Genomic DNA, 115343 nt, shown 5'->3' with positions numbered 1-115343 from the left:
CCTTGTCATCGAAAAACAGATCCACGCCCGGCATGATGCTATTGCCATCCAACACCTTCCCCATTTTCGTCCAGGACGTTCCCTCCAGCGTCTGCACGACCACGCCATCTTTATAGGAGCTGTATGCGACATAGAGCTTATTGTCCTTGTCAAACCGAAGCTTGGTATCGCTCGGATCTTCATCCGTCGGATTGCCGTCGCCCGCATCGACCCAGGCCGTGTCGTCAAACTTCTTGACAATCAGCCTCCCTGGCTCGCGGTAAGCGACGTAGGGCACGTCATGACGGTCGAATCGGAGATTGAGCTGGAATGGCGACCCCGATGAGAAGCCTGAAGCTCCTACAGCGGTCCAGGACGATCCATCCAGCTTGAGCACGGACAGCTTGTTGCTGCTATCCCAGAAGGCGACGTAAGGGACCCCTTGACTGTTTATCGCGAGACTGCCGAATCCTCCATCGTATGAATTGGGGATAGCGCCATCTCCTGCCCTAGTCCAGGTTGTCCCGTTATACATTTTGAGCGTCGGCTTGTTCCCATAGCTTTGATCGTTATAAAGAACGTAGGGAGTGCCCTTGTACAGCGCCATACTTTGGAACCAGCCCTTCAAGCTTTCTTCTTGGGCACTGACTGGGCCGACATAGCCAAATATACCCTCGGACCATTTCAGAACAGCCTGATCCAGCGCTTCCTGCAATGCCGCCTTGTCCGTGTAGCCGTCCTTGGGCGTCCGGTTAAACAGCGTGTGCGCTACCGCGTCCTGAATGTCCGCGTTCAAGCCTTGGTAGGCCGTGATATTCAGTCCGGGAGCATTGGCCGCCAGCGCCGTCTGGATATCTGCGGAACCTTTCGCCATATTGAAATCGGAGACAGGCTTGCGAGCCTGGACCGCGGCGTCGAATAGCGGCTGCAGCTCGCTTAGGGCGCTTAGCCCGGCTTGAGGACGAGAGCTGAGAAGCTGTGCAGCGATCGCAATTTTATCCGCAGCTCTGTAGCTCTTGTAATCCCCGTAAGACAACCCGAGCTCAGGATATTCCAGCACCACCTGCATGCTGTCCGCCTTCTCCGTTTTGTTGAAAATATCAAGCAGCGAAGGCCCGATATCCTGGTTGGCATACAGGTTAACGCCCTGCGTTCTCCAGATGATCGTATTCTCGTAGATGGCCGCTGCATCGTGCAGCTTGTCCGCTGTGGAGAGTTGGGTTCTCTGCTGTGTGGACAAATCGTACATATAGATATGCGATTGCGTATCGTAGTTTTTCCAGATCACCTTATCGCCGTATAGCTTCGGTTCTTGCTGATTGCTTGTCGTGTCCGGGTAAAGCGTCGTTTCCGCTTTAGTCGTCATATCGTACAAATGCACATTGTATTTTCCAACGGTGCCGGTAAAAATTTCCCAAACGACTCGATTGCCGTAGATGTGAGGGTTGCCCAATTGCTGACCGTTCACGCCAGGCACGAGCACGGTCGATTGCTTGGCGGAAAGATCGTAAGCCTCGATCGTATCGACGAACCCGCTTCTCCCCTTCCAGACAACCGTGTTTCCGTAGATGCTCGGATCCCCCGGAAAGCTGCTGGCGCTGTATACCTCCGTTTGTGTCTTGTCCTGCATATTGTAAGCGATGATCTTGCTGCTCGTCTTATAGACGATGACATCCCCATACACAACCGGGGACATCTCATTTTCCGGCGTGCTGGTAATTCGGGTCTCTTCCTTTGTGGCGAGGTTATACATGTAAATGTCCAGTTGTCCGCCGTTCCGCCCATCCTGCCACACAATCAGATTGTCCGTGATGGAGGGCTGGGAGGCTGCGCCGTTAGCCGTTAGCGGCGTAGTAGTCCGCGTCGGAATGTCATACATCATGATGTTGTAGTTCATAGCGCCGGCCGCCCAGACGATCTTATCCCCGCTGATTTGGGGAGCCATTTTGGAAACTGAGCCGTACGTCAGCTGGTAATTTGGCTGGGGCTCTGCCGAAGCCTTATCCGCCCACACCGCTGACGTTGCTCCGCCCAGCAGGACCAAAGCAGCAAGCGCCAGCTTATTCCTCATTTTAATCATTCGCATCCCCTCGAAATCTGTCTTTTTTCCTCACAGTTTCTATAGTAAAATAAACCTATATGACTGCGAAGTGACGTTTGGTCACGATTTTAGGAAAGCAGAGCATACATGCAGAGGAGCTGCCTATGAACATCCTTGAAGTGCTGATTGTAGAAGACGACGATCTATTCCGAGGCAGTCTGGAGGCGCTCATCCGCTCCGAGGCTGACATGCGTGTCATCGGCACGGCGAGCAACGGCCGTGAGGCCCTTAGCTGGGTGCAGCGCTCCAAAGCGGATATCATCCTGCTGGATTTGCAGATGCCGGTCATGAATGGAATTGAATGCACGAGGGAGATCCGGAAGCTGGATGCGGAAGTCAAGATTGTCATTTTGACAACCTTTAATGAAGAGGAATATATTTTTCAAGCGCTTGCCTATGGAGCGAACGGTTACTTATTGAAGGATGCCGATCCGGGCAAGCTGGCCTCCACAATTCGCGAAGCGGCCTGTGACCCGTTTATGCTGCCGGCGAAAGTAGCGGCCAAGGTAGCCCAGTATGCTGTGAACAATGGGGAATATGGGAAGGAACGCAGACTGCTGGGCTTCTTTGAGTCCAACGGTCACTTTTCCGGGCAAGAGCAGCAGATCATCGCTTTGCTGCTGAACCGGCTATCCAATAAAGAAATTGCCGACAAGCTGTTTCTGACCGAGGGCACGATCAAAAACAAGCTGACCGTCATCTATGATAAGCTGGGCGCGCAAAACCGGCCATCCGCCATCTCGCTGCTGGAGACGGCGCTGGCCGGACTTCCGTCGGCTCATGAGCCGACTCCTGCCTCCCTCCGGGGGACTACTCCTGCCAGCCTACTCTTCAGGTGAAGCGCAGTCTGAATCAGGCCATACCGGCAGCGTGAAATAAAACACGCTGCCGCCTTCCTCGCGCCGCCTGCAGCCCACGCTCCCTTGATGGAGCTCGGTAATCTCCTTCACGATCGCAAGTCCCAGACCACTGCCGGACGGGTGGCTTTCTCTCCGCTTATAGAAGCGCTTGAAGACCTGCGTCACCTCCTCCTCCGTCAGGCCAACGCCGCTATCCATGATTTCAACCACCAGTTCTTCGTTTCCAGCCTCAAGTCGGCGAATATGCGCCTGCATGTGAACAACCGAGCTTAGCCCAGTACTGAACTTTACCGCATTGTCCACGAAGTTGGACACGACCCGCGTCATCTGGAACCGGTCGATTCGCACCCGCTTCTCCGCCAGCTCCTTATCCACGTTTTCTGCGTGAAGCTCGAAGCCTTGCTCCCCCAGATCGGCGGCGAACTGCCCGCAGAGCTCCACCAGCCAGGGCCGAACAGCCACCGGCTCAAGCTGTAGGCTCATTTGTCTCGCTTCCAGCTTGGACAGATCGAATAAATCATGAATAAGCTTGCGGGTGTACCTCATTTTATCGGACATCTGGCGGCTGATGCGGCCGGGCTCCAGTGTGACCTTGCCATCGGCCATCAATTGCAGGTAATTCTGAATCCCGGCCAGCGGCGTTCCCAGATCATGCGCAATATTGGATAGCAGCCTGCTGCGATACTCCTTCATCTCCGACAGCTCGCTGTTCGCCTCCTGCAAGCTTGCCGTGCGCTCCAGCACCTTCTGCTCCAAGGTCGCATTGCTCAGCTCCAGCTCCGTCACCAGCACGTCATTGCGACGGGATAACCGGGCATAGCGGTAGGCGACGATGACCGCCTGAGCCAAGACAAACGGAATGATGCTTAGGTCGAGCAGTTCGACCGTATTGGCCATTCGCAAATAATACAGCGTATCGTTGAGCATCGCCACACTAATGAGCAGCAGGGCACAGACATGAATAAAAGCCCCTTCCCGCTTGCGCAGGTAAGCCTTAATCCCGACATAGCAAATAAAATACACCAGAAAAGCCCCTTTGAGCGCCGTCTGAAGCAGCATCGACTCCGTATAAATTCTGGCCGGAGTCATGCACACAAACAGCAGCAGCGCCGCCGTGAGCACGCCCGCCGCCGGGACCATCAGCCGGTGCACCTCTTGCGGATACAAGCTGCGCATAAGCAAAACTGCCGCTATAAAAGCGAATAGCTCTGCCCCGTACTCCAGCTTTACGCCGACCTCCCAATCGTCGATACGCAGCAGCAGCGAGGTTAAATATCCGTTGATGAACAAGGTACGCAAAGAAAAAGCGAGCGCCAGCAGCCCGACAAACAGCGTCGAATCGTCCTTGGAGCGCAGCGCAAAAATGATCAGGTGGTATAGCCCAATCAGTAAGAAGCCGCCAATGACGAAAATATCGTACAGCAATCCTTTGAGGATGTAGGGAATCAGCGCGCTCGAATCTCCATAGACGATTTCCCGGTTGATTCCCCCTTCCCGGAAGGAGTAGTTGGATACCTGGATGACCAGCTCTACAGACTGCCTCTTTGGTTGGAAAAACAACAGCTGTATATGCGCCTGCGGCCGCTCCGTCTCCAGACTCGTGCCCACCTCGCCCAGTCCGGGATGCTGCTGGCCGTCGATCCAGATCCGGTGCGTGCTGCCGATCGAACGGATAAACAACGCCTTATTGCCCCCTATATCCTCGGGCGACACGAGCAGCGTCAGCCGGTAAGTGCCATATCCGTATCCAGCTGCCGAAGACTCCTGTCCCTCGCGATGGGTCCAGGTGCCGGGCACTTGCAGATAAGCAGGCTCCCGGTCGCTAGACGCCCAAGCTCCCGGTTCCAGCAGCTGCTTCCAGTAAAATTCCCACTCTCCTTGCAGCGGAACGAGCTGCTGCCCGCTGGCGCCGCCTGCGTCTCTCAAGTCCATAACGCCTCTAACCGGGCCAGTCGGCTTGGCAGCAGGCTCCGAGCGTTGACCGCTGCCGTTCGTTTGCAGCTCACTTCCTCCTCCGCCAGGCATGGATTCATGCGAGCTTTCGGCCAAGGCCGTGTTTGGGAACGCCAATCCCGTGATCGTACTAATGAGTAAACCGGACAACAAGACCATGTAGGTAAGCATGGTTCCTCCCCTCTTAGGATGTCTTTCCTAAACCGCCTATTTTAGCTTCACTTGATGCAAAAATTGCTTCGGCGTACAGCCATTGTACCGCTTGAACAACGTATAGAAATGCGCCATATGCGGAATGCCGACCTGCTCGGCGATTTCCGTTACGCTTTGGCGGCCCGTGACCAGCAGCCGCTCCGCCTTGGCGATCCGTCGACGATTCACATAATCCGTAAACGATACGCCCATCAGCTTCTTAAAATGGCGGGAAAAATACGAATAGCTCATCCCCGCCATCCGGCTGATTTGCTCCATGTCGAGCCGCTGCTCCAGCCGCTCGTCAATATGCTCCAAAATCGGACGGATCACGTCCGCGTCGATATATTCATGCGGCTGCAGCAGCCCCCGGTCGTCATGCCGCAGCAGCGTCAGCATCAGATGCTTGATATGCATGCTGGCCGCAATCTCATACCCTTTGGCCCCCTCCAGCACCTCACGGTGGATCGCCTCGATTAATTGCCCGACGTCCTGCTTGACCCGTGCATCCCGAAACATTTCGTTTAATTCATCAAGCGGGTACAGCGCCTCCGAGAAGTGACGATAGTAGCTCATCATGGCCGGATCGAAATACGCCTGTAGATCGACATGCAGCACCGTATGCACCATCTCCTCGCTGCCCAGCTTGCGCGGAGCGTGCAGCCGAGAGCCGCCGACAAGCATCACGTCGCCAGGCTCCAGCACATAGACGCGATTGGGCATCCGCACTTCATGACGCCCCTTCTGCACCCAAATAAACTCCACTTCCTTATGATGATGCCACAGTCCGTCGGACGGGCACTCGTTCCGCTCACTGATAAACTGGTCCACCTTGAGCCGCAGCGCCGGATTCTGGTACACAATCGGTTCCTGAATAATCGGGCTCATCGCCTGCACCTTGCTTTCTCCCGCCGCAGCTGGCCTGCATCCGGGTGCATGTCCCAACTGATGCTATGTTTGTATTATAGTCGATACGGGCTGTACATTTCATGTGCCGTCTTCTGCTGAACGGCTCCCCCTATAGTTGACCATTTACAATAGTGTGTGACATACAGTGTAGTGAAAGCAGGAGCTGATGACAGCCGATGACAATTGAGGAAACCGTTAATGGACTTATTCAGGAGCTGCGGCGCGGCACGATCATTATCGGGGCGCTCGGTCAGCTATCCACGCCGTAATATGGCTACTCGCTTGTTTCCGTACTGGAAGCGAATGGGATACGTTGAAAGCCCGCCCCCGCAAGTATTACGTGCTGAGCACGGATGGCCGGGAGGTGTACCGGCAGCTCTGCCGGGATTGGCGCAGGTTGATGACAAGCATGGCGCACATTACGGAAGGAGAGGATCAGGATGGAGCTGATTAGCCGCTATGTCCATGCGGTGACCCGCAGACTGCCTGCCCGGCAGCAGGCGGACATTGAGAAGGAACTCACGGGCTTAATCGAGGATACGCTGGAGGAGCGCGCAGCCGGCGGCCAGCCGCCCCGGCAAGACGTGGAGGCGGTGCTGCTTGAGCTTGGCGATCCTAGCGAGCTGGCTGACAGCTGCCGGGGGAACCGGCGGTCGTTGATCGGACCCGAGCTGTTCCCGCTCTATGTGTCGGTTGTCCGCTTTGTGCTGATCGCGATCGGCATTGCCGTCGCCGTGCGGTTTACGATCGGAGCTGTCGCCGATCCGCTGCATGCTCCCCGCCAGCTGGTACAGCATCTGTACGCTCTGCTGCTGAGCGGCCTGCAGGGCTTTGCCTGGGTGACGCTTATTTTCGCGCTGGTGGAATATTACGGGCCTCATCCGTTCAAATCAGGAATGCGAGCCTCCGCCGCCTGGAGCCCTTCCGACCTGCCCCCGCCGCCCGATTCCCGCCCCCGGATTCCACGCGGAGAGTCTGCCGTCAGCCTGATCTGTACAATCGTATTTGCCTTGCTGATCATAAGCTCCATCGAACTGTTCGGCATCTGGCCGGCCCGAAACGCGGAAGCCTCGACGGTTATACCCTTTCTCAATAAGACGGTCTTTCAACAATTTTTACCATATATTTGGGCAGGCTTGGCGCTGACGGTGCTCGTGGAAAGCTTGAAGCTGGTCGCAGGGCGCTGGACCGTCAAGCTGGTGAGCCTTGAGCTGCTGGTTAACAGCCTGCATCTGGCGCTGTTTATTTATATGTTCGCCGATCCTTCCATTTGGAACGAGCAATTTATGGAGCAGCTTGCGACAACAAGCTGGGCGACAAATAACAGCGAGTCGCTGGCCTTCATTGGTCGTATCTGGAGCCAGACGACGGAGGGGCTGCTTTACATCGCGGCCCTTATTTTCGGAATGCAGGCAATCATGGCGGCCGTTCGCTTCATCAGGATCACTCGCCTTCCGCAGCGCAGCTAGGGCAATTTGGATGAAAACATAGAACAGGCAAGGGAGCAGCGCTACGGAAAATTGCTTTCTTTGCAGCTCCCAACCCAACGTCCGGGCCCAGACCGGTTCCAGCAAAGAAGCGGGTCTGGCAGGCGCTGGCTCTGCCTGTCATGCATACAGGGATTCAGTCCTCATTTCGGATCAGCAGCTGCATGGAAGTCCACCCTAGCATATAAATGGCTGTACTCGTCTTGACTCTCCTCATCGCTGATCCAATCCGATTTGATCCAAACAGGCACGCCTAGCAGCTTCTCGATTTGTGTCACCGCTTCCTCAAGCTCCTGCTCCAGCAGCGCCTTCTGAATTTGCTCGAATTGTTGATGCCCGAACAGCTCGGACAGCACCTGGATGTCCGCTTCCTTCGCCTCTCGGTCATCCGTTTGAATATGAAGGTTACCGAAATTGCTCATCTTATATGACTCACCGTCTCTTGCTCACCTCCAACTACTCTTCTACTTCCCCCTGCTCGCCTGGCGTTGTGAAACCGATAAATGCCGAATTCCCCGAAATCGGAAGCTACAATCGCCTGCCGTAGCGGATGCAAATCAGGCGTAAACCGCAGTTCCACACCTCGCTGCAGCAGTTTGTCCACCAAGCCGTCGAGCCGCTCTACGGCAATAGGCTTTACAGGTCGCGGACAGGTGAAATACCCCGCTGTCCGATCAGCCAGCTCGAAGCCGTCTGGCGCGAACTCGTAGCGGTACAGCGTCTGCCCCATCATGCGCTCATACCAGCGGCTTTCTACCGTGACGACGATATCCGCCGCTGTCTGACCGAAAAACAACACCCGATGCTCATCGCGTATCTCATCCGTTCGGCGGCATACGATTCGGGGACAGTCTCGCGGAAAATAATACGTGTACGCCTGCTCCGCATGCACTGCCCAGACGACTACAGGGGCATCAAGCCGATGCGGCACCGGCCGAGGAATGAACAGCTCAATTCCCGCTTCCTCACTGAAATGAAACAGCATGACCACGCCTCCTTTGCGTTGACAGCCTCATTAATCACCCTCATACCCTTAGCAAGCGGAGGGATGGCCCGCTCAAGAACCGTCCGCCCCTGCTCAGACACGATCGTCCGGCATCAGCTTGCTCCCTCCTTTACCTTACCATGTTACCATTACCTTCGAAAAATGGCTGATGAAAAAGCAGCCTTCCTTCACCCGCGCCAATGGTAACAATGATGCGGACAGCGCAAAAATCCCGACCATCGAACAGACCTGCTGCGTCTCGTTCGTTGGCCGGGATTTTCCAGCCTGCAAGCAAACCTCGGCTTCCAAGCTCCAGCGCATTGTTAGTCCGGAGTCCTTCATCCTTATCCTGCACGCTCAGCGATGAAAAGACCGCCAGAAGGCTCCCTCCGTCGCAATAATCGGCATAATGTCGGCATACGGAACACGGAACGTCGGAAATCCGGCCGCGTAAGGCGCGATATCATAAGGATTGAAATACACATGCAGCGCATCGGCAGTCACATAAAAGGGCTGATCCGGCGCAATCCCCTTATAGCTGTCCGGGAAAATGTAATCGTACTGCGGGTCCTCCTTGATTTGTCGGCCTACAATAGCGCTCAGCACCTTCACATAATCGCTGCCCGGTTTAAACAAATCCTTCAGCTCATAAAACCGCCCGGTGCCCAGATCGACATGCGCATAGACGCGTGTCGGCATTCCGTGAGCCGCTCCAAACGGATAATTGTACCCGACCAGCTCCAGCGACAGCAGCCGTTCCCGGTAAAACCCAACCTCAAAGTCACCCGTGTAGCTGTATGCCAGCTGGCCGCTGCCTACCGGCTTTACCTGGGACAGCTGCCTCAGCTTTTCGTTTACGTGCCGCTGCGCAGTCCTGTCCTGCATCCCCTCCAGCTGCGGGTAATAGACCAGATAGTCCTTGTTCGGCTTGTATTTCAGCTCCTTCACCCGGAAAGGAGGCATAAGCGGGATAACGGCGGGCGGCTGCCAGACGACCCGGCCGGCCCGTGTCACATAAGAAATTCGCTGGTCCACATTGGCCTGAACAAGCGGTCCCATCAGCGTCAGCGTGCCGACGCCTTCCACCGCAGGCAGCTGCACGGCCCGCTTGCCTGCACGATCCAGGAAAAAGCTGCGCGTCCCGTCGCTGACTGACAGTACACCGTGCTTGTAGCTGTCCACCTGGACATACCGCGACGCGGTCAAAACGCGGCCCTGCTCATCGGCAATCGCATAGGTCGAGCCAAGAAACGGCTGCGCGGAATCAAGCGGGAAGCCAAGCGCATACCGCCGCTCGCCAAGCGGCCGCACTTCATTGTATACCGGCTTCAGCACAAAGCGGCCGCTGCGGTCGATCAAGCCGTACTTGTTTTTATAATCGGCCGCTGTATTGACGACCGCCCGGCCCTCGGCAAACGGCTGCGCTTCTGTATATTGCGGCGCAAGCACAACCGCGCCCTGCTCGTTGATATAGCCGTAACGTCCGGCCGCCGATTGGCGGAACGGCAGCAGGCCGTCTCCCAACGCGCCGACAAACGCATACGAATACGTATGCAGCTGCCGCCCGGCCGGATCAATGAGGGCGTAGCGCTCCTCCGCGAGCTTCACGATCGCTTTGCCGCCGGAGAAATCCCCGGCTTCCAGAAAGGTCAGCGGAATGACCTCCCGGCCTTGCGCATCCAGATAGCCGTAACGCCCGGAGCTGCCGTCCGAAGCCAGCGCCCGACCATTATAATACGTCCCGATATAGCTGTAAGCGCGCGGCGTCAGCACCTGACCATCCTCGTCGATGACCTTGTAGCCCTCCGCGTCGGTGACAACAGCCCGGCCTTCGGCAAATGTCCCGATGCTGCCGAAGCGCGGCTCGATCCGGTAACGGCCGCTGGCGTCAATCGCGCCGACGTGATCGCCATCGCTGACAACAGCCAGCCCGTTCGGCTGGAACGGCTCGGCGTTGGCATAACGCAGCGGAATCTCCAGCCTGCCTTCCGCGTTGACATACCCCCAGCGGGTGCCTTGCACCGTCTTGGCCGCTACCGGAAACAACGCCGTCATCCGCAGCGCCAGCCCGCTGTCCGCCGCTTCCCCGGAGCTGCGGCCCGCCTTTTGAATCGCATCGTACAAATGATCCTTATAAAACTGCGCTTGCGGATATTGCCGGACCAAACGTTCATAGTAGCGGATAACCCGGCGAAAGTAATACGGGTACACATCGTAGGCGGGCGCCAGACGTCCCTGCTCCAGCCGATACACCTCGATGTTATAGGCCAGTCCGGTGTCATGCGACCAAAGCGCCAGCTCCGCCAAGCCGTCGCGGCCGTGCGGCCCCGGCATATCCTCGGCCTCCGCATAGCTGAACGATACACCCGGCGGTGAGATGCCCGTCATGCCTGCTCCCGTCCAATCGTACAAGCCCAGCTCCGACCAGATCGCCCCGACCTGCCACCCGACAACCAGCGTCATCCGGTTCCGATGCGTGAGCGGCGCAGCCTGCAGCGTACTGACGGCATACCCTCCGCCCTGCAGCGTCGCCGCCGTTGCCCAGCGCTCGCCGTTATAACGCAGCACCTGCACATAGGCCTGCGAGCCCAGCTTGTAGGCCCCGGCAATTTCCGGTACGCCGTCGCCGTCCAGATCCGCCGCGATGATCACAGGCTTGCCGTGCTCCGGGTCAGGCTGCCGCTGAATGACCGCTCCCGGCGGCAGATGCGCCTCCAGCTGTGCCATCAATTGCTGTTCATCAACCATGTTGCGCGTCACCTCTCCTTTCTCTCCCTCCAGCATATGGGCCTATGCCCGAAATGGTGACCTGTATACTTGCTTCGGAGCAGGGAATAACTAACAGGTGTCAACGATGGCGAAGCCGGGTAATACGGAGCGTAGATCAGGCCTCGGACTGCCAATCCTTCCTGCTGCCCGCGAAGCGGAACCGCTTATGCTCGGGGAGGAGGACCCGAATGACCTGCAATCTGTAAGCAGAGACGGCTGGAGGAACGATGATGACAAGACGCGGCGGGGCTGAATTATTCAAACGCTTTTTTCTTAACAATCAATTTGTCGTAGGTTTGCTGATCTTGCTGCTGATCAGCGTCAATCTGTATGTGCTGAACCAAATTCCGTTTGTATTTGCGCCGCTTGTCGTGCTGCTTCGCACCGTGCTGCTGCCTTTCATCCTGACCGGCATTGCCTTCCATCTGCTGAACCCGCTGGTGAACTGGCTGGAGAAGCAGCGCATCCGGCGGCTGCATGCCATCGTCGCTTTGTATTTGCTGATTCTCTGTCTGCTGACGCTGCTCGTCTCAACTGTCGTGCCGCTCATTCGCGAGCAAATCAAAAGTCTGATTCAAAATTTCCCGACCTACAGCGAGCAGATTGAACAGCAGTTCGCCCAGCTGGTCGGCAGCCGCTTATTTAATGAAGTGCAGCAGATGCTAGGCTCCTCGTCCACGGACTGGGCTTCCTCCCTGTCGGAAAAAGCAACCTCGCTGCTCAATAAAGCCGGAGCAGGCATCGGCGGCCTGATCGGCGCGCTGACGGAAACGCTGCTTACGCTGGTGGCCGTGCCGTTTATTTTGTTTTATTTGCTCAAGGACGGCCGCAAGCTGCCCCGGTATATGCTCAAATTTGTGCCCACCGGCTGGCGGCGCTCCGGCTATACCGTACTCGGCGAAATAAATGACAAGCTGAGCGCCTACATTCGCGGGCAGCTCATCGTAAGCTTCTGCATCGGGCTGCTGCTGTATATCGGCTACCTGATCATCGGCCTGGACTACTCGCTGGTGCTCGCCGTCATCGCCGCCTGCACCAGCGTCGTCCCGTACATCGGACCGATTATCGCGATTACGCCCGCCTTGATCGTGGCGGCTGTCACCTCCCCGGTTATGCTGCTCAAGATGGTCATCGTCTGGACGGTCGTTCAGCTTGTGGAAGGCAAGTTTATTTCGCCGCAAATGTTGGGCAAGTCGCTGCACATTCATCCGGTCACCATTATTTTCGTCATCCTGACCGCAGGCAATTTGTTCGGCATCGTCGGCATCATCCTGGCTGTGCCCGGCTATGCCGTGCTCAAGGTGCTCGTCTATCAGCTGTTTCGCTGGTTCAAGGCGAATTCAGGGCTGTACCGCATCCAGCGTCCGGCAGCCGCTTCGGCGCGTCTTGACCGGCCGGACAATGAGCAGCCTGCCCCGCGCTCCTTCGGCTCTCCCCGTGACCCGGAGCAGCAATAGCTCAGGCATAGCCTGCGCTCCGCACGTATGGCCCTGGCGCATAACCGTGCGGCGGATTCACTTTCAAAAGTAGCGGCAAGCGGATGTTCCATCCAGCACAGCTGAACGGATGACTCATCCATGTAAAATCATCCGCCTTCATGCAACGGCAATCAGGCCGGTCTGCCTCCGACATTCGGAGACAGACCGGCCTGATTCAAGTGAAGCGTTCGCGGTAAAGCGCCTTACCCTTACGCTCCGGTTCCCGTTGTGCTTGTTCCTTGCGCTGCCGGATCAGCAGGAGCCGGGCGTTCGCCGCCGGTATGCTTCTGATCGACAAATTGACGGATCGACTCATCAAGCGAATCCTTGATCTTGCTTACGAGCTGATCCTTGTCAATGCCCTTTTCCGCTGCAATTTCCGCCAGCGTCTTGCCTTCCTTCCACGCTGCATGCAGCTCGTCCGTCGTCAGGCCGAGGATGCCGGACAATGTTTCCGGGTTGCCGAAATGTCCAGGTCCACCCTTGCCGCCGCCCGGGAAGCCGCCTTTGCCTTGCTTATCGCCGCCGCCTTGCGGACCAACGGTTGTAATTTGCTTTTGAATGCGCTCGGAAAGCGTTGCCGCCTTCTCATCGGCTTGAGCTTGCGTCAGCTTGCCTGCGGTAACCATTTCCGTCAGCTTGGCCTTCTCTGCGTCAACCAGCTTCTGGAGATAGTCTGCCTCGCTCAAGCCGCCTGTAGCTTGCGCGATTTGCGCCAGCGTTTGCTGCTGCTGCAGCTGCTCGTGGATGACCGATGCCTCAACGCCGAGCAAAGTCGCCGTCTGCTCGACAAGTCCGCCGCCGCCGCGTCCTTCATGCCCGAAGCCGCCAGGACCGCCGCCGCGCGCGCCGTCGCCGCGTTGACCGCGTGCGCCTTGCTCGCCCTTCATCCCCGGCGCCTTCACCGCGCCTTGTGTTTGGCTGTCTGCTGCTGCCGATGTATCCGTTGCTGCAAAAGCTTGCGAATAATAGAAGCTGCCTCCGCCAATCAGTAAGCTAGCTGCGAGTGTACCTGTTGCAATTTTTTTCATCATTGGGTTCATGAGTCATTCTCCTTTTTGGCTGTAGATTGGGTTGTTTTCCTTACAAGACCAATCATAGAGAATGAACCTGAAGCCAGCATGAAGGCCCACTGAGCGTAACCTAAGAAAAAGCTGAATGTTAGCTGAATGCCGGGGCAAATCCCTCGACTCCCCCTACTCGCCCCCTTTTTCTCCGCAGCTTTGCGCCTCACGTACGGCCGCTTCCCCGACAAATGCGCTCAGCCCTCGCCTCATCCTGCTATGCCATCCTACTCCGTCGTAAAGGTCTGCACGTTCTGCCGCAGCGTCTGGGCCAGCTCGCTCAGGCCGGAGGCGGACAACGCAATCTGCTCCATCATCAGCAGCTGCTCATCCGCAGCCTCCGCCGCCTGGCGGGTCTGGTCCGAAATGCCGCGCGAGATCCGGGACACTTCTTCTACAGCCGCCAGCACCTGCTCGGAGCCCGCCGACACCTGCTGCGAGGCAGCAGACACCTCCTGAATTTGATCAACTGCGCTGCGCATGGCCGTCCGAATTTCCGCAAACGCCTCGCCCGCCGCCGAAACCGCCTGACTGCCCGACTGCACCTCCTGCACGCTGACCTCGACCGCGCCAACGATTTTCCCGGTGCTTTCGCTGATCAACCGGATAAGTTCCGCCACCTGACCTGCCGATTCCTTCGTCTGGGCGGCCAGCTTTTTAACCTCCTCGGCGACAACCGCGAAGCCTTTGCCATGCTCGCCCGCCCGCGCCGCTTCAATCGAAGCGTTAAGCGCCAGCAGGTTCGTTTGCTGGGAAATATCAGTGATCAGCTTGACGATCTGCCCGATCTGCCGCGAATGAAGGTCCAGCTCGGCCGCCTCGCCCGCTGCGCTCCGCACCGTCTCCAGCATGCCGTCCATCCGTCCGATCGTCAGCTGCAGCGCGGCATGTCCTTCGTCGACACGGCCCATGGTTCGGCCGGCGATGTCGGCGACATCAGCCGATGACTCGGCAATCCGCTGCAGGCCGATCGCCATCTCCTGCATCGCCGTCGCGCATTCGTCAGCGCTGACCGCCTGCGCTCCGCTCCCCTCGGCAATCGTGCGGATCGCGCTGGCCATCTCGCCCACAGCTTGCGCCGATTCCGCAGAATGAATCGTCAGCTCCGTCGAGCTGGATGCCGTATGCTGGACCGAATCGTGAATTTGCCGGATCAGCCCTTGCAGCGCCCCGCCCATGCGGCCAAATGAAACCGCCAGCTCGCCCAGCTCATCCCGGTTGCTGACCTGTACCTCCGTCGTTCGCAGATCACCTGCGGCAATCCGCTTCGCTGCCTGCGACAAGGCGGCAATCGGTCTGGACAAATGACGGGCAATGTAGGTGCCCAGCACGCCTGATACAAGGATGGACAGCAGCATAGTCAACATCAGCAGCGCATTCGCTCCCTGCACGACCTTGTTGTTCAGCGCCATGCCTTCATCCAGCAGCCGCTGCTGCTCAGCGGACAGCTCCTGCGCGGCCTCCGCAATTTTCACGCCAATCGGGAACGTATTTTGCGTCGCGATATTTTCAGCCTGCCGCAGCGTTGAAGCCGCCATCACCGTTTGCGCCAGCTCCAGATAATTCGCGTTTTGGTCAGCCAGCTCCGTCAATTGATCCTTGACCGTCTGATGCTGCGCCAGCTCCTGCGCCCGGCCGATAACTTCCCCGGCTGCCTGATTCGCCGCAAGCGCCTTCGTCTTGATCGACTCGCCGCCCAACAACAAATATTCCTTCAGGTGATTGTTTTGCTCAATGGCGTGTACCTGAACCTCCTTCATTACAATCAGCAAAGCTGCCTGCCGGCCGATCAAATCATCATAAGAACGTACGACCCGGCTCAGCGAGCTGTACCCGATCACACCCGACACCAGCAGAAATACGAGAATCATGCCGAAGCCGCCATACAGCTTTCTACCTATGGTTAATTTCATCGTAAACGATCCCCCTACATTCTGTGCTTGTCATGGTCATCTGCTTCATTCAGCCGGCCCTGTTTTTCAGACAGACAGGCATGTTGAACGAATCCTTAGCATGTCAGACTAGCTGACACATGACTTATGAACTACGTCTAATCATAGCGGATCCCGGGAAAAATGCAACAAAAAATACCCATTTATTTCATGAAAACGCAATCAGCTCCGACGACCTAAGTCGCGGAGCTGATCGCAGCAAGCTATTGTTTTGACAAGCGGTTAATCCTTCCTGTTCATCAAGGCTGGGAGCCACGTCGTCCTACACGTCCAGATATACGGCCTTGCCCGTACGCGAGGATTCGTAGATCGCTTCGAGAATCAGCGACACGACATACGCCTGCTGCGGCGTCACAACCGGCTCGGTGTCGGTGTCGATCGCCTCAATCCAGCGTCTCATTTCCAGGTCGGCGTCCTTCTCCGCCTTGCCGTCGTAGAACGCCACGCCGCCGCTTTTCAGCTCAACCTCGCTGGTAAACAGCCGGCTGTGCTTCTCCCCGTTGATGCGCAGGCCGCCCTTCATGTCCGCGCCGCCCTCGGTGCCGCACAGCGTACATTTCGCTTCATCAACCTCCAGCGTGTTAAGCGCCCAGCTCGATTCCAGCACAATGCTGGCGCCATCCTCCATCACAATCATGCCGAACGCCGAATCCTCGACCGTAAACTTGGCCGGGTCCCATGGCCCCCAGGCGTTGGCGGCATTTTCGTTTTGGCTGAGCTTGTGGTACGCCGTGCCCAGCACGACCTTCGGCTTGTAATTGTCCATCATCCACAAGGTCAAATCCAGCGCATGGGTGCCGATGTCAATCAGCGGCCCGCCGCCCTGCTTTTCCTCATCCAGAAATACGCCCCACGTCGGCACGGCCCGTCTGCGGATCGCATGCGCCTTGGCGTAATAAATGTCGCCCAGCTCACCGGCCGCGCACAGCTTTTTCAAATGCTGGCTGTCCGGGCGGAACCGGTTGTTGTAGCCAATCGTCAGCTTGTTGCCGGTTCGCTCAGCCGCCTCCACCATCCGCTTCGCGTCCGCTGCCGTCTTCGCCATCGGCTTCTCGCACATGACGTGCTTGCCCGCTTCCAGCGCGGCGATGGCGATATCGGCATGAGAGTCGTTTGGCGTACACACATGTACGATCTCAATCGAACCGTCCTTCAGCAGCTCGCGGTAGTCGGTATACACGGCTGCGCCGTCCGCGCCATACTTCTCGGCGGCCTGACGGGCGCGTTCCTCGACGATATCGCAGAAGGCCACCATTTGAATGTTCGGCAGCTTGCTCAAGCTTGGCATATGCTTGCCATTGGCAATTCCGCCGCAGCCAATCAGCGCAATTCGATAAATACGGGACATAGTCGTGTCCTCCTCACAGGATTAAAGGTATAGGGGATGCCGGGTGACGTCCGCGATATTGGGACGGCGTCATGCCAAACCGTTTGCGGAACACCGCGTGCAAGTAACTTCCATTCGCAAAGCCTTCCAGCGTCGCAATTTTCTCGACCGGCAGCTCGGTTTCATCAAGCCTGCGGCAAACCGCCTCCAGCCGGATGTCCTCGACAATGCTGCGAAACGAGCTGTCCGGGTGATACGCCTTCAGAATGCGCTGCAGCTGGCGCGAGCTGATATGGAGCTTGTCGGCGACATCCTCCAGCGTCAACGGACACGCATAGTTGGCGCGTATATATTGCAGCGCGAAGCGGTAGCGGCTCGCATTGACATCACGCTCCGGCAGCTCCAGCGACAGCTTGCTGTCATCATAGGCGCGCACGGTGCGCAGCAAAATTTGTACGATACATTGCTTGATCGTCGTATACGAACCCGAATAATTGTCGCAGCAGGCGCGATAAGCATCGAGAAAGCACGGCATCGCGCAGTGCAAATCCATCGTCGGCGCCAGCGGAAGCGCTTGCAGCTTGCCTATGCAGTCTGCGGCCTCGGCGATTTCCCAGCGGTCCAGCCCAGCCTCCTGGCCGCCTCCGACGCCTGCTCCCCGATCGACAATATCGACGTGCAGGCACAGCTCCTCCATCGAATCGGCCGTATGCGCCTCCTGAAAATGCACGACGCCCGGTCCCGTCACATACATCATGCCCGGCCGCAGCTCATGCGTGCGGTCGCTCATAATCACTTTGCCTGCGCCGCTCGGAATAAAATGAAACTCAAACTCCGCGTGCTTGTGGAAGCTGACCGTTTTGCCCGGCGCAAACGAAGTGAGATGGAAGCGGAGCACGCGAAGCTCATAATGGCCCCAGCGAATCCGCAAATCCAGCCGCTCCAGCGCGTCCTGGCGCTCCAGCATGACTTCATAAGGAGATGAATTCATCGGACTCCCTCCACTTTCAGACTGATGCCGCATGGGCTCTGGCAGCCGCAGCCGCCCCGCACTAGCGGGCCAGCTCCTCCAGCCGTACCGCGCGGCGCTCGCGGGCCGAACGGTTCGACGCTTCCATCAGCGCCGTCAATTCCATCGCTACCCGGATATTTTCCTCGGCAACCGTATCGTTTGCGATGTGCCCGACCCATTGGTCGAATGCGCTCTCCCGGCGCTCCGGCAGCGGAACCTCATGCCACTGATCGGCCAGCGCCCCGTCCGGCTGCTTTGTCCGCAGCAGCAGCTTGTTATCCGGCGTGCCGTACAGCAGCGTGCCAAGCGTGCCGTGTACTTCAAGCGTAAACGGCGAGAAGCTGTTCACGAAGCCGGCCTCGACGATGCCGACCGCGCCCGATTTCGTGGACAACACGGATACGGCGTTATCCTCGACTTCTTTGCCTGTGATATAGCCGTAATGCGCCGTCACGTCAACCGGCTCCTCGCCGAGCAGCAATCGCGTCAAATACATCGGATGGCAGCCGAGATCAATCAGCGCGCCGCCAAGGCAATCCTCCAGGCTGTAGAAATGCGGCGGCAGCCAGTCCTTGATCGCGCCGTCGTGCGACAGTCTCGCACGGACGAGCGTAAGCTGACCGAGCGCCTGCTCGGCGAGCAGCTCGCGGATTTTCAACGTGTAGCCTTCGTTCAAGCGCGGCAGCGAGACCGTCAGCTTGACCCCGTTAGCTTCCACTGCGTCGATAATTTCCTGGGCTTCGCGCACCGTCGGCGCGATCACCTTTTCCGTAAAAATATGCTTCCCCGCCTGCGCGGCGGCTACCATCACCTCGCGGTGCAGCCGGGTCGGAGCGTCCACGATGACCGCATCAATATCCGAAGCGAGCAATTCCTCCAGCGATGCGTAAAACGGAACGCCTTGCTTCTCGGCAGCTTGCTTGCCGCGTTCAGCGTTCTCATCCCATACGCCTGTAATTTCCGTATCCGGGCGCTGCTGCGCCTGCTTCGTGTAATCCCAGGCATGCACATGCCAGTAGCTGATTTTCCCAATGCGCAATCCCAAGTCAGCTCTCTCCTTCAGTCTATAAATTTGAGACATCCTGGGATTAATGTAACATAGTTTTATCGTTATTTTTAGTGTAAATTAGCGACATTTGCTATATAAAAATACGACACGAGTCAGTCGATCAGACGAGCCGTAAACATGGACTTGGCCATGCGCACGCCGTTTAATTGCAGCTCCACCTCGATCTTGCTGAAGCGGCGGCTCATCTCGATAATGCTGGGCTTTACCTCGACGACGCTGTCCAGCGGAATCGGCATCAGGAAATAATTCGACGAGCTGTCCAAAATAAGATCGCCCCGCCGATGCTCCTTCACCGTCCGCAGCGCCGCCTGATTCATCAGGGCAGTCAGCACACTTTCCGAGGCCATGCCGACATGGTTGGTCATCTGTGCCGTAATCGTACCGCGAAACAGCAGCGTGCCGTCCTTGCCGCGAATTTTTTCAAAGCCCGCCCAGATCAGATCCTCGAACGATTCGCCATATTGCGGCTGTGTCTGCACAAACTGCATCGCCTTGAGCACATCGCTGCGGCTGATGACACCCAGCATCTTCTTCTGCTCATTGACAACCGGCAGCATCTGAATCCCCTCCCACACCATCAGATGGCTGGCGGAAGCAACCGAGGTCTGCACCGGCACCGTCAACGGCCCTCGCCTCATATGCCGCTCCACCGGATCGGAGGGCTGCGCGCCCAGCACGTCATTCGTCGTCAAAATGCCGATCGGCCGATGATGATCATCGACCACCGGATAACGCGTATGTCCGGTCCGCGCGATCAGCTCCTGCATCGCCTGCACCGTGTCTGTCGCCTTCAATGAATAAACCGGCGTATCCGTCCGGATAATGTCCTGCACCAGAATAATTTTTTTCTTGATCATCCGGTCGTGAATGGCGCGGTTAATGAGCGTCGCAACCGTAAAGGTGTCATAGCTGCTGCTGATCACCGGCAGCTCCAGCCGGTCGGCTACCTCGCGAGTTTCCGCCGAGGCCTGGAAGCCGCCCGTAATGAGCACCCCGGCTCCTTGCTCAAGCGCATACAGATGCGCCTGGCTGCGATTGCCGACAATGAGCAGATTGCCAGGCTCCACATAACGCATCATCGCCTCCAGCTGCATCGCGCCGATAACGAATTTATTCAACGCCTTGTGCAAGCCTGCCGCGCCGCCCAGCGTCACGCCGTCCACGATATGCACGACCTCGTCGAAGGTCAGCCGATCGAATTGCCGGCGTTCGCGGGACTCGACCCGCACAGTCCCCGTCCGTTCCTTCGTGCTGACAAGCCCTTCGGCCTCCGCTTCCTTAATGGCCCGGTAAGCCGTGCCCTCACTGACCTCCAGCGCCTGGGCGATTTTACGCACCGAGATGCGCGCCCCTATGCTGAGCCTTTCAATATAGCGCATGATTTGCTCATGCTTGGTCACCAATTCCTGCGGCCGGTCGTTCACCAGTCGTTCACCTCATGCTTTACGGTTTAACTGCCAACATGCTCTCATGCTTTCATCTTAGCGCACCCGCACAGAAAAAGCATCTTGCACAGCGGGAAAGCGTTTGCGATGTCTTGTTTTTTACGAAAGTTGTGCTAATATTTGAAAATACGACATTGAGCGCGAGGTAGACGGCATTATGGACCCCTATTCCCTTTATTTTGAAATGAACCGCGCCGACTGGGCGGAGCTGCGCAACAGCTCGACTACGTCGATCAGCCGCGAGGAATTTGACCGCCGCAAAGGCTTCCACGACCGCATTTCGTTTCAGGAGGTCGAAGATATTTATTTGCCGCTGTCGCGATTTATTCATCTGCAGGCCACGGCCGCACGGCAGCTTCATGAAGCATCCGCCACCTTCCTGCAGCACAAGCGGCAGAAGGTGCCGTTTGTCATCGGCATCGCAGGCAGCGTCGCTGTCGGTAAAAGCACCACGGCACGTCTGCTGCAGGCGCTGCTCGCCCGGGAGCCATGGCGGCCGCAGGTTGATCTCATTACAACCGACGGCTTCCTGTTCCCCAACCGGGTGCTGGAGCAGCGCGGGCTGATGAAACGAAAAGGCTTTCCGGAAAGCTACGATACGAAAAAGCTGCTGCAATGCATCCGCGACATCAAAGCAGGCAGACCGGATATCGTGGCGCCGGTTTATTCCCACTTGTCCTACGACATCGTTGACGGCGAAGCCCAACTGGTCCACAGCCCGGATATTTTGATTGTGGAAGGGATCAACGTTCTGCAGGTGACGAAGGACGCCAAAGTGTTCGTCAGCGACTTCTTTGATTTTTCCATCTATGTCGATGCCGACGAGCGCGATATCGAACGGTGGTATGTCGAGCGGTTTCTTATGCTGCGCGATACGGCGTTCCGCAATCCGGAGTCGTATTTCCACCGCTATGCCAGTCTGAGCGAAGAGGAAGCCGTCCAGACTGCAACCGGCATCTGGCAGGAAATTAACGCGCTGAATTTGCGCGAAAACATCCGCCCGACCAAAGGACGCGCCAAGCTCATTCTCCGCAAAGGCCCCGACCATGCGATTGAGCGGCTGTTCGTCCGCAAGTGAACGGAATCGGGCCGCCGTGCGCAAGCGCCACCGGCCGGACGACCAAAAGCCTGCACCCGAATCGGGGCAGGCTTTTGGAGCGCAATACGCGATGAAAGGAATAACGAGATTAGAACGTGCGGGCTGCAACTGTTGCTTGCTCGATGCCGTCGGCAACGATTTGCTCAGCGCGATCCGGGAATTGGTTGTGGCCTTCAATGATGATTTTCGTAATATCGGTAACACCCCAGAAGCCGAGGATGTTTGTCAGCAAATTAACGGACATTTCCGCAGCTGCCGCCGGACCTTCGGAGTAAACGCCGCCTCTGGCGTTCAGCAGGGCAACCTTTTTGCCGGTAACGAGGCCAACTGGTCCTTCCGCTGTGTAACCGAACGTTTTGCCGGCTTGCGACAGGTAGTCGATGTACGTATGCAGAACAGCCGGAAGCGTGAAGTTCCATAGCGGGAAGCTGAATACAACTTTGTCAGCCGCCAGGAATTGCTCCAGGTAGCGGGAAGCTGTGTCATAGGCTGTTTGCTCAGCAGCCGTCAGCTCAAAGCCGCGAGGAGCCTTGAAAATTCCTGTAATCATATCCGTATCCAGATAAGGGAGCGTTTCTGCGAACAAGTCCAGCTCAATTACCGTATCTTCAGGATGCGCAGCTTTGTAGCTCGCCAGAAAAGCTTCATGCAGCTTCACCGTAGTTGCTTGCTCAACAGGACGATTGTTAGCTTTGACAAATAAAACAGTAGACATGTACAGTTCCTCTTCTCATAAAATAGTATTTACTTACTAAAAGTTCGTAAACTTTTATATATAATAAATATCATTATGAAAATCGTTTGTCAATCTTTTTCTGGATCAAGGGCAAGGCGAGCGGCTCCAGACTGATGACCAATCGTTCACGAACGCATCGCCCCGCTTAACGCATTAACCTCTCCCATTCGTTCGGCTGCTCAGCCCCTCGCTATAAATCGCAAACAGCGAAGCCCCTTCCCCGCTCTGACCGCCGGGCCGGACACTTCGCTGTTGACATGTGATACTGTTTGTTCCATCCGATCCGACGACCTTCTTGCTCCTGACCAGCGGCTACTTCTTCGCCAGATATTTACGAATATCAAAGGCGACAGCGGCGACAATAATCAGCCCCTTAATAATAAGCTGCCAATACGGGCTGACGCCGATGAAGGTCAAGCCGTAGTTGATGACGCCGAAAATAAGCACGCCGGCCAGCACGCCCGGCACGGTTCCGATGCCGCCCGCCGTCGATACGCCGCCGACCACGCAAGCCGCTATGGCATCCAGCTCGTACATGTTGCCGTAATTATTCGTCGCTCCGCCTGTACGCGCCGCCTCCAGCACGCCGCCCAGCCCGTACAAGGCGCCCGCGATCGCATAAATATAGATCAAATTGCGCGCGACGGGAATGCCGGACACGGTTGCTGCCTGAACGTTGCCGCCGATGGCGTACATGTTTTTACCGAGCCGGGTTTTATTGAAAATTACCCACACGATCAGCGATACAACCACGGCAATCACTACGATATATGGCACTGAATACGGTCCGTTCGGTCCAAAGAACCCCGATCCAAGGTTAGTGAAATCCTCGCGCAGACCGGCGATCGGCTGGGATTCATTGGGCTTCATATCGAAATAAATCGAGTTCACCCCGTATACGATCACCATCGTACCCAGCGTGGCAATAAATGGAGGAACATGGAGCCTCGCTACGACCCAGCCGTTAATCAACCCGACGACTAGCCCGGCGACGATGCCCAGCACAATCGGCAGCCCGACCCACAGCTCCGGCAAATCCGGGAAAAACCGCCGCGGGTAGTCGCTGATTTGCAGCATGGATGCGGACAGAACGGCAGACAAGCCAACGACGCGGCCTGAGGACAGGTCCGTCCCTCCCGTAATCAAAATAAACGCTGCGCCCAGGGCGATGATCGCCCGCGTTGAATTTTGCAGCAATATATCGCGCAGAATGCCGATGTCCAGAAAACGCGGGTCCTTCAGCGCAATGCCCGCGATCAGCAAAATCAACACGATATAGATCGCGTTCTGCGTCACGAAGCCGGACAGCCTCTTTGTATTCATCTTCTTCCTCCTCCTGTCGTCAGCCCAGATGCTTGGCAGCCAGGCGCATAATTTCTTCCTCCGTCGCGTCCTTGCGGTCGAGAATACCGGACAAGCGACCGTCCGACATGACCAGAATGCGGTCCGACATCCCAAGCAGCTCCGGCATTTCGGAAGAAATCATAATGATGCTTTTTCCTTGCCCGGCCAGCTCGGCGATAATGGAATAAATTTCAAACTTCGCTCCGACATCAATACCGCGTGTCGGCTCATCCAGCAATAAAATATCCGGCTCGGTCAGCAGCCAGCGGGCCAGCAGCACCTTTTGCTGATTGCCGCCGGACAAGTTTTTGATCGGAGTGCCGATCGTCGGTGTTTTGACGCGCAGACGCTCCACGTTTTGCTCCGTTTCCTTGCCGGCCTTCCGGTCATTCATCAGCTGCAGCTTGTTCAAATACCGGTCCAGATTGGCGATAATCGTATTTTCCTTGATGCTGAGCACGGGGAAAATGCCGGTTACCCGCCGCTCCTCCGTCAGCAGCGCCAGCTTGTGGCGCTTCGCGTCAAGCGGCGTGCGAATACGCACCCGCTTGCCCCGGAGCTTGATTTCTCCGGAAGCGATAGCGCGCAAGCCGAAGATCGCTTCGATCAGCTCTGTCCGCTGCGCGCCGACAAGCCCTCCGATGCCCAGCACCTCGCCTTCCCGCAGATCAAAATGAATGTCGCGGAACGACCGCGGCGAAGGCGAGGTTAATCCTTGCACCTGCATCAGCACCGGACCGGGCCGGCTGTTACGGGCCGGGAACCGCTCCTTGAGGTCGCGGCCGACCATCCGCGTAATAATCAGCTCCGTCGTCAGCCCGGACGCAGGCCAGGTGCCGACCAGCTTTCCATCCCGCATAATCGTCACCTCGTCCGAGATGCGCAAAATTTCCTCCATTTTGTGCGAAATATAAATGATCGCCACGCCGCTCGCTCGCAGCTGCCGAATAATCCTGAACAACGCCTCCACCTCATTGCCTGTCAAGGAAGAAGTCGGCTCATCCATCACAATGACTCTGGATTGAAACGACACCGCCTTGGCGATTTCCAGCGACTGAATATTGGAGACGGACAAACTGCGTACAATCGCCTTCGGATCAAGCTCCATGTTCAGCTCGCGGAACAGCTTGACCGTCTTGTCCAGCATACGGCGATGGTCGATGAATTTAAACGGACCAAGCCCTCTCTCCGGAAAGCGGCCCAGCCAAATATTTTCCATCACACTGCGGAACGGCACCGGATGCAGCTCCTGGTGAATCATCGACACCCCGAGATTAAGCGCATCCTTGGAGCTGTTAATCTCAACCTTGCTGCCCTCCAGCAAAATCTCCCCGCCGTCCGGCTTGTAAATGCCGAACAGGCATTTCATCAACGTGGACTTGCCTGCACCGTTTTCGCCCATTAGCGCATGCACCGAGCCGGGGCGCACCTTCAGGCTGACTCCGTCCAGCGCCTTCACACCAGGGAATAACTTCGTTATTCCCCGCATTTCCAATATATAGGGAGCTTCACTCATATCCGACTGTACCTCCTTTCGAACAATTCAGGACCCTTTGCACACTATCAGCCTGATCCGACTGTCTGCACGGTCCGACTGAGCCGATCCGGGATACGCATCCAGCCCCCCTGACTCCGCCTGTCCGCCGTCGCCGAACAGCCCGGCTAAGAAAAAGCCGGGTTGGTATCGGTTACGTTTCTCCGCGTCCTGCTGCTTGCTACGTATGCTTTACGTATTGCGTTTGAGCGATTCTTCTTACTTCGCGTCGTTCATATTGCTTTTCGTAATTTTTTTGTACGGTACCCAGACGTACTTGCCGTCTGTAATGTCATAGCCGGCATTATCCTTGGACGGAACTTGCCCGGAAGCAAGCACGTGCGCAAGCTGAAGCGTCGCTTTACCCTGATTTTTTGCATCGTTCAGCACTGTGCCGAGCAGCGTTCCGTCCTCCAGCGCCTTCAGCGCCGGCGCCGTCGCGTCTACACCGACAACCGGCATATATTTGCCGTCCTTGAAATATCCTTTCGCCTTCAAGGCTTCAATTGCGCCTAGCGCCATATCGTCGTTGTTTGCAAAGACGGCTTCGATTTTATCACCCTGCGATGCCAGGAACGCCGCCATTTTTTCCTGTCCCTTCACGCGGTCCCACATCGCCGTATCCTCGGCCAGCTTCTCAACCTTAATCCCCGCGTCCTCAACTGCCTTGACTGAAAACTTCGTCCGCAGCTCTGCATCCTGATGGCCCGGCTCTCCCTTGAGCATGACGTATTGGAGGGTGCCGTCCTTGTTTTTATCCGCCTCCGGATGCGCCTTGAAATAATCGACGACCAGTTGGCCGGACATCGTGCCCGATTGCTCAGCCTTCGCGCCTACATAGTACACCTTATCCCACTTCTTCATATCGTCCGCCAGCGGCTCGCGGTTCAGAAACACAATCGGGATACCCGCACCCTTCGCTTTATCAATCATGACGCCAGCCGCCGTCCGATCAACCGGATTAACGGCAAGCGCATTCACCTTTTTCGTAATAAACAGGTCCACCTTGTCATTTTGGGTCGGCTGCGAGTTTTGGCTGTCCACAATCTCCACCTTGGCCTTGCCTTCCGCTGCTGTCGTAATCGCGTTGCGCACGCCCGTCATAAACGTATCATCGAACTTATAGATCGCCACTCCGATCGTCGGCTGCTTCGCCGCCCCCGCGGTGCTGCCGCTGCTTGCCCCTGTTGTCGCCCCGCCGCTGCTGCCCGTGCTTCCCGTGCCGCCGCCTGCCGTCGGCGCCTGATTGCCACAGCCTGCGGCCGTTGCCGCCAGCAACGTTGCCATGATCAAGGAAACTGCTTTTTTGTTCATTTCAAGACCTCCATTTTTCGTGTAGTTTCGGAGAACCACCGCTTGCTTACAATACCCATTATGTGGGTTTTGCCGGTTCATGCCCATGCAATATCCTCATCTGTTGTATCGAAATTCTCCTGTCTTTATTTCCACGTACGATCAACAGCATCAGACAAAGCCCGCTCCCCCGAGGCCGGGAAACGGGCTTATGCCATCGACTGAATGAAGCCTTGCAGGAATTGCTTAAGCTGATGCAGATGCAGCCAACCACAGTAACTCCATCAACGGATGTCCTTTTGATATCTAAACGCCGGATTATACTCTCCCTTACTTGCCGTTATGTGTCTAAGTGCGGGGCTACACCCTCCCTTACTTGCCGTTATGTGTCCGAAAACCTGGCTACATCCACTTTAACCTGCCGTCATGTGCTGAACGCCGAGCCGCCCTCGCACTAAACCAACCGCTATGTCTCTTAACTTCCGGCGACTGTCCCCTTGTCACCCATTTGTACACCTGGGGAAGACATATGTCTTTTAAAGGGTGGACATTCCCCTCCCTCTCTATCCCGCTGCCCAACTGTCCATATATAGGAGCTGATACAACTTAACCTACTAAATATGGAATTCCAGCTCGCTCACTTGCTTGTGATCAAAACGTATGTGCTTGTCCACCTTTTAAAAGACAAATCCCTGTAAAAGTCCTCTCTCTGAGGACACGCTTTGACCCGCCTAAATGCCAAGCTTAACCTGGGGTAATTTACAAACACAAGCTATATTCCGATGCATGATTCCGATGGCATGATTACGTGACGCCGCAACAGCCTGTGCGTCCGCTCCTGTACACCGTTATTTGACGAACGGAAACAGCAGCTTCTGATTGTCCGACCAGAACATATTGCGCTGGTCGATGACCGTGGACCCTGTATCGGTACGCAAGGACGGCTTTCCACCCCGCAGCAGCTCCACGGCAGCCTTGACGCCGAGATATCCGATGCTGAACGGATTTTGTGCAACGGTTGCCTGAATGACGCCTTCCTGCAAATAGTCCATGTCCTCCTGCTCAATGTCGAAGGCCACCGCCTTCACCCGCTCTTGGACCTGAAGCCGATCGATTTCTTCCGCCATGCCGCCCGACGCAGCGGCATGCAGCGCGACCAAACCCGCAACCGGCTCCTTCTGGGCCAGCAGCCGGCTCGTCTGCGTTACGCACAGCTGCCGATCCGCAGCACAGTACAGCGTCCCGACCACCTTGATGGCCGGATATTCCACAAGCGCGGCCCGTACGCCCCGCTCGCGTTCCGCGTCCCCAGGCTCGTCCGGCTGGGAGCCGAGCAGACCGGCACGGCCTTGGCCATTCATCAGCTCGGCCAGCTTGCGGCCTGCTTTCCGACCGGCCTCATACGGGTCGCTGCCGATAAAAACCTGAACATGCGGCGACTTCAGCTCCGCGTCCAGCGCTACAACCGGCATCCCGGCAGCCGCAGCCAGCTTGGCGGCGTCCGCAGCCGCCCGGCTGTCGCTGACAGCAACAACGAGCGCATCGCGCTTATAATAAACCGCCTCCTCCATCCGTTGCACCTGCTCACTCACCTGTGCCTCGCTAGCGGGCGGGTCGGCGATCAGCTCCACATTAAACTCCTTGGCGGCTTCTTCCGCCCCATTGTGTACCGCCTTCCAGAAATCGCTGCCGCCCGATTTCAGCACGAGCGCTACCTGCCGCTTGATCCCGGCTTTATGCGGCTGCGCGTCGGCTGCACCAGAGCTTGTGCCGGAGCTGCAGGCGGCAAGCAGCGCACTCGCCAGCAGCAAAGCGGCCGCAACTGCGCAGGGCCGTCTGCTCATATTTCCTTCGCCTCCTCAGCCAGAACATAAGGAATCCACACCGTCACCGTCGTTCCGGCTTCCAGCTCGCTGTCCAATTCCAGCCCATACGCCACGCCAAATTGCAGCCGCACCCGCTCATGAACGTTCCGCAGCCCGACACCGGACCCTGTATCACTCCGCACGGTCCCAGCTCCCTGCCCGCCTTCCGCTTCTCCTGCACGCTGCCCGCCATACACAGCTTCCGCCTTCTGCCCGCCAAGCGCAATACCCGCCTGCAGCCCGGCGCGCAGCTCGCTCAGCCGATCCGGCGACATGCCCGGACCGTTATCCTGCACCTCCAGCCGGATCAGGCTGCCGACGCGCTGCACGCGGATATCAATCCGGCCTTCATCCACCAGCAGCTCCATCCCATGGTAGATGGCATTTTCCACAAGCGGCTGAAGAATCAGCTTGAGCGTAACGCAGCCCAGCACCTGCTCCTCGGCGCTCACCGTGAAGTCGAATTTGCGCTTGTAGCGCATTTTCTGAATGATAAGGTAATGCTTCACATGCTCCAGCTCGTCCTGCACCGTAATGAGCCGCTTGCCCTTGCTCAGACTGATCCGGAAAAACCGCGACAGCGACGTAATCATCGTAATAACCTCCTCGCCCTTGCCGCTGCCCGCCAGACGTACGACCGAGTTTAACGTATTGTACAGAAAATGCGGATTAATTTGTGCCTGAAGCACCTCCAGCTCCCCCTTCCGCTTCGTCTCCTGCTCGGCGATGCTTTGCTCCATCAGCTCGCGGATACGCGCCACCATCAGGTTGAACCGGCGCGCCAGCCGCCCCACCTCATCATCGCCCCGCACCTCCAGATGGATATCAAAGTCCCCTTGCTCTACCTTGCGCATCGACCGCTCCAACCGCTTGATCGGCAAGGAAATTCGCGCAGACATAAACGCCGAAATCAGCAGCACAAACAGAATGACAAATACGAGCAGCCATGCAAGAAAGCCGCCTATCTCCCTTCGTGTCGTCAGCAATTCATCCATATAGGACACGCCGATGACCTTCCAGCCGATATTTTGTACTGTTTTGATCGTCACCAGCCGCCGATCCCCGTTGGGCGCGTCCACGTAGCTGCCGTACGTATATTTCAATGCCTGCTCGACATTTTCATATTTCAAGCCCGCGTAAATCAACTGCTGCTGGGGATGGTACACAATATTGCCCGCCGACTCGTCGATAATGTAGACATATCCCTTCTGTCCAAGGCTAACCCGGCGCAGCAAATCATCAATCGTCTTAAAATTCACATCCATCAGCAGCACCGCCTGCTCCTTGCCGTCCGGGCCGTCCAGCGTAATGCCCTTGCTCATCGACACCACCCAGCGGTACGGACCCTTATACAAATTTTGCACATGGGGCAGCGAAAAGGACAGGTGATTCGGGCTTTCCAGCGCGCTGCGAAACCAGCTCTGCTCCGTGACGCGTGCATTGCCCCGCAGCTCGGCGGCCGGAAGCCCGGTAAGCTGCCTGCCCTGTTCGTCAAACAGCGCCATCGACACGATATCGCTGCGCGACTCCAGCAAGGTCCGCAGCTGCTCCAGCAGCAAGCTTTCAGGCAATCCGCCGCTCCGGCGCACCCGGGCATCGACAGCGGCAAACACTTGAGCCGTATTTTGCAAATACATCTCCAGATTGTAGGTCACCTGCTCGACGATTTGTCCGTTGCCCAGAAAAGCATTCTGCTCCGCCGTGCGGGAAAACTTGTCATACAGCATGCCGCTGACGACCAAAATCGCCGCTACCGTAATCAGCACAAAGGAAGCGGTTAATATAAACTGAAGGCTGCGCCCCCGCCACGACTCGGCAAGCCGCTGGCGCAGCCGACGCCCCAGCCGTTGCCGTCCACCGCTCATAGACCGTGGCCTCGGGCCGCGCTGCGGTATTCCTTCGGCGACACCCCGACCGCTTTGCGGAAGCTGAAGCTGAAATAATTCGGCTCCGTGTAGCCGACGCGCTCCGCAATTTCAAATGCCTTCAGCTCCGTCGTAAGCAGCAGCTCCTTCGCCGCCTCCATGCGGACATTCAGCAGAAATGCGCCAAACGTCAGCTTTGTTTCCTTTTTGAAAATGCTGCTGAAATACCCCGCGCTAATATGCAGCTCACGGCATATTTTGCTGATCGACAGATCGCTTTCCGCATAATGCTTGAGCGTGTACGCCTTCGCCTGCTCCGCAAGCGACTGGTTCGCATGCTGACGGCCGGAAGCGATGCCTTGCGCCAGCCTGAGACATAAGCCGACAATCCAGCTCTTCGCTTCGTGCAGCTCCTTGCAGCTGTTCAACTCCGCCAGCGGGGCGAAGTCCGGTCCGAAAATCGCCTCCAGCTCACCCTGCGTATCCTTGGCCGTCTTCAATATAACCGTCATAATTTCCATAATGTACACCTGGTAATCCTTCACCGATACCCCCGGATCAGCTGCGCCTGCAAACAAGGCAGCCACCGTCTCCTCCAGCTCCTGCGCCGTCCCGACCTTCAGGCAGCGGACCAGCGCTTGCTCCTTCAGCTCATCGAAGCGCAGCTTCTCGGCAAACCGCGTCTCCACATCACTGATGCAAATGACCCGATTGCCGCCAAGAATAAGCCGGTAATCCAGCGCCAGCACTGCGTCCCGGTACGCATGCGACAAGTCCGTCACCTCGCCGTAGCTCGTACTGACGCCAATTGTCACCGTCATTTTCAAATACTTTTCGATGCTGAGCCGAATTTCCTCCAGCGCATTCAGCAGCCGCTGCCAGCCCCCGGCGAAAGGCGGCTGTTTATGCAGCCCGGCGACCACCAGCAGGCCTTGATGCAAAAACACAAGCCCCAGCTCCTGGCGGCTGACAATTTCTTCAGCAACATTTAATGCAGCAAACGCTTTCAATTGTTCATTGCCCGAATACCGCAGCGACTCGAAAGCAAGCTCGTCAGGAGCCAATTCACCCGGCTTGTCAATGCAAATCGCCGCCACCGTATAGGCAGCTGCCTGCAGGTCCAGCTGGTAGTGCGCGCATTGCTCCGCGATTTGTTTGCCCGACAGCTTGCGCGTCACCAGCGAGGCGAGAAATACTTCGCGCAGCACCGGCAAGCTTTGACGGTAATAATCCTGCAGCATCTGCACATCCTTGCGGCGGGCCGTCTCTTCATCCAATTGAGCCTTCACCTTCCGTAAAGCGGCGCTCAGCTCCGCCGCCGAAAACGGCTTGAGCACATATTCATCAATTTGCAGCCGGATCGCCTGCTGCGCGTATTCAAATTCATCATGTCCGGTCAAAATCATAATCCGGGTGGCCGGGTGATGCTCGCGTACCCATTCCGCCAGCTGCAGTCCATCCATAAACGGCATCCGGATGTCGGTCATCACCACGTCAGGAGCCCAGCGTTCAATCAGCTCTAGCGCATCCTTGCCGTTTTCCGCCGTATCCTGCACGGCAAAACCGTGATCAGCCCAGTTAATTTCATCCAGCATACCTAGCCGGACGTCTTCCTCGTCCTCGACGATAATCAGCTTGTACATGCTCTGCCTCCCTTGCCGCATTGCGGAACTTTGATCCTACTGTACCAGAAGCCGCCGAAAAATTCTCCCACTTTTTTCACCATCGGCCAAATGGACACAAAGAAAAGCAAAGCGACAGCTCTTGGATGGACACCAACTGTCGCTCTGCTTTTACGTAGCGTACTTGTGTTTCTAGGGATAAGCTATTGTGTCCACACCTAATTCTATTTCCCGCCGCGTTCCGGCAGCCCGTCCAGCAGCCAGCCCGCTTGCGAAACAGGCCAATCCTCCCCGTCCTGCCACGCCAGCGCAAACGCTTCGTATCGCCGTTCCTCCGGCAGCACGTCGCTCAGCGGGCCGAAAAATCGCTCGACGGCCAGCCGCTGCGACTCATGCGCGGCCAGCGCGGCGGCTTTCACCGGCCAATACGGCTCCGTATCCAGCCGCAACGCGGGCTGGCGGCCCTGCTCAGTCAGCACAGCCGATTGCACTACATACAGTCTGCTGACCGTATGCGCCTGACCGCTGCGTACCGCCTCCGTCGCCATTTGCGAGATCGCGATATGATCCGGGTGGAAATTGCCGCCGTCCGCCGGAAAAGTGACCACCGCCTGCGCCCGATGCCGGTTCAGAAACTCAGCCACCCGTTGCATGAAGCGTTCTGCTTCCATCCGGTTTAACTGCCCGTCCGGGTAACCGAGATGCTCCACAGCCGCCAGCCCCAGCAGCCCGGCCGCCCGCTCCATTTCCTTCTCCCGCCGCGCTCCCAGCTCGGCGGCCGTTTCATGGGCGTAGGCGCCGTTTTTATGACCGGCATCGCCGCGCGTCGCCAGCAGCAGCACCGGCGCCTCCCCTTCATCGGCCAGCTTGCGGCTCAGCGCGGCAGCCAGATACGTTTCATCATCCGGATGAGCAAAAACGAAAGCTACTTTAGCGGCCATCGCCGTCCGTCTCCCTTCCCCCATTGCCCGCACAGCTATTCAAAAAACGAAGCGTGGCCAGCAGCGCGGCTTCCAGCTCAGGCGTTGTCCCCTGAAAAGGATGAACAGCGCCAAAGGTATGATTTCCTCGCGCGATGGTAACAATCGCCGCTGCATGACGCGGACTCGCCTGCCGCAGCGCCTCGAACCCGGCCTTCAGCCGCGGGGAATCGTGATCGCCCTGTACTTGCAGAACCGGAACCTGAAGCTCGTCCAGTCGGAGGGGGATCGCATAACGATCGCCTTGCTGCTCGAGGTCTTCATAAAATACTGCGCGAATCGGCATCTGCTGCTTCGTCCGCGCATTCGGCACATAAGCGACGCCATCCCGGACGAGCTGCGCCTTGAACTCCGCGTCGAATAAATCCGGGTTGGCAATGCCGTTCCAGGTTGTAACTGAACTGACCCGGGCATCTTCCGCCGCCGCCAAAATACTGTTGCCTCCGCCACGGCTATGACCAAGCAGATGCAGCTGCTCCAGGTCCGCATGCTCCGCCAAAGGCAAAAGACCCGCTCGCAAAGCCTTCATAACAAGCGCCAGGTCAGCCTGCTCCCGCGAGTAGGTATTGACTGCAAATTTATCCAATTCATCGAAATCCGTCTCGCCAACCCCGTTGCAGGAAAAATTAAAGGTAACCGTGTAAAACCCGGCGGCCGCAAACCGTTCCGCAGCATAAGGGAAAAAGCCCCAGTCCTTGAAGCCCTTAAAGCCATGGCTCATCAGAAGCACCGGCCGCCGCCGAATCGTGGAAGCCGGCTCCGTTTCCTCTCGACGATCCGGCGATGCTGCATGCTGTAACCCGATTCGCACCTCACCCCGCACAAACAGCGGCGTTCCATCGTCCAAAGCTCCCGCCTCCAGCACAAATGGCTCCCGTATCACTTGTAATGCTTCGGATTGCGTCATATCGCTCACGTCCTCTCCTTCGTTTGAGATGCTTCATCGTCGCGCAGCTCAGCTGCAGCTTGCCAATCCTGTTTTTCAGCATACCATAATTAAGCAAAACACAAAAAACCGAACACGCCGCTTCCCCAAAAGTCGGCACATCCGCTTTTTTCAATTAATCCGAGTTGAATAATAAAATTAATACAATATCATAGATCAAATAAAAAATATTTACTTTATTGTAAGTATATAGTAATCTTGTACATGAAGCAACGATGATGAGCATGATGTCCGAAGCCAAGCAATCCGCCATGTAATTTCCTTAACGGCAGAGCAGTCCCCTGTATGCTCAGGCTTTTGCAGCAAGGTTTGAGCAAATTCACGCCATAGCTCACGCTCGACCGCGTGGCGCACATGAATGGCGATCAGATGCTGCTCGTGGCGAAGCGTATGCATGATTTGGGCTTGCCATTCCGTATCGCCTAGCGACCCGGCAAAATTATACAAATCCAGATAATCGTTTACCCACGATTGGATGAGGTTTTGTTTGAAATCAGCCATAACCGGACCTTCTTTCGTTTGTCATTCTTGTGGCTTACAGGCCCATGTCTATATACCGAGAATTATACTAGGATTAATAAGTTTTGCAACTATTTTTTATAATATCAGCATGTATCAGCTTTGAGCGAAGCTCAAGCATGCTGATATTGCAAGAAAAGCTACCGCTAAAACACGGATGTATCTTCATCGCAAGTGCTTCGATCCGAAGCTTTTCTTAACCTACCTCTGAAACGCGGTCGCTCATCCTTGAAAGGCCTCGATAGAGGTTTTCTTACAAATGCTGCTATGACCCGCTATACGGCATACAGTGATTCGCCTGGAGTAACAGGCAGCCAACGTCCAGCTTCTGACAGGCATGCAAAAAAAGCCTTTGGGGGCTATCCCCAAAGGCTCATTTCAACTTACGGCCTATCCTCGCTTTCAGCAGAAAGCATCACAGCTTCCTTAGCCCTCTGGCTTTGCTGCTCCGATCCAGCGGCTTTGCCTAGCGGAACGCGTGCAGCTTGTGATTCAGCTCGCGTGTGCTCGCATACACCTCACGGTACAGCTGAAACAGCTCGCGGTAAACGGCCACCCGCTCCGCTTGCGGCGCAAACGTCCGCTCCCGGCGGACAAACGAGGCCGCGCATTCCCGCAGGCTCGTGAACCAGCCGGAGCCAACCGCCGCCAGCATCGCTGCGCCAAGCGCCGGTCCCTGCTCATTTTCCAGACAAACAACGTTTGCGTCGAAAATGTCCGCCTGCAGCTGGAGCCACAGCTCGCTTTTGGCCCCGCCGCCGATGGATACGACCGTATCGACGGTTACGCCAGCTTCCCGCAGACGCTCTACGGATTCCTGCAGCGAGAAGGTGATCCCTTCCAGCACGGCGCGGGTCAGGTGCTCGCGGCGATGCGAGCCGTCCAGCCCGATGAAGCTGCCGCGAATGGCGGAATCCGCATGCGGCGTCCGTTCGCCGACGAGATATGGCGTAAACAGCAGCCCGCCTGCGCCCGGCGGCACCTCAGCCGCCGCAGCTACAAACGCGTCGAACGACTCGCCCTCCGCGATCGTTTTTTTCAGCCAGTCGAGGCTGTAGCCCGCCGCCAGCGTAACGCCCATCGCGTAATACGTATCCGGCTGCGCATGGTTGAAGAAATGCAGCTTGCCGCCAAAGTCGCGGTCCTGCTCCTCATACGACAGCAGCACGCCGGACGTGCCGATGCTGGACATCGCCGCCCCAGGCTCCACGATCCCGGCTCCGACCGCACCGCACGCATTGTCTGCGCCGCCGCCGAACACACGTGTCGTCTCCGCCAGCCCCGAACGTTCGGCAAAAGCAGGCTGGACCGTCCCGGTCAGCTCCAGTGAGCCGACGAGCGGCAAGCACAGCTTGCGATTCAAGCCAAACGCCTCGCAAATATCGTCGCTCCAGCGCGCGCCCGTCACATCCAGCAGCAGCGTGCCGGCAGCATCGCTCAGCTCCATATGCAGGTTGCCGGTAATCCGGTAGCGCAAATAGTCCTTCGGCAGCAGAAACGCGGCCGCACGCTCCAGCAGCTCCGGCTCATGCTCCTGCACCCACAGCAGCTTGGGCAGCGTGAAGCCTTCCAGCGCCGCATTTTTCGTAATCGTCAGCAGCCGGTCGCCAAGCGTCGCCTCGATCCGGCGGCACTGCGCGGTTGTCCGCGTATCATTCCACAGGATCGCCGGTCGCAGGACGCGGCCTTCGGCATCGAGCAGCACCAGCCCGTGCATTTGACCGGAAAAGCTGATGCCCGAAATATTTGCCGCCGCGACGCCGGACTGCTCCAGCAGCGCACGCAGCGCTTCAATCGTCTGCTCCACCCACTGCTCCGGGTCCTGCTCGCTATACCCGGCCTGCGGCTGCAGCAGCGGATAGGAACGGGAAGCTTCTCCGCACAGCTCTCCTTGCTTGTTGACCAGCAGCGCCTTGACCGAACCGGTCCCCAGATCAATGCCAATTACATAACTCATCGCGGACAGCCCTCCCGGCTCGGCTTATACCGAGAAGATGTATTCGTTCAGCTGCGATTTGATGCGCTCCAGCTGACCGGATTTATTACGGATCGCCCGGTCGTTAGCCAGCGCGTATTGCTCCAGCTTGCGGAAATCCGTTGCGCCGGACACGATCTCCAGACCGATGCCGCTTTCGAACGTGCTGTAGCGATCCTTCACCAGTTGCTCGAAGAAGCCGTCCTCGATCAGCTTGGCCGCTACCTTCAACCCTTTGGCAAACGTGTCAATGCCTGCGATGTGCGCATGGAACAAGTCCTCCGGCTCGAACGACGACCGTCTCACCTTCGCATCGAAGTTGACGCCGCCGGAGCCGAGCCCGCCGTTTTGCAAAATTTCGTACATCGCCAAAGTAACGGCGTACAGGTCAGTCGGGAATTCATCCGTATCCCAGCCCAGCAGCAGATCGCCCTGGTTTGCGTCGATGGAGCCCAGCATGCCGTTGACTCTTGCTACCCGCAGCTCATGCTCGAACGTATGACCGGCCAGCGTCGCATGGTTGGCTTCAAGGTTCAGCTTGAACTGCTTATCCAGGTTGTACTTTTGCAGGAATGCAATCGTCGTGGCCGCGTCGAAATCGTACTGGTGCTTGGACGGCTCCTTCGGCTTAGGCTCGATCAGGAATTGACCGGTAAAGCCGATTTCCTTGGCATACGCCAGCGCCATATGATAGAAGCGGGCAAGGTTATCCAGCTCCAGCTCCAGGTTCGTGTTCAGCAGCGACTCGTAGCCCTCGCGGCCGCCCCAGAACACATAGTTTTCCGCGCCGAGCTGAACAGCCGTCTCCAGTCCTTTTTTCACCTGGGCAGCGGCATACGCGTAAACCTCTGCGTTCGATGTCGTTGCCGCGCCGTGTACGAAACGCGGGTTCGAGAACATGTTGGCCGTATTCCACAGCAGCTTGATGCCGCTGGACTTCATATGGTCGCCGATCAGACCGACGATGACATCGAGATTTTCGTTCGTTTCCTTGAGCGTATCGCCTTCAGGCGCAATATCCCGGTCATGGAAGCAGAAATAAGGCGCGCCCAGCTTCTGCATAAACTCGAACGCCGCCTCTACGCGCACCTTCGCCAAATCCAGGCCGCTGTAGCTGCTCCACGGACGGATCGCCGTATCGGCTCCGAACGGGTCGCTGCCGCCAGCCGTCAGCGTATGCCAATAAGCAACCGCGAAGCGCAAATGCTCCTCTTGCGTTTTGCCGAGAATAACCTCGGATTTGTTATAATGCTTGAAAGCAAACGGGTTTTTGGATGCTGTGCCCTCATAGGAAATAGCTGGAACGGAGTTAAAATAGCTCACTGTCGGATTCCTCCCGGAACGTAAATTTAGTTTAGGTTGATTTAGGGTAGTTGATACCGCTTACCCGTATCGTAACACGGCCAACTTAGTTTGTCTAGTAAACTAACTTAGATTCTCTCAAATCACGCAGCAATGAGCCCTTAGACCCACCAGCTCCCCGTCATGCGACCGATTTTTAGCAGGTTTGTGGGCAATGTTGCGGGCAGCCGCCAGACGTTGCTAACCAGCTATTTAATTATAAAGCAGGTGCAGAAACCGATCGAATCGCCCCGCTCATTCCGACCTCCAAACAGACAAAAGCCCTCAAGACAACCCAAAGAAGCCGCTTTTAGCCAGCAGCTTCTTTAGGGTCGTCTTGTGTCGGATCGTGAAAAATGAGCCCGAACCTGTGAACCGCTGTTCCATCCAGCATTAGTGAATGGAGCACGAGCCATCGTTGCAGCCGTCGACAGCCTCTTTATTTCCGGGGTTCAGCACCTTCAGCGGTTTGGATTCGTCCCAAGCCGTCTGTAAAGCTTCAAGAAACACGTCGCTCGACTGAGCGCCGGATACGGCGTACTTGCGGTCAATGACGAAAAACGGTACCCCGGTGACGCCGAGCCGCTTCGCTTCTTCCTCATCCGCGCGCACCTCGGCGGAATAGTCCGTGCCAGCGAGCAAGTCAAGCGCCTCGTCGCGCTCCAGACCCGCCTTGACCGCCAATTCCACCAACGTTTCATGATCGCCCACATGCAGCGAGTCCGTAAAATACGCCTTGAACAGCTCCTGGATGATGCCGTTCATTTTGCCTCGGGCTGCCGCATATTGCGCCAATCTGTGGGCATCAAACGTATTCGTCAATTTCATCGTGTCGAATTGGAACGTAAGACCGGCTTCCTTCGCTTGCTTGCCGAGGTTTTCATTCATCGCGATCGCTTGCTCCCGGCTCATCCCGTATTTAGCGGACAGCATGTCGTGGACATCGTGCTCAACATCTCTTGGAGCATGAGGATCAAGCTCGAAGCTTTTAAAAACAATCTCTACCGCGTCCTTGCCGGCAAACTGGTCAAGCGCCGTTTCAAGCCGCTGTTTGCCAATGTAGCAGAACGGGCAGGCAAAATCGGACCAAACTTCAACTTTCATGAGTGAAATCCCCTTTCCATGGCCGACTGGACCTGCTTGACGAGGAGATCCAGCACAGCTTGAAGGTTCGCGCCGACGCTGTCCGCAAACCGTTCCCAGGTGGAATATACGCCCTTCTCATTAGCAAGCAACGAAAGCATGGGAACGGCGATGGAAATTCTGCTGCTGATTCTCATCAGGCAACGCCTTCAATTGTAACCATTATAGTTACAATTGAAGGCTATTGTCAATAGCTGCGGTTAGTTGCTCTGCATCGCCAGCCATGTCATCAGGGATACGTCCTTCCCGTTTGCGACGACCGGCTTTCCGTCATAATCAAGGCGACAGTCGTCGTTCAGGGCGTAAATCCAGGAGAAATGCCCGTTATAGACAAAGGGTTCTCCCTGTTCATCCGTAAATCGACCGTGGATGTCCACAACGTTATCGAACAAAGACAAGTGTACATGCTTGGCTCCAGCCTCAATCAGGCGCTTATAGGTCGGAACGACGGTTTCCTCCGGCTTCACGATCAAGTCATCCTTGGCATGGGTGAACCAGATCGGCAAGTGTTTGATCGCGTCGATCTCCGCATCGCTGATGGCTTCGTCAAACAACGCTTCGCATACCGGATAAGCCGCGGCGAAAAAATCCGGATAGTCCAGCACCATGCGCATCGTCATAAATCCGCCGTTGGAGCAGCCGCCAATATAAATCCGGCTTGTGTCGATGGACGTATGATTTCGGTGAATGAATTCATCAATTAAGGCCTTCAATGCCTTTTCGTACATGGATCTGCCTGTCCGGCCGTATTGCCCGCTGCCATCGTTCAGCCAGAAGGTCGGTGTTTGCGGCACGAGCAGAAACGCCCCGCCGAATTTCGCTTGAATCTCTTCGCTGGCAAGGTTTACCACCTTGTTGCCCGTGTAAGCGATGGTCGGGTCCTGCCCGCCTTCTCCGCCTCCATGCAGCCAGATGATGAGGGGACGCTTTCCGTTTCCCGTCTGCGGAATAAAATAGCCATACTTCAACGGCTCCTTCGCATAAGAAGAAATGCCGTGCAGAAATTGCTCCGCTTGCTTCATCGTCTGGCCTGCGCACAGGTCGAAGACAAGTCCTGTAAGCCTCGTTTCATCAGTCGGGATGTCCGCAATCTGAGTAATCCGGTAATCGCTGATGATCCGTTCGTTAAAGTTGCCCAGATAGGCAATGGTGGCGGCTAAGGAATCAAGCGGCCCATGCTTCATTTCCAGACAGACGAATTCCCCCTCCTCTCTCCGCACACCGTCGAGACTGGATGGGTAAGCCGCGATCACCTCGCAGTTGCCCTTGCTTAGCGCCTTGTCGGTCATATCGAGCCAGGTTTTCGGAAGCAGCAAAATATCTCCCTTCCTGTCCTTTCGTTCCACATAGACGTTAAAGCATTCCGGCTTCACCGCTTCCGCCTTAACGTTTGTCGGCATTGGCAGCACCAGCTTCGTCGTATAAGGACCATGATCTGTGACTTCAATCATCGCATAGTAGCTTCTCCCCACGGCACATTCCACCTTTTCCTCAGATTGAATCCGGATAGACAAGATTCCAGTTCATGTATCTCACATTTCATCTTATCACAAGCTTTCGAGGAAACGCTTCCAATATAACGACTATTGCTTTCACTTTTGCGACAAATCAACCCGCTGCTTCAGCCGCCATGCAGAAGACGCCCGGGCCTGAGCCCGGACGCCTTTAAGTCGTCTGCTTGTTCATTTTAACGTCAGTTTCGTCCCCATAGCGCTTCGCTGCTATTAAGCAGAAATGTCGGTTCCCCTACGTTCGCAGCCATCATAAGCACCCAAAACGAGCAAACGACGACGACCAAGGTAGCCACCATGCTGAACGTTTCCTTTAATTTTCCTTTTGGCAGAATTCGCATGACTCCGATACAAATAATTTCCAAAAGGATCGCCGTCATCATCATCATAAAAAACGGCCCGACGACTTCCCATGCCTGAGACCAGTTATATAAGCTTAAATTCAAGTTAAACTCCCCTTACTTCGAAAATTTGTCCTTGCAGCAATCAAGGATCACTTCTCAAAGTATAGACTTAAATACCTAAAAATCATAGGTACGTAAAGAAATCTTTAGGTAATTTGACATAGTCAAATAGGCATGAAGGCAGGCACTCCCGGGACCAGCTAAAAGAAGGCAAAACGGCTGCGCCGCGCGTTTGTGCCAGGTTGCGAAGCGAGGACATCAAAGAAAACGCAAAAAACAGCAAAACCGCTCTTGCGAGCGGTCTGCTGCGAACTTAGGCATGTATGTCCCCCTGTAGAATTTAAAGAGAGCAGGCTTCAAATTATACTGCTTTCTTTTCATTTATCTTAAGCATCATTTCTATAAGCTTCTCTCGATCAATCAATGAGAAATCGAGGCTTGAACTTCCTGGACGGCTTTGATGCCAACATTTTTGCTGTAACGCTTCGCTTGAATTACGATTTTCTTCCCGCTTTTTGAAATAATCAGATCAGCACCGAAGTCCCCAGCAGATTGTGTCACCTTGACGTCATACCCATAGGCTTTACATAAATGGCCGAGGTACTTTTCAAATTGCCGACCCTCCATCTTATCAATTTCTGCAATTCCAGAACGTTTTAATCGCTCTGCCCTCTTCTGCTCGATGAGGAACAAGATTGCAATATAGGCTCCAAGCACTGCCCCAAAGCCAATCCCTGCTCCTACTAATGAATTGGTCAGCTTGAACATCCCCAAGGCCGCTCCTAACGCAAATAACAAGCACAACGCCTGTTCGGGTTCAAGTTGATCTTTTTTCCTTCTTCTGGCCATTTTCTTCTCCCCTATTCGACATAATATTAAAATAATCGGCGAATAGTCTAGAAAATTGTGCCTTATCCAAAATTATGGAATCAGAACATACTTTAACAATGCCGCACTAAATTATTTTCACAACATCGTTCCCTGTAGTAAGCATGTTGAACTCAAATACAAAGCATTCATCCTGTAGAAGCGACGCGCAAACATGGTATACTAGAGTTGACGTTCATAAGGCGGTTCGCTGTGATGATGCTTCAATCACTGCCGAAGCCACCAGACTATCCGAACCCGAAACTAACCATTCAAGCCAAAATTTGAACCTGTATCCCATCTTTCTGCAAAGCGTTCAACCAAAGAAGGAGTACCCATGAAAACGACAGGCGACCACCAGCTTATCAAAAAAATAAACAAATACATCGTGCTGGAGACGATCAGACGACACTTCCCGATCTCCCGGGCCGACATCTCGGCGCGTACAGGCTTGAACAAGGCGACGGTGTCTGCGCTTGTGAATGAGCTGCTTGAAAGCAGCTTTGCCTCGGAGACCGGGCTAGGCGCGTCCAGCGGCGGCCGCAAGCCGATGATGCTGCTGTTTAACGAGCGCGCAGGGTTCGCCATCGGCGTCGATCTGGGCGTCAACTATATTCTCGCGATGATGACGGACCTGTCCGGCACGATTCTGAAGAAAAAACGGATCGAGTTGGCCGAATTGGACCCGCTTTCCTTGATCGACAGACTGAAAAAAACGATTCACGGGCTGCTCGTCCATGCCCCGCCTTCGCCTTATGGTATCATCGGCATTGGCGTCGGGGTACCCGGTCTGGTCGATGATCAAGGCACTGTGTTGTCCGCCCCTAATCTCGGCTGGGCTGATATCCCGCTTCAATCCATTCTGGAGGATGAGTTTGGGGTTGAGGTTGTGATCGACAATGAGGCCAACGCGGGCGCGCTCGGCGAGAAGGAGTTCGGCGCTGGGCAACAGGTCGCCAATCTTCTCTATCTTAGCGTCGGTATCGGTATTGGCGCGGGTATTATTGTAAATGACGCGTTATATCGCGGCGTCTCCGGTGTTTCCGGCGAAGTCGGCCATATGACCGTCGCTCAGGACGGTCCGCTCTGCGGCTGCGGCAACCGCGGCTGCTGGGAAACGTTTGCCTCGGAAAAAGCGCTGCTGCTAAACGCCACGGCCAGCGGTACGACAGAACAACGCAGCGGCGCGGCAGCCAACGAAGCCAAAGCAGCCGTCAGTCTGGACCTGCTGCTCCGGCAGGCCCGGCTGGGCGATCCCGCGACGCTGCTGCTGTTCAACGATACGGGACGCTGGCTTGGCACAGGCATTGCCAATCTGGTCAATGTTTTTAACCCCGAGCTGATCATTATCGGCAACCGGATGTCCATGGCATCGGCCTGGATCAGCGAGGCTGTACATGCGACACTGGATTCACGCAGCCTTTCCTTCCATCGCGGAAGAACGTCGATTGCTTATTCGCAGCTTGGCCAGTCATCGTCCGCGCTTGGCGCGGCTTCGATGGCGATCAACCGCTTCTTTTCGTCGATGAAAGCAACGTGGGAATAGCCGTCCGTCCCGTCTAACGCAAAAACGCGTCCACCGACACGAGGTACGTGGATGGACGCGTTTTTGCGGTTGCGCTATGGTAAGCAGCAACCTGCCTTGCAGCTTATTCTACCCCTCAGAAACAAACCGAAGTACAACGGCGCTTACAGCTTCGTTTCGGCCGAAAGCGGCTCCGGCGCCTCGCAGGTGCTCTCCAGCTCGATGTGGCGACCTTCCGTCGAAGCGTCATGGAAGCCGTGCATCACGTCCAGGACGTGATAAGCAAGCGCGCCGTTTGCACGATGCTGACGTCCTTCGATAATCGCAGCGGCCAGATCGGCCACACCGATCCCCCGGCTGTTTTCCTCATAGCCATGAGTAAGCGGCACTTCGGTCCAGTCTGCATCTCCCTGCTTGCGGATGTAGACCGGCCCTGTGAACGTGTTCGGGTTCGGAACGCGCATCGAACCCGCGCTTCCGTAAATTTCAATATGCGGCAGATTGGTACCGCCCATGATGTCGAAGCTGGTCACCAGCGTTCCGACGGCTCCCCCCGCAAAGTCCAGCACGCCCGCCACATGCGTCGGCGTCTTCACGTCCAGCACAGTGCCTGCCTTAGGCTGGCTGCTAACGGTCCGTTGGGGAAAGGAAACCCGTGCGGAGCCGGTTACCCGGCGAATCGGCCCGAGCAGCGCGACCAGCGCCGTCAAATAATACGGTCCCATATCAAACATCGGCCCGCCGCCCAGCTCATAATAAAATTGCGGGTCCGGGTGCCAATGCTCATGCCCGCGAGACATCATAAAGCCGGTAGCCGCCACCGGCGTTCCGATCGCTCCCTCCTCCAGCAGCTTGACGCAGGTCTGGATGCCGCCGCCCAGGAACGTATCCGGGGCGGAGCCAACCCGCAGTCCTTGCCGTTCGGCGAGCTCGACGATGCGGCGGCCGTCTTCGCGTGTGACCGCAAGCGGCTTCTCGACATACACATGCTTGCCTGCCTCCAGCGCTTGAATGCAGACGGTCGCATGTACAGCCGGAATCGTCAGGTTGATGACAATTTCGATCTCAGGATCGGCAAGCAGCGCCTCTACGCTCAGCGCACGGATGCCGTATTCCTGCGCCTTCGCCTCCGCCCGCGACAGATCAATATCTGCGCAAGCGACCACTTCGTAGCTGTTGAACAGGCTGCCATTTTTCAAATAAATGCCGCTAATGTTGCCGCAGCCGATAATACCGGCTTTAATCTTCCGCGTACTCATGCTTTCGCTTCCTCCTCCAAGTAAGAAAAGCTTCAGATCGAGGTCATTTCCTCAGATCATGCTGTCGCCCATTCCTGTATAAGCGCCTGCGCCGGACGATGCCGCCTGCTCCCCGGCTGGCTCCTGAGCCAGCTGCTTGCCCTCCGCTGCCCAGACCATGCCGCGACGCAGCATTTCTTTAGCCTGCGGAATTTCCAGCACATTGGCCTGATGCCCCAGCGAGCAATAATAGACGCGGCCGACGCCCCACCGCTTCGTCCAAACCACAGGCATATCGACAGGCTTATTCAAGCTGTGCGGCCCTGCCGCAACCGGGAAGCGGGTCGTCGCAAGCACCTCCACCGCCGGATCAACATGCAGGTAATACTGCTCGCTGGAAACGCGGAAATTGCCGATGCCCTGCAGCAGAGAGCCTTCACGCTCCGGCACCTCGACCTCATAATCGACACCGTCATTGCCCGGATGCGCCACCCAATTGCCGCCGGTCATAAACTGCCAATCCACATTGGTGCGGAAGGCATCGCACATGCCGCCGTGGCAGCCCGCCAAGCCGACGCCCGCCTGTACCGCCTCGGATACGTTGCGGGCCAGCTGCTTGTCAATCTCGCCCATCGTCCAGACCGGCACGATCAGATCCAGCGCTTTCAGCTTATCCGCATCGGCGAATGCCTCCAACGTATCGGATATTTCGACCGCGAATCCTTCTTCCTGCAGCAAGCCGCCCAGCAGGTTCGCCACCTGCTCCGGCTCGTGGCCGCTCCAGCCTCCCCACACAATTAACGCTTGCTTCATCTTCGTTTCCTCCATTCATGGATTACATCGTGTTCCTGCCTGCGGCTTCACGCGGATCATGGTGAGTTTGCAGAGTCCTGGCTGCCGAACTACAGCTCGTCCACACGCACCCAGCGGCGCTGCTCGATCGACAGCTCGACCGCCTCCAGCACCTGCTGGCATTTCACGCCGTCGTTGAAGTTCGGTACCGGCTGCCGATCCTCCTCCAGCGCATTCATCAGCTCCAGCACCTCATGGACAAATGTATGCTCATACCCGATCGTATGACCCGGCGGCCACCAAGCGTCGCTGTAGGCGTGAGCCGGATCGGTTGCCAGCACCCGGCGGAAGCCCTGTACATCGTCCGCATCATCGGTGAAATACACCTGCAGCTCGTTCATTCGCTCGAAGTCGAACTTCACGCTGCCCTTGCTGCCATTGATCTCAAAGGAATTGGTGCAGCGGTGCCCCGGCGCAAACCGGGTCGCCTCAAAGCTGCCCAGCGCGCCCGATGCGAATCTCGCCATAAACAACGTCGCATCATCCACCGTTACCGGTCCGCGCGGCGCGTCCTTGCTTCCTTTGGCGCTCAGCCCTTCCATCGAGGACGGCAGCGGCCGCTCCTTGATAAAGGTCTCGCTCATCCCGATGACCTCGGTCAAATCGCCGACCAGGAAATGCGCCAGATCAATCAGATGCGCGCCCAAATCGCCATGTGAGCCGGAGCCGGCAACTTCCTTCTGCAAACGCCACACAAGCGGAAAGTCAGGGTCCACGATCCAATCCTGAAGAAACCAGGCACGGAAATGGTAAATGTCACCGAGCCGCCCTTCCTCAATCAGCTTCTTCGCCAGCTGCACGGCAGGCGCAAACCGATAGTTAAAGCCGATCATATGCTTAACGCCCGCTTGCTCGGCAGCCTCCAGCATCTCGCGGCTGTCCGCCAATGTAAGCGCTAGCGGCTTCTCGCAAAATAAATGCTTGCCTGCCTTCGCCGCAGCGAGCGCAATTTCCTTATGAGCATCGCTGGGAGCGTTAATGTCGATCAGGTCAATATCGTCCCGCTCCAGCAGCTGCCGCCAGTCCGTTACGTAGCCCTCCCAGCCGAACTGGCGCGCGGCCCGCGCTACGTTTTGCTCGTCGCGTCCGCAAACCGCCGTCATCACCGGCTTTACGGCCTGCGGGAAAAACATCGGCAAATCGCGGTACGCGTGGCTATGCGCCTTGCCCATAAACTTGTATCCGACCATGCCTACGGAAATACGCTTTTCACTCATCGAGTTTATCCTCCCATACACGAATTGATTGGCAATGTACGCGCGTTCATTTTCTCATTGCACGGAACGATTGTCAATCCTTTTTTCGGCAAAGCCGTGTCGAATCTACGCTCGCGACTCAAGAGCAAGCCGCAGCCGGGCCCGGCAAAGCCGAACCCTGTAAAGCCCGGGTTGAGCCCGCTACCCTAACAGCAGATTAAGCATTTCCTCTACGCTTACCGGTCCGAAATACATGTGCAGCTCCGACTGCCGGATGACCTCCGCGACCGCCTGCGTATCGAACCGGACGCCAACCAGCTTCTCGGTAAATTCCGTTGCGTCGCTCTGGCCGAAAAAGTCGCCGAATATCGTCGCTTCCCGGATCACCCCGGCCTCCACCAGCAGCCGCACGTCAAAGGTTCCGGCCCCTAGCCGCGCCGTATGGCGCACATTAAATTCCGGCGAGCTGCCGTAATTCCACTCCCACGTCCGGTAGCGCGTATCGGCAAGCTGCCGGACAGCAGCCCAATCCGCCTCCGTCAGCTCATACTGACTGACAGCTTCGCCTGCAAAAATCGAAGCCAGCAGATGATCCCTGAACTGCTCCAGCGTCAGCGGCTCCGCCAGAAACTCGGTAATATTGGCGACCCGGCTGCGCACCGACTTGACGCCCTTGGACTTCATTTTCTCCGGGTTCACATGCAGCGCCGCCGCCACGTTTTCCATCCGCGAATCAAACAGCAGCGTCCCGTGCGTAAACATGCGGCCGCGAGTCGCGAACTGGGCGTTGCCGGAAATTTTCCGCTCCCCGACCTGAATATCGTTGCGCCCGGTCAGCTCAGCCTCGACGCCAAGCGCGCGCAGCGCCTTCGTTACCGGCTCCGTAAACTTGCGGTAATTATGGAAGGAGGCTCCGTCATCACGCGTAATAAAGCTGAAATTCAGGTTGCCGAGATCGTGGTACACCGCTCCGCCGCCCGATAGCCGGCGCACGACATGAATCCCGTTATGCTCCACAAAGTTACGGTTGATTTCCTCAGCCGTATTTTGATTTTTGCCGATAATGATGGACGGCTCATTGACATAAAACAATAAATAATCATGCTCCGCAGGCAAATGACGCAGCGCATACTCCTCTAGCGCCAAGTTCAGGGACGGATCATGCAGATTCCGATTGTCGATCAACAGCATAACAGCAGCTCCTCGCAGCTTCAGATTAGGATCAGGTCCAACAAGGGTGGCCTTCCTTCCAGTTTATCACGAATTGAAGCTGATTTCGAAAGCTGCGGTTTGTGCTATAATGAGGAAAGCTGTCGAATATCGACCAATTTTATCCAGTGGGGGAACAAACCTATGCGTATACGCAAAGCATTAACGATCGCCGGATCTGATACAAGCGGCGGGGCTGGCATTCAAGCCGATCTGAAAACCTTCCAGGAGCGAGACGTTTACGGCATGACCGTCCTGACGACGATTGTGACGATGGACCCGGATAACGGCTGGTCGCATGGCGTCCACCCGATTGCGCTGCCGACGATCCGCGAGCAGCTGCGCACAGTGCTGGACGGCATCGGCGTCGATGCGCTGAAAACCGGCATGCTCGGCTCCGTCGAGCTGATTGAGCTTGTCGCCGATACGATCCGCAGCCGTAAGCTGCCGAACGTCGTCGTCGATCCGGTCATGATTTGCAAAGGCAATGACGAAGCGCTGCATCCGGAAACCGGTACGGCAATGCGCGAGCTGCTGCTGCCGGTCACCGATATCGTGACGCCGAATTTATTCGAGGCCGCCCAGCTTGCCGAGCGCGCGCCGATTACGACGCTCGACGATATGAAGGAAGCCGCCCGGCGCATTCATGAGAGCGGCGTCCGTTACGTGCTGATCAAGGGCGGCGCCAAGCTTGACCATCCAACAGCCGTTGACGTGCTTTATGACGGCACAAGCTTTGTACTGTTTGAAGAAGCCAAGCTGGCCACCGGCCATACCCATGGCGCGGGCTGCACCTATTCCGCCGCCATTGCCGCCGAGCTGGCCAAAGGCGCCTCCATTCCTGATGCGGTCGCCACCGCGAAGGCGTTTATTACAAAGGCGATTGCGCACGGCTTCGCGCTGAATGAATTTGTCGGCCCGACGCGCCACTCCGCCTACCGCCATTCCTTGTAAGGAAGCCATCTCGCTCAACTTAAAGAAGCTTCCGCTCGCCGCTTAGCGGAGCCGGAAGCTTCCCTGTTATTTATGGACGGCTTTCCGGCGATTAGCGCAGCGGCGCGAAATCCTTTACCGGACGCAGCACGTCCTCAATCGCCTCCAGCAAATCAGGAGCAAGCGTTACGCCTGCGGCCTGCACATTTTCTTGAATTTGCGAAGGACGTGTCGCCCCGATCAGCGCAGAGCTGACGCCCGGATGCCGCAAAATCCATGCAAGCGCCAGCTGGGATACCGTCAGCCCGGCTTGTCCGGCGAGCTTCTCCAGCTCCTTCACGCACTGCAGCACATCGTCACGGAAGTAACTGTTGATGACCTTGTTTGTCTCCGCATTGGCCGCCCGGCTGTTCTGCGGAGGCTGCTCGCCACGCTTGTATTTCCCGGTCAGCACGCCTTGCGCCAGCGGGGAAAATACAATTTGCCCAATTCCCTCCCGGTCGCCCAGTGGCAAAATCTCCTGCTCGATATAGCGCTCGAACATATTATAGATCGGCTGATTCGAAATCAGCGGACGCAAATTCAGCCTGCGGCTGATCCCGATTGCCTCCGCCTGCTGCGCTGCGCTCCATTCGCTCACAGCCGCATACAGCACCTTGCCTTGGCTGACCAGATCATCCAGCGCCCGCAGCGTCTCCTCCAGCGGCGTTTCGCTGTCGAAGCGATGGCAGAAATACAGGTCGATATAATCCGTCCCCAGCCGCTTCAAGCTGGCTTCACATTGCTCGACAATATGCTTCCTGGACAATCCGCGGTCATTTGGCCCCTCGCCCATCGGGAAAAACACCTTCGTTGACAGCACATAGCTTGGCCGGGCATACGGCTTGAGCGCTGCGCCAAGCGCCTGCTCTCCTTGACCGCGGTTATAGGCATTCGCTGTATCGAAGAAATTAATGCCAGATTCAAAAGCCTGACTGACACAAGCTTGCGCAATCTCCTGCTCGGCGGCCGTTCCATAAGTAAGCCAGCTTCCCAAACCAATTTCACTTACTTTGATACCGCTTCCACCAACTCGTCTGTATTTCATGTGCAGCCTCCTTATGAATGCTCTCATCCCGGATTTCGAATCGAAACGTTACCCGTACGCTCGTTATTATATATGAAAATTTATACAGGAGCCATTCAAGGGATGAAGCCACCTCATCAATTGTTCAGTCAGCTGCTTCCCCAGCTTCGGATTTCGACCGTTTATCCAGCGGAATAATGGTTCGCGAATAAACTGCTCCAGATCACGTTTATTTTGTTCCAAGCTCCGCAGCAGCAGCTAGGTAAAATCACCCGGCCATCCGCATCGAAAAAAGCAATGCCGCCCGAAATGACGACTGCTTCTTGCGACAACAGCTCGTAACAGGATTCTTCAAAGGATTGCTTCACGTTTATTTGGTTATACCCGAACAATAGAATCAGGAACAGTTCAACATCCTCCGTCGTACTGTCCGCGTTTAAAATCACATATTCTCTTCGCGCAACATCCGCTTCCATCCACTGTGGAAGTTCTTCATAGCGCTCTGTAATGACAGGCATGGTGTAGGGAGCTATCATAATTCGTTCGACAGCCGCGTTTCTTCAACAGAGAATATACCCTGTAAAATAATCGCGGCTGTATCTCCTTCCTGTTCAAATTTATACAAAAGTTGGATGACTATAGGGCAGCTAGGTTACAACCATTCCCTCCAAGGCTTATCTGGTCAGCTATTCTTTTCGATACCAGGTTTTGTAGGCTTCTATATGTTCTTCGGCTGTATTGCTGGCATCAAAGGTTTTGAAGTATTTGGAAAAATATTCATAACGCCGCTCTTCGCCCGCTTCAGTCGTTACGGACAAGTATACTTCGGATATTTCCAGGCCCCATTTCAGGCTATCTGCAATTTCATTCATATGGTCCACCGTTACAAACTGTTTCGTTCTCTCCAGAAGCTGCGCGATAACCTCATCGTCCGGCTCTCCAGACATCGTCACGTGACAGTACACATTCGGCCGCATAAAAGTGACGGTTACTTTGTCCACCGCTTTTGATAGCTGCATGATGTCATTTTTATAAGCTTCGGAAGCCAGTGTACGTACAGGCGATCTCGTTGAACACCCGCTTACCAGGACCAGGACGGAGCATACAACAATAGCCAGGACAAGCTGTATTTTTCGAATGGATGCTCCCCCCTCCCAAGCAGACTCCTCGACCGCCTATACAAGGCCCAAGCTGCCGACGGCGCGCTCAAACTTTAAAGCGCACAACCAGCGCTTGCAGGTTTTGGGCCAAATGCGCCAGCGCTTCCGCCGACGAAGCGATTTCTTCCATGGACGCGACCTGCTCCTCCGTTGAAGCGGAAATGCTTTCTGTTCCTGCAGCGTTTCGCTCGGACACTTCGCTAATGAACTGAATGGCCTGCACAACCTCGACGGTGCTGGCAGACATTTGTTCCGAAGCGGACGCGATCCCTTCTACCTGAGCAGTCAGGTCATCAATCGCAGTGTTGATGCTCAGGAAAGCTTCATCCGCTGTTTGCACGGAGCGAATGCCGTTGTCCATCTTCGCTACGCCGCTGTTCACGCTGACGATGACCGCGTCGATTTCCCGCCGGATCGCTTGCACCAGCTCCGCAATGTGCTGCGCGGAATCCCCAGACTGCTCGGCAAGCTTGCGAACCTCGCTGGCGACGATCGCGAAGCCGCGTCCATGCTCGCCGGCACGGGCCGCTTCAATGGCAGCGTTTAGTGCAAGCAAATTCGTTTGCGTCGCGAGCCCCGTAATCGTCGATACAAATTGGCCGATAGCGACGGAATGATCGCCGAGACGCTGTGCCGTTCCCGCAAAATTTTGAACATAATCGCTTACGTCCATCATATCGGTAACGGCGCTTTGAATTTTAGCGGTACCGGTACGTGCAAGCCCGGTCGCTTGCTGAGCAGCCGAGGATACTTGCTGGGTGCTCGTTGTAATCAGATGAACGCCATCGGACAGCTCCTTAATTTGCTGGGCGGTATGCTGCAAGCTGAGCGCCTGCTTATCAATTCCGGATGCCGATTCCTCGGTGATCAGCGCGACCTGCTCGGACGCCTTGGACGTTTCGCTGGCGTTGGTTGACAGCTGCTCAGACGACTCCGCAAGCTGCATCGCTGTGCGGTTGACATCTCCGATGACGGCATGCAGCGCCTGGGTCATCCGGTTAAAGCTGCTGCTGAGCTGGCCAAACTCGTCATTGCTGATGTTCGCAAGCTCCAGCGTCAGGTTGCCATGACTGATTTCCTCGGAAGCCGCCACCAATTGCTTCAGCGGCCGTGTAATGGAGCGGATCATATAAGTAATGATCAGCGCGCTGACCGCAAAAGCAATCGCGATGACAATCAGCGTCTTGTACCAGATCGGCTGGACTGCCGCACTCACCTCACTATCGTCAATCACCCCTGCCAGCACCCAGCCTGTTTTTTCATTCGTCGTCATAAAAGCATGCTGCTTGCTGCCATCCGCAGACGTATAGGCGAGACTGCCTTGCTTTTGCTTGAAAATGTCCGGATAAGGCGAAGCTGTTGCTTCACTGCCTGCTTTTTCCTGGGGATGCACGATAAATTTATTGGATTTATCCAGCACGTACACATAGCCCTTCGTCCCGATCTTCGTGGAATTCACCAAATCGCTCAACGCCTTGAGCGACAAACTGACCGAAACAACACCATGCCCGTCCTTGGTCGTCTGGGCGACCGAAACAACCACATTGCCGGTGTTGCTGGAAATGTACGGCGAGATAATCGTCGGCTTCCCTTTGTTTTCCGAAGCGCTTATGTACCAGGGCCGCTTGCGCGGATCATAGCCTGCGGGATTTACCGCACTTTTCGGCGCGTTGATATATACGCCTTGATCGGTGCCGACCGAAGCCAGCTCAACATCGCCGTGTTTTTGTTTGTACGCATCCAGCACCGTCCGCACGAACGGGTCCTCATTACCCTGGACAGGACCGATATTGCCGGCTGGCAGCTGGTCTGCCAAGAAATCCACATTTTTTTCGGTAGCGCCAATCATCTGATTGATCGTTTCATTCAGCACCGCCAGCTTGCCTGACGCACTTGCAAACATTTCCTCCTGCACCTTGGCGCGGGCAGTATCATAGGAAATTGCCCCTATACTCAGGCTGGGCAGCAACAAGATCACCACGAAAGCCCAGACCAGCTTGCTCCGTAAAGTAAGGGATTTTTTCCAAAGCCGCTTTTTATTCGTCATAAAAGTTCCCGCTTTCTCCAAGGTAATATGGCTACCTCTATAGTAGGGGACTTTTGTAGCAGTTTCAACAAATTTCGACAAATTTACAGGAAATTAATGTAAGGGAGCGGAGAAAGTCAAACTGTTGCGTCATGATCAGCACTAATTAATAAACGTTTCCTTCACTCTGCTTGATTTCAAGAAATACATAATCCACCCTACGCTCATGGCTGCAAACAGCAGCCAGCCCCCAATTGGCCTGGCGGACATTTCTTCAGTTTGACTGTTCGGCATTGTAGCTCCTTTCATGCTCCGCACCTGGAGAATCCAAGCTCAATAAAAGCTTTATATTCCAAAATAAACAAGGGTGTAGTCGCCCTGCTTTACTTTTTCACCAAGTCTTATTAATTGGGTCAGCACTTCTACGATTTCTATTTTATTAATAAATAAAGCCTCATAGCTTCCCTGCTCCTGACCATCCGTTTCTTCGGTAACATAATTCCCCGTCAGCCTGAGCAGCTCTGGAGCACACTGAAAAAGCAACTGCCACGCCTTAAAAATAGCCAGGTAATCAGTAATACCTTGCTGATCGACATAAGAAATACCGTAATAATTAAAGCCTTGCCGGTAGCTGTTTCGCACAGGATCATACGTTTTAATCCATTGCAATGAATCTTGGATGTACTGTATCCAATCATCGTTTAGAACCACAATATGACGTTGAGGCGCTTTCTCCCGAAGCGTAAATAGATCATCTGTTAGACCGAGTTCCTCTTCAGCAATTAAGACAAGCTCATGTGTCAGTGCCATATATCCGTTGCCAAAAGATCGTAAAACTCTACANAGCGTAAATAGATCATCTGTTAGACCGAGTTCCTCTTCAGCAATTAAGACAAGCTCATGTGTCAGTGCCATATATCCGTTGCCAAAAGATCGTAAAACTCTACACAATCTGTTGTTTGCTTCCTGTTTCGTCGTGTCTGCTTTTGCCGAAGCTACTCGCATTTGGTGTAACACTCCGCAGGCGTAAATTCGGATGCAACGAATCCTACACATTAGCGTTTGCTTGGTTGTGCCGTTACGCTAATTTTGAAAGGTTGATAGCCGCGTTTAGATCGCGGTCCATACTCAATCCACATTCACACGCATAGGTACGGTCTGAAAGCTTCAGGTCTGACTTGATCTGTCCGCAGTTTGAGCAAAGCTTCGATGATGGAAACCACCGATCAGCTTCAACAAAGCGTATGCCATATTTCTCGCATTTGTATTGTATCTGGCGTTTGAACTCGCCAAGCTTCTGCTGGGCAATCGCTTTGGACAAGTGTGCGTTTTTCATCATGCCTTTGACATTCAGCGTTTCCATGACAACGGCGCTCGGCTTGGTTTTCGCGATCGCGCTTGTTTCCTGATGAAGGTGGTTGGTTCGCAGGTTCGTTAGTCTCCGATGCAGCAAACGAATGGATTGTTCAAGCTTCACAATGTTGCGTGTTTTGACAAATCGGTTTCCCTCCTTGTTCATTTCGTATTTACGAGAAACACGGCGTTGCAACCTACGCAATCGCTTCTCGGCTTTCTTAACTGTCGTTGTCTTGTTGATGTTCTTCACTCGATTCCCAGTGGACAACACAGCCAATTCCTTAATCCCAACGTCAATTCCAATTTTCTCATCCGTCAGGTTGTCTACGGATGGTTCCTGATCAACTCCCACAGACATGTACCAATACTTTCCGTCAAAGCTGATCCGGGGGTTCGTGTACTTGGCTGAGATCGGCAAACGTTCTGTGGTCTTCACCCATCCGACTTTTTCAATCCGAACCGTATCACCTTTCACTTTCAGTTTCTCCGTATCGTTGTAGAACGCTGGTTTTGACTTTTTCCTGCTTTTGAAACGTGGTCTGGCTGCCAACCCCTTAAAAAGCTTCTTGTACGCATCACAGGCATCCTTAATGGCCTGTTTGGTGACGTTGTTCGATACGTCGAACAACCATTTCAGCTCATCGGATTGTTTGAGCTTGGTGAGTTCCTTGCGAAGCACGCCGTCCGACATAAACTTTCCGCCTGTTCTATGATTTTCTTCTTGTCGTGCCAATGTCCAATTGTAGGCCCAACGCGCAATCCCCGCCGACTTCCAGAGCTGCCGTTCCTGATCTGGTGTAGGCTTGATCCTAACTTTCGTCGCCAAGATCACCAGCCATCAACTCCTTCATCATCTTTTTAGCTTGGTTTGCGCGTTTGCCTTGCAAGCGATAACTACACACAGTCACCATCTGAATCAAATTTTCAACGAGCACTTGTTCGTCGGTTTTCTCTATATGATCAATGACTTCAATCGTGACATCGAATCTTTTGGCTAAGTTCTCCAGAAGTTCAAATCCGAATCGTAGCAAACGATCTTTGTAGAGAACGACAACACGGTCAAGCTTGCCTTGAATGATCAAGTCCATTCATTGCAAAAGTCCGCGCTTCTCGTAATGGATGCCGCTACCGATGTCCGAGATCACATCGAAAGAATAGCATTTTGCAATCCTATATGTTTTTACATGCTCGACTTGGCGTTCTTCCAGTTCAGCATCTTCATCCCCGATCACAACAGCCGCCAGTTGCGCCGCTATTTGTCGCATTTTCGTTAGCTGAAACTCATCTATGTATGTGGCCGAAATTCGACCCTTCCGATATCTGAATGTGACGGCAAGGCTTCGCCTTCGTATTCAGCTTCCCAAATAACCATGCCGTCCGCAACTGTGGAAATGGTCTTTCTGTTCAGCAAAGTCAGCTCGACAGATTGCGTATACGTTAATTCTGCGTCACTTTTTATGTAGTTCAGCCACTCATCTAATTGCAGCGGATTACTTTCATCCAGTCTAGTAATGTGCACTTCATACGCCATGTCAAAACCCCCACTATTTTACGAATTAAAGTTTGAAGCTCCATCTTCGTGACGCCCCATCCGGCGGCCATTCCCCCGTCGTGCAAATCCCCTCCATTATAACAGCCATCCCACTTCGTGGAAAAAGTTTTTTTCAATGCAAGGCGCTCTTCCATTTCCGGACAGCAAAAAGGAGGCACGCTCTGTCGATTGGACAGCGAACCTCCTCGTTCCGATGCTTTCGGGCTCTTCAATTGCTTGCCTTTTGCTTGAATGAATCCTGCAAATCCGACCTGCCATGCGCCACTCCCGCACTCAGACCGGGACGGCTTGAAAACGGACAAGAACGCCGGAATGCAACCTGCCTGCGAACGAACTTCGCCTCCCTGCACGCGGCTTGTTCATTTACCGTCCGTTCGTGTAAGATGAAAGCAGTAACCCGCACAGCTTGCCCCGACACCCAATCCAAGCAGAGGAACCCCGGTGTTTCTCTCCGAAAAAGGTGGTTAAATTCGATGAACGCACCTCTCCGCGATCTTGTGCAATACTACGTGGTCAACAGCGAGCTAACGATGTCGCCTGGCAAAATAGCGGCCCAAGTCGCTCATGCGGCCACAACGATGACTTTGCATGTGCTGCTTAATGACCAAGCCTCGCATGCGACGTTTCAGGCCTGGCTTAATGCCGGTCAGAAAAAAATCGTGCTGCAGGCCGCCGAAGCTGATTTAACGCGCCTAAGCGACGCAGGCTATTTGGCTATTCGCGATGCCGGGCACACCGAGGTGCCCAGCGGCTCGCTGACGGTCGTTGTCCTTCCCCCGGCGGACAAAGAGGAGGTTCGCGGTATCGTGAGCGGATTTAAGCTGCTATAGGCCTAAACCGCAAACGGGCCACGGCCTCGCTCGCAAATACAGCGCGCACGCCGTTTAATTCGGCAATTGCCCGCGCCATACTTTCTCGAAAAACCGCTCGCCGCCCACCTGTCCGCCCTTTAACACAATCTCCAGCCCGTCAATGCGGGCGTCCGTCGAATAGGCTGTCACGAGCGGACAGCCCGGGTCAAGCGCCGCCTTGCAGGCGAGCGCATAAATGCCCAGCTCGCGCGTCATGTAACCGGAGGTATCTCCTCCGGCGATCAGCACGCGCGTCAGCCTGGCTTCCGCGACCAGTTCGCGGGTCAGCGCCCCAAGCATTTGGCCGAGCAGCCGGCTGCTGTCCTCGGCCTGCAGCCCCTGCTCCGCCAGCGCTGCGCGGAGCCTGGCAATGCTGGCGTCGGCAGGGCCCGACGCCGAATACAACACGACGCTGCGGCCTTCGGTCAGCAGCGTCAATGCTTCCGCCCGCAGCTCGGCAAGCGCTGCGGACGCCAGCTCCGGCTGAACCAGCTTTTCAGCCGGAATGCGCAGCGCCGCAAAGCCGGACTCGGCGGCGCGGCGAATTTGCAGCGCGGTCATCGGCGAGCAGCTGCCGGATACAACCAGCAGCCGCTCGGTCGGAACCGCCGCCGGCTGCGGCTCGTTTGCGTCAGGCAGCAAGCCTGCCTGCCTCCAGCAAGCGGCCAGCGCGTATTCCACGCCGGATGAACCAACAACAAACAAGCTGTCAGCCTGAGCAGACGCGGCTTCCCAGATCAAACGCCCCGCCGTCTCCAATCTCCGCTCATCCAGCACATCAAACAGCACCGCCCCAGGCTGCTCCGCAGCAGTCAGCTTATGCAAGCGATCCCGCACTTCCGCAAATGGTCCCTCCTGCGCTACAAGATCCAGCAATGCGATGCTCATATCGGTCTGATCAGCCAAATGAAGCCGCAAATCCGCCTCCTTCATCGGCGTAACCGGATGACGCGACATCGTCGGATGACGGTCCAAACGGTAGATTTGCCCGTCCGCAGCCGCAAAATGATTTCCAAATACCGTATATCTGCGCAAATACGGAACGCCAGCCAGTAAGGGAATATATGGGCTTTCGGCAAACAGCTCGCGCCCCAGCTCCATCGCTTGACCGATGCTTCCAATCCCAGGTGAAGAATCGAAGGTGGAGCACACCTTGTAGTGGACAACAGACGCCCCGGCCGACTTTAGCATATGGAAAATCGGACGCAGCTCCTCTTCCATTCGTTGCGGTGACAAAGAGCGGCTGATGCCCGCTACGCCAAAGCAGGGAATATCCCGAAAACGTCCGTTCAGCAGCTCTGCTGTCGGCGGCTCAAGAAAAAGCACGGCTGGCAGCCCTGCTTGAAACAAAGCCTCCAGCACATCCGTCGATCCGGTAAAATCGTCGCCGTAGTAGCACAGCAGCCGCTGCTTGCCAGGTGCAGATAAAGTTACGAGCTGTGTGTCCGCCGACACAGGCTGCGCGTCCGTGCCCGTGCCCGCGCCCAACTGTCCCTCGTGTCCGGCATACTCCGCCTGCCTCATACCTTTATCCGGGTCGGCGGCCCCATTTCGATCGGCATTCGCTCCATTGCCAGTAAGCCCCGCCTGTACGGAATACGCTCCCCGTTCAACACGCCGCCTATCGTCAACACGCCCTTCCTCTCTCACACGCCCCTCTTGCTCACCACATTCTTCCTGACCTGTATACCCTGCCGCTTCCCCCGGCATCGCCTGTAAACCATACGGCGTTTCCCGCTCCACATGCTCCCCGGCCTGAGCCCGATCATCCACACACGCCTTCACTTCACCTACTTGCTGCTCGCCGCTGCCCTGACAGACCGTTAACCCGTTTCTCACCGTATGTTCACACCTCCGCGCCTTATCTTTCCGCCATCTGCAAGTCCGTCTGCTCAGCTTGCCCCATACTTGTCGATCGCACGTCGCAGCTCCGGGTGCGCGGCTGCATATTCATCCAGCGAAATGCCTTGCACCGCCGCCTGCCAGCCCTGCTGCATGCTGACGAACCCGGCCGCCGGCCCATCCGGATGCGCCAGCATCCCGCCGCCTGCGAGGTGCATTACATCGACCGAACGCACCGCTTCATACGTAGCAGGCGCCGTACCGGCCCACTGCATGGAGGAAACAACCGGCATCGTCTCATATCCGCCCAGCAGCGGAGCCGTGCAAGCCTTCATCGAACGGATCACCGATTCGTTGCTTTCATAAAACTTGCTGTTTAGTCCATTCACATGCAAATGGTCGGCTCCCGCAAGACGGCATAGCTTCTGAAATGCGGTAAATTCCATGCCCAGCAGCGGGCTGCGCGTCAGCATGCCCCACTGATTGCGGTGAACGTGAATCGGCACCTCGCTAAACGAATTCAAATACGCCAGTCCGCTCAGCCCGATGCTCATCACGCTAACCATCACACAAGTGCCGCCCGCTTGCACAACTGCGTCATGATTGCGGCGCAGCTCCTCCATGTCACCCGTAATGTTAAACGCATACATCAGCTTCCGCCCGGTCTGGTCAGCCGCCCGCTCGACCGCCTGCATGACTGCCTGAACCTTGGCCTCCAGCGGAGCAAACGGCGGGTTGCCGTTCAACTCGTCATCCTTAATAAAATCCATGCCCGCCAGCGCCAGCTTTCCGACCAGCGCGGACAGCTGCTCCGGCGTCAGACCGATGCTCGGCTTGACGATCGTCCCCAGAATCGGCCTGCCGGTCACCCCCGTCAGCTGCCGGGTCCCGGCAATCCCAAACTTCGGTCCGCGATAGCGGTCTGCAAACGCGGCAGGCAGCTCCAGATCGAGCAGCCGCAAGCCCGAAAGCTCCTGCAGCTCATATAAATTACCGGCCACCGCCGAAAGCAGATTCGGAATCGACGGCCCGAAATTGTGCAGCGGAAACGACACCTGAACGATGCCCCGGCGATATTTGCCGTCATGCCCGGCCGGCACCTTCGCTCCCGGCAAGGAAGGCGCGGAGCCTTCCTCCAGCGCTTCGATCCGCTCAACCACCGCGCCGTAACGCTGCTTTAATTCATCGGTTTCGCCAGGCACAGCCGTAAACGTCCCCGTTGACTGCTCACCGGCGATGCAGGCAGCCGCCTGCTCAAGCGTATACGGCGTTTCCACCAAATAAGACGCGACGACCCGCTCTCCAGCCGTTCTGCTCTCCCGTGCATGCGTCTGCTCGCTCATTCTGCAGCCCCCTCGCCGCTCGCTCGCTCCAGCTTCTCCAACACAGCTTTAACTGCTTCAACGCCGCGTCGCGGCGAGGAGAGCACCGGCTTGCCGGTCGCTTCCGCCAGCTTCGCCTCCATGCGAGCCATTGAGCCTTGCGCCAGCACAAGCACATCAGCTTGCCCCGCAACCCTTTCGGCCGTTTCCAGCAAAATACGGTCATGCTCGGCCGGATTGCCAGCGACCAGCGCTTCAAACGCCCCTTCGGCCAAACCATTAATGATACTCACCTCGCGCCCGACCCGCTCAGCTTGCTTGCGAATCAATCGGATTGTCGGGTCCAGCGTCGAGCTAAGCGTCGCAAGCACGGCGATCCGTTCATATCCGGCTGCTGCAGCCGCAGTCATCGCGTCGTCGATTTTAACAATCGGCACGCCGATAAACCGCCGCGCGTCATCGGCAATTTCGCCGACGGATGAGCATGTATTCAGAATAACGTCCGCACCGATTTCCTCCGCATGGTGGAAATATTGCATCAGACGACGCGCGACGCCCGGCGTAATTTCCCCGGCTCGCATCACATCGCCGATCAGACTGTCATCAATCAGATTCACCAGCCGACAATCCGGCAGCAGCTCCTGCACAACCGCTTTTAATGGATCTGCCAAGCCTTGCCCGGTATAAATGGCCACAATCGTTCTCATTCGTCCGCCTCCTTTATTTCGTCTGAGTAAGCAGGCAGCCCGCTCCAGAAACTCCCCAATTTCCGGGCGGGCCATCACGCCGAACCGCACCGCGATCACCGCCCAAATTCCGGCAGCTTGCTGCTGGCTGCTCTGCTTATCCGCAGATTATGGCTTATCAGTAAGCTTTGCTTATCTGTAGGTTCGTCTTATCTGCAGCTTCTGCTTATCTGTAGGCTCTGCTAGCCAATAAAATGTCCTCCTCCAATAGACACATGTCCTTTAAAAGGTGGACATACCTACTCCTTCTCTTCTGCTAGCTGCACCGTCCATATCTAGTCCAAAACACGCCCAAAACACTAGATATAGATATTACGCTCACCGATGCTGCCTATCATTACAGTTCTGAAGTGTCCACTCTATGAAAAACAAAACCTCTGCAAATGTCCGTACACAGTGGACACCCCTAACCGATTTCTTCCCGGCTTACAGTTTTGCTTCCCTACAGCAGGACCAATCGCCCGGCAACAGCAACATCCAACAACCAACAGCCAGCAGCAAACCGCCAACAAGACTACACCCGGCAGCGCCTGCGGAAGCTACCACACAAACTCCTGCTCCAGCCTGCGATAATCGCCCTCCCGCATCGGCGCAGTATCGAACACCTGGCGGTCGCTGTACAGCGGCTTTTTCGTCCCCTTCGGCGTGATGTTGACTACATCGTCGCCACGCCATTCCGTTTCAAACGTTTGGCCGACGGCACGCTCCAGCGTCTTGCGGAAGCTGAGCGGGAACGTGACCGTAATTTGCTCGCCCGCCGAAGCCGCGCCAAGCTGCAGGAAATGCTTGTGCAGCCAGCGGCTCGGCTCGCCGCCCTTGCCTTCCGTCACCTCGCCGTTCAGTTCGCGGACAAAGCGGATTTTGGTAAAGCCCGCCCATTCCGGAATACGGACCTGCAGCCGCTGCACATCCTCGCGCACCTGAATGACCACCTTGCCCTCATGCGGCAAATAGCTGCTCACATCAAGCCAGCGGGAGCCGCGATTCAGCAAGAAGTTAATGCTGACCGTTCCGTTCTGCTCCGTAATCGTATTGCTCCAGCCCATAAACAAGCCGCGTGTCCCCGAGCCAAGGCAGCATAGCTGCAGGTCGCTCGTATGGCCCCGTCCTTCATTGACATCGCAAATAAAATCATTCGGCGCCGAATACCCGGCAAATGCGCCCCGCGTACGGGAGCCGACGCGATGGAACGATTTTTCGTACGGAATGTCGTTGGACTTGTCATCCGTCTCCTCGACCCAATCCAGATCCAACAGCTGCGATTCGGTCAAATGGTTGCGCAGGAACCGTTCCACGACGCCCCAATATTCCACATAGCCGCTTTTCGCCAGCGTGATGCCCGTTGCAATCAAGTCGACAAGCGAGCATGTTTCATGTTCATATGCCTGCTCATGCAGATCGCCCGGCGTCCAGCCGAAGGCCGTGCACTGGGTCAGCGCCCAATCATAGCTTTTTTTCACCCACGCAATCATCGCCGCGTCTCCGGTAAACATGCCGAACCGGGCAATCGCATCCAGCGTGCCGAGTCTCGTATGGAAGTGGCCGCTGCGGTAAGCGAGCGCGTCATTGAAGCTGCCGTCGGCGTTAAAAACGCCGCTGCGCTCGATAATCAAGGCGGTGAAAAACTGGCACAGCTCCAATGCATCCTGATTGCCCGTCAGCTCATGGTATTTGAGCAGCGGCATGACCAGACGGCCGCAGAAAGCAGCCGGATCGGGCGCAAGCCGCAGTTGGATGCCATTGGCGGACGGCCAGCCCGTCTCCTTGTATTCCGACGCCGGATAATACCACACATCCCGCTCCTTGACCGCGATCCGCTTCAATGCCGCCACATGGCGGTCGGCCGCCTCCTTCACCTTGGCGTCGCGCGATTCCATATACCAGGTCGTCAGCGACAAAATAACGGCCCGCTGGTCGATCAGGTTCGCATTCGGCTCCCAGTCCCGTGCCGGATTGATCTGCCGGTAGCTCATCCCGTCTTCCTTGAAAAAGGACAGCAGATTTTGCCGGTACTGCTCCTCAACCTCTTCCCCATACGTCTCGCCCGACATATGCCGCGCCAAAATCAGCCCGTCGATCATCCGGCCGTGCGACGAGCCATAATCCCAATCGCCGTGGGTCATAAACGCAGGCTTATGCATCAGATCCGCATTAAAAAACGGAATAAAGCCGTGGTCGCGGTCCGCCATGCCGATCATCGCATTAATCGCATGTCCCGCGCGCTCCTCCAGCATCAGTGTATCCGGAATCAGACGTTTCCCTTCCTGGTTGACTGCTTCGCTCGTCATGTCATTCGCTCCTTCATGTTAATGTTCTGCCACCCCGGCCGCGCTGCGGTATTCGCCGATCGTCATGCCCGTCCGCTTTTTAAAAATTTGGCTGAAATACCGGTAATCCTCATAGCCGACCATCTGCGCGACCTCATAGTTTTTATAGCCCGGCAGCTTGAGCCATTCCTTTGCTTTCTGAATCCGGTAGTCGGTCATGTAATCGACGAAATTTTGCCCGGTCGTTTTTTTAAACAGGCGGCTCAAGTAATCCGTGTTCATGAAATGGCTGGCCGCAATTTGCGGCAGCGACAGCGGCTGCGCATACTGGGTTTCGATCAGCTGGCGTATTTCGCGCACCAGCTTCTCTCCCTGCTTCTCGCAGGAGCGGCCGTAAAATGCCAGCACTCGCGGAATAAGCTCCTCGGCCAGCAGCCGCTTCACTGCCGCCGCGTCCTGGCGCTTTTCAATCAGTGCCGTGTACGTGGTCGAGCCGCTGCCGCAAATGTCTTGAAGCTGCGTCTGCTTGGCTCGCAGCTGCTTATCCATCGAATGAATCAGCAGACAAGCGCTGCGCCGCAAATGCTCGACCGTCATCGTGTCCGCACTCACCGCCGCAAACAGACGGTCGAACGCCTTCCACGCCGCCGCCTCGTTGCCCACCTGCAAGGCGAGCAAAAACGCGTTTTCCAGCTCCTGCGGGTAGTCCGGCGCAGCGGGCTTCTCGCGGTCGGCAGGCAGCAGACGGCCTGACTCGCCAAGCTTCCGCGCGCCAAGCGCCGACCGCGCCTCCTGCATCATCACCGCCAGCCGCCCGTCCGACCGCTTCCGGCGGCTAAGCCCGAAGCTGTACGTTCCGCTGTCCGCCTGCTTGCATGCGCTCTGGAGCGTCTGATTCAGCTTGTCCGCATCCTCCGGGCGGAAGCGGCTGACGCTGATGGCCAGCGCCAGCTCACGCGAAGCGTCGGGCGCGCCGGTCAGCGCATACGTCCAGCCGCCCCCGAACAGAAAAGGCTCGCTGCGGCCGAGCTGCTCCTGTACAGCCCGCAGCAGCCGCTGCGGCTCCATGCTGTCGCCGAACACGTCCGGCCGGCCGACAAGCAGCAGCAGCTCCTCGCGCTGCAGCCAATCCAGCGGCCAGGACGGCTCGGCGCTGCCTCTGTCTGCGGCGCCTCTCTCGCCGCCGGCAGCGGCCCCTTCGCCATCGGCCGAATAGACCGCGCGCTGGAGCCAGTCCTCCTGCCGCACAGTCTCCTCCCGGCGCCGGGCTGCCGCCCGTCGCTCCAGCTCCTCCGCCGCCTTCTCCAGCACAGCGGCCAGCTCTTCCTTTTTCACCGGCTTCAGGACGTATTCGAATGCGTTGTGCCGGATTGCTTCCTTCGTATATTCGAAGTCCGAATAACCGCTCACCACAACGATCAGCAGCTCGGGGAGCTCCTGGTGCAGCATGCGGAGCAGCTGCTTGCCGTCCAGCCCCGGCATCCGCATATCCAGAAACAGCAGGTCCGGCCGCTCGGCCATGACCAGCGCGTAAGCCTCCTGTCCGTCTCCGGCCTCGCCGACGAGCTGGAGGTCGAAGCGCTCCCACGGGATCGACTGAATCAGGCCCTTGCGGACCCATTTTTCATCATCGGCGACGATAACCTTCCACATGCGCCCTTCCCTCCCTCTCGCCAGGCGGCTTAGCCCTTCATCGAACCGGCCGTTAAGCCGTCAATAATGTACCGCTGCAAAAACAAATACAAAATGAGTACCGGCGATACCACGACGACCATAAACGCAAACACAACGCCCCAGTTCGTGCTGTACATCGTCACAAAGTTAAAAATTTGCAAAACAATCGTCCACTTCGTACTGTCCGTCATCAAATAAAACGGGCCGAAGAAATCATTCCACACCGACACCATCACCACAATCGTAACCGTTACCAGCACCGTGATGATCAGCGGCAAAATAATTTGCGTGTACAGCCGGAAGTAGCTGCAGCCCTCCAGCAGCGCCGCTTCATCGAGCTCCCGCGGGATCGACTTCATAAACCCGACAAGCAGAAACACGGCAAACGGCAGCAGTACCGCGGTATAATACATGATCAGGCTGAAGTACGTGCCGCGGATATGCAGATCGCCCATCAGCTTGATCGTCGGCACGATGGATACCGGCACGATCAGCCCCATAATAAACATGTAGTAGGCGGAACGCAGAAACCGGCTGTCCCGGCGCTGGATAATGAAGGCGGCCATCGACGCGAACAAATTGACACAGATGACGACGCTGCCGGAAATCAGAAAGCTGTTCATAAACCCGCGCATAATGTTCGACTGCCCGAAAATGTCCATGTAATTGGACCACTGCCACTGCGACGGCAGCGACAGGCCAAACAGGGCCGATTCCCGGATATCCTTGAACGAATTGACAAAAATCATCACAAACGGGATGAGAATCAGCAGCGCCAGCAGCACCGTTACAACCTCCAGCGCCAGATGCCCCTTGCTCCGGGCCCCGGTCATAGCTCCACCTCCCGCTTCTTCATCTTCATCAGCACCGGCACGCCGACAGCCGTCACCAGCACAAACAGCACCACATTGACGGCCGTTGCGTAGCCGAATTCACCGGAGCTGAACATGCTGCGGATGTACGTATAAAACACCTCTGTCGTATACCCCGGACCGCCCTCGGTAAGCACCATCACCATCTCGAATACTTTCATCGAGCCGATCAGCGACAGCAGCACATTAACGGTAAACGCCGGCGCCAGCAGTGGAAATACGATATGCCGGAAGCGGCTCCAGTAATTCGCGCCATCCATCGACGAGCTTTCGATCAGGTCCTTGGAAATAAACTGCAGCCCCGCCAAATACACGACCATGGAAAATCCGGCAACCCGCCAAATATCGGTGACAATAATCGAAAACAGCGCCAAGTTGGGGTCGTTCAGCCAATCGCTCGCCAGCGAGCCAAGCCCGATCGCCTCCAGCGTCGTATTGACAATGCCATGCTCCGGGTGATAAATCGCGCGGAAAATGTAGCCGATGACAATCGGCGCGATGACATACGGCATGAAAAAAATCATCCGCATCAGGTTGCGCAGCCTGAGCGCCTCGTTCATGATGAGCGCCAGTCCAAGGCCGACGACATTTTGCAGCACGGTAACGGCGGCGGCGAATACAAGTGTATTTTGCAGCGCCGTCAGCAGCCGCGGCTCCTGAAACAGCGCCGTATAATTGTCCAGTCCAATGAAACGGATATCCTTCGCGTTGATATTCCAGTCTGTAAAGCTGTAATAAAACCCGATCAAGGTCGGCGTTATAAAAAACAGCAGGAACACAGCCAACGCGGGAAACGAGAAGTACAGCGGATATTTATTCGTTCCCATGTCGTTCACCTCCACTCCGCAGCGTTCCGGCCGGGAGCGTTGCGACCCCAGCCGGCTTGCGCGGCTCCCTTATTCGAATCCGGCCAAACGTTTCGTTTTGCCGTCTTTTTTGTAATTGGCGTCAAATTCTTTGACTGCCGCATTGACATCCCCGAGGATAAAGAAGTTTTGTACCGTTTTCTGGAAATCAGCGAACGTTGGCGTCAGCCGGTTTTGCACATTAATTTTGGCCTTGCCAGCGTCGATCAGCGCCTTCACGGTTTCCTGTACCGGGTACAGCTCGCTTTTCGCATCCTTGAAGATCGGAATTCCAGGCGCATTTTGGTAATACAGGTTGACCATCTCCGGCGAGATCATAAACTTGATCAGCTCGATCGCTTCCTTGGAATGCTTGGCCTTCTCCGGCACCATCAGCTGGTTCGGAGGCGTCATCAGCGCCGTGCCCGCATCGGTCGCAGACGGGAATGGGAAGAAGCCAAGCTTGTTTTTCACGAAATCCTTCGTGAATTTCTTCTCCAGCTGCGGAATAATGCCATCCAGCATAAACGCCATGGCGACCTTGCCCTCGCCCAGCTTGTTTTGCATCTCGTCATACGTACCCGCCATAATATTGTCCTGATACAAGCCGAGGTCCTTCAATTCCTTTTGCTTGGTGAACAAATCCTTGACCTCCGGAATGTCGGCCAGACTCAGCTGGTTTTTCTCCAGCTTCTGCACGCCTTCGTCCTTGATCGCCGGGTCTACCTGCGACACCCAGCCCGTCAAATAAAACACCTGGGCCGGCCAGCCGTCCTTCACGCCCTCGTAGAACGGCGTCACACCCGCCGCTTTAATCTTCTTCGCGATATCCACAAGGTCCGCGTAATTTTTCGGCGGCTGTACCCCTGCCTTGGCGAAGACGTCCTTGTTGTAGAATACCCCCATCATCCCGGTTGCGCCGAACGGCACGCCGTAAATCTTCTTGTCGACCGTCGTCTGAAACTCCTTCATCGACGGAATAATGCGGTCCCACACCGCGCTGTCGCCGCTCCACTCGTGCAGCGTTTCTTCCGCCCGCAGCTTGACGTTTTGCTTCGTGCCCGGCTGCATCAGGAACAGATCGGGGAAGTCGCCGGTCGAGAAGCGGGTTTTCATCATATTGTCAAAGTCACCGCCGGGCAGCGCCTGCAGCTCCACCTTGTTGCCCGTTTTTTTCTTATATTCCTCAAAAATTTTGTTAAACGGCGCAGCATCTACCGTATTCGAGATGACAAAGGTCAAGGTAACCGGGTCCTTCGCTTTGGCCGGCGTTTGCTCGGGAGCAGGCGTCGCGGCCGGCGTGCTTCCATTGCTTGCTGTTCCGCCTCCGCATGCTGCCAGTGCAGTCGCGGTTAGACAGACCGTCATCGTGGTCAAAGCCTTTTTCATTGTTCTCATCTGGTGTAACCTCCCCTTAGAAATCGCTTACAACCTGATTATAATGAAAACGCTTACGGTTAGGCTATTGACGATTTCGACTCGTCATGTTGAATATTCCGACCTACGGCTGCAGCGGAATCAACAGGGTCATGCTTGTCCCGACGCCCGGCTCGCTTGTCAGCTCGAAGCGGAATGCTTCCGGGTAGCGGATCGCATAACGCGCGCACACATTACGGATGCCGATGCCGCCTTGCTCAGCCGCGAACGCCGTATCCTCGTGGTAAACGGACTCGTTCAGCCGCTCGCGCAGATCGCGCAGCCGATTCGGTTCAATGCCGACGCCGTCATCCCTTACGGTCAGCCGCAGCATTCCCTCCTCGGTGCTGGCGGTCACCCGCAGACGGCAAGCGCCCAGCTTAGGCTCGATCCCGTGGAAAACGGCATTTTCCACCAGCGGCTGCAGCGTCATTTTCAGCACTGGCGCATCCAGCAGCGGCTCTTCGATCTGCTGCTCGTAGATGATTTTATCCTCGAAGCGAATATGCTGAATATTCATATAAGCGGCTACCTGCTCCAGCTCCTCGCGCAGCGTAACGACTTCATTTGTATTTTTGATATTGTAGCGGAACATGTCGGCCAGCGACTGGGCCATGCTGCCTAGCTTGCCAGCCTCGTAATAGTCGGCCATCGCCTTGATGCTGTCCAGCGTATTGTAGAGAAAATGGGGATTAATCTGCGAATACAGCATCGCCAGCTCAACCTGATGCAGCTTGATCTGATTGATGTATTTGGATTCGATCAGCCGCTGCAGCTCATCCTGCATATCGTTGAAATTGGACGCAATCAGCCCGATCTCATCCTGCCGGGCCACGTCCACCCGCACCGAGAAGTCGCCGCGCTTCACCCGGTTGATCGTTTTGTACAGCACCAGAATCGGCTTCGTCAAGCTGCGGCCAAACAGCACCGAGATGCAAAACGTGACAAGAAAGGCAAGCAGCGCAGTCAGCAGCGTCGCCGTTTTGATCTGGTTCAGCGGGCCGAAAATATCCTGCTCAGGCATCAGCAGCACAATCGTCCAGTTTGAATAGCTGGAACGGGTATACGTGACCAGCAGCCTGTCATCGCGGCCGTCCAGCCACAGCTTCCCGGCTGTTCCCGTCAGCTGCGGCAGCAGCTCGGTTCCGGCCACCGCGTCCAGCGCCCCCGCAGATGCGTAAATCGGCTGGTTGCTTTCATCCAGCACAAGCAGCCGGCTGTTCGCCGACAAGCTGTCATGATGCCCGATGCCGTGGAACAGCTCGGCGTTGTATTCGACGCGTATAATGATGAAATGGTCGGGACCGGCAAAGTCACGGATCATTATCGACGAAGAGTAGGCGGCTGCGTCCGCTTGACCCGAAGGACTGAGCGCAGGCGGACCGCTGAAATAAACCCGTCCGTCTCCGGCAACCGTACGCCAGAACCAGCTGGACTCCCGCACCTCGTCGGCCGTCCACGGCGATTGATTATCCGAGGAGCTGAGCAGGTCGCCGGTGCTGAAATAAATTTGAAACCGCATAAAATCACGGATTGGCGTCAAATTAAAGCTTTTCAGAAACAGGTCGCCCAGCTTTCGCCGGAACAAAAACTGCTCCTGCGCATCCATAAACGGATAGGTGTTGATCCCGTCAATATATTCCGGGGTATAATAAGGAGCAAGCAGCAAATTCCGTTTATTTTGAAAGTCATTGTCCATATGATTTTCCATCTGCCGGACAAGCTGCAGGCTGGAGCTTTCCACCCGCTCGGACATCGAACGCGAGGAAATCATAAACGAAACCGTCCCGACCAGCGCGATGCATAGCAAAATAATGACCAAATAGCTGAGCAGCAGCATCGTGCGGATTTTGGTGAACATCGCCCGGTATTTCAAACCCAGCCCCTTAAAAAAACGCGCTTTCCTCATGCCTGGACACCTGTCCTCTCTGCCGGCGGCTGACGGTTCGCAGTCATTGCCGTAACCCCATCTTACCACCCGCAACCGCTTTCATAAAGCTGTACGCTTATAGCGGCAGCGCAGGCTGCCGTTACTCTGCCAAACCTACACCCACGCACTAACAAGGCCACTGAAAAAGCGACAGCTGCGTACGGGACACGCCCTGCACTTCTGCAGCATGCTTCCGTTCGCTCCGCTCGTCTTTCCAGTGGCCTTGAGCCTGTCGGGAGATTGTTCCTGTGAGGTCGTTATTGTACAGCTGTTTCGGGCGCCGCCGCGACCTCGTCGTAGGCATACGCATTCGACCGGACGACAACCTTATCCTTCGAATCCTTCACGATCACTTCGATCTGGCAAGGCAGCTTCGTCAGCAGCTCCCGCTTCACGGTAGCGATCAGCTTGCCCGCAGACATCCGCTCGGTCAGCACCGGCTGGCCGTTGATTTGCACGATGGCCTGGGCGGGCAGGTTTTGCCCTTCAACCTTCACAATCCGGTCAGCCCCGGCTTCCTCGACCGTCACATGATCGACCTCCAGCCTGCCGTTGCCGATCACATAATCCGGGTCCTTGACCCTCAGCGCGCGTTCCTTGTACGCATATTGCTTGCCGAACATGATATCATACTGCAGCCGCTCGTAGCCCTTGAGGCTGTCTTCCGATATGCCCAGCTCGGCAAACCTGTTTTTCGGCGGGATGACAGGCGTCGTCTGCGCCAGCTGATTCAAATAATCCGTATAATAGCTGCCCTCGCGTCCTGCAAGCTTGAGCAAATACGGCCCAAGAAAGGAAGGGCTCATATTGAACTGGTCCTGATGCTCCGGTAAATAATTGTTCCAGACGAGCAGCGGCACCCGGTAAATTTTATTTAAAAACTCAGGATCGTTCGGCTCCAGATAGCCGCTGTCGCGGTACGCCTTGTAATCATCGCCCAAGCTGGGCAGGTGATCGCCGAAAAAGACGATAATCGTCGGCTCCTTGCTTTGCTCATAATGCGTAACCAGCGTTTTCAGCATCTGATCCGCCCCGCTCAAGCCTTGCGCCAGCGTCTCGAACATGCCTTTCGACTCGCCTTCAACGCCCGTAACCTCGATGGTATTTTCCTTAAACTTCCCGGGATAATAATGATAATGATTTTCCATCGTATTGGCGAAAATAAAATCAGCGCCTGAGGATGCCTGGCTTGCCTGAATAATCTCCTTAGCTACGCCCCGGTCGGCAAGATACGGACCCTCGTAGTCCGGTTCAAAAAACTCCTGCGGAATATAGGTCGAAAAGCCGAAATTCTCGTACACACGCTTACTGTTATAAAACCAGCTGTGGAACGGGTTGATGGCTGTCGAGGCATAGCCTTGACGGTTCAAAATGCTGGCGAGCGAATCCACGCCCTTGTCGATATACTGGTTATACGGGGTGGAGCCTTGTGGCAAAAACCGCATCGAATTGCCGGTCAGCACCTCAAACTCGACATTGGCCGTTCCGCCGCCGTATTGCGGGGACAGCATCGTGCCGCTGGAATATTTCTTCGCCAGCTCATGGTAAAACGGAATCGGGTCGCGGCTGAACGTCAGCCCTTTCACCTGGGTCGGGTCCCAAAACGCTTCGCTCAGCACGACGATAATGTTTGGCTTCGTCTCGGAGGCTGCCGGTACCGCGGGCGGAGCCGAAGCCGCAAGGCCGTGGATCGTCTTCTCGTCATAGCCGCCCGGCTCATCGAGAAACAAATATTTGATATTCATCATCGTCGTCAGCAGGAAGCCGTTGGTCCGGACATTTTCCGTCTGGTCCCAGGCGATGTTCTGCACATTCACCAGCTTCTTGAGGTTGATCGCCCCGTCGTTATAAATGGATACAAGCAGCAGCGATGCGGCAAGCCCCATCGTAATGCGGTGCCGCCAGCCCATCCGCAGCATCAGACGCGGCAGCTTGTAGAGCAGCAGGATGCTGATGATAATAAAGGCGATAAAGCCGGAGATGATCGTAAAATTAAAAATGCCGCTGATGTACTGCGTCATGTCCTGGGTTTCGCTGGTCAACAGCAAATCCCATGGCAAAAAAGGCACACCCAAAATGCTGAGCTTGACCCCGCTGATCAGCCCGAAGCCAAGGCAGACACTGGATACGAGCCAAAACGAAATGCGAACACTGGCTGTAAGCGCGGTCAGCAGCAGCAGCAGGCCAAGCACAACAAGCGCATTCAACCCGAGCACCGGGATTTCCGTGAACGTCCAGCCGAATGATTCTCCCCATTGTCCCCGGCTGAGCACCTCCACTAAAAAAACAATCCACACCGCCCACACCAGTAAAGGCAGGCGTCTGGCCGTTTTGCGGCCATACGTGCGCAAAGCAAGCTGCAGTTCTCCCATGTATATTCCCCGCAATTATAAGTTATTAATTTCTTGTAAACGATACGCCCTAGTATAGCATACTTCAGGGTATGTATCTCTATCAAGTTGTTTCCTTGCGGATGGGGCGGACGGGCTCTGCGTGCAACCTGCGCATCATCATCGTAAACGGGCATGTCCACCTTTTGAACGACAAATCCCTGTAAAAATCCTTCCCCTTACGAAATGACAGCGCTTTAAAGAAAAAAGGCCGCCGGAAGCTCAGACGGCCATTCCCCTGCTGCTCAGCTGTCCGTGTCAAATTAAAAATATCGCCACCAGCGTCGTTACCGCCAGCCCAAGCAGCACCGGCTTCAAATTGCGCCGCGCCAGCTCAAACGGGCTAACGCCGCAAATCGCGGCCGCAGGAATAAGCGCCCAAGGAATCAAGGTGCCGCCGCCGACCCAAATCGCGGCCACCTGGCCAAGCGCCGTCAGCGTCGCTGCTCCTGAACCAATGGCCGTCGCAAACAGCTTGGCGACTGAACCAGCCAGCGAGATGCCGGAAAACCCGGAGCCATCGAGTCCGGTAATTGCGCCAATGACGGTCAGCGTGACGGCTGCGACGCCCCCGTTCAGCGGCACGACCTGCGCCAGCGCGACGCCAAGATCATTGACAATGCCATGCGAGCCGTCCGGCAGCTTGGCGCCGAACAGCTCGGTGAAGGCCGCGTCGCCGAGATAAAAAAACGCAGCGATCGGAATAACCGGGCCGAACACTTTAAATCCGAACTGAAAGCCTTCAATCAAGTAGCTTGTCGTCTGCTCCAGCCCCCGGCTCCGGTGGGCCAGCAGCGTCACAGCCAGCAAAATAAGCACAGCAGTACCGCCGATCAGCGCAGTCGCGTCGCCTCCCTGCAGCCCCAGGACAAACATCGCAGCCACATCCGCCGCAAACAGCAGCGGGATCAGCACCGCTAGCCACCGCTTGGCGCGCGGGGACAGCACGACGGCAGCATCGCGGGACGAGGCCCCTCCCGGCGCGCTGCCGCTCATCCCTGAACCGGGCGCAACCAGACCGTCTCGCCAAACGCCGCGGGCCATATCGCGCCGCATCATCCAAAAGGCCGCAACCGTCGTCACCGCGCCCATCACAAGCACAAGCGGAATGCTCGCCTGCATTACATCGGCGACCGGCAGCCCTGCGGCGTCGGCAGTCAGCTTGGGCGCCCCCTGAATAATGTAGTCGCCGGACAATGCAATTCCGTGACCGAACAAGTTCATCGCGACCGCAGCGCCGAGTGCGGGCAAACCGACGCGCGCAGCGACCGGCACCAGCACGGCGCCGATCAGCGCCACGCCCGGCGACGGCCAGAACAACAGCGACGTCACGAGCATAATCAGTCCGATTCCCCAGAACGCCAGCGCCGGGGTGCGCAGAAACCGGGTCAGAGGCGCAATCATGACCTCGTTGACCCCGGTGCGGATCAGCACCCGGCTCATCGCCACAATAATGGAGATAATGAAAATGGTGCCAAGCAGCTCACGGGTCGCATAAATAAAGCTGTTAAAAATGCCGGACACGGAGCCTGCCAGCGTCTCCGTCGCCATCCAGCCCAGCGCAAAAATGCCGACGACACAAATCATCGTCGTATCGCGGCGTTTGATCAGCACCGCCAAAATCCCGAGAATAAAAGCCAAATAAACGCCGTGCAGCGGAACTAAAGCTATCGTCACTCCCATCACCCTCTCTCCTGCTGATGCCAGCTGCTACATCGTATGCAGGTCGGGGTGTGGGCGTTCGACAGTCTACCAGTGATTCACTTGCTCGTCTTCCACAATGCTTTGCAGGTCCTGCTCATTGATAGACATGACCTGATAAGGCCCGGCTTGCGACAGGCGCAGCGCCTGCTCGCGAATAAATTTGGGCGAGCCCTCCTTGTCCTCGTCATAGAGAATAAGCAAGCCGTCGGAATTGCGCAGCAGAAACTTGTTTTTCTCACGGAACTGCCACGGTCCCTCATAGCCGCTTTTCGTCACGCTGTTGACATACTGGGCTTTCCGCAGCACCGCTTCGTACGCCGCTTTCTTCGGGTCGCTCCAGTTTTCCTCCTGCCCGAGGAACGGGCAAATGACGGCTAGCTGCAAGCTTCCATACGTGCCCCGCAGCTCAATCGCCACCTCGGCCGCCCATAGCTCTACGCCCCATTGCCCGCTGACGATGACCCATTCAAGTCCGTCATCCATTAACGCAACCAGCCGCTGCCGGATTGCCTTCTTAATAATATCAATGCCCGGATGCTTCAAGGAAAAAATACCGAGCTCCGACGCCTTATAGCCTGTAACGACCAACCGCTTCATGCCGTGCCACTCTCCCGTCCCTCTTTCTACTTGAGGGTAGCACAGCCGCCTGCCGAAATAAAGACGGCCTTGGACGCCCAGGCAGGCCGAACAGGCCCTTCCGCTCCCGACCGGGAACAAAAACGCCTGTGCCGCAACAACCGAATAACGAACAAGCCGGACAAGCTACATCGACCTCTTGCGTCCAAACATCAAATAAGCGCCAGCCGCGACCAGCACAATCGCCACGATCGAGCCGCCGGATGACAGCCTGCTGAGCAGCGAGCCCACCGTAAACACGGCAAACATAATCAGGGACAAGCCGCCGAGCACATTAATCGGAATAAGCAGCCCGCGATGTCTGCCGCCAAACCAATACAGCTCGAATAGCCCGACAGCGACAGCGAGAATAAAGCCTGGCCACATGTACGCCCACGCGTCAAAAAGCGTCGCGATCTGACACACGACTCCCGAGACGAGCAAAATACCGCCGGGCACCAGCAACCCGACTCCGCGCCCGCGGGTCATGGAGAAATACATCCAATGGAAAAACAGTCCGAGCGGAATCAAAAACATGGTGGGCCAATAATACGCAAACAGCATCCCGACACCGAAGTCGCGATCCCGGAACATAAAAATACTGGCTCCTAGTAAAATAAGTACGGCTCCCGCCAATCCTTGCTTGTTCATGACCTAATCGCTCCCAAACTATGTAATGATGTGGCATTTCAGTACGTTCACTGTATCACAGGCTCCAAGCGGCTGTCCCCCTGCTGCGGGGAAGCAACCGGGCTGGACTTTAGTCCAGTGCAGGAAGCTGGCGGCGGTAAAAAAGAACAGCTGACGGATGTTGGGAAGCAGACGCTTTTGTTGTACAATAGAATAAGACCTGATTTCGAATGAAGAACGATGAGGTGGACCACTTGGAGTATGAGCTGCATAACGACATCCATGAACAAGCAATCGAGGGATCTGCCCCTGCCTCTAAGCCATGCGCTCACTGCAAGGAGGCCAAGCCTCTGACCGAGTTTCTTCGACGCAGCGGCAGGCGCGGGGGCAAGTCGGCCAGACGCGGCATGTGCCGCTCCTGCCGAAAGCTGCGCAAGCAGGAAAGCGGGCCGAGCCATGACGAGCGTCCGGCTGCGGCTATTGACGCAAACACTCCCCTCGCCGGCCCAGCTATGCCTGTTCCCGCAAACGCTCCCATTGTCGGCATTCCGCTTCATGCCGCTGACGCTGAGCTGCACGCCGCGCAGTCGGCACGGCCCGCGGAAATCGCCGAACGGACCGTTGGCATCTCCGCGCTCGCTGCCGTGACTGCGGACGTCGCTGCTTCAGACGAGCCAGCCAATTCCGACGATGACGACGCGGCCGGGCCAGCCCAGACGCCGTCCAAAAAGCGCAGGCGACGGCGCAGACGCAAGAAGCCGAGCGCCGCGGCCGCCAGGCCGACTGAACATGAAACGGAAACGTTAGCGGAGACGGGTGAAGAAACGCCTCCCCCGCCGCCTAAGGTACGAACCCGACGGCCGCTGCCCATTCCGCCCCCGCGTCCGAAGGGGCCTGACGCATCCGTGCTGCGGCCTAACAGCGCGGGTGTGCTCTGGATGCGCGGCCGTACGGACAAAGGCCGGCGCTGGCAGCAGGAAACCGATCTGGAGACGGCTGTAAACCTCGTTCGCGAGCATGCGGCTGTCGTCGTCAACAAGCATACTGTACGCCGCATTTATACGAATAAGGCGTTTCGGCTGTTTATCCTGACCCGCGACCGGTATACCTGTCACTTCTGCGGCGAATATGGCGATACGCTCGATCACATCGTGCCGCGCGCCAAGGGAGGCCATACAACGCCCGTCAACTGCGTATGCGCCTGTAACGAGTGCAACCAGATGAAGGCTGACCGGGACTGGGACGAATTTATTGATCCCGACTTCGAGCTTCCGGACAACTGAACGGCCTGTCCTCCATTTTTCTCCGTTTCACCGGAGCCCCGGACTGGCCTTGCAGCTGCTCCCTGCGAGGCCAATCCGGGGCTTCGTCTGAGGAGTGATTCGGCTGCAAGCAGCGGCATGCTTAATGCGAGACTGCTTATGCTGTCAGCAACGTGCAGCCCTCAAAGCCGAGCTGCCCCCCGGTTCACAGATCGGTTCGCCGGCCTCCGTGCTGGACGACATTATGCGGTCCGAGCAGCAGTTTATGCGGTCCGCCCCCCTAGGGCCCGCGAAAGCTGGGCCTTCGCATTTAACGGCCGGGTTTCGTCAGTGCAATCCGTTCCTCCTGGCCCAGCCATTGCAGCCGCACATAAAATTTGTCCTCCTCGGCGTAATCTATCGCTTCCTTCCGTTCACCGGCAATGACTAAATTTTTGTTCAAATTTCCCTTATGCTCGTTGCTGGCCTGAAAGTTGGAGCTGCCCTCGAACGCGTACGCAATCAGCACAGCCGCCGACTGCTGCCGACCCTTGTACCGAATTTCGTATGACCTGGTATGAGCCGACGGTTCCACCGTGCAGATCACAGCCCAGTTTTCGCTTGCCCCGGCAAACGTCACCTCCCGGCCGCATGCGGCTAACCCTAAAGCTCCGACCAGCAGCAGTGCCCATGCAATGGCTTGTTTCATTCATGCCATCCTCCTTGTTCACGATTGAGACAGGAACAGGATAGCAGACAAAGCTTAAGTAATTGTCAGCAGCTTCCTTAACGATTTCTTACTTCAGCATCCGTCCCAGCGCACGCTCCAGCCAGGACCAGGGCAGCACAGCCCGGGCAAGCAACGCCAAGGCCGAGCCTTTGCCGAGCGGATAGCGGAAACGGGGCTTGCGCAGCCGGGTCAAGCTCACAATTTTATCTGCTACCTCCTGCGGGTCCGGCGCAGATTCCGCGGTCTGCCTCGACACTCGCAGAATACGTTCCAGGCGGCTGCGGTGAACCGAGGCTTCCGGGGCGTAGACTGTTTCGAACCCTTTGCGCCAAATATCCGTACGGTACGCTCCCGGCTCCAGCAGCACAACCTGTACGCCAAATGGCTGCAGCTCCAGCCGCAGCGCCTCGCTGAAGCCTTCAACAGCAAACTTCGACACCGCATAAGCGCTGTAGCCAGGAAACGCATATCTGCCGCTTATACTGCCGACATTTATAATCAACCCGCTCGCCTGCTCGCGCATCAGCGGAAGCATTGCTTTGGTCACCGCGATCAGACCGAATACGTTCGTTTCGAGCTGACTGCGATACGCCTCAACAGGCACATCCTCGACAAAGCCGCCGACGGCGAAACCCGCATTGTTCACCAGCACGTCAAGCCGTCTGTGCTGGTCATACACGAGAGCGGCGACCGCTCCAATCGAAGCGGCGTCGGTCACATCCAGCTGCACAATATGCAGCCGTTCGCTGACATTTTCGCTTGGCCCGCTCCAGCAATGCGCCGGCAGCGGCCGGATTCCGCAAGGTGGCGATGACCTGGTACCCTGCCTTGGCCAGCGCCACCGAGGTCAATAGCCCGAAGCCGCTTGACGCTCCGGTCACAAGTGCAATTTGCCGCTCCCCCTTCATGAGATCACCTCTTTATCCATTTGCCTGTCTAAACGGCGCCGGAGCGCTGCTTTCAGTATGCGGGAGAAGCCGCGCTGCGTAAAGCTTTGCCTTTGCTGGAGACGATTTTTGAAATTGACATAAAAATGTCATCATTTACTGAAGATATGTGATTTTTTAGTGTACAGAATCGCCGGAACACGGTATGATTTACTAATGTCGATTCATGACGGATAACGGCGAGAAGAAGCAGGCGCAGAGAGGACAGGCCCGTTTTGGCACAAGAATTGCTGATCAATTTTGGAATTATCCTCTTCCTGGTAACGGTCTCCGTCACACTGCTGGATCGCCCAAGATTAAACCTTCCGCTATTTGCGAAGCTCGGCATCGGCGCCTTGCAAGGCTTATTTGGCATTGTGCTGATGTTTTTCAGCGTTCACTACCAGACGCTAATTCTTGATCTGCGGCAGCTGACCATTATGACCGCGGCTTACTTTGGAGGACTGCCCGCCTCCTTGTTGACGGCAGGGATGATAAGCGTTTTCAGGATCGCCTATTACGGCCCCAGCTCATCCGCCTATTCGGCCGCCTTAACGGCGCTGCTGCTCGGAGCAGGCGCCGGTCTGCTTTGCACCCTTTCACGCCGGCATTGGTTCAAGTGGGCTGCGATGGCCTTGCTTGGCTGTTTGGGCATGGCCGGCTCGCTGTTTGCCCTGCTTGGCAGCCAAAGCGCGACTATTATGCCTGTCATGCTGCTGTATTTGCTGCTCGGCTCTGTCGTCATCGGCAGCCTGATTCAGCTGCTGTGGATGGTGAAGACGATGTACATGCTGCAGCGCACCGTGCTCAAGCTGTCGCATCAGTTCACCGGCTCCTCCATGTCCCGCATCTACGAGCATACGCTGTTCGCCCTGATCCGCCTGACCGGAGCCGACGTCGGCAATGTGCTGGCCATTGATAATCATCAGTATCACATTGCCAGCCTGTTTAAAAACGGCAGCTATTCCCGGCCGATGACGCTGGTTGAACCCGAGGAGCTTGATGCGATTGCGCTCACGCGGACCGGACAGCCCGTTTTGTTCCGCAATTGGCGCAGAGCGCGGCCAGGCGGAAGCCGCGAGCAGGAGCTTTACGGCCAGAGCTGCCGTTCCTCCCTTCACGTGCCTTTGCTTTACAACGGAGCTGTCATTGGACTCGTTAATTTAGGGTCCAGCGTGAAGGACTTTTTCCAGCAAAATCATATCAATATGATCCATCAGCTCGCCCCGATGGTCAGCAGTGCCATGGCGCTCAAGGATTCGGAAAATAAATTTGCCTCCGTGACGCAATCAACGAATGACGCTATTATTTTGACGGACCAGCATCTGGCCATCATCTCCTGGAACAAGGGCGCAACGCTGATGTTCGGCCATGCGGCGGACGAGATGCTCGGCCAGCCGATCACCCATATTTTACCTGAGAAATACCGTGAGCAGCAGGTGCAGGATTTCAAACGATTTTCGCGCCCAACCGACCACAAGGACGCTGCCACGATCGAGCTGCAGGGACTGCGCAAGGATGGCTCCGAGTTTCCGATTGAGCTGTCGCTGAATAGCTGGAGCACCGGCCGCCTGCTGTTTTTCAGCAGCATTATCCGGGATATTACCCAGCACAAGGAAGTCGAGCAGCGGCTGCTTGAAGCAAACCGCGAGCTGACTCGCCTGACGATGATTGACGGCTTGACCGGCATCGGCAACCGCCGGTATTTCAACGAAATGTTCGATCGGGAATGGCGGTCCGCCTGCCGCAGCCGGACGCCGCTGTCGCTGATTTTATGCGATATTGACTGCTTCAAAGGGTATAATGATACATACGGCCATCAGGGCGGCGACCGCTGCCTGAAGGAGGTGGCCCAAACGATTGATGAACTGGCCCAGCGTCCCAATGATGTGGCCGCCCGCTACGGCGGGGAGGAGTTTGTGCTTGTCCTGCCCGAAACCGATGCCACCGGCGCCGCGCATGTGGCGGAAATGCTCCGCCGTGCCGTCGAGGCGCTTGCCATCCCGCATGCCAGCTCAACAGCTGCCCCCTGCGTAACCGTCAGCATCGGGGTAAGCAGCCTGATTCCTCGCCCGGAGGTGCCCGAATTGACGGTGGTGGAGCAGGCGGATATCGCCTTATATCAAGCGAAGCAAAACGGCCGCAATCAGGTCGTCCGCTACTCGATTTCCAGCTAGCCCATACTTGCTTCACGCTGCCGCGGCCCCTTGTTTGCTTGCTCTGCAGGCGATCAGGGCGGTGGCTTGTCCGCGTGCAGGGCGCTTTAGCCTGCCGGTCGGCGGCTCAAGCAGCTGATTAAAGCCTGCGCAGGTCCGCCTGCAAAGGCATGCGAATTCTAAAACATATAAAAGTAAACAAGGAGATGCCCACATTGAGCGTAGAGAACAAAGAAGCTCCGAAGGAAGCTGCAAAACCTGAACTAAAGCCTACTGTGATCTGGAAATGCAAGGACTCCGCTTGCAAAGCCTGGGTCCGCGAAGAGTTTTCCTCGAATCCGTATCCCGAATGTCCGCTTTGCAAAGGACCAACCATTCGCAGCTACAAGCATCTGGCAGCCGTGTCACTCGGCAAAAAACCGCGAAAAACAAAAAAAACGACGTAACCGGACCCAGCACCCGTGTACTGACCGACTATACATCGCCATCCAAAAATGACCTCATCCTCCACAAAACGTGGATGCTGAGGTCATTTTTGGATGGCATTCTTTTTACTTGATTACACGTTATTTGTACCCGTGCGGCCGCGCCTTGGCTACGCTTGGTCGGCGGCCAGCTCAGCGAGCGCCCAGTTGCCCTGACGGAACACCGGCTCCCACGTGCCATCCGGCAGCTCGCCGTCAATATCCAATACAGCGGAGCCGACCATAAAGTCCACATGCGTCAGGCTGACATTGCCCCCACGCTCCAGCAGCTCCTGCTGCGTCAGCGAGGTCCCGTTTTCAATCGTAAACGGATAGGCGCTGCCTACCGCGAAATGGCAGGAGGCATTTTCATCAATGCCGGTGTTGTAGAACACCCGGTTCAGGTTGGAGATCGGCGAGTCGTGCGGGACAAGCGCGATTTCGCCCAAATAACGCGCGCCTTCGTCGGTATCCAGCAGGTCGCGCAAATAGTCATAGCCGACAGCAGCGTTAAAGTCCACAACCTGCCCGTCCTTGAAGGTCAGCGAAAATCCGTCGACCAGTCGGCCGTTCAAATTAAGCGGCTTCGTGCTGGTGACCGTCCCGTTCACGCCGGTACGCAGCGGCATCGAATAGACTTCCTCCGTCGGCATATTAGCGACGAAGTAAACGCCCCGCTCGTCCGCCGTGCCGCCGCCATGCCAGATGTGGCCGTCCGGCAGCTCCACGAGGAGATCAGTGCCCGGCGCTTTATAGTGGAAGCGGCGGAATCGCTTCGCATTCAGCACGCTTTTGACCTGCGTCAGCGCCGCGATATGCTCGCGCCAGGCAGCAACCGGGTCCGGCTGGTCTGCGCGCGTCATCTGGAAGATCGTGTCCCACATGGCCGCCACCTGCTGCTCCTCCGGCAAATCGGCAAACACCTTGCCTGCCCACGCCCGCGTCGGCGCCTTCACCAGACACCAGCAAAACTTCTTGTTGCGCACGTAGCCTTGAAACGTCTTGCGCGCCAGCGCAGCCGCTTTCGTTGCCCGCGTCACCTTGCCCGGATCAATTCCCTGATACAGCTCCGGATCCGGCACCTTGATGTTCAGCAGCGCGCCGCCGCCCTCAGCCAGCTGCTCCATCATCGAAGCGGTCCAGGCCGGATAATAATCGAACGATTCATCCGGCGCGTATGTAAATCTCGCCTTTGTCACCTGCTCGTCGTCCCATTGCACCTGCACATATTTCGCGCCCGCCTCATAAGCCTTCTTCACGACTTGACGGGTAAATTCAGCAGCTTCGAGCGGCGACTCCACAAACAAGACTTGTCCGGGCTGAATATTAACGCCGATCCGCACGACAAGCTCTGCATACTTTTCTAACTTATGGTCAAATTTATTCATCGTTATAGCTCCCCGGTTCATGACAAAATGGCTGAAAATCAGCAATTTTCATTATAAACCGATTCTCCAATGAAGCCAAGCTCAAAAAATAAAATTACATTTAATAGGAACACCTTCACAATAGAGGTTCAATTGCTGGCGCTCCGCGTCTGGTTTCTCCCCGACTGCTTGGCTATCCTCAGCGCCTTGTCGGCGGCCGCCAGCAGCTCATCGGGCCGAATTTCCGGCAACGGCCTCATGGCAGCCACGCCAAGACTGACGGTCAAGTACTGGCCGATAACCGCGGTACTGCTCCAGCGTCAGTTGATCGCTCATCATGGCCTTCGCGTAGCTGTTTTCCTCTAACCGGATATGATCGGGCGTCGTTTCTTCCTTCAGTCTGGTCAAAATGGCAGCGCTCATACCTCCCCCCTGGTAGATGATTGTGCAGCTTAATCAGCGTAACTACTGCTCAGTCTACCAGAGGTTGCCACAGTTGCGCAGCGGAATGTACTCGGATCGGTGAGCTGCTCTCCGAGAGCCAAAAAAGCAACGGAGGAATCTCGCTCTCGCCGTTGCTTTCGTCTTCCCTGACGACGCTAGTCTGGCATTTGCCCGCATACTCCGCCTAGATGCGCACCGTCCAGCCGTATACGTCCCGGATCAGTCCGCGCTGGATGCCCGTCATCGTATCGTACAGCTTCTGCGACAGCTCCCCGACCTGACGGCCGTTGATCGGCACAAGCCGGTCCTTCCAGCGAATGCCGCCGATCGGCGAAACGACAGCCGCCGTCCCCGTGCCAAACGCTTCCTCCAGCGTCCCGGCTTCGGCGGCCTCCAGCACTTCGTCCAGCGAAATGGGACGGGCCGTGCACGGCACATCCCAGTCATCCAGCAGCTCCATCACCGCGCCTCGGGTCACGCCCTCCAGAATAGACCCCGTCAGCGCAGGCGTATAGACGTGTCCGGCGATCCGGAAAAATACGTTCATGCTGCCGACTTCCTCAATATATTTGCGCTCCAGCGCGTCCAGCCACAGCACCTGCGAGCATCCGGCTGCGCGCGCCTCCACTTGCGCTCTCAGTCCGCCGGCATAATTGGCCGCCGTCTTCGCTGATCCTGTACCGCCGCGCACCGCTCTCACGTCCTGCGCTTCCGCCAAAATATCGACCGGCTGGAGCCCTTCCTGGAAATAAGCGCCCACCGGCGACAGCACAATCACGAACAAATAACGCGAGGACGGACGCACGCCAAACGAAGCTTCCGTTGCAATGACGAAGGGGCGGATGTACAGCGAAGTTCCCTCCTGCTGCGGAATCCAGTCCTGATCGACGCGAACGAGCGTCCGCACCGCCTCCAGCAGTTGACCGGGCGCAAGCGCCGGCATGCTCAGTCTCTCCAGCGAACGGTTCAACCGCTCGGCATTGCGCTCCGGCAGAAAAAGCTGCGCCTCGCCGTCGGCTGCCCGGTACGCCTTCATTCCTTCAAATACGGCTTGCCCATAGTGAAATACCATCGACGCCGGGTCAAGCGTCAATGGCGCATAAGGAACGATACGCGGATCATGCCAGCCTTGTCCGTCCGTATAATCCATCAGAAACATATGATCGCTGAAATATTGGCCGAACCCGCGCTGCACATCTGCTAGTGCAGGCCTGGTTTTCGGATTGCCGGTCCGTTCAATTTTTATAGGTTGCTTCATCGTCAGGCTCCACCTTTCATACGGACGTCCGTATGGATTTATTTTTCTACTTTAAGGGATGCCTTTTCATTGATCAATCCGGTATTTTCAATTAAGATCATAGTTACTATCTATGATAACAGGGAAAGGATGATTCCGATGGATCATCGGCTGCTCGAATATTTCCTGGCTGTCTGTCAGGAGCTGCACTTTACGAAAGCGGCGGAACGGCTCGGCATCAGCCAGCCGACGCTTAGCCACCAGATTGCGCTGCTGGAGCAGCGGGTCGGCGCTTCTTTATTTGTCCGTATCGGGAAAAAAGTGTACATGTCGGAAGCCGGGCACATCCTGCGCCGTCATGCGCTGAACGCCTTCCATGAGCTGGAGCAGGCCCAGCTTGCTCTGGACGAGCTGCGAGGACTGAAACGCGGACAGCTGCGGATCGGCTCCTCCGGCAATCATCTGCTGACGTCGGCGCTCATCAGCTTCCATGAGACCTATCCGGGCATCGAGCTGTCGGTCACCGAGCTGGCCACCGAGGAAACCCGGGAAGGCCTGCTCGCCAACCGGCTGGATATCGGCGTCGTGTTTCTTCCCCTCAAGGACGAGCTGCTGGAAAGCGTTCCGTTGTTTCGCGACACGCTGCAGCTCGTCATCTCGTCACGCCACCCTTTATACGGACAAGCTGCGGTGAAGCTGGCGGAGCTGCAGCGCCACCCGGTTGTGCTGCTCCAGCCCAAATTTCTCGTCCGCCAGATGATCGACGCTTACTGCGCGGAAGCAGGCTTCATCCTGCGGCCGCAGGTGGAGGTGTCGACACTGGACTCTCTGCTTGAGCTAGCCCGACGCGGCGTCGGCGGCGCTGTGCTGCCCGCTTCTTATGTAGCGAGTCTGCAAGACGATCAGGTGCGGGCGCTGGCGATTACAGATCCGGTTCCGGGCAAAATCATCGGCGTCGTCTGCCGCAAAGACATCCATCCGGGGCCGTCCGCAGCCGCTTTCATTCAACATCTGGTCGCTCAGTTTGCGGCAAGCCGCTTCTCGTAGCAAAGGCTGGACGGGCAAGCCGCATATTCGCCGAAAGGCGGAATCTCCACATAGCCGTGCTTCTCGTAGAAGCGGACGGCCTCCACCTGCGGCGCACCGGCTTCCAGGCGCAGCACCAGACGATTCTGCTCGCGCGCCTGCCGCTCCAGCCGATGGAGCAGCGCTTCCGCTATGCGGCGTCCGCGGTATTGCGGCCGCACGTAAAATCGCTTGAGCTCGGCGCTCTCCGCATCAAGCGGACGGAGCGCGCCGCAGCCAACCGCTTCATCTGCCATGTATGCGACGAAAAAGCGAATCTCGCGAATCGACGGATCGTCGAAATCAACAACGAAAATTTCCTCAGGAGGATAAATCCCCTGCAAGTACGTATCCAACTCGGCAATCAGCGCCCTCAGCTCCGGCGTATCCGCCGTGACGCTTCGAATTTCCAGCGTTTTTGTCTTCATAGGATCGTCTCCTCAAGAGTCGCAGTCAGACAGCGGTGTAAAGGGAGCTTGCCTTCACACGCTTGTCCATGAAGCCGCGACGAATTTGTATGATGTCGTTTCATAGAGCCTAAGCTTCGAAATACTTTTGCTTGATGTAAAAATACGCAGGCCGCTCACCCTGTACCTCAATCAATGACAGAGCGGAAAGTTCTTTCAGGAGCTTTCGTGTTGTAGCTTCAGATTTTTCAAGAACTTTTGCCAGTTCTTTAACAGTCAGACCGGTTGCTGAATCAAAAAAATGATTTTGAGCTAATACAAACATGATGTTTCTATAGTCATCCTCTTTCAATGAACAATCACTTTTTATTTTTTCGTGCGCCATGGCCAGCAGTTGGCTTTTTTCCTTTAATTCTGCTGCCATTTGCTTTAGCGCGCCTACAATAATCTCCAAAAACATTTCTATAAAACAGTTCATTTCCCCCCTGCTCTTTATACTGTTTGTATGTTCAAAAATTTCCAAATATTTGTTTTTATATTTATTACAACCTCTGGATAGAGAAAGTGTTGAGATATTGCCCAATACTTTTGATAGGTACATACTACTAATAAACCTGGAGGTTCTGCCATTACCATCATAAAACGGATGTATATATCCGAAGTAATAGTGACCAACAGCAACCTTAATAATCATAGGTAGATGATCATTGCCATTCATGAATTTTAATAATTGTGTCATGGAGGATATTATTTCTGTTTCGGGTGTAACTCCTTGATGAACAACTTTGCCTGACCCTGACTTTTTTAAGATATAAGTGATTTCTTTTCTAAAAATTTCACCGTCAGGCAACTCTTCTTGTTCAATCTCCCCATTCGTTATATCATTATAAATGTTTCTGATATCTTCAGGCTGCACAGGAAGCCCGATGTCATTTCTAATCATTTTCATGTATAACTTAATCATGCTTTCAAATCTTCTCTTCTTTTTTCTGTCTAATCTCACTTCTTTTGCACTTTTAGAAATTTCCTCTCTAGTGCTTCTAATTCCCTCCAAATCGTTGGTATTAAAAAGTTCTTCAACCATACATTCGTGTATGAATTGGTTTTGGGCAATTTGGGGTAGAGCACTAAATGTCTGTTGAAGGCTTTGAGAGATACAGCTTATATCATTGATCATGTTCAGCATTTCGTTTGTTGGGACAAAGTATAGCTCATATGGATGGGATTGATTCATTGGCTTTATGTTCAAGCCCAGGTGTTGAGTGGAATCAAAAGAGAATCTTTGTTTATAAATGTTATCGAAGTCACTAGCATTCATTTCGTAGAAAATTTTATAGATATATCTCATAATTAACACCTCAAAATGTCATTATTCTTATATTTTTGCACATAACACTCGGGGCGTCTACAGCAATGTGCTAAAAAACGTTATATCCGTTCATTCGATTCCTAGCAATTATCTGAGATGACCTTGATGCTTGCGCCACAGCTACATCTCCCGTTTCCATTCTTCTTTATCTTGACCTGTTGGCCGCAAGATGGACAGGTTACGTACATGGTAACACCTCCAGATGGGTTTGTTATTAGTGTAGTCACCCAAGCCGATCAACAATCCACATTTCATAAATTTTACAACCACCCCCTTGCCGCAGATCAGCTTTCCTAGAAAGTATTGGTACATTTCTGTGGGAATTAACCAGGAACCACCCGAAGACAACCTGACGGACGAGAAGATTGGAATTGACGTTGGCATTAAGGAATTGGCAGTATTGTCTAATGGAGATCTAGATCCAAATTAGCGTAACCGCACAGACAAGCAAACGCTAAGATGTAGGAGTCGTTGCATCCGAATTGACGCCTGCGGAGTGTTAGATCAAATGCAAGTAGCTTCGGCAAAAGCAGACACGACGAAGCAGGAAGCAAACAACAGATTCGGAGAATTTTACGATCTTTTGGCAACGGCTGGATGGCGTGGATTTGGTATGGGACGTACACTGGCTCCCTATGCCCACGGAGAAGCTATCGCTTACTGATTTAACCTAAAAAAGGCGCGGCCCTTGTGCTTGTACACAGGGTCCGCGCCTTTTTTGCTTTTCAGCTGATCCGCTAAACCGCATTAATCGCCGCTCGTCAGCCTACCAGAACAGCTCGCCCTGCTCCAGCAGCAGCGTCAATCCCTCGGCGAAGTAATAGTCGCCATAAATCAGCGGCACGTCGATATTTTTCCCTTCCGGGAAGTGGCTTGTGCCATGCAGGACCAGCCCTTCCTCCCGCTCATTATCCCATGCGCCGTAATTGGTGTATAGCGAGTGAAGAATCCGCTCGCCCGCCTGGCGGTATAACGCCGACTCCGGGCCGCTGACCTGGCGGGACAGCAGCAGCAGGCCGCAAGCGGCGCAAGCGCCGGCCGATGAATCGCGGTAAGCCGTCACGCCGTCCGGCAGACGGAAGTCCCAGTGCGGGACGTAATCGTCCGGCAAATTCGCCATGAAAAAATGCGCCGCGCGCTTGGCCGCGTCCAAATAACGGCCATCGCCGGTGTGATGGTAGCTGAGGCTCATGCCGTAGATCGCCCAAGCCGTGCCGCGCGACCAGGCCGATGCCGGGGCGTAGCCTTGGCCGCCCTCCACACGCAGCTGCTCGCCCGTCGCCGGATCAAACACGACAATATGGTTAACCGAGCCGTCCGGGCGGATAAAATGCTCCAGCACTGTATCGGCGTGACGAAGCGCGATATGCTTGTAGCGGGGGTCGCCCGATTCGCGGGACGCCCAGTGCAGCAGCGGCAGGTTCATCATGCAGTCGATGATGGCCCAGCCTGCATTTTCCTCGCCCTCGCGCCACGGGTTCCAGGCACGGATGTAATTGCCCTGCACATTAAAGCGCGCAGCGAGCAGGTTCGCGGCGAGCAAGCCCCGACGCTTCGAATCTGCGGCAGTGTCCGGACCAAGCAGCTTGTAGCGGGCAATGCTTGTTAAGGTCCACATGAAGCCGATGTCGTGATCCAGCTTGTAATAATCGGCCACGACCTGATCAAGCTGGCGCTCGCACGATTCGGCCAGCTCACGCAGCGCCTCATCCTTGGAGCTGCGGTACGCAAGCCACAATAACCCCGGCCAGAAGCCGGCCGTCCACCAATAGGCAGGCTCCAGCTTGTATTCCCCGTCTACGCTCGCATGGGGAAAGCGATCCCCTATTCGCTTGCTTGTTCTCGTCACCTTGCGTACGGTTTGGTCCCAGGCCTCCTGGGCCCAGCCTGCTTGCAGCGTCATAGTCAGCACTCCTCTACCTCTCGATTTAGTTGTTCCGTCTCCCTTAGCCGATCTCTGGAAAGCTGAACCGCAGCCTGACCGTCTCCGTCAGCTCCGGCTGCTTCACCTTGAGCTTCAGCGCGTAACAAGCTGCCTTGCGGCCGAAATGATCGACATGCTCCAGCTCATCCGTCTCCCAGTCCAGCCGGCTTTCGTCAAATTGCAGCTCCAGCAGCGCCCCTCCCTCGCCGATCCGTATCCGGCCGGGACCGGCAACCACTGGCCGAACCCAGCTCATCAAGCGTTCGGTCACTGCGGCCGGTCGGCCCGTGAACACAAAGCTGTCCGTCAGCTCCAGCACCGGCTGCTCCGTCTTCGTCCAGACGAACCGCCGCTCCAGACGCTTTAATTCGTCGCAAGCATACGCTCCCGACAATTCGATGGCGAACCTATCCTGCTCAGCCGTGGACAACTGCTCCACCAGTTCGGCCCGCGCGGCTGCCCCTGCCTGCTGATGCTCTCCGCCTACAACGGGTACGGAGTGACCCTGCGAGCCCGTGCACAGGATGCGATACCGTTCCGGTCCGAAATACGCCCGCGTATACTGCCCGCTGCCCAGGTCAGTCAGCAGCACAGTGCCGTTCACGCCCAGCATGAATTGGCCGAGATCATTGTGGTTATGCGGCTCGTCATTATGTCCGCCCTTGGCGGCAAACACGTAGCGGCCGCCCTTCGTATGATGACGGGACAGCAGCCATTGCGCATCCGGCAAATAGGTGCTGCCAGCCGTCCACGCTGCGCCGAGCCTGTCCTCGCGGTACCAGAGCAGATTGCGAACCGCCGGCGCCCAGCGGCCGCAATGATCCTCCTTGAACGGCGCCCGCAGCTCAGCCGCCGGTGCGTCCATATCCGGGTACAAGCCTTGCAGGTAATGGCTCAGCCCCATGAAGACGCCAACCTCCCGCGTCGAATCCGAGAAGTTGAGCAGCTTGCGGCCGTCCAGAAAGCACTGCTGCTGGAACAAAGCGATTCGGTGAACGTGTTCCGATGCTAGCAGGTCGAGCTGTCCGCCGGTACGCACCTTGAGCAAATCAGCGAAGTAGACGTAAAACCCGAAGCCGTACTGCCAGTACAAATAACCTTCCGTGCACGCCCCGTCCGCCTGAAAGCCGAGCAAATAGTAGTCGATGGCCCGCAGGCAGCGCTCCAGCACGGCCGCCAGCTCCGTCTCGTCGATCAGCGCATAAATCGCCGCCGCGCCGATCGAGCCCGCGCACACCGCCGACCAGTTATGCGTCTCCGTCTCCCACTTGTACGGCGCGCCGGTCAGAAAAGGCGCCAGCACGCGGCGGCGCACCTCCTCCTGCACGCGGCGGCGCAGCAGCGGAGGCAGCCGGTCGCCCGCCAGCGACAGCAGCTCGCACAGAGCAAACGCAGTTTCTGCCGCAAACAGGTCCACCGTCAGCTGCTCGTCCTGCCCCCACTCACCCACGCCGGTCCCGTACGTCGTCCTCAGCTCAGGCTGACCGGCAATATGTGCGCTCAGGCACCATGTATATTCATTGCAAATCGACCAGACGATGTCCGTCAGCGCGGCGGCATAACCCGGATGCTCCGGCTCCAGCCAGCTGATCAGACCGAAGGTCGTCAGCCTGTGCCTGCGGTTGAAATAAGCGGCATCGTATTCGCTGCGCTGTCCCGCCTCCTCGAACTGCCGGAACAGGCTGTAGCTCAGCTCCGGCGCGGGCTGGCCGAGCAGCTCATCCGCCGCTGCGCGAATTTCTGCGATCAGCGGCTGGTGAGCCGCCGATCCGAGCAGCCGGCTGCGTCCCTCCTCAATCGGCTCACTAGGGAACAGCAGCGCCGAAGCCGCCGGTTTTCCCGTCTCCAGCATATGGCGCAGCTGCTGGGCGCTGATGTTCTGTAGCTGCCTTCTCTCCATCCCCTGACTCCTTCTCCGGTACATGAATCAGCCCGGTTTTCTGCATGTCTAGCCTTCCAAAATCAGCACGCCGTGCCCGTCGAGCTGGACCCGCTCGCCGTCCGAGAAGCTGCGCCCCGTCAGCAAGTCCCGGTACGAGCCGTTCATCCGCACACCGGCCGGACGCGGCTGGTGGTTCAACGCAAACGTATACCGCTTGCCGTCCTTATGCCGCCGGGTAAGCTCGATGCCCGCTTCCGCCTCCAGCGGCGCTTCCAGTCCGCTGCGCTCGCACAAGGTGCGGACGAAATCAGCGAGAAACCGGTCCTCGCCGTCGGTCGCCACATAATAAGCGCGGCCTGCTCCATACGTATTCTCCGTCAACGCGGGCATCCCGGCGTAAAAATCGTCCCCGTATACGGCCAGCGGCTTTGCTCCCTCCAGATGGAGCAGGTCGCACAACATACCGCAGCGGTAATCGCCGCTGACATGGCCGAACGCCTCGTCAGCCACGATCCGATTGCCCAAGTCCGGCGGCAGGCTGTCGATTTCCTCGACCCAGACGCCGAGCAGCTTGCGCAGCTCACCCGGATAACCGCCGAGGGTGACAAGATCATTTTCATTGACGATGCCGCTGAAAAAGGTTGTAACAAACACGCCGCCGGCCTGCACAAACGCTTCGATCCGTTCCGCTACGCCCGGCTTGAGCATATACAGCACCGGCGCAACGATCAGCTTGTAGCCCGAGAAGTCGGCCAGCGGACTGATCACATCAAGACCGACGTTCAGGTCGTAAAACGCCTTGTAAACTTTCTGCGCCTGCTTGGCGTAATCCAGATCGACATTCGGTCCGCTTGTCAGCTCGATGGCATTCCAGGTATCAATGTCAAACAGCAGCGCCGCCTCCGGCTGCAGCCGGGAGTCGACCAGCGTATCGCCGAGCGCCTGCAGCTCCGCGCCGAGCTGGGCGCATTCACGGAACACGCGCGTATTCTCGTGACCGACATGCTCGATCACCGCGCCGTGATACTTCTCGCAAGCGCCGACCGACCGGCGCAGCTGGAAAAACATGACCGTGTCCGCGCCGCGCGCGACGGCCTGATAGCTCCAGAGCCGCATCACGCCCGGACGCTTGAGGCTGTTGTACGGCTGCCAGTTTTGCTGGCTTGGCGTCTGCTCCATCAGCATAAACGGCTTGCCCTGCTTGAGCCCGCGCATGTAATCGTGACGCAGCGCCACCTGGCTCATCGGCTCGTTCATCTGCGGGTAGCTGTCCCAGGACACAACATCCATCCGGTCCGCCCATTTTTGCAAATCAAGACCGTTAAATAATCCCCAAATATTCGTGGTAACCGACAGCTCCGGCGTAATCTGCTTGACAGCGTCATATTCCGCCTCATAGCAGCCGAGAATCGAGTCGGACATAAACCGTTTGTAATCCAGCATCATGCCCTGGAAGCAGCGGTTGTCCCCGTTCAAATTGGACGGCGGCACCACTTCCTCCCATTCGTACACCGTATGGCCCCAGAAGCTCATGTTCCAGCGCCGGTTCAGTTCATCTAGGGTCCCGTAGCGCTGCTGCAGCCAGACGCGGAATTCGGCGGCGCACTGCTCGCAATAGCAATGCGTCCCGTATTCATTGCCGATATGCCAGATCAGCAGCGAGGGATGCTGCCCGTAGTGCTCCGCCAGCTTCTCTGCGAGCCGGACGGCATATTTGCGGTAGGTCGGCGAATTCGGGCAAAAATTCACGCGCGATCCGTGCGTCCGCTTGCGGCCGTCGATATCGACCGGCAGCACATCCGGGTAGCTGCGCGACATCCAGGCCGGCTGTGCCGCCGTTGACGTTGCGAGACAAACAAAAATCCCGTTGTCCGCAACCAGCTTGAAAATCCGGTCGAGCCAGTCAAAGCTGTACGTATCCTCAGACGGCTGCAGCTTCGCCCAGCTGAACACCGGCAAGGTCACCACATTGATGCCCGCCTTGCGGAACAGCCGCATATCCTCTTCCCATACGTCCTCCGGCCATTGGTCCGGATTATAGTCGCCGCCATACCAGATGGCCGGCAATTTCGGATGAATCATCGTCGTCACATCTCTTTCCAGCCGTACAAATAGAGAGAACCTCGTTCGGGCTCCCTCTGTTTGTCGAGCTTTGCAGTTTATTTTTTACCGGAATCAATCAGCTTCTGGGCGCGCTCTTGCGTGTTTTTAATCATCGCATCCAGGTTTTGCTTGTCAAGAATCAGCTTCTCGTATTCCTCGTTGATTACCTTGTACACATCAGCCTGATACGAGGTTGGAGGCACGAGCTTGGAAGCACGCGCATTTTGCAGCACAGTCAGCAGCGATTGCTTGTCAACCTTATCCGGGGTTTTGGTACCGGCCAAAATCGTGTCTACGATTTTCGTCAAGTCCTCGTTTTTCACCTTCGTCCACGATGGCACGTATTTGCCTTGAGCGATCGTGCCGTCCGTTGTGAAGTAACGGATGAATTTATAAGCGGCTTCTTTGTTTTTCGAGCTGTTTGCAACTGCCATGAAGTCCGTCGTGACCATCGAGTAGCCAGCCGGATCAGACGCTGCGTTTCTCGGGAACGGCGCAACTGCGACATTGAAGTTCAGCGGGAATTGCTCCGTACCGCCCAGCTCCGAGTTCATCCAGCTGCCGATGACGACCATGCTGGCGGATTGGTTGAAAAATTGCGGACGATAGTGCAGCTTCTGCGAAATCATATCCGAGTAAGGCGTGGACGATTTGTCTACCTTCTCCATCTGGTAACGCAGCTCGATCGACTTGCGGAACAACGGGTTGTCGAGGTTCGACGTGCCGTCCGTTTTCAGATAGTCCGAGTTATCCGGCTGATTCGCCAGCGCCAGACGTGTGAACTCCAGCCAGCCGCCGCCTTGCGGTCCATGGAAATAAGTGCCGTAGCGCTTCGTCGGTCCGTCGCCCTTCGTCAGCTTCTTCGCGTATTCGGCGAATTGATCCCAAGTCCAGTCTTTCGGAACCTCAAGACCGGCTTCCTTCAGATGATCCTTGTTCAGGATGACGTACCAAGGGTTAAACTTGCCCGGCAGCGCATAGTACTTGCCGTTCAGCTGCGTGTCGACCTTGTATTCGTCGGTAACCTTGAAGCCTTCCTTCGTAATAAACTCATCCAGCGGCGCAACCATGCCTAGCGATACACGCTGCGCGTACATACCGGCTTCGCTGAACATCATGACGTCCATCGCTTCGCCGGACGCCGCTGCGAGGTCAAGCTTCTTCGCATATTCCTGCGTGTCGCCTTTTTCGCTCAGGTTGATCAGCTCGACCTTGATATCCGGGTATTTCGCTTCAAACGATGAAATCACCTTGCTCCAGTTTTGCTGCGCTTCGCTGCCGAAGGCGTGGAACTTCAATGTAACCGGACCTGTGCTTTTACCGCCTGCGGAATCGCCCGCCGCGCCGCCTGTCGTACCGCCTGTGCTGCCGCCGCTGCAGCCTGCTACAAGGCTAACTGCCGCGAGACCGATAATAACCTGACTCCATCTTTTTTTGTTCATGATGACCCTCCATCATTTCTGGTTTCATGGATGCTTGCTTTGCTTATGCTCATTATAGCAACACGCCCTTGCGCGGGCATGACGCGATATTGACCACTCTCGACGTTATTTTTACCTCTCCCGCTACCCGTATGCGGCGAAATTTCGTCACGTGCGGGAAGCTCCCCGGTATTCCTGCGGCGTCAGCCCGGAGACCGACTTGAACAGCTTGATAAAGTAGCTGTGATTGTCGTAGCCAAGCGCCTCGCCGATTTTGGCCACGGACAGATTCGTCTGATCCAGCAGTTCCTTGGCCCGACCCACCTTCATCCGGTTCACGTATTCGATAAAGGTTTCGCCGGTTTCCTTCTTGAACAGACGGCTGAAATAGCTCGGATTCAGGAACAAGCCTTCCGCCACCTCATCCAGCCCGATTTTGCGGTGCAGATGCAGCGATACGTAATGGCACGCATCCAGCACCTCGGGCCGCTTGCTGAGCACCTTGGCTTCCTCTACGACCACAAGCGACGATTCAAAAAACTGAATGAGCCACTGCTCAATTTCGGCCAAGGTATCGGTCTCCAAAATTTCGCGGTGCAAAATATCGACGGAAACGGGGCTTCGGAACATTTGCATCGACTGCAGCTTGAGCTTGAGGTCCAGCACCAGCTTGAGCATCCAATCCTTCACGGCTTCCGGGCGGAATTGCCGCTCCCGCAGTATCCCAATCCAACGCCCGACAACCGGCCGCACGTTGGCCGCATTGCCCCCGATCATCATCTCGCGCAGGCTGTTCAGCGCCTCATCATATAGCCCGAACAAGTCAGAAGCGGAAAATTCGAGCGGCGCCCGCTTCCCGATCGTACGCGGCAGCATATAGAAGCGTTGTCCTCCCGCTCCAAGCAGCTCGGCCAGCTCCTGGCGCAGCGCAGCAGGGCTCACGCTGCCGAAACCGATCAGGAAGGACAGCTGAAGCTTGAGTGTCCGTTCGGCGGCCATCTGCAGCTTGCCGAGCATCGCCGACGCCCGGTCATACGGATTCGTTTTGATCCCTCCATGATACGGCAGCAGGATGAATGACCGCAGCGCATCATAGGTGAAGTGAACCGCCTCCGGCTCTTCCTCGCGCAATATTTCTTCGAAAATGTTATGAATGGCAAACCGCAGCACATCATCGGACACAAACCGCTGCCTGGCCGCCCGCTGCCCGTCTATAAACACCGCAATCGGCAGGCAGGTACGTCCCGCGACCTGCAGTCCGAGCGTCTCCGCCTCCAGCCGCCACGTCTCCTCGCTAAGCATCGGATCATGGATCGTGCTGCGGATAAACGCTTCCTTATGCCGTTCGCGGTTGCGGTCCACCATATGGCGCAGCTGCTTCTGACGCTCGGACTGGCCTGCTTCCTCATCCAGGCTCAGCTTGAACTGCTCCAGCAGCTTGCGCACGTCAGCCGGATCAAGCGTATCCTTGAGCAAGTAATCCTGAATATTCAGCTTCATCGCCTGCTGCGCATATTGAAACTCGCTATGGCACGATAAAATCGCCACCCGGATATTCGGCTGCTCCGCCTTCAGCAGACGCACCAGCTCCAAGCCGTCCATCCGGGGCATCCCGATATCGGTTACGACCATATCCGGCATGTCCAGCCGGGCGGCATCGAGCGCAAGCGCCCCGTTTTCATAAGCCCCGATCAGCTCAAGTCCAAGCTCTGTCCACGGAATCGTGCCCGCCAGCAGCTCCAGCACCGGGTAGTCATCATCGACGAGCATCACTTTATACATGGTCGCCCTCCTTCTGCTGCGGAATATATAAAATAATTGTCGTCCCCGCTCCAGACTCGCTGCTCAGCTCCATCCGGAACGACTGGCCGAAGGTCATGCTCAGCCGCTCATAAACGTTCGCCAGTCCGATGCCGGAGAAGCCGCGCCCTTGCTCCGGTCCTGACCCGGACGCAGGCATCGCCGAATGGCGGGCCAGCTTCTCCCGCAGCCGGGTCAGCTCCGCTTCGCTCATGCCTTGGCCGTTATCCTGCACATGAATGCGGATTTCGCCGCCCTCGGCGAAGGCAGCCAGCCGGATCGTCCCGGCCTGCTGGCTCAGCCCGTGAATCAGCGCATTTTCAATAATCGGCTGCAGGAAAAACCGCGGCACACGCTCCAGAAACACCTCGGCGTCGATCTCAAGCTGCAGCTCGACCTTTTCCTTCTGCCGCATATTCATCAGCTTTACGTAGTCGGCCACGATCTCCACTTCCTCATGCAGGGAAATTGTGCCATTGTCCTGAATCGTCATCCGCAGCAGCTTGGACAGCGAGCTGATCATGTCAGCGCTCTCCCGATCACCGCGTCCGAGCACCTTCATGCGGATCGAGTTCAGCACGTTAAACAGGAAATGCGGATTGATCTGCGCCTGCAGCATATTCAGCTCCGCCTTGCGCTTCCGCGCCTGCGTCTCCGTCACCTCAACGATCATATCGCTGACCCGGTCCAGCATCTGGTCGAACGACTTGCCCAGACGGCCGATCTCATCCTGGCCGCGGATCAGGGACCGCACCTGCAGGTCGCCCTTCTGCACCGCAACGGCCACTTTGCCCAGACGGACGAGCGGACCGGTAAACGCCCGCAGCGCCACAAGCAGCAAAGCAAAAAATACGGCAAACGAAATGAGCTGAAAGGTAAACACATTTTGAAAAATCGCATTAATTTTCGCAATGGCCGACTTGTAAGGGGTCAGCGACACCAGCTTCCAGCCGTTGATCGGAATGACCGAGGTCGAGATGAGATAGTCCACTCCGTCCATCGTGACGATATCCGAACGCTTCTCCTGCGCCTGCCGGAGCAGCGGAAACGGCTGCCCGATCCGCTCCGGGTTCACGTGAGACAATATCCGGTCCTCGCTATCCACCAGCATCATCTCATGGCCGTCCGGCACATCCTGAAAATATTTGCTCAGGTCCCGCTCCAAAATCGACACGACGACATACCCGTCGATCCCCTCCGGCAGCTTGCGGCCGACCGTCAGCTGGTAGGGGCTTACTTTTTTAAACGGTTCATTTGTCGTCGGCTCCGTGCCAACCCAATACGATTGAAAGCCGGATAACGTCTTGACCTTGTCCGTCCACGATTCCTTGAGCAGATTGCGCGGATCGTAATCGGCCGTTTGATAATTCATCATAAATAAAGCGTCATGTAACACGATCGTATAAAAGCTCCGGTCGCCTGCATAAGTCAGGCTGTCGATCGTATTGGTCACCTGCTTGCGCGCCTCGTATTCCTCATACAGCACATTGTCGGTCGTATAGCGGCCTGTGCTGATCTGCTTGAGCGCCATCAGCATCGACTGATCCACCTGAATATAGTTGCACAGGTACATCATATGATTCAGCGCATTGATGACGTGGCCGTTCACAAGCTGCAGCGTCTGATGCGCATTGGACACCGCCTGCTCCTTGACCGCATCCCGCGTCAAGTAGTTGTACACCACCATTGTGACAAGCGCCGGCAGTAAAATACACATGACCGAAACGACCATCAGCTTCATCCGAAACGATTTGGACCATAAAGACCGGAGCAAACGCATACGCCTGCAGCCACCTTCCTGATTGCGTGGGCTTATATAGAACGAAAAAGAGGAAGAACGCAACTCTTCCCCTTCTTCATTATATAGGATCGCCGGCCTCCACAGGAAGCCGTCCCAGCGGGTCTCTGCTTAGCCCTTCACGCCGCCGAGCGCAATGCCCTCGATGACGCTTTTTTGGCCGATGATAAACATGATCAGCAGCGGCAAAATGGCGGACACGGCGCAAGCCATAATAAGCGAGTAAAACTCTCCGTTAATTGAAGCAAACTTCTGAATCGCCAACGGAATCGTATACAGATGGTCAGTCCGCAGGAAAATCAGCGGGTTCTGGTAGTCGTTCCATGTCCAGATAAAGCGCAAAATCGCATAGGTCGCAACAGCCGGACGAACAAGCGGCAGCGCGATTTGCCAGAAAATACGTCCGTGACCCGCACCGTCGATTTTGGCCGATTCGATGTACTCATTATGAACGCCCATGAAAAACTGGCGCAGCATAAACGTGCCGAGAACGCTGAAGCAGCCGAGGAGAATAAGTCCTACATGGCTGTCGAACAAGCCGATGTTGCGGTACAAAATGAACTGCGGCACAAGCATCGCCTGGCTTGGCACCATGTACGTGGCAAGCACGATCAGGAACAGCCATTTACCGGCCGGAAAGTCAATCTTGGAGAAGCCGTACGCAGCCAGCGCCGACACAACGCAGGACACAAAGGTCGTAATGACCGACACCTTGATCGAGTTCCAGTAATACAAATAGAACGGATTTTTGCCGAGCCAGATTTCCTGGTAGTTTTCAATCGCATGCCAGCGCGTCGGAATCCATTCAATCGGATATTTGAATACGTCGGTTTCCAGCTTGAAGGAGGTCGACAGCATCCAGACAAACGGCAGCAAAAACATGAGGCTGATGATAAACAAGATGACCGTGGCAATCACTTTGGACGCACGAATCGGTTCTTTAACAGTTTGCACGGCGCACTCCTCCTAGTAGTTAACCCATTTCTTCTGACCGATCCACTGCAGCAGTGTAATGACCAGGACACAACCAAACAATACGACCGCCATCGAGGACGCATAGCCGATCCGCAGATTGACAAACGCCGTTTCATACAAATACCAGACGAGCATGCTTGTCGATTGAATCGGTCCGCCTGCGGTCAATACAGCAATCAGGTCAAATACTTTAAACGAAGCGATAATGCCTGTAATCAAAAGGAAGAAGGTCGTGGACGAAAGCATCGGCAGCGTAATGCTGCGGAACTGCACCCAGGAATTGGCGCCGTCAATATCGGCAGCTTCGTACAGATCCTTGGGAATCGACTGCAAGCCTGCCAAATAGATGATCATGTTATAGCCAATGCTGATCCACACGGAAATCATCATGACCGACATCAGCGCGTAGGACGGGTCGGCAATCCACTTCGGCGGGTTCTCTATGCCAATGGACATCAAAAACTGGTTGACCGGACCGGAGGACGGGTGGAACAGCACCTGCCAGACGATCGCCACCGCGACCACGTTGGAGATGTACGGCATGAAATACGCAACCTTGAAAAAGCCTTTCATATACACATGCTTGTTGATCAAAATCGCCAGCACCATCGAAATCGCCAAGTAAATCGGCACCGTCAGCAAGAAGATGAAGTTATTGCGCATCGAAATTTTAAAGCTGTCATCCGCAAACAGCTTGGTGAAGTTGTCGAAGCCAACCCACTTGAGGCCCTGGATTCCGGCTACAAAGTTCCAATCTGCGAAGCTGAGCACGAAGGTCGCCAAAATCGGCAGCAGTGTCAGCACCGTCACGCCAAGCAGCATCGGGCTGACAAACAGAAATCCGGCCAGGCTTTCCTGTCTGCGCAGCGCGCTTGTTTTGGTTTTGACTTTCACAGTAGTTCCCCACTTTCAGGTTAAAGTTTCAGCAGTGTCGAATTGTTATGGGCTTATTATAAAAAATCCGCGGATCGTCGCGATGACGTTATTTTGATTTTTTCAAAGTCTATTTTGACCATTTGCCTTGCAGATGATTTAACCTCGAACGAAATGAAGTATAATCGGAACCATCAAAGAACCCTTACTGACAGGAGGCTGTTCACCTTATGAACAGATGGCAAAATCCGATCCACGATAACCCGCTGCGCTCGCGCGATGACGTGCGCGCGGCTTTTCAGCAGCTGAGCGAGCCGCTTCAGCCTTACTACAGCGAAGGCGGCGCCCTGCTCAGGCTCGGCTTCACCGGAACAAGCTATAACCGCGATGTCGCAGGTCTGGAAGGCTTCTCGCGCGTGCTGTGGGGGCTGGTGCCGCTGCTGGCGGGCGGCGAGGACAGCGCGCTGTGGGAAACGGTCGTCCGGGGACTGGTCAACGGGACCGACCCGGAACATCCCGAATATTGGGGAGCAGCAGGCGATTATGACCAGCGGCTGGTTGAGATGGCGGCCTTCGGCTTCATGCTTGCGCTTGTTCCGGGCAAGGTCAAGGCCGCCTTATCCGAAGCGGAGCTGGAGCGGCTCGCCGCCTGGCTCGACCGGATCAGCACCCGCAAGGTATGGGATTGCAACTGGTGGTTTTTCCGGGTGCTGGTCCAGCTTGGCTTCCGCCGCGCCGGGCTGCCGTTCGACCGCGAGCTGACGGACCGCACGCTGGATGAAGTAGACCGTTTCTATCTCGGCGACGGCTGGTACGCCGATGGCATCGGCGGCCATAGCGACTACTATGTGCCGTTTGCCATTCAATTTTACGGCTTGCTGTACGCCGCGCTGATGGGCGATGAGGACCCCGAGCGCGCCGAGCGCTACCGGACTCGCGGAAGGCTGTTCGCCGGCTCCTTTGTCCACTGGTTCGACGACGAAGGCGCAGCGCTTCCTTACGGGCGCAGCATGGCGTACCGCTTCTCGCAATCCGCCTTCTGGAGCGCGCTAGCGTACGCCGAGGTCGACGGTCTTCCGCTTGGCGTAGTCAAAGGCATTATCCTGCGTAATTTGCGATGGTGGTTCCAGCAGCCGATCTTCCACTCGGACGGCACCTTGTCGATTGGTTATGCGTACCCGAATCTGGTGATGGGCGAAAACTATAACTCGCCTGGCTCGCCGTACTGGGCGCTCAAGACGTTTCTGATTTTGGCGCTGCCGGAGCAGCATCCGTTCTGGACAGCGGAGGAACTGCCCTTGTCTGCGCTGGAGCTGGCGCAAACGTCCGTCCAGCAGGCGCCGCATCTACTGCTGTGCCGCGAGCCGGGCGACGAGGCGCAAGGAACGGCGGCCCACGTCGTTGCCTTTAACACGGGGCATCCGTCCACGAACGAGCATACGCATACGTCGGCCAAATATGAAAAGTTCGCTTACTCTACCGCCTTCGGCTTCAGTGTTCCCCGCGCAGAGTGGGGCTTGGCGCAGGGCGCATTCGATTCCATGCTGGCGTTGGCTGAAGGCGATAATCAATACCGGGTCAAGCGGACAAGCGTCGAGTCGTCCATCACGGAGCAAGCTGTCTATACGAAGTGGCGGCCATGGGCCAATGTAGAGGTGCAAACCTGGCTGCTGCCTGGCTTGCCGTGGCATATCCGGGTGCATCGCGTAAGCTCCGAACGCGCCCTAGACGCGGCGGATGGCGGCTTCGCGCTGGGGCTGGAGCCGCTCGCATCGCCTGCCGGATTCACGCTGTCCGTCCAGCAGGAAGCGGATGCGTGGGCAGGCGGCGATTGGGGAATCAGCGGCGTGCGCTGCCTGTACGGCGGCGGACAAGCCGAGCTGATTGCGCCGCAGGCCAATACGAATCTGCTGAAAGCCCGTACGGTAATCCCAACCGTACGCGCCCGCTTCGGGCCAGGCGTCGGCTGGCTCGTAACCGCCGTCTACGGCGAGCCGCTGAACGGCGCGGCGCGCAGCCGGTCTGAGCTGGAACGCCGCACGCAGGCGCAAGCGCCTTATGCGCTCGTCCGGGACGGCGAGCTGCTGGTGTACCGCAGCCGCGAGGAACACGCGCCTGCTTTGCGGCTGCCGCTGGCGTAGACGGAGCAGCTACCGCTGACGTAGACAGAACGGCAAGCATTTCCCGGCTGTCGCTGGCGTTGACAGGATGGCACTCTCTTTCGGTCTGCCGCCAAGCAGACCAGGTGCGGTACTCCTCGAAGTGTTTACACGCAGCTAAAAATACCCCCGACCTCCACGGTGAAGTGAAGGTCGGGGGTATTTATTTGAACATCCATGCAGAGCAGCCCGTTTGTGGTGCCGACGGCACTGTCAGCTTATACTTTGAACGTCCCCGCCGTTTCTTCCAGCTGCAGCGCAACCCGGCTCAGCGATCCGGCGGAAGCGGCTACGCCGCCGATCGCCTCCCGCTGCTCGGCGCTGGAGACCGAGACACGCTTGGCGCGGAGCGAAGCGCTCTCGGCGATACTTTTCATCGTCGCGACCGACGCGACAACCTGCTGGGAGCTGGCCGCCATCTGCTCCGAAGCGGCGGCGACCTCCTGAATTTTACCCGCCACCTCCTCGGAGCGGCTGATGATGCTCTGGAACGCCTCGCCTGCGCTGCGGACCGAGCTCATGCCCTCCTCGGCCTCCTGCACACCGGCCTGCATCAGCTTCACGGATGCGGCCGTGTCGGTTTGCACCAGCGTGACCAGCTCCGCAATCGACTTCGCCGAATCCGTCGAGCGTTCGGCCAGCTTGCGCACTTCTGCCGCCACGACGGCGAAGCCTTGGCCGTGCTCGCCTGCTCGGGCCGCCTCAATCGCGGCATTCAGCGCCAGCAAATTTGTCTGCTCGGAAATTTCCCGGATGAGCACAACCATCTGTGCAATGCCTTGAGAACGAGTTTCAAGCTGCCGTATTTGCTGCTCAGCCTGCAGTGTCGTTTGGCTCATCGCCGACACCTTGCCCATCGCCAGCTGCAGCGACTGCCCGCCTTCATAAGCTTCAGCGACGGATTGGTTGGAATATTCCGCCATATCCGACGACGTCTCCGCCATCCGCTGCACGCCGCTGGCCATTTCCTCCATCGCCCGCTCCGTCTCCTCTAGACTGATCAGCTGCGTTTGCGAGCCCTCGGCAACCGTTTGAATGTTCCGGTCAACCTCTCTGGCCGCCTCGGATACAAGCTCGGACCCGGCCAGCATTTGCTGGGAAGCGGCCGCCACTGACGATGAGGACTGCTGAATCTGTTCGATCATGCCGCGCATCTGCCCGGTCATCTGGTTATAATCACGCACCAGCTGCCCGATCTCGTCCCGGTTCCGCACCTGGATCGGCTCCATGCTCAAATCGCCTGCCGCCGCGCGCTTCAGCGCGCCGGAGACAGCCGCAACCGGCCGTGAAATCATACGCACAATGACATAAGCGGACACTAGCCCGATCAGTACTGCAATGCCGCCCAGCCATATAAAATCGTTGCGCGCCCGCGCCGCGAGACTCGTCGCCTCGCTGGTTTTCGCCAGCGCTCCCTCAACGCCCAGCATCAGCAGCTTGTCCATGATCGTTTTAATTTGACCGGATACGTTGTCCACATCGTTCATCAGCGCGATAACTTCCGCCGACTTCGCGCCTGCTCCCTGGGCGATGTTGACGTCGCGCGCCAACATCGTCAGCTTCGTGTGCAGCGCCTTATATTCGTTCCACTTGCTCTTGAGCGATTGCACCTCTGTCAGCGCCGCATCGCCAGCGACGAATGTAGACTCATACATCGTCAGCTCGTTTTCAACCTCAGCCAGCGCCTCCGTAGTTTCCTGCTCCAGACTTGCCATTTTCGCGGCATCCGTCGCGGCCAGCTGCTTCATGCCCAGTACAAACACATGCTCCATCCGATAGCTGATTTGCGAGGAGACCACGCTCCGCTTCATATGCGTTTCCGTTATTTCGGTCGTCACATCGCTTAAATGCTTGACTTCATACAGCCCGATGCCGACCATGCCTCCGATCAGCAGCAGCATCAGCGTGAATGCGGCGTACAATTTTTTCCCGACTGTCCAGTTGAATCTGTATGTAGCTTTCATACGTCCACGCCTTTCCCTTACCTGATTTTAGGTATAATATACCACAAAAAACTTAAACCAGGCTTAATCTAGTCTGAAAATACGCTGAATGCAGTGCTTTCGATTCAGCTTACCGGCCCCTATCCAGCCCGGGCCCCCCCTCCTATTGACCTGCAAGGATGATTCTCGTCAGGCAGGCCATCCGGCAGAGCCTTCGTTCCTGCAGCTTTGGGCCTTCTGATCGCGCGGGCATCCTTTCCCGCATCCTTTTCACACAAAAAAAGCTCCACAAGCCGCCGCTAACACGGACATGAAGCTTTTCCTTGGCTAAGCCTTGACTAATGGGCCGGATGCTCCTTCAGCCAGCGCAGCATGTCGTCCAAGGTGCGGACCGGCACGATCCGTAAGGCAGGCGCCCCCTGCCGGGCCTCCTGCTCCTGCTCCGCCGGGACAAAAAACACATCCGCGCCAGCCTGGGCCACCGCATATGCCTTTTGGCGGATACCGCCGATTTTACCGACGTTTCCGTCCGCACTGATCGTGCCGGTGCCTGCTACCCGGTTGCCATAGGTAACGCCGCCGGGCGTAAGCTGATCCAGCAGCGTCAAGGCAAGCACCGCGCCATGCGACGGACCGCCTTGGTAGACGAGATAGCTGCGGTAAGCGACCTGCTTGGGCAGATCGGCCTCGATCAGCTCCGATACCTGAATCCCCAGCACCGTCCGCTTGGGCGTGTCGTCGCTCGCCTTGGTTGGAACTGCCGTCTCCACCGCAGCGCCCTGACGCAGCAATTGGACTGCCGCCTCCGCTCCCGGCGCAACCGTCCGCAGCACCGCAGCCAGCGTTGCCGAGGAAACAACCGGCTGCCCCTGCACAGCCGTCAGCCGATCACCCGGCTGCAGCTTTCCGGCGGCCGGGCTGCCGGATGGAACAGCGGCGACCTGGACTCCTGTCGGGATGACGCCGCGCCCGATGCCGAGTTTCTGGAATGCAACCGCGCTGCCGAGCTTATTTGCATCCGTCCGCTGCAGTTGGGCCGCATGCTGGGTGTCGCCGATGGAAATCCGGGTATCCCGCGGTTCGATCCGGATGGATGGCAGCAGCGCCGCATACAGCCAGTCCACCGGAAACGCCGGGCGCTCGATAACCAGCACGCCTTCGATGGAGCCTTTCGGCTCACCGCCTTCCACCGTCGCATAACGATTCATGTTTAAAGTAAACCCGGGCGACACGACCTGATACGCCGTCGGCCAAAACAATACGGCTGCGCCCGCCAGCAGCAAGCCAAGCAGCCCCAGGCCGCGCCGCGGCCAGCCGAGCCGGGCTCGCCGCTCAGCCAGCAGCAGCTGCGCAAGCGCCAGCAGCCCGCAGCAGGCTGCCGCCAGCGCGGCGGCCAGCAGACGGCCTCCGCTGCCTCCAAGCACCCCAAGCAGCAGCAGCGGCGCCGTCGCCAGCGCGCTGCACACCAGAAGCAGCGGCGCCAGCCTGCCGCCGTCAGGCTGGCGCAGGGCGGCCCAGCCGCCTGCCCCCCACAACAGCGGCACGGCCGCCGCTGCGCAAGCCAGCACCTGCACCAGGTCGATCCAATACAGCTCGCCCCAGCGGAGCGGATCGCCGAGCCAGATCAGCTCGCCTCCAACCGCCAAAACCGCCATAAGCATATAGCCGCTGATGATCCATTTGCTTGCTGTGTCCTTCAAGCGCCTACCGCCTTTCCGCCAGTCCACCGACCGTTTTCTACTCTCCATTGTAAAACTGGCGGAGCAGCCGGAGCAAGTCGGACGCGGTGACCGGGACAGCGTGAGCCGCGTCTCACGGTCCGCTCGCCGAAAAATAACGAAAGGCCTGCTTTCTTACATCCGGTTCAGCAGCTCAACCTATCTCATCGCCGACCGGCTTGGGTTTGAACAGCCCTCCAGCTTCACCAAGTGTATAAAAGCAAATAGGCGTGAGGCCTGCTGATTATAGAAAGCAGAACGTTGAATAAGGCTTTCAACTCTATCAGGTCTAAGCCTATGTAAACGCCCCTTTGCAGCGAAAAAAAGACGCGACTGGAAAGCCGAGGCCGGACTCGCGCTTGCAGCGACCAAGGCTTCCCAGTACACGTCTATTTATGGCTTACTACAACATGCTGCCTGCGGATGGCGCTACAATCAGCATGTCCCGAACAGGGTCATCGGGTTGGACAACGCCGCAATGCCGCAATCGCAATGGAGAATAGAGCAGCTTATACACTGCGGCAGCCTCCGCCTACAGCTCGACAACCGCCTTGATCACCTTCGACTCAGGATTAAGCCAATCCTCAAAACGCTCGATCATCCCGTCAAACGGCGCGCGATGCGTAATAAACGCCGAGGCGTCCACACAGCCTTCCCGGAACGCCGCAATCACCTGCTCGAAGTCCGCGCGAGTCGCATTGCGGCTGCCGAGCAAGGTCAGCTCCCGCTTGTGAAAGTCGGGATCGGAGAACGTAATGTCGGCCTTCACCAGTCCGACATAGACAAGCTTGCCGCCATGAGCGGCAAACGAGAAGGCAGACGTCATCGACCGCGCGTTGCCTGTCGCGTCAAACACAACCGTCGGCAGCTCGCCGTCCGTCAGCCCTTCCAGCTGCTCCAGCGGCGACTGCAGCCCGTTGACCGTGTGGTCCACCTTGGCCCAACGGCTGCAGAAGGCGAGGCGCTCATCGTTGATATCCATCGCGATGACACGGGCGCCCGCGCGCTTTGCCAGCATCATGACGCCTAAACCGATCGGTCCCGCTCCGATGACAAGCACCGTTTCCCCTGCGCGCAGCTCCGCCCGGCGAACGGCATGCGCACCGATGCTAAGCGGCTCCAGCAGCGCTGCTTCGTCCAGCGTCAGCCCGTCCGTCACCAGCAGATGATCCGCCGGCACGGCGATGCGCTCCCGCATGCCGCCGTCCGTATGAACGCCCAACACCCGCATTTGGGTGCAGCAGTTCGTTTTGCCGCTGCGGCAGGCGATGCAGGTCCCGCATTCCAGATAAGGAATAACCGCCACCTGGTCGCCTGGCCGCACCCCCTGCGCCTGCTCGCTGACCTGCTCGACGATGCCGGACAGCTCATGCCCCAGCACGCGCGGATACGTGAAAAATGGCTGGTTGCCGCGATAAGCATGCAAGTCAGTCCCGCAAATGCCGATCCGGCGGATGCTGATAACCGCCTCGGCCGAGCCGGGCGGCAGCGTCGGCTCCGCCAGCTCTACAGCCTGCAGTTGATTAATTTCCTGGCACACAATCGCTTTCACTCGAATCGCTCCTTTAGCATTCGCAATGGGTGCGGGGGCGCTTCTCAGGCGACAGCCCGATGCCATTGCCCTCTGCCTGCACTCCATTTGTGATGTACTTGCCTTACTTGCTCTTCTTGCTCTTCTTGCTCTTCTTGCTCTTCTTGCTCTTCTTGCTCTTCTTGCTCTTCTTGCTCTTCTTGCCCTACTTGCCCTGCACGCGGCTTGCGTATTCCGGCAATCCGCTCGGCCAGGTCATATTATGAATCGGCTTCAAAATTTCCAGCACCTCATCCAGCAGCTGCTGATCAAGCGACTCCTCGATCCAGGCGATATTGCGCTCCATATTGGCCGGATTGGCCGAGCTGATCAGCGTCGTCGGAATCCGCTCATCGGCGGTTGCATATTGAACAGCCAGCTTCGCTATGTCTGTTCCCCGATTCGCGCAGTGCAGCGCAGCCTTGCGGCACAGCTCGCGCACCTCGGCAGGCGCCGGATGCCAGTCTGCCGGCGGGCGCGTGCTGAGCAGCCCCATGGACAGCGGAGACGCGTTGATCAGCCCGATCTGCTTCTCTTCAAGCAGCGGCAGCAGCTCCAGCAGCGCCGTATCGTTCAACGAATAGTGGCAATAGGACAAAATAACGTCCAGCTCCCGCTGCGCGGCTGCTTTCGTAAACACGCCAAGCGGCAAACCAGATACGCCCGTAAACCGTACCTTGCCGGCACGCCTCAGCTTGTCCAGCGCGGCAAACGCCCCCTGCTCAACGATCTCGTCAAACGCAACAAATTCAATATCATGCAGCAGTAAAATATCGAGATAATCCGTCTGCAAGCGCTGCAAGCTTTCTTCCACGCTGCGAATAATCCGCGCCTCGGAGAAATCAAATTCGTCTCCTCCGTAACGCCCCGCCTTCGTCGACAGCAGAAACGAATCGCGCGGCAGCTGCGAGATCGCTTTGCCAAGCACGGTCTCAGCCTTGGTCAAGCCGTAATAAGGCGATACGTCGATCAAATTAATGCCTTGCTCCACAACGGCATGCACCGTGCGGATACCGTCCTCCTCGCGAATATCGCGAAATACGGAGCCAAGCGAGGAAGCGCCAAAGCTTAATGCGGATACGTCAACACCAGTCCGGCCCAATTTGCGGTATTTCATAGCAGGTTTCTCCTTTCTGCGGCCCGCCGTTCAGGCAGAGGCCTTGAGCCAGCCTTCAACCTAACCTTCAGCCGATGCGGTAAAATTCAGCCGCATTTAATCCAAACAACCGCGCGCGCTCGGCTTCCCCGTAGCCCTTGGGCAGCGCCCGCTCCAGCACATCCGTCAGCTCGTCATAGCTTGCCGCAAGCAGACACACCGGCCAGTCGCTGCCAAACATGACGCGATCCGGGCCGAAGCAGGCCAGCGCATGGCGAATATACGCAGTAAACTGCTCAGGCTGCCAGGACGTATGCTCAGCTTCCGTCACCATCCCCGACAGCTTGATGTACAGCTTCGGATGCTTGGCTGCCAGCTCGGCGAGCTGGTCGGCCCATGGCTCCGTAATCCCGTCCTTGATCCGCGGCTTGGCAATATGGTCAATGACGCCGCGCAGTCCCGGAACCCGCTCCAGCAGCTGCGCCAGCGCGTCAAGCTGATGAGACACTAGCAGCAAATCAACCGGCACATCCCGCTCCGCGAAAAAAGTTAGCGCTTCCACAACAGACGGCTCCAGTACCGCGTAAGCGTCGGGCAGCTCCTGAATCATCATCCGGAAGCCGACATATTTGGAATGCCCGGCATGCCGTTCATAATGAGCGCGCCACTCCGGGTCCGCCAGATCCAGCCAACCGACGACCCCCGCAATCGTGTCCTCGCGTTCAGCCAGCTTCAATAAAAAATCCGTTTCGGCAAGCGTAGGCGCCGCCTGGACGAGAATCGTCCCGTCAAGCCGATGCTGCTGCAGATGAGGCTTGAGATGTTCGGGCAAATAATCCCGGTACAAAACCGGAAGCTCCGGCGTAATCCAGCCGTAGTCGCCCCGGTCGATCCTCCAGTAATGCTGATGGGCATCGAGACGCATTATCGTTCCTCCCTATTCATAGTCTCTTTTCATTCTACCAGCAATTTTGCACGTATAAATAGCGAGAATTTGCAACTATATACTGTATTTTGATATAGTTTGAGCCATATCCGATAGCAAGCGTCAACGGAGGAAAGCAAGCATGAATCCTGTTCAGAAAACGTTCGATACGTCCTCCTCATTTCCATTTGCTTATGTATACCGCGAGACCAAGCAGCTGCAGGCCGAGCTGCCGGACCATGTACACGACTGGGTCGAGCTGGTCTACGTGTACAGCGGGCAGGGCACCTTTTTTATCGACCAGTCGTTTTATGACATGAACGCGGGCGATCTGTTCCTCGTTCCGGGCAATACGATCCACCGCGCATTTCCCGATCCGGATAACCCGGTTACCTCGACCGCGATTTTTTTCCATCCCCGGCTGATCACCCAGCCGCTCGCCGGGCAGCCGTTTTCCTACTTGAGCCGCTTCGAGCAGGCCCGCAAGGAGCGGCATTACAAGTGCGAGCAGCTGCCGCTGGAGCAATCCGCGCTGGAAGCGGTGCTGGACGAGCTGCAGCAGGAGCTGCTGCTCGCCGAATACGGCTACCGCCAAGCCGTTCTGCTGCTGCTGCAGCGCCTGCTGCTGACGATGGCGCGCAACGAATGGAAATCAGCCGCACGCGCGTTGCGTCAGCAGGAACCGCCGATCGGCCCTCCCTGGATGAAGCAAATTTTGCAGGAGCTGGACGTCAGCCTGAGCGACAATCCTCTCAGCCTGTCCACGCTGGCCCGCCGCGCCGCCGTCTCTCCCGCGCACTTTTGCCGGACCTTCAAGCAGCTTACCGGCCTGAACGTCACCGCCTATGTGACGATGAAGCGGATGATCCGCGCCAAGGAGCTGCTGCTCCAGACGGACGCCAATATCGGAGATATTGCGCCGCTTTGCGGCTTCGACAGCCTGCCCCATTTTCACCGGATGTTTAAGAAAATCGTCGGCGAGACGCCGGCGGCCTATCGGAAGAAGTCGCAGGGACTGGAGTAAGCTCGGCCAGCAATCGAAGCGAAACCGGTGGTGCGATGCAATGATCATGAAATAATCAGCCTACAGCTGCAAAGCATCTACTTTGCTTAGAGCGTCTGCCACAGCCTGTTTTTCTTTTTTGAGCACCATCTGGCTCATTAGCCGCTCCAGCAGCTGCTTGACTTGTGTCCGTTCAGCCTCGGTACGCAGCCAGCGGTGAGCATCCGGTATTTTGGAAACAGCCGAAATTACGACCAGGCCTTGCGCCGTACTTCCACTTAGCCAGCGGACAACATCCTCCGCCTGTGGTTCAGAGCAAGCAAACAGCTCATCCCAGCCGCCGAGAGGAAAAGCAACCTTGTCCGCCATCCAGGCAATCGTTTTGCTGGTGCCGAACGGCTTCAGCAGCCGGTTTGCCTCATAGCCGTTTGGCTTGCCGTCAGCCCAGGAGCCTTCAAGCTCCGTACGTACAAGCGCCAGCCCTTCATCTTGAGGCAAGCAAACAGCGGACACATAAGCTCTTGCCGCCGAGCTAAACTGATCCGGCACAGCATCCGACCACAGCGACCTGACCCAGTCCGCAGCATGCTCACGGCATACCTCGCCGGCGAGCCGCACCAGCCTCTCCTGAATGCTGCAGCTTTGCTCGCTTCTGATTCGCTCCTGGAAGGCGGCAAGCACCGCCTGGGGCGCAAATGAACGGTACGCCTCCAGCACCGCTTGATCAGCGCCTCGCAGCTCGGTGTAAAAAACAAGCTGCGGCAGCGAAAGCATTGCCTGCTCCAGCGGAAGCGTCAAAAAATCGCACAGCCAGCTTATCCAGCGCTTGCTGCTTTCGAGCGCCGTGTTTAAACCGGAATCGTCGCAAAAATCCGCGTACGCATCCTCTTCAGCGCCGATGCAGCCAAGCTTCGTAATCTTGTCCAGAAATTCGTCTAACGACGGCGCCAACAGGCGAAATTCCCCTGTCTCATGCCCCCAGCTTACGACGGACGGCTGACCGTCGCCTGCCAGATCAAGCAGCAGCTCGTCCCCGTTGCGAGCCGGGTGCAGCCGCAAATACCGCCTTTGGTCCATCATGGCCTCATCGCCGAAATCTGGAAAGTCCAGCCACTCCAGATTCCAGCCGACACTGCCGGACTGGGCCCACGGGCAAATCGTTTCGCTCGGCAGCCTCCATGACAGTCTCAGGCTGCTTCCCGCCGATTGCAGCAGCATACGCAGCTGCTCGGGCAGCTCCACGCCAAGACGCGCTTTCACCGCAATCAGATCCGCTTCCGATGCAGCATTGCCAAGCTCCAGCCGTGTATACGCTCCCGCTTGCTCCATACCGTCCATAAGCCGTGTCCATTGTTGTTTCCATTGCATGATTTGAAGCTCCATCTCATATCCCCCTTACAAGTCCGAATGAACGAGTTTTCAATAAACACTTCTTTCTTATTTTACCATTAAGCTCACCTGCTTTTACTAATTTCCCTACAGCAAAGCAAGCCTGATTGCGATCGAAACGGTTCTACCTTACAAGCCCGAATAATCGAACAAGCCTCGCCATGATCGTTCAGCCCGGCCCGAGCCGCCGCGCGCTTCCGACTTATACGACAATAAAGCCTTTCGACCCCATTCCAATCAATGGGCCGAAAGGCTTCTTTGATTTACGAACCGCCAACTTGCTTCACCTCGGCGTCCCGCAGGCGCGAAACAGCCGTTCCTGCAGCAGACCAAGATGCTGACCGCTGTAAAAGTAGGGCTTTCCCCCTGCTGCGCACCAGCTCGTCCAGCCAGCAGCCGTACCGGACTCATTCCCGCCCGGCCAGCCGCTCCGCCCGCTTACACTGCGCTGTCGTCCGCCGCCAGCCGGACAACTGCCGCAATCGCGGCGTTGATCTCACGCTCGACCGCCTGGGCGACCGTATCCGTGTGCGGATCGTACACATCCTTCAGATCGGCATCGGCATAGCCGTCCAGCGCCACAATCGCGCCCGCCCGCGCGCCGCGCAGCGAGGCGATCACGTACAGCGCCGCGATCTCCATCTCGACGGCGAGCACGCCCGCCTGCTTGTACTTCGCGTGCGGAAACTCCTCCACGCCGAGGAAAAAAGCATCCATCGTCAACGTAATGCCTCGGCCCACCGTGCCGCCTGCGGCTGACGCCGCTTCGTACAGGGCGCGGGTCACCTCCGCATCCGCCACCGCCGGAAAGCCGAGCGGCACGAGCTGACGCGTCAGCCCTTCCTCACGCACCGCCGCCGTGCTGACAACGAGGCTGCCGGTCGGCAGCTCCGCGTGATACGACCCAGCCGTCCCGACGCGGATCAGCGTCCGTACGCCGCCTTTGATCAGCTCCTCGAAGCAAACGGCCGCGCCCGGCGAGCCGACGCCATGGCTTGTCACCGTAATCGGCACGCCGCCGGATTGGCCGACGAAGGTCCGATATTCACGGCTGAATGCCAGCTCCCTGACATCGTCCAGCTTGCGGGCGATTTGCTCCGCCCGGAACGGATCGCCGCACACAATCGCATAAGGCGCAAGCTCCTCCGGATTTACTTGCAAAATAGGCAGCTGCCTGGTCATTTAGTCAAACTCCTTTCGCTCCCACTCGTCTTCGGGAATCGGCAGCGCCTCGCCTGAGAAGCGCTGCTCCTCGAACGGATCGGCTGTATGGTGGAAGCCGTTGCGCTCCCAAAATCCGGCGCGGTCCTCCCGCATAAATTCAATGCCGCGCAGCCACTTGGCGCTTTTCCAGAAGTAGCGGTGAGGCACGACCAGACGCAGCGGCCAGCCGTGCTTGGGGCTCAGCGGCTCGCCGTCATACTTGAACGCCAGCAAAACATCGTCGCCCAGCAGCTCGTCCAGCGGCACATTCGTTTCGTAATCCTGGTCGGCGTGCAGCATCACGTAACGGCCCGCAGGCTTGATCTGCATCAGCTCCAGAAAGTCGCGGAACCGTACCCCTTCCCACGCCGTATCCAGCTTGGACCAGCGGGTTACGCAATGAATATCGCAGACGACGCGGGTTTGCGGCAGCGCCAGTAGCTCCTCGAACCGAAACGTCCGCTCCTGCTCCACCTCGCCGAACACCCGCAGCGTCCATTCGTCCAGCTTGTAGTCCGGCACTTCGCCTTCATGCAAAATCGGGAAGCGCTCGGTGACCACTTGTCCCGGCGGCACCCGGTGCGCTAACGCCGCGTCGACGACCGGCACCCGCATCTGCTTGATCCGGTCGGCCTTGGTGCTTTTTTTCGTCGCGCCTGCGGCGGCCTTTACGTCTTCTTTATCAGATGTACCTTCTGTCATTTCTGCATATCCTCCTTTTATCGGGAGCTGCCGTTCGCCTTACGGGCCTCATCCATATAGCTGTTGGTGCGGAAAAACAGCAGCGCCAGCAGCGTGACCACATACGGGAGCATCTGGGTAAAATGTGTCGGCAGCGAGAAGCCCTGCAGCCGGATACTCAGCGCGTCCATCAGTCCGAACAGCAGGCTGGACGCCATGACGCCAAGCGGGTTCGACTGGCCGAGCATCGTCGCCACAAGCGCGATAAAGCCGCGTCCGGCCGTCATCCCTTCCGTAAACATCGTCACCTGACCAAGCGACAGCTGAGCGCCGGCCAGTCCGCAAAGCACGCCGCACAGCAGCACCGCGAGCACTTGCATCCGCTTCACCTTGATGCCGATGCTGGCGGCGGCAACCGGATTTTCGCCGACGGCGCGCAGCCGGAAGCCGGTCACCGAGCTGAACAAAAACCAGTGCAGCCCGAACGCCAGCGCCAGAGCAAGGTAGACAAGCGGCGAATGGCCGGACACGATCGGCCCGAGCACGGGAATGTCGTGAATAAGCGGAATGTCCCATTTCGGCAAGCCGACCATATTTTTATCGTAAAAAGCGCCCTTCACCTTGAAGATCGCCTGCAAGCAAAACGCCGTCAAGCCAAGCGCCAGGAAGTTAAACGAAATCCCGACAATGATGACATTCGCCCGCAGCTGAATGCTCATAAACGCAAACGCAAGCGAAAACAGCAGCGTCACCGCAATTGCGATGACCACGGCGAGCAGCACATTGCCTGTAAAATGGTTGCCGACAATCGCCGCGAACGCCCCGACAAGCACAAAACCTTCCAGACCGACATTAAACAGCCCGGCCCGCGAGCAAATCGCGCCGCCCAGCGCCGCCAGCAAAATCGGGGCGACCATCCGGAGCATCGCATTAAACAGCGTCACATCAAACAGATGCTCCATGGCCGTCCCCTCCTTTCTTGCGTTTCCACCATGAATACGTAAACTTTGCAGTGACGAATAAAATGAGCAGCGATTGAATCACGCTGGAGATCGCCAGCGGCACCTCCGTGTTGCGCTCAACGCCCATTCCGCCGGTTTGCAGCGCCGCCAGCAGCACAGCCGCTACAACGGTGCCCAGCGGATTGGCTCCGGCGAGCAGCGCGGCCATAATGCCGGACCAGGCGTAGCCCGGATTGGAAATCATGCCGTCCACATACCGGTATTGCGTGCCCAGCACCTCGACCGCTCCGGCCAGCCCGGCGATGCCGCCGCTGGCAAACATACCGGCCAGCATCAGCCGGCCGCGATTAACCCCGCCATAGGCGGCAAACAGCGGATTGTAGCCGAGCATCCGCAGCTCGTAGCCGGACACGGTGTACCGCATAAACCATGCCAGCAGCACAGCCAGCACGATGGCGATGACAAACCCTGCGTGCATGGTCATGCCTTCGAGCAGCTTGGGCAGCCACAGGCTGTTGTCCACCATCGCGGTCTGCGCCAGCGCGGCCGAGCCCTTCGTATCCTTGAGCGGATACGCGACAAGATACCCCGCGAACAGCGCCGCAATATAGTTCAGCAGCAGCGTTGTAATGATCAGGTTCATCCGGAACCGCGCATCCAGCCAGCCGGCCAGCGCCGACCAGAGACCGCCGGCCGCGATCCCTCCGAACAGCGCAGCCAGCATCTTGACCAGCGGCGGCGCAGGCAAGTACAGCGAGATCAGCGCGGTCGCGAGCGCGCCGAAAATCATTTGCCCCTCGGCGCCCATATTAAAAAATCCGGCCCGGAACGCCAGCGCCACCCCGAGTCCGACCAAAATGAGCGGCGTAGCCCTCGTCAGCGTATTGGTCACATAAAAGCTGTTGCCGAAGGCGCCCTTCCACATCTGCACATACGTATCGGTGACCGAGCCGCCGATCAGCGCAATCGCCACCGCTCCGCCCAGCAGCCCGATCATGACGGCAATCAGCGGCTGCAGCCAAGCTGCAGCATAGGTTTTCCAGTTAGACACGAAGCTCGCCTCCCGCCATCAACAAGCTAATGGACTCCTCTGTAGCGTCCTGTGCGGACAGCTCCCCGGCAATCCGGCCCTCATACATGACGACAATCCGGTCGGACAGCTTTAATATTTCCGTCAATTCCGATGAGATCAATAAAATAGCCCCCCGCTCGCTGCGCTTCCGCAGCAGCTCCTCGTGAATCAGCTCCATCGCCCCGATATCGACGCCGCGCGTCGGCTCCGCCGCAATGAGAAACGGCTCGCGTCCCGCCAGCTCGCGCGCCACGATCAGCTTCTGCAGGTTGCCGCCGGACAGCACCTTCGCCTTCGTTTCCTGCGAGCCCGCCTTAATCTGAAAGCGGCTGATCCAGTCGCCGACCAGCGCCCGCAGCTTCCGGCTTGCCAGCAAGCCGTAACGGGCATAGACGCGGTGATGTCCCATCATGCCGTTTTCCAGCACGGTGCCGTCCTTGGCTGCGCCCCACTGGTAGCGGTCCTCCGGAATATGCGCCAAGCCGAGCGCCCGCACCTGCAGCGGCGAATGACCCGCGATATCGCGGCCCAGCAGCCGAATCTGCCCGCCGTTCAACGGCTGCAAGCCCGCGATCACCTGGATCAGCTCAGATTGCC

90 protein-coding genes and 2 pseudogenes (2 of these 92 cut by a window edge) are annotated in these 115343 nt (G+C 56.7%); 13 read left to right on the top strand and 79 right to left on the bottom strand.

The window, feature by feature from the left end; translation table 11 throughout:
• On the bottom strand, positions 1–2059 hold the 5' portion of the coding sequence (locus AC6ROY_RS02970; protein WP_500098489.1) for a dockerin type I domain-containing protein. 905 nt of this gene lie to the left of the window's left edge; only the first 2059 of its 2964 coding nucleotides appear in the window; it begins with the start codon at positions 2057–2059; its stop codon lies beyond the left edge, outside the window.
• A 125-nt stretch (positions 2060–2184) separates the two neighbouring features.
• Here AC6ROY_RS02970 and AC6ROY_RS02965 point away from each other — a divergent pair, with 125 nt between their 5' ends.
• Positions 2185–2919 (top strand): response regulator, encoded by a 735-nt coding sequence (locus AC6ROY_RS02965; protein WP_500098488.1) that lies wholly within the window; start codon positions 2185–2187, stop codon positions 2917–2919.
• On the opposite strand, the gene AC6ROY_RS02960 is transcribed toward AC6ROY_RS02965, so the two are convergent.
• Positions 2905–5064, bottom strand: a complete 2160-nt coding sequence (locus AC6ROY_RS02960) for a sensor histidine kinase (RefSeq protein ID WP_500098487.1) — start codon at positions 5062–5064, stop codon at positions 2905–2907. The genes AC6ROY_RS02965 and AC6ROY_RS02960 overlap by 15 nt on opposite strands.
• A 36-nt stretch (positions 5065–5100) precedes the next feature.
• On the bottom strand, positions 5101–5973 hold the full coding sequence (locus AC6ROY_RS02955) for a helix-turn-helix transcriptional regulator (RefSeq protein WP_500098651.1): 873 nt from the start codon (positions 5971–5973) through the stop codon (positions 5101–5103).
• A gap of 461 nt (positions 5974–6434) precedes the next feature.
• On the opposite strand from AC6ROY_RS02955, the gene AC6ROY_RS02950 reads away from it, so the two are divergent.
• Positions 6435–7463: an HAAS signaling domain-containing protein gene (locus AC6ROY_RS02950; protein ID WP_500098486.1), complete on the top strand. Its 1029-nt coding sequence runs from the start codon at positions 6435–6437 to the stop codon at positions 7461–7463.
• A gap of 161 nt (positions 7464–7624) precedes the next feature.
• On the opposite strand, the gene AC6ROY_RS02945 is transcribed toward AC6ROY_RS02950, so the two are convergent.
• The 3 genes from AC6ROY_RS02945 to AC6ROY_RS02935 all read right to left on the bottom strand — a co-directional run bounded on the left by AC6ROY_RS02945 (position 7625) and on the right by AC6ROY_RS02935 (position 11226).
• Positions 7625–7903, bottom strand: a complete 279-nt coding sequence (locus AC6ROY_RS02945; RefSeq protein ID WP_500098485.1) for a hypothetical protein — start codon at positions 7901–7903, stop codon at positions 7625–7627.
• Complete coding sequence (locus tag AC6ROY_RS02940) at positions 7900–8466, bottom strand: DUF6886 family protein (RefSeq protein ID WP_500098484.1); 567 nt, start codon at positions 8464–8466, stop codon at positions 7900–7902. Before AC6ROY_RS02940 ends, AC6ROY_RS02945 begins: the two co-directional genes overlap by 4 nt.
• A 357-nt stretch (positions 8467–8823) precedes the next feature.
• On the bottom strand, positions 8824–11226 hold the full coding sequence (locus AC6ROY_RS02935) for a WG repeat-containing protein (protein WP_500098483.1): 2403 nt from the start codon (positions 11224–11226) through the stop codon (positions 8824–8826).
• Between the two features lie 236 nt (positions 11227–11462).
• On the opposite strand from AC6ROY_RS02935, the gene AC6ROY_RS02930 reads away from it, so the two are divergent.
• On the top strand, positions 11463–12692 hold the full coding sequence (locus tag AC6ROY_RS02930) for an AI-2E family transporter (RefSeq protein ID WP_500098482.1): 1230 nt from the start codon (positions 11463–11465) through the stop codon (positions 12690–12692).
• Positions 12693–12922: 230 nt separating this feature from the next.
• Here the strand turns inward: AC6ROY_RS02930 and AC6ROY_RS02925 are convergent, their stop codons facing one another.
• The 6 genes from AC6ROY_RS02925 to AC6ROY_RS02900 form a co-directional block, all read right to left on the bottom strand.
• Positions 12923–13756 (bottom strand): hypothetical protein, encoded by an 834-nt coding sequence (locus tag AC6ROY_RS02925; protein ID WP_500098481.1) that lies wholly within the window; start codon positions 13754–13756, stop codon positions 12923–12925.
• 248 nt (positions 13757–14004) lie between these two features.
• On the bottom strand, positions 14005–15690 hold the full coding sequence (locus tag AC6ROY_RS02920; RefSeq protein ID WP_500098480.1) for a methyl-accepting chemotaxis protein: 1686 nt from the start codon (positions 15688–15690) through the stop codon (positions 14005–14007).
• 301 nt (positions 15691–15991) lie between these two features.
• On the bottom strand, positions 15992–17077 hold the full coding sequence (locus AC6ROY_RS02915; protein WP_500098479.1) for a Gfo/Idh/MocA family protein: 1086 nt from the start codon (positions 17075–17077) through the stop codon (positions 15992–15994).
• A 13-nt stretch (positions 17078–17090) separates the two neighbouring features.
• Positions 17091–18047 carry a helix-turn-helix domain-containing protein gene (locus tag AC6ROY_RS02910; RefSeq protein ID WP_500098478.1) on the bottom strand — a complete coding sequence of 319 codons (957 nt, stop codon included), beginning with the start codon at positions 18045–18047 and terminating at the stop codon, positions 17091–17093.
• 61 nt (positions 18048–18108) lie between these two features.
• On the bottom strand, positions 18109–19149 hold the full coding sequence (locus AC6ROY_RS02905; RefSeq protein ID WP_500098477.1) for a Gfo/Idh/MocA family protein: 1041 nt from the start codon (positions 19147–19149) through the stop codon (positions 18109–18111).
• Positions 19150–19229: 80 nt separating this feature from the next.
• Positions 19230–20516 (bottom strand): DRTGG domain-containing protein, encoded by a 1287-nt coding sequence (locus tag AC6ROY_RS02900; protein ID WP_500098650.1) that lies wholly within the window; start codon positions 20514–20516, stop codon positions 19230–19232.
• 223 nt (positions 20517–20739) lie between these two features.
• Here AC6ROY_RS02900 and coaA point away from each other — a divergent pair, with 223 nt between their 5' ends.
• Positions 20740–21660 carry a type I pantothenate kinase gene (gene coaA, locus AC6ROY_RS02895; RefSeq protein WP_500098475.1) on the top strand — a complete coding sequence of 307 codons (921 nt, stop codon included), beginning with the start codon at positions 20740–20742 and terminating at the stop codon, positions 21658–21660.
• Between the two features lie 109 nt (positions 21661–21769).
• Here the strand turns inward: coaA and AC6ROY_RS02890 are convergent, their stop codons facing one another.
• From AC6ROY_RS02890 to AC6ROY_RS02815, 16 genes are all read right to left on the bottom strand, one after another.
• Entirely contained in the window at positions 21770–22396 is a 627-nt protein-coding gene (locus tag AC6ROY_RS02890) for an FMN-dependent NADH-azoreductase (RefSeq protein WP_500098473.1), read from the bottom strand.
• 333 nt (positions 22397–22729) lie between these two features.
• Positions 22730–23740 carry a galactose/methyl galactoside ABC transporter permease MglC gene (gene mglC, locus AC6ROY_RS02885; RefSeq protein ID WP_500098472.1) on the bottom strand — a complete coding sequence of 337 codons (1011 nt, stop codon included), beginning with the start codon at positions 23738–23740 and terminating at the stop codon, positions 22730–22732.
• A 19-nt stretch (positions 23741–23759) separates the two neighbouring features.
• On the bottom strand, positions 23760–25277 hold the full coding sequence (locus AC6ROY_RS02880; protein ID WP_500098471.1) for a sugar ABC transporter ATP-binding protein: 1518 nt from the start codon (positions 25275–25277) through the stop codon (positions 23760–23762).
• 237 nt (positions 25278–25514) lie between these two features.
• Positions 25515–26609, bottom strand: a complete 1095-nt coding sequence (locus AC6ROY_RS02875; RefSeq protein ID WP_500098470.1) for a galactose ABC transporter substrate-binding protein — start codon at positions 26607–26609, stop codon at positions 25515–25517.
• Positions 26610–27436: 827 nt separating this feature from the next.
• Complete coding sequence (locus tag AC6ROY_RS02870; protein ID WP_500098469.1) at positions 27437–28432, bottom strand: substrate-binding domain-containing protein; 996 nt, start codon at positions 28430–28432, stop codon at positions 27437–27439.
• Entirely contained in the window at positions 28429–30318 is a 1890-nt protein-coding gene (locus tag AC6ROY_RS02865) for a cache domain-containing sensor histidine kinase (RefSeq protein WP_500098468.1), read from the bottom strand. Before AC6ROY_RS02865 ends, AC6ROY_RS02870 begins: the two co-directional genes overlap by 4 nt.
• On the bottom strand, positions 30315–31961 hold the full coding sequence (locus AC6ROY_RS02860; protein WP_500098467.1) for a response regulator: 1647 nt from the start codon (positions 31959–31961) through the stop codon (positions 30315–30317). Before AC6ROY_RS02860 ends, AC6ROY_RS02865 begins: the two co-directional genes overlap by 4 nt.
• Positions 31962–32164: 203 nt before the next feature.
• Positions 32165–32881 carry a PIG-L deacetylase family protein gene (locus AC6ROY_RS02855; RefSeq protein ID WP_500098466.1) on the bottom strand — a complete coding sequence of 239 codons (717 nt, stop codon included), beginning with the start codon at positions 32879–32881 and terminating at the stop codon, positions 32165–32167.
• Positions 32871–33827: an alpha/beta hydrolase family protein gene (locus AC6ROY_RS02850; RefSeq protein WP_500098465.1), complete on the bottom strand. Its 957-nt coding sequence runs from the start codon at positions 33825–33827 to the stop codon at positions 32871–32873. Before AC6ROY_RS02850 ends, AC6ROY_RS02855 begins: the two co-directional genes overlap by 11 nt.
• A gap of 210 nt (positions 33828–34037) precedes the next feature.
• A complete protein-coding gene (locus tag AC6ROY_RS02845; protein ID WP_500098464.1) occupies positions 34038–34367 on the bottom strand; it encodes a hypothetical protein in 330 nt (109 codons plus the stop codon).
• A 484-nt stretch (positions 34368–34851) separates the two neighbouring features.
• Complete coding sequence (gene xylB, locus AC6ROY_RS02840) at positions 34852–36342, bottom strand: xylulokinase (RefSeq protein WP_500098463.1); 1491 nt, start codon at positions 36340–36342, stop codon at positions 34852–34854.
• Between the two features lie 24 nt (positions 36343–36366).
• Positions 36367–37683 (bottom strand): xylose isomerase, encoded by a 1317-nt coding sequence (gene xylA / locus AC6ROY_RS02835; RefSeq protein WP_500098462.1) that lies wholly within the window; start codon positions 37681–37683, stop codon positions 36367–36369.
• 411 nt (positions 37684–38094) lie between these two features.
• Positions 38095–38805 carry a DsbA family oxidoreductase gene (locus tag AC6ROY_RS02830; RefSeq protein WP_500098461.1) on the bottom strand — a complete coding sequence of 237 codons (711 nt, stop codon included), beginning with the start codon at positions 38803–38805 and terminating at the stop codon, positions 38095–38097.
• Positions 38806–39044: 239 nt separating this feature from the next.
• Positions 39045–40316, bottom strand: coding sequence for a prolyl oligopeptidase family serine peptidase (locus AC6ROY_RS02825; protein WP_500098460.1), 1272 nt, complete (start codon positions 40314–40316; stop codon positions 39045–39047).
• 221 nt (positions 40317–40537) lie between these two features.
• Complete coding sequence (locus AC6ROY_RS02820) at positions 40538–40801, bottom strand: hypothetical protein (RefSeq protein ID WP_500098459.1); 264 nt, start codon at positions 40799–40801, stop codon at positions 40538–40540.
• A gap of 378 nt (positions 40802–41179) precedes the next feature.
• Positions 41180–41608 (bottom strand): restriction endonuclease, encoded by a 429-nt coding sequence (locus tag AC6ROY_RS02815; protein ID WP_500098458.1) that lies wholly within the window; start codon positions 41606–41608, stop codon positions 41180–41182.
• A 355-nt stretch (positions 41609–41963) separates the two neighbouring features.
• On the opposite strand from AC6ROY_RS02815, the gene AC6ROY_RS02810 reads away from it, so the two are divergent.
• Positions 41964–43172, top strand: a complete 1209-nt coding sequence (locus AC6ROY_RS02810) for an ROK family protein (RefSeq protein WP_500098457.1) — start codon at positions 41964–41966, stop codon at positions 43170–43172.
• A gap of 143 nt (positions 43173–43315) precedes the next feature.
• Here AC6ROY_RS02810 and AC6ROY_RS02805 read toward each other — a convergent pair whose 3' ends face one another.
• The 4 genes from AC6ROY_RS02805 to lplA all read right to left on the bottom strand — a co-directional run bounded on the left by AC6ROY_RS02805 (position 43316) and on the right by lplA (position 47628).
• Positions 43316–44410 carry a Gfo/Idh/MocA family protein gene (locus AC6ROY_RS02805; RefSeq protein WP_500098456.1) on the bottom strand — a complete coding sequence of 365 codons (1095 nt, stop codon included), beginning with the start codon at positions 44408–44410 and terminating at the stop codon, positions 43316–43318.
• A gap of 51 nt (positions 44411–44461) precedes the next feature.
• Entirely contained in the window at positions 44462–45202 is a 741-nt protein-coding gene (locus tag AC6ROY_RS02800) for a ThuA domain-containing protein (RefSeq protein WP_500098455.1), read from the bottom strand.
• Positions 45203–45291: 89 nt separating this feature from the next.
• A complete protein-coding gene (locus tag AC6ROY_RS02795) occupies positions 45292–46458 on the bottom strand; it encodes a Gfo/Idh/MocA family protein (RefSeq protein WP_500098454.1) in 1167 nt (388 codons plus the stop codon).
• A gap of 180 nt (positions 46459–46638) precedes the next feature.
• Positions 46639–47628 carry a lipoate--protein ligase gene (gene lplA, locus AC6ROY_RS02790; RefSeq protein ID WP_500098452.1) on the bottom strand — a complete coding sequence of 330 codons (990 nt, stop codon included), beginning with the start codon at positions 47626–47628 and terminating at the stop codon, positions 46639–46641.
• Between the two features lie 162 nt (positions 47629–47790).
• Here lplA and pdxK point away from each other — a divergent pair, with 162 nt between their 5' ends.
• Positions 47791–48600 carry a pyridoxine/pyridoxal/pyridoxamine kinase gene (pdxK, locus tag AC6ROY_RS02785; RefSeq protein WP_500098451.1) on the top strand — a complete coding sequence of 270 codons (810 nt, stop codon included), beginning with the start codon at positions 47791–47793 and terminating at the stop codon, positions 48598–48600.
• Positions 48601–48691: 91 nt separating this feature from the next.
• On the opposite strand, the gene AC6ROY_RS02780 is transcribed toward pdxK, so the two are convergent.
• The 7 genes and pseudogenes from AC6ROY_RS02780 to AC6ROY_RS02750 form a co-directional block, all read right to left on the bottom strand.
• Positions 48692–49666 (bottom strand): aldo/keto reductase family protein, encoded by a 975-nt coding sequence (locus AC6ROY_RS02780; RefSeq protein WP_500098450.1) that lies wholly within the window; start codon positions 49664–49666, stop codon positions 48692–48694.
• 161 nt (positions 49667–49827) lie between these two features.
• Positions 49828–50121, bottom strand: a complete 294-nt coding sequence (locus tag AC6ROY_RS02775) for a hypothetical protein (protein WP_500098448.1) — start codon at positions 50119–50121, stop codon at positions 49828–49830.
• Between the two features lie 210 nt (positions 50122–50331).
• Entirely contained in the window at positions 50332–50664 is a 333-nt protein-coding gene (locus AC6ROY_RS02770) for a hypothetical protein (RefSeq protein WP_500098446.1), read from the bottom strand.
• 187 nt (positions 50665–50851) lie between these two features.
• A complete protein-coding gene (locus AC6ROY_RS02765) occupies positions 50852–52852 on the bottom strand; it encodes a methyl-accepting chemotaxis protein (RefSeq protein WP_500098445.1) in 2001 nt (666 codons plus the stop codon).
• Positions 52853–53909: 1057 nt separating this feature from the next.
• The gene (locus AC6ROY_RS02760; RefSeq protein WP_500098444.1) at positions 53910–55019 is read right to left on the bottom strand and encodes an RNA-guided endonuclease InsQ/TnpB family protein; all 1110 of its coding nucleotides are present in this window, start codon (positions 55017–55019) and stop codon (positions 53910–53912) included.
• Positions 54997–55389: pseudogene (locus AC6ROY_RS02755) on the bottom strand (IS607 family transposase); the annotation flags it as partial. The gene AC6ROY_RS02760 and the pseudogene AC6ROY_RS02755, both read right to left, overlap by 23 nt.
• 83 nt (positions 55390–55472) lie before the next feature.
• A complete protein-coding gene (locus AC6ROY_RS02750) occupies positions 55473–55718 on the bottom strand; it encodes a hypothetical protein (RefSeq protein WP_500098442.1) in 246 nt (81 codons plus the stop codon).
• A 494-nt stretch (positions 55719–56212) separates the two neighbouring features.
• Here AC6ROY_RS02750 and AC6ROY_RS02745 point away from each other — a divergent pair, with 494 nt between their 5' ends.
• Positions 56213–56569 carry an aminoacyl-tRNA hydrolase gene (locus AC6ROY_RS02745; RefSeq protein ID WP_500098440.1) on the top strand — a complete coding sequence of 119 codons (357 nt, stop codon included), beginning with the start codon at positions 56213–56215 and terminating at the stop codon, positions 56567–56569.
• A gap of 54 nt (positions 56570–56623) precedes the next feature.
• On the opposite strand, the gene AC6ROY_RS02740 is transcribed toward AC6ROY_RS02745, so the two are convergent.
• From AC6ROY_RS02740 to AC6ROY_RS02680, 13 genes are all read right to left on the bottom strand, one after another.
• Entirely contained in the window at positions 56624–58429 is a 1806-nt protein-coding gene (locus AC6ROY_RS02740) for a four-carbon acid sugar kinase family protein (protein ID WP_500098438.1), read from the bottom strand.
• A gap of 53 nt (positions 58430–58482) precedes the next feature.
• Positions 58483–59775 carry a ribulose-bisphosphate carboxylase large subunit family protein gene (locus tag AC6ROY_RS02735; protein WP_500098437.1) on the bottom strand — a complete coding sequence of 431 codons (1293 nt, stop codon included), beginning with the start codon at positions 59773–59775 and terminating at the stop codon, positions 58483–58485.
• A complete protein-coding gene (locus tag AC6ROY_RS02730; RefSeq protein ID WP_500098436.1) occupies positions 59772–60461 on the bottom strand; it encodes an aspartate/glutamate racemase family protein in 690 nt (229 codons plus the stop codon). Before AC6ROY_RS02730 ends, AC6ROY_RS02735 begins: the two co-directional genes overlap by 4 nt.
• Positions 60462–61039: 578 nt before the next feature.
• A complete protein-coding gene (locus tag AC6ROY_RS02725) occupies positions 61040–62788 on the bottom strand; it encodes a hypothetical protein (RefSeq protein WP_500098435.1) in 1749 nt (582 codons plus the stop codon).
• Between the two features lie 18 nt (positions 62789–62806).
• On the bottom strand, positions 62807–64420 hold the full coding sequence (locus AC6ROY_RS02720) for a response regulator transcription factor (protein ID WP_500098434.1): 1614 nt from the start codon (positions 64418–64420) through the stop codon (positions 62807–62809).
• Positions 64421–64449: 29 nt separating this feature from the next.
• A complete protein-coding gene (locus tag AC6ROY_RS02715; RefSeq protein WP_500098432.1) occupies positions 64450–65274 on the bottom strand; it encodes a carbohydrate ABC transporter permease in 825 nt (274 codons plus the stop codon).
• Entirely contained in the window at positions 65271–66140 is an 870-nt protein-coding gene (locus AC6ROY_RS02710) for a carbohydrate ABC transporter permease (protein WP_500098431.1), read from the bottom strand. The genes AC6ROY_RS02715 and AC6ROY_RS02710 overlap by 4 nt, the downstream gene beginning before the upstream one ends.
• 69 nt (positions 66141–66209) lie before the next feature.
• Positions 66210–67556, bottom strand: a complete 1347-nt coding sequence (locus AC6ROY_RS02705) for an ABC transporter substrate-binding protein (protein WP_500098429.1) — start codon at positions 67554–67556, stop codon at positions 66210–66212.
• Positions 67557–67659: 103 nt separating this feature from the next.
• Positions 67660–69483: a cache domain-containing sensor histidine kinase gene (locus AC6ROY_RS02700; RefSeq protein ID WP_500098428.1), complete on the bottom strand. Its 1824-nt coding sequence runs from the start codon at positions 69481–69483 to the stop codon at positions 67660–67662.
• Positions 69484–69761: 278 nt separating this feature from the next.
• The gene (locus tag AC6ROY_RS02695) at positions 69762–71876 is read right to left on the bottom strand and encodes an LTA synthase family protein (RefSeq protein ID WP_500098426.1); all 2115 of its coding nucleotides are present in this window, start codon (positions 71874–71876) and stop codon (positions 69762–69764) included.
• A 276-nt stretch (positions 71877–72152) separates the two neighbouring features.
• On the bottom strand, positions 72153–73577 hold the full coding sequence (locus AC6ROY_RS02690; RefSeq protein ID WP_500098425.1) for a hypothetical protein: 1425 nt from the start codon (positions 73575–73577) through the stop codon (positions 72153–72155).
• 66 nt (positions 73578–73643) lie between these two features.
• Positions 73644–74195 carry an SLOG family protein gene (locus tag AC6ROY_RS02685; RefSeq protein WP_500098424.1) on the bottom strand — a complete coding sequence of 184 codons (552 nt, stop codon included), beginning with the start codon at positions 74193–74195 and terminating at the stop codon, positions 73644–73646.
• Between the two features lie 165 nt (positions 74196–74360).
• The gene (locus tag AC6ROY_RS02680) at positions 74361–74864 is read right to left on the bottom strand and encodes a hypothetical protein (protein WP_500098423.1); all 504 of its coding nucleotides are present in this window, start codon (positions 74862–74864) and stop codon (positions 74361–74363) included.
• Between the two features lie 209 nt (positions 74865–75073).
• Between AC6ROY_RS02680 and AC6ROY_RS02675 the strand changes: the two genes are divergently transcribed.
• On the top strand, positions 75074–76126 hold the full coding sequence (locus tag AC6ROY_RS02675) for an HNH endonuclease (protein ID WP_500098421.1): 1053 nt from the start codon (positions 75074–75076) through the stop codon (positions 76124–76126).
• 289 nt (positions 76127–76415) lie between these two features.
• On the opposite strand, the gene AC6ROY_RS02670 is transcribed toward AC6ROY_RS02675, so the two are convergent.
• Positions 76416–76793 (bottom strand): hypothetical protein, encoded by a 378-nt coding sequence (locus AC6ROY_RS02670; RefSeq protein ID WP_500098419.1) that lies wholly within the window; start codon positions 76791–76793, stop codon positions 76416–76418.
• 88 nt (positions 76794–76881) lie between these two features.
• Positions 76882–77722 (bottom strand): annotated as a pseudogene (locus AC6ROY_RS02665) (SDR family oxidoreductase).
• 254 nt (positions 77723–77976) lie between these two features.
• Between AC6ROY_RS02665 and AC6ROY_RS02660 the strand changes: the two are divergent.
• Together AC6ROY_RS02660 and AC6ROY_RS02655 are read left to right on the top strand one after the other, a co-directional pair.
• A complete protein-coding gene (locus tag AC6ROY_RS02660) occupies positions 77977–79917 on the top strand; it encodes a diguanylate cyclase domain-containing protein (protein ID WP_500098418.1) in 1941 nt (646 codons plus the stop codon).
• A 149-nt stretch (positions 79918–80066) separates the two neighbouring features.
• Positions 80067–80342, top strand: a complete 276-nt coding sequence (locus AC6ROY_RS02655) for a cold-inducible protein YdjO-related protein (RefSeq protein ID WP_500098417.1) — start codon at positions 80067–80069, stop codon at positions 80340–80342.
• Positions 80343–80491: 149 nt separating this feature from the next.
• Here the strand turns inward: AC6ROY_RS02655 and AC6ROY_RS02650 are convergent, their stop codons facing one another.
• The 4 genes from AC6ROY_RS02650 to AC6ROY_RS02635 all read right to left on the bottom strand — a co-directional run bounded on the left by AC6ROY_RS02650 (position 80492) and on the right by AC6ROY_RS02635 (position 83429).
• Positions 80492–81748, bottom strand: a complete 1257-nt coding sequence (locus tag AC6ROY_RS02650; RefSeq protein ID WP_500098415.1) for an aminopeptidase — start codon at positions 81746–81748, stop codon at positions 80492–80494.
• A 128-nt stretch (positions 81749–81876) separates the two neighbouring features.
• Positions 81877–81987 carry a hypothetical protein gene (locus tag AC6ROY_RS02645; protein WP_500098414.1) on the bottom strand — a complete coding sequence of 37 codons (111 nt, stop codon included), beginning with the start codon at positions 81985–81987 and terminating at the stop codon, positions 81877–81879.
• Positions 81956–82150, bottom strand: coding sequence for a hypothetical protein (locus AC6ROY_RS02640; protein ID WP_500098662.1), 195 nt, complete (start codon positions 82148–82150; stop codon positions 81956–81958). Before AC6ROY_RS02640 ends, AC6ROY_RS02645 begins: the two co-directional genes overlap by 32 nt.
• A 205-nt stretch (positions 82151–82355) precedes the next feature.
• Entirely contained in the window at positions 82356–83429 is a 1074-nt protein-coding gene (locus tag AC6ROY_RS02635) for a branched-chain amino acid aminotransferase (protein WP_500098412.1), read from the bottom strand.
• A gap of 138 nt (positions 83430–83567) precedes the next feature.
• Between AC6ROY_RS02635 and AC6ROY_RS02630 the strand changes: the two genes are divergently transcribed.
• Positions 83568–84455: a LysR substrate-binding domain-containing protein gene (locus AC6ROY_RS02630; protein ID WP_500098411.1), complete on the top strand. Its 888-nt coding sequence runs from the start codon at positions 83568–83570 to the stop codon at positions 84453–84455.
• On the opposite strand, the gene AC6ROY_RS02625 is transcribed toward AC6ROY_RS02630, so the two are convergent.
• From AC6ROY_RS02625 to AC6ROY_RS02580, 10 genes are all read right to left on the bottom strand, one after another.
• Positions 84428–84901, bottom strand: a complete 474-nt coding sequence (locus tag AC6ROY_RS02625; RefSeq protein WP_500098410.1) for a GNAT family N-acetyltransferase — start codon at positions 84899–84901, stop codon at positions 84428–84430. The two genes, AC6ROY_RS02630 and AC6ROY_RS02625, sit on opposite strands and share 28 nt — an antisense overlap.
• A gap of 109 nt (positions 84902–85010) precedes the next feature.
• Positions 85011–86228, bottom strand: coding sequence for a Fic family protein (locus AC6ROY_RS02620; protein WP_500098408.1), 1218 nt, complete (start codon positions 86226–86228; stop codon positions 85011–85013).
• A 787-nt stretch (positions 86229–87015) separates the two neighbouring features.
• The gene (locus tag AC6ROY_RS02615; protein WP_500098406.1) at positions 87016–88152 is read right to left on the bottom strand and encodes a glycoside hydrolase family 88 protein; all 1137 of its coding nucleotides are present in this window, start codon (positions 88150–88152) and stop codon (positions 87016–87018) included.
• 43 nt (positions 88153–88195) lie between these two features.
• Positions 88196–90073, bottom strand: coding sequence for a heparinase II/III family protein (locus AC6ROY_RS02610; RefSeq protein WP_500098405.1), 1878 nt, complete (start codon positions 90071–90073; stop codon positions 88196–88198).
• Between the two features lie 48 nt (positions 90074–90121).
• The gene (locus AC6ROY_RS02605) at positions 90122–92137 is read right to left on the bottom strand and encodes a beta-galactosidase (RefSeq protein ID WP_500098403.1); all 2016 of its coding nucleotides are present in this window, start codon (positions 92135–92137) and stop codon (positions 90122–90124) included.
• Positions 92138–92214: 77 nt separating this feature from the next.
• Entirely contained in the window at positions 92215–93600 is a 1386-nt protein-coding gene (locus AC6ROY_RS02600) for an ABC transporter substrate-binding protein (RefSeq protein ID WP_500098402.1), read from the bottom strand.
• Between the two features lie 147 nt (positions 93601–93747).
• Positions 93748–95361 carry a response regulator transcription factor gene (locus AC6ROY_RS02595; protein WP_500098401.1) on the bottom strand — a complete coding sequence of 538 codons (1614 nt, stop codon included), beginning with the start codon at positions 95359–95361 and terminating at the stop codon, positions 93748–93750.
• Positions 95354–97159, bottom strand: a complete 1806-nt coding sequence (locus AC6ROY_RS02590) for a cache domain-containing sensor histidine kinase (RefSeq protein ID WP_500098399.1) — start codon at positions 97157–97159, stop codon at positions 95354–95356. The genes AC6ROY_RS02595 and AC6ROY_RS02590 overlap by 8 nt, the downstream gene beginning before the upstream one ends.
• Positions 97160–97288: 129 nt before the next feature.
• Positions 97289–98110: a carbohydrate ABC transporter permease gene (locus AC6ROY_RS02585; protein WP_500098649.1), complete on the bottom strand. Its 822-nt coding sequence runs from the start codon at positions 98108–98110 to the stop codon at positions 97289–97291.
• A 33-nt stretch (positions 98111–98143) separates the two neighbouring features.
• Complete coding sequence (locus AC6ROY_RS02580; RefSeq protein ID WP_500098398.1) at positions 98144–99046, bottom strand: carbohydrate ABC transporter permease; 903 nt, start codon at positions 99044–99046, stop codon at positions 98144–98146.
• Positions 99047–99255: 209 nt separating this feature from the next.
• On the opposite strand from AC6ROY_RS02580, the gene AC6ROY_RS02575 reads away from it, so the two are divergent.
• On the top strand, positions 99256–101166 hold the full coding sequence (locus AC6ROY_RS02575; RefSeq protein ID WP_500098397.1) for a DUF2264 domain-containing protein: 1911 nt from the start codon (positions 99256–99258) through the stop codon (positions 101164–101166).
• A 236-nt stretch (positions 101167–101402) separates the two neighbouring features.
• Here the strand turns inward: AC6ROY_RS02575 and AC6ROY_RS02570 are convergent, their stop codons facing one another.
• From AC6ROY_RS02570 to AC6ROY_RS02550, 5 genes are all read right to left on the bottom strand, one after another.
• Positions 101403–103148, bottom strand: a complete 1746-nt coding sequence (locus AC6ROY_RS02570) for a methyl-accepting chemotaxis protein (RefSeq protein ID WP_500098396.1) — start codon at positions 103146–103148, stop codon at positions 101403–101405.
• Between the two features lie 317 nt (positions 103149–103465).
• Positions 103466–104827 (bottom strand): PDZ domain-containing protein, encoded by a 1362-nt coding sequence (locus AC6ROY_RS02565; protein ID WP_500098395.1) that lies wholly within the window; start codon positions 104825–104827, stop codon positions 103466–103468.
• Between the two features lie 550 nt (positions 104828–105377).
• Positions 105378–106397: a zinc-binding alcohol dehydrogenase family protein gene (locus tag AC6ROY_RS02560; RefSeq protein WP_500098394.1), complete on the bottom strand. Its 1020-nt coding sequence runs from the start codon at positions 106395–106397 to the stop codon at positions 105378–105380.
• A gap of 184 nt (positions 106398–106581) precedes the next feature.
• Positions 106582–107532, bottom strand: coding sequence for an aldo/keto reductase (locus AC6ROY_RS02555; protein ID WP_500098393.1), 951 nt, complete (start codon positions 107530–107532; stop codon positions 106582–106584).
• A gap of 67 nt (positions 107533–107599) precedes the next feature.
• Positions 107600–108436, bottom strand: a complete 837-nt coding sequence (locus AC6ROY_RS02550; RefSeq protein WP_500098392.1) for an amidohydrolase family protein — start codon at positions 108434–108436, stop codon at positions 107600–107602.
• A 142-nt stretch (positions 108437–108578) separates the two neighbouring features.
• Between AC6ROY_RS02550 and AC6ROY_RS02545 the strand changes: the two genes are divergently transcribed.
• Positions 108579–109460, top strand: a complete 882-nt coding sequence (locus tag AC6ROY_RS02545; protein ID WP_500098391.1) for an AraC family transcriptional regulator — start codon at positions 108579–108581, stop codon at positions 109458–109460.
• A gap of 60 nt (positions 109461–109520) precedes the next feature.
• Here AC6ROY_RS02545 and AC6ROY_RS02540 read toward each other — a convergent pair whose 3' ends face one another.
• From AC6ROY_RS02540 to AC6ROY_RS02515, 6 genes are all read right to left on the bottom strand, one after another.
• Entirely contained in the window at positions 109521–110807 is a 1287-nt protein-coding gene (locus tag AC6ROY_RS02540; protein ID WP_500098390.1) for an SMI1/KNR4 family protein, read from the bottom strand.
• Positions 110808–111266: 459 nt separating this feature from the next.
• Positions 111267–112010: a nucleoside phosphorylase gene (locus tag AC6ROY_RS02535; RefSeq protein WP_500098389.1), complete on the bottom strand. Its 744-nt coding sequence runs from the start codon at positions 112008–112010 to the stop codon at positions 111267–111269.
• Positions 112011–112646 (bottom strand): sulfite oxidase-like oxidoreductase, encoded by a 636-nt coding sequence (locus AC6ROY_RS02530; protein ID WP_500098648.1) that lies wholly within the window; start codon positions 112644–112646, stop codon positions 112011–112013.
• A gap of 104 nt (positions 112647–112750) precedes the next feature.
• On the bottom strand, positions 112751–113674 hold the full coding sequence (locus AC6ROY_RS02525) for an ABC transporter permease (protein ID WP_500098388.1): 924 nt from the start codon (positions 113672–113674) through the stop codon (positions 112751–112753).
• Entirely contained in the window at positions 113658–114725 is a 1068-nt protein-coding gene (locus AC6ROY_RS02520; protein WP_500098386.1) for an ABC transporter permease, read from the bottom strand. Before AC6ROY_RS02520 ends, AC6ROY_RS02525 begins: the two co-directional genes overlap by 17 nt.
• On the bottom strand, positions 114718–115343 hold the 3' end of the coding sequence (locus AC6ROY_RS02515; protein ID WP_500098385.1) for an ABC transporter ATP-binding protein. It continues 1006 nt past the right edge of the window; 626 of the gene's 1632 nt are visible here — the last part of the coding sequence; its start codon lies off the right edge, out of view; its stop codon occupies positions 114718–114720. The genes AC6ROY_RS02520 and AC6ROY_RS02515 overlap by 8 nt, the downstream gene beginning before the upstream one ends.

The sequence above is a fragment of the Paenibacillus sp. sg306046 genome (assembly GCF_059821225.1).
Note: the sequence above shows the minus strand (reverse complement) of the source record. Positions and strands in the feature narration are given on the sequence as shown.

Coding starts and splice junctions, on each gene's coding strand:
- AC6ROY_RS02965 (WP_500098488.1), top strand. CDS start 2,185: ATGAACATCCTTGAAGTGCTGATTGTAGAAGACGACGATCTATTCCGA.
- AC6ROY_RS02960 (WP_500098487.1), bottom strand. CDS start 5,064: ATGCTTACCTACATGGTCTTGTTGTCCGGTTTACTCATTAGTACGATC.
- AC6ROY_RS02955 (WP_500098651.1), bottom strand. CDS start 5,973: ATGAGCCCGATTATTCAGGAACCGATTGTGTACCAGAATCCGGCGCTG.
- AC6ROY_RS02950 (WP_500098486.1), top strand. CDS start 6,435: ATGGAGCTGATTAGCCGCTATGTCCATGCGGTGACCCGCAGACTGCCT.
- AC6ROY_RS02945 (WP_500098485.1), bottom strand. CDS start 7,903: ATGAGCAATTTCGGTAACCTTCATATTCAAACGGATGACCGAGAGGCG.
- AC6ROY_RS02940 (WP_500098484.1), bottom strand. CDS start 8,466: ATGCTGTTTCATTTCAGTGAGGAAGCGGGAATTGAGCTGTTCATTCCT.
- AC6ROY_RS02930 (WP_500098482.1), top strand. CDS start 11,463: ATGATGACAAGACGCGGCGGGGCTGAATTATTCAAACGCTTTTTTCTT.
- AC6ROY_RS02925 (WP_500098481.1), bottom strand. CDS start 13,756: ATGAACCCAATGATGAAAAAAATTGCAACAGGTACACTCGCAGCTAGC.
- AC6ROY_RS02920 (WP_500098480.1), bottom strand. CDS start 15,690: ATGAAATTAACCATAGGTAGAAAGCTGTATGGCGGCTTCGGCATGATT.
- AC6ROY_RS02915 (WP_500098479.1), bottom strand. CDS start 17,077: ATGTCCCGTATTTATCGAATTGCGCTGATTGGCTGCGGCGGAATTGCC.
- AC6ROY_RS02910 (WP_500098478.1), bottom strand. CDS start 18,047: ATGAATTCATCTCCTTATGAAGTCATGCTGGAGCGCCAGGACGCGCTG.
- AC6ROY_RS02905 (WP_500098477.1), bottom strand. CDS start 19,149: ATGTCTCAAATTTATAGACTGAAGGAGAGAGCTGACTTGGGATTGCGC.
- AC6ROY_RS02900 (WP_500098650.1), bottom strand. CDS start 20,516: ATGCGCTATATTGAAAGGCTCAGCATAGGGGCGCGCATCTCGGTGCGT.
- coaA (WP_500098475.1), top strand. CDS start 20,740: ATGGACCCCTATTCCCTTTATTTTGAAATGAACCGCGCCGACTGGGCG.
- AC6ROY_RS02890 (WP_500098473.1), bottom strand. CDS start 22,396: ATGTCTACTGTTTTATTTGTCAAAGCTAACAATCGTCCTGTTGAGCAA.
- mglC (WP_500098472.1), bottom strand. CDS start 23,740: ATGAATACAAAGAGGCTGTCCGGCTTCGTGACGCAGAACGCGATCTAT.
- AC6ROY_RS02880 (WP_500098471.1), bottom strand. CDS start 25,277: ATGAGTGAAGCTCCCTATATATTGGAAATGCGGGGAATAACGAAGTTA.
- AC6ROY_RS02875 (WP_500098470.1), bottom strand. CDS start 26,609: ATGAACAAAAAAGCAGTTTCCTTGATCATGGCAACGTTGCTGGCGGCA.
- AC6ROY_RS02870 (WP_500098469.1), bottom strand. CDS start 28,432: ATGAGCAGACGGCCCTGCGCAGTTGCGGCCGCTTTGCTGCTGGCGAGT.
- AC6ROY_RS02865 (WP_500098468.1), bottom strand. CDS start 30,318: ATGAGCGGTGGACGGCAACGGCTGGGGCGTCGGCTGCGCCAGCGGCTT.
- AC6ROY_RS02860 (WP_500098467.1), bottom strand. CDS start 31,961: ATGTACAAGCTGATTATCGTCGAGGACGAGGAAGACGTCCGGCTAGGT.
- AC6ROY_RS02855 (WP_500098466.1), bottom strand. CDS start 32,881: ATGGCCGCTAAAGTAGCTTTCGTTTTTGCTCATCCGGATGATGAAACG.
- AC6ROY_RS02850 (WP_500098465.1), bottom strand. CDS start 33,827: ATGACGCAATCCGAAGCATTACAAGTGATACGGGAGCCATTTGTGCTG.
- AC6ROY_RS02845 (WP_500098464.1), bottom strand. CDS start 34,367: ATGGCTGATTTCAAACAAAACCTCATCCAATCGTGGGTAAACGATTAT.
- xylB (WP_500098463.1), bottom strand. CDS start 36,342: ATGAGTTATGTAATTGGCATTGATCTGGGGACCGGTTCGGTCAAGGCG.
- AC6ROY_RS02830 (WP_500098461.1), bottom strand. CDS start 38,805: ATGAAAGTTGAAGTTTGGTCCGATTTTGCCTGCCCGTTCTGCTACATT.
- AC6ROY_RS02815 (WP_500098458.1), bottom strand. CDS start 41,608: ATGGCCAGAAGAAGGAAAAAAGATCAACTTGAACCCGAACAGGCGTTG.
- AC6ROY_RS02810 (WP_500098457.1), top strand. CDS start 41,964: ATGAAAACGACAGGCGACCACCAGCTTATCAAAAAAATAAACAAATAC.
- AC6ROY_RS02805 (WP_500098456.1), bottom strand. CDS start 44,410: ATGAGTACGCGGAAGATTAAAGCCGGTATTATCGGCTGCGGCAACATT.
- AC6ROY_RS02800 (WP_500098455.1), bottom strand. CDS start 45,202: ATGAAGCAAGCGTTAATTGTGTGGGGAGGCTGGAGCGGCCACGAGCCG.
- AC6ROY_RS02795 (WP_500098454.1), bottom strand. CDS start 46,458: ATGAGTGAAAAGCGTATTTCCGTAGGCATGGTCGGATACAAGTTTATG.
- lplA (WP_500098452.1), bottom strand. CDS start 47,628: ATGCTGTTGATCGACAATCGGAATCTGCATGATCCGTCCCTGAACTTG.
- pdxK (WP_500098451.1), top strand. CDS start 47,791: ATGCGTATACGCAAAGCATTAACGATCGCCGGATCTGATACAAGCGGC.
- AC6ROY_RS02780 (WP_500098450.1), bottom strand. CDS start 49,666: ATGAAATACAGACGAGTTGGTGGAAGCGGTATCAAAGTAAGTGAAATT.
- AC6ROY_RS02775 (WP_500098448.1), bottom strand. CDS start 50,121: ATGGAAGCGGATGTTGCGCGAAGAGAATATGTGATTTTAAACGCGGAC.
- AC6ROY_RS02770 (WP_500098446.1), bottom strand. CDS start 50,664: ATGCAGCTATCAAAAGCGGTGGACAAAGTAACCGTCACTTTTATGCGG.
- AC6ROY_RS02765 (WP_500098445.1), bottom strand. CDS start 52,852: ATGACGAATAAAAAGCGGCTTTGGAAAAAATCCCTTACTTTACGGAGC.
- AC6ROY_RS02750 (WP_500098442.1), bottom strand. CDS start 55,718: ATGGCGTATGAAGTGCACATTACTAGACTGGATGAAAGTAATCCGCTG.
- AC6ROY_RS02745 (WP_500098440.1), top strand. CDS start 56,213: ATGAACGCACCTCTCCGCGATCTTGTGCAATACTACGTGGTCAACAGC.
- AC6ROY_RS02735 (WP_500098437.1), bottom strand. CDS start 59,775: ATGAGCGAGCAGACGCATGCACGGGAGAGCAGAACGGCTGGAGAGCGG.
- AC6ROY_RS02730 (WP_500098436.1), bottom strand. CDS start 60,461: ATGAGAACGATTGTGGCCATTTATACCGGGCAAGGCTTGGCAGATCCA.
- AC6ROY_RS02725 (WP_500098435.1), bottom strand. CDS start 62,788: ATGACGAGCGAAGCAGTCAACCAGGAAGGGAAACGTCTGATTCCGGAT.
- AC6ROY_RS02720 (WP_500098434.1), bottom strand. CDS start 64,420: ATGTGGAAGGTTATCGTCGCCGATGATGAAAAATGGGTCCGCAAGGGC.
- AC6ROY_RS02715 (WP_500098432.1), bottom strand. CDS start 65,274: ATGACCGGGGCCCGGAGCAAGGGGCATCTGGCGCTGGAGGTTGTAACG.
- AC6ROY_RS02710 (WP_500098431.1), bottom strand. CDS start 66,140: ATGGGAACGAATAAATATCCGCTGTACTTCTCGTTTCCCGCGTTGGCT.
- AC6ROY_RS02705 (WP_500098429.1), bottom strand. CDS start 67,556: ATGAGAACAATGAAAAAGGCTTTGACCACGATGACGGTCTGTCTAACC.
- AC6ROY_RS02700 (WP_500098428.1), bottom strand. CDS start 69,483: ATGAGGAAAGCGCGTTTTTTTAAGGGGCTGGGTTTGAAATACCGGGCG.
- AC6ROY_RS02695 (WP_500098426.1), bottom strand. CDS start 71,876: ATGGGAGAACTGCAGCTTGCTTTGCGCACGTATGGCCGCAAAACGGCC.
- AC6ROY_RS02690 (WP_500098425.1), bottom strand. CDS start 73,577: ATGGGAGTGACGATAGCTTTAGTTCCGCTGCACGGCGTTTATTTGGCT.
- AC6ROY_RS02685 (WP_500098424.1), bottom strand. CDS start 74,195: ATGAAGCGGTTGGTCGTTACAGGCTATAAGGCGTCGGAGCTCGGTATT.
- AC6ROY_RS02680 (WP_500098423.1), bottom strand. CDS start 74,864: ATGAACAAGCAAGGATTGGCGGGAGCCGTACTTATTTTACTAGGAGCC.
- AC6ROY_RS02675 (WP_500098421.1), top strand. CDS start 75,074: ATGAAGAACGATGAGGTGGACCACTTGGAGTATGAGCTGCATAACGAC.
- AC6ROY_RS02670 (WP_500098419.1), bottom strand. CDS start 76,793: ATGAAACAAGCCATTGCATGGGCACTGCTGCTGGTCGGAGCTTTAGGG.
- AC6ROY_RS02655 (WP_500098417.1), top strand. CDS start 80,067: ATGCGAATTCTAAAACATATAAAAGTAAACAAGGAGATGCCCACATTG.
- AC6ROY_RS02650 (WP_500098415.1), bottom strand. CDS start 81,748: ATGAATAAATTTGACCATAAGTTAGAAAAGTATGCAGAGCTTGTCGTG.
- AC6ROY_RS02645 (WP_500098414.1), bottom strand. CDS start 81,987: ATGAGGCCGTTGCCGGAAATTCGGCCCGATGAGCTGCTGGCGGCCGCC.
- AC6ROY_RS02640 (WP_500098662.1), bottom strand. CDS start 82,150: ATGAGCGCTGCCATTTTGACCAGACTGAAGGAAGAAACGACGCCCGAT.
- AC6ROY_RS02635 (WP_500098412.1), bottom strand. CDS start 83,429: ATGAAGCAACCTATAAAAATTGAACGGACCGGCAATCCGAAAACCAGG.
- AC6ROY_RS02630 (WP_500098411.1), top strand. CDS start 83,568: ATGGATCATCGGCTGCTCGAATATTTCCTGGCTGTCTGTCAGGAGCTG.
- AC6ROY_RS02625 (WP_500098410.1), bottom strand. CDS start 84,901: ATGAAGACAAAAACGCTGGAAATTCGAAGCGTCACGGCGGATACGCCG.
- AC6ROY_RS02620 (WP_500098408.1), bottom strand. CDS start 86,228: ATGAGATATATCTATAAAATTTTCTACGAAATGAATGCTAGTGACTTC.
- AC6ROY_RS02615 (WP_500098406.1), bottom strand. CDS start 88,152: ATGACGCTGCAAGCAGGCTGGGCCCAGGAGGCCTGGGACCAAACCGTA.
- AC6ROY_RS02610 (WP_500098405.1), bottom strand. CDS start 90,073: ATGGAGAGAAGGCAGCTACAGAACATCAGCGCCCAGCAGCTGCGCCAT.
- AC6ROY_RS02605 (WP_500098403.1), bottom strand. CDS start 92,137: ATGATTCATCCGAAATTGCCGGCCATCTGGTATGGCGGCGACTATAAT.
- AC6ROY_RS02600 (WP_500098402.1), bottom strand. CDS start 93,600: ATGAACAAAAAAAGATGGAGTCAGGTTATTATCGGTCTCGCGGCAGTT.
- AC6ROY_RS02595 (WP_500098401.1), bottom strand. CDS start 95,361: ATGTATAAAGTGATGCTCGTCGATGATGACTACCCGGTGCTGGAGCTG.
- AC6ROY_RS02590 (WP_500098399.1), bottom strand. CDS start 97,159: ATGCGTTTGCTCCGGTCTTTATGGTCCAAATCGTTTCGGATGAAGCTG.
- AC6ROY_RS02575 (WP_500098397.1), top strand. CDS start 99,256: ATGAACAGATGGCAAAATCCGATCCACGATAACCCGCTGCGCTCGCGC.
- AC6ROY_RS02570 (WP_500098396.1), bottom strand. CDS start 103,148: ATGAAAGCTACATACAGATTCAACTGGACAGTCGGGAAAAAATTGTAC.
- AC6ROY_RS02555 (WP_500098393.1), bottom strand. CDS start 107,532: ATGAAATACCGCAAATTGGGCCGGACTGGTGTTGACGTATCCGCATTA.
- AC6ROY_RS02550 (WP_500098392.1), bottom strand. CDS start 108,436: ATGCGTCTCGATGCCCATCAGCATTACTGGAGGATCGACCGGGGCGAC.
- AC6ROY_RS02545 (WP_500098391.1), top strand. CDS start 108,579: ATGAATCCTGTTCAGAAAACGTTCGATACGTCCTCCTCATTTCCATTT.
- AC6ROY_RS02540 (WP_500098390.1), bottom strand. CDS start 110,807: ATGCAATGGAAACAACAATGGACACGGCTTATGGACGGTATGGAGCAA.
- AC6ROY_RS02535 (WP_500098389.1), bottom strand. CDS start 112,010: ATGACCAGGCAGCTGCCTATTTTGCAAGTAAATCCGGAGGAGCTTGCG.
- AC6ROY_RS02530 (WP_500098648.1), bottom strand. CDS start 112,646: ATGCGGGTGCCGGTCGTCGACGCGGCGTTAGCGCACCGGGTGCCGCCG.
- AC6ROY_RS02525 (WP_500098388.1), bottom strand. CDS start 113,674: ATGGAGCATCTGTTTGATGTGACGCTGTTTAATGCGATGCTCCGGATG.